The sequence below is a fragment of the Cedecea sp. P7760 genome, assembly GCF_013386425.1.
GTDB lineage: Bacteria > Pseudomonadota > Gammaproteobacteria > Enterobacterales > Enterobacteriaceae > Cedecea > Cedecea selenatireducens.
Genome location: NZ_JACARU010000023.1, coordinates 85,865 through 200,655, shown reverse-complemented (window position 1 = coordinate 200,655; position 114,791 = coordinate 85,865). Strand labels below are relative to the sequence as shown.

Genomic DNA, 114,791 nt, shown 5'->3' with positions numbered 1-114,791 from the left:
CGCGGAACGGTTTTATCAGCGGCATCAGTAGATGCAACATCACCGGCGTTGCGGCATCAATGCGCAGCAATCCCCTTGGCGTCTGCTTGCTTTCCATCACTTCATTTTCAGCCGCGGCCATCGCCTGCAAAATTTGCTGCACGTTCCTGAAATAGCGCTCACCTTCTTCCGTCAGGCTAAGCTGGCGCGTTGTTCGGTTAAGCAGGCTCACGCCCAGCTTCATCTCCAGCTTTTTTACCGTCCTGCTCACCGCTGAGTTAGCCAGCCCCAGCTGTTCTGCCGCGCGGCTGAAGCTCCCGCTCTCTACTACGGCAACAAAAATCGCAAGTTCTTCCGACGTAGCCTTCATTGTTGCTCCACAAGCAAAATTCTATTGAGATTTTACATATTTTTGTTATTTAAGCATCCCGCCATACTACGTGTCATCAAAAGACACCTGTTATGGAGTAAATTATGCCTCTGGCGCTTCTCGCACTGACGATCAGTGCTTTCGCAATCGGCACCACCGAGTTCGTTATTGTCGGGCTTGTACCGACGATCGCTGAACAGCTTGCAATCTCAGTTCCGTCTGCAGGATTGCTGGTATCTATCTATGCTCTTGGCGTGGCGATTGGCGCGCCTGTTTTGACCGCCTTAACAGGCAAACTGCCGCGCAAGCAATTGCTCATCGGCCTTATGGCGCTATTTACCGTAGGGAATGTGATAGCCTGGCTGTCGCCTAATTACGAGACTTTGGTCGTAGCTCGCCTGCTTACTGGTCTGGCGCACGGCGTATTTTTCTCCATTGGTTCGACGATTGCGACGAGCCTTGTACCCAAAGAGAAAGCGGCTTCAGCCATTGCCATTATGTTTGGTGGCCTGACGGTAGCGCTGGTGACCGGCGTGCCATTGGGGACGTTCATCGGGCAGCATTTCGGCTGGCGTGAAACTTTCCTGGCAGTATCGGCTATTGGCGTTATCGCATTGATCAGCAGCATGATCCTTATCCCGAAAGATATTCCTAATCGTGCGCTGGCTGGAATTAAGGAGCAGCTGCAGGTATTAACCCATCCGCGTCTGGTGCTGATCTATCTGGTTACCGCGCTGGGTTATGGTGGTGTGTTTACCGCCTTTACCTTCCTGGCGCCGATGATGCAGGATCTGGCTGGCTTTTCACCTTCCGCAGTGAGCTGGATCCTGTTGGGCTATGGCGTATCTGTGGCTATTGGCAATATCTGGGGCGGTAAGCTGGCGGATCGCCACGGTGCTGTGCCGGCCCTGAAATTTATCTTTGCCGCACTGGCCGTGCTGCTTCTGGTCTTCCAGTTCACCGTACACTCGCACGTTGCCGCGCTGCTTACCATTCTGGTGATGGGCGTCTTCGCCTTCGGTAATGTTCCGGGCCTGCAGGTCTATGTTGTACAGAAAGCCGAACAATACACGCCAAATGCGGTTGATGTTGCTTCCGGTCTTAACATTGCGGCGTTTAACGTGGGTATTGCTGTGGGCTCCATTATTGGTGGCCAGACGGTGCAACACTTCGGTCTGGCGCAGACGCCGTGGATTGGTGCAGTGATTGTTGTTCTGGCGCTGTTGCTGATTGGCTTTAGCGGCAGACTGGATAAGCAGTCAAAACTCGCCATAAGCTAAATTTTTTATACCAGGAGCGTAGCCGTTTTACGCCCCTGGTAGTCAATGGTTTGTAATGGTCGTTGAAAGTCTGCGCTAAAGTCCCTATAACTGAAAGATAGTCCGCAAACTGCGGGCATATTGATGAGTTACTGAGGTCGTTAGCTAAACGTGCACAAGAATACCTATGCCATGCGATACGTAGCCGGACAGCCAGCAGAGCGAATTCTGCCTCCCGGCTCGTTTGCGACTATAGGTCAGGCATTACCCCCCGGAGAACCTTTACCCGGCCACGGCACGATACGCGTTCTGGTATGGAACATCTTTAAGCAGCAGCGGGCCGACTGGCTTTCGGTGCTGCAAACCTTCGGCAAAGACGCGCACCTGATGCTGTTACAGGAAGCGCAAACGACACCTGAATTGGTTCGATTTGCGACCACTAACTATCTGGCCGCCGACCAGGTTCCCGCCTTTGTTTTACCCCAGCATCCTTCTGGCGTGATGACACTTTCTGCTGCCCATCCTGTCTATTGCTGCCCGCTACGTGAACGCGAGCCGATCCTGCGGTTATCCAAGTCTGCCCTGGTGACCGTTTATCCCTTGCCGGACGGGCGGATGCTGATGGTGATTAATATTCATGCCGTTAATTTTAGCCTTGGCGTAGACGTTTACAGCAAACAGCTTGGGCCAATTGGCGATCAGATAGGGCATCACAACGGGCCGGTTATCATGGCCGGTGATTTCAATGCCTGGAGCCGTCCACGCATGAATGCATTGTTCCGCTTTGCCCGCGAAATGACGCTGCGTGAAGTTCGTTTTACCGACGATCATCGCCGCCGGGCGTTTGGTCGCCCGCTTGATTTTGTCTTCTATCGTGGTCTGAACGTCACCGAAGCTTCGGTGCTGGTGACTCGTGCCTCAGACCATAACCCGCTACTAGTTGAATTCCGTCCCGGCAAGCCTGAGCTGAAATAAGGTTCGTCAGGTCTGCCGTTGGGCAGACCTGTGCGCTGCCCTTTTTTCTCACTTAACCGCAAGGACATAACGATGACAACGCAATCCCATCATGACAAAGTTAGCCAGCAGTTTGGATCCCAGGCCAGCGCCTATTTGACCAGCACGGTTCATGCTTCAGGGCGCGATCTGGAGCGGCTTAGCGCGCGGTTGAATGATTTTCCCAATGCCACTCTGCTGGACATGGGATGCGGGGCAGGGCACGCAAGCTTTATTGCTGCGGCGAAGGTGAAGTCAGTTGTCGCTTATGATTTGTCCGAGCAGATGCTGACGGTTGTCGCGGAGGCGGCGACCACGCGGGGAATCACTAATATTGCGACTCGCCAGGGATATGCAGAATCACTTCCATTCGATGACAGCACCTTTGATGTGGTCATCAGCCGCTACTCTGCGCATCACTGGCACGATGTCGGCCAGGCTCTGCGCGAGGTGAAGCGTGTGCTTAAGCCTGGTGGCATTGCTATTTTTATGGATGTCACTTCACCGGGTCACCCGGTGAAGGATATCTGGCTGCAAACGGTCGAGGCATTACGTGACACTTCGCACGTGCGTAATTATTCCAGCGGAGAGTGGCTGAGCCTGTTTAACGATGCGGGCCTGATGACGCACAGCGTTTTATGCGACAGGCTGAATCTGGAGTTCTCCAGCTGGATTGCCAGGATGAGAACGCCGATAGTGTTATCGGACGCGATCCGCGCTTACCAAAAAAGTGCGTCTGACGAGGTTAAGCAGTACTTTGAATTGCAGCGCGACGGGTCGTTCACCAGCGATATCATCCTGCTGGAAGCTCGAAAGGGATAAACTCAAAAAAGAAAAGGCACCATGCAGGTGCCTTTTTTATCTTTACTATCAGGTATCTGGAGAAGTATTCCCGCTGACAAACAGCGTCAGTTGGTCTCCAGGCCTCAGATCATCGGTACCGCTGTTCCAGCGCATCACATCTTTGATGTTCACGCCGTGACGTTTGGCGATACTCGACAGTGAGTCACCTTTGCGCACCTGATAAGTGATGCTGCTATTGTCAGCCAGCTGCGTTGCGCCACCTTTCACGCTGAGCGTTTGCCCAACTTTAAGGCGAGAACCGCTCAGGTTGTTCCAGTTTTGCAAATCTTTAGCGTTCACACCGAGGCGTGAAGCAACGCCGGACAGTGTATCCCCTGAGCGCACTTTATAAGATTTGTTGCCACCGGCACTGCTGCGGTTATCCGCAACCAGCGTAGGCTGTAAAGCATCGATTTCACCAGAAGCCAAAGAGGCTTTCAGCTGCTCGGCATGCTTTTTCGGCACCATCACGTAACGCTGATTTTTCCCAACGGTAGTGCTTTTCACGCCGGCGTTGAAGGTCTTCAGGTTGGTGAGCGACATGCCTGCCATTTCGGCGACCTGCGTTAACTCAACCGGATTGCTGACTTCAACACGCGCCAGCGCGCGGCTTTCATCCGTTGTCGGCAAACGTACGCCGTACTTCTGACTGTTTTTGAGTATGTCGCTCAACGCCAGCATTTTCGGTACGTAGATCTTTGTTTCACGCGGCAGAGCCAGCGACCAGAAATCGGTAGGTTTACCCCGCGATTTGTTCGCTTTTATGGCGTTCAGCACACGGCCTTCGCCGCTGTTGTACGCTGCCACGGTCAACAACCAGTCGCCGTCAAACATCTTGTTCAAACGCTGCATCATATCCAGTGCGGCAGTGGTGGAAGCCACTACATCACGGCGTGCATCGTACGCTTTGGTCTGCTTAAGACCGTAATTGCGCCCCGTACTTGGGATAATCTGCCAAATGCCTGCGGCATTTGCGCTAGACGTCGCGTGGGGGTCAAAAGCGCTCTCCACTATGGGTAGTAGTACTAGTTCCATTGGCATGTTGCGTTTCTTAACTTGCCCGGCAATCCAGTACATATACGGCTCTGCCCGTAATGTTACATCGTGGAGATAGCTCTTATTACTCAGGTACTTCTGTTTCTGTTCGCGGATCCGGACGTTTTCCGGTATCCCCATCTTTAGCTCGTTGCCGATGAAGTTCCACAGGTTTTGATCTTGCGCGAGGAAGGTTCCATCATCCATCCATCGCGCAGAGGTCGCTCGACCCGTGTACTTTCCTGCTTCACCTTGACCAGCCGCAGACAGACTCTGTGCATGCTGTTGAATGTTGGCGTCATGCTTTGACGCCTGGCACCCGACAAGCAAGACAGAGGCGAGTAGTATCGCTTTTGCCTTCATGTGTGTGTCAATGGTTGCTTAAAAGACGAGCGATGATACCGTCGCCTTTTCGACAACACAACCAGAATATTCAGAAGCTATCCTTCTTTGTCCTTAACCAGGCGAATATCTCATGGGGTTGTTGCAAGTTTGTTTCTTTTTTAATTTCTTCTTTTAAAACAGCATCTTCAGTGCGTAAAAAAATATTTATTTGGCGTTCTGTTTGCAGCGTTGACGGCAAGGTTGAGTGATTTTTTGCGCGTAACTCCTTAACTTTTCGATAGTATCCCTTTAATTGCTCATCATGGGGTAAAATACTTAAGGAAAACTTTATGTTTGATTCGGTGTACTCATGTGCGCAACAAATCTGGGTTTCAGCAGGTAGTGAATTAAGTTTTTGAAATGATGTAAACATCTGCTCTGCCGTACCTTCAAAAAGTCTTCCGCAGCCGCCAGAAAACATTGTGTCGCCGCAAAATAGATAAGGAAAACTATAAAACGAGATATGTCCTAAAGTGTGACCAGGTGTTGCTATCACGCTATATTCACGCCCAGACAGGCTAAACTTATCCCCTTCGCCCACGATCTGCGTAGCCCCTTTCTGCCGGGTTTCCTCCGGTCCGTATACCTCAATGTTCGGGTATTTGTCCTTCAGTTGCTGAACGCCACCAACGTGATCGGCATGATGATGGGTAAGCAGAATAGCTTCTGGCTGCCAGCCGTTTTCCTCTATAGCCTTCAAAACAGGAGCGGCCTCACCGGGGTCAACGATCACACATTTTCCCTGCTCATTATTAAGCACCCAGATGTAGTTATCCTGGAAAGCACGAATACTGTTAAGATTCATAGTTCAACCTCTCTATGGCAATTAAGAAGGTAGTGATGAAACCGGCAAGGATACCTGAGATTCTCACTTCCCCCCATCATTGGGCGCAGCTGCGATGGGGAGAATACTACCGGGACGCGCTCGAAGAGCAGCTTCGCCCCTGGCTGGGTAAAATGTTCGGCTTTCATTTACTGAAAATCGGCAACCTGAGCGCAGAAGTTAACACGGAAGCCTGCGCTATTTCTCATCAGGTTAATGTAGCCTTACAGGGTGAACATTTGCAGGTGAACGCCGATCCTTTGCACCTTCCGTTTGCGGCGAAGTCGGTTGATGCCTGTTTGTTGGCCCACACGCTGCCGTGGTGCCCGGATCCTCACGGCTTACTTCGGGAAGTCGATCGGGTACTGATCGATGATGGCTGGATTGTTCTCAGCAGTTTCAATCCTATTAGCCTGCTAGGCCTGGGTAAAACCGTGCCCTTCCTGCGCAAGCGTGCACCTTTCAATAGCCGCATGTTTACCCCAATGAGGCAATTTGACTGGCTGTCATTGCTGAATTTTGAGGTGATGTATCGGCGTAGTTTTCAGGTATTGCCGTGGCATAAGCAGGGCGGGCGTTTACTGAGTACCCACCTGCCTGCGCTGGGCTGTATGCACGTTATTGTCGCGCGTAAACGCACGCTGCCGCTGACGCTAAACCCAATGAAAAGCCGTAAAGCGAAAAATCAGATTCGCTCGGCGGTGGGGGCGACGCGGCAGTACCGTGACAGCGTTAAGGTGCCGCGCCGTCCGGCTGATAGCCCACATCCTCATGAGTAGGACGGGATGCGGCGTTGCGAGCCAGTTCGTCGCAGCGTTCGTTTTCCGGGTGGCCCGCGTGGCCTTTAACCCATTCCCACTTAATTTCGTGATGGCTCAGGGCGGCATCAAGACGCTTCCATAAATCTACGTTCTTCACCGGCTTTTTATCAGCCGTTTTCCAGCCGCGCTTCTTCCAGTTGTGGATCCACTGGGTAATGCCCTGGCGGACGTACTGGCTGTCGGTGCTGAGGACCACATCGCAGGGTTCAATCAGCGCCTCAAGCGCGACGATCGCGGCCATCATCTCCATGCGGTTGTTGGTCGTGAGGCGAAATCCTTCGCTGAAGATTTTTTCGTGCTGCTTGTACCGCAAAATCGCACCGAAGCCGCCCGGCCCAGGGTTACCCAGGCAGGAGCCATCGGTGAAAACTTCTACCTGTTTACGCATCTCTGGTAGACTTCCTGTGATGAAAAGGTCAAGTCTGACATAAACGAGCGCGATGAGCACAGCTATATGATTTCTACCACGACCAGACAGATAGTTCTCGATACCGAAACCACCGGTATGAACCAGATCGGTGCTCATTACGAAGGGCACCGCATTATCGAGATCGGTGCGGTTGAAGTGATCAACCGCCGCCTGACGGGCAATAACTTCCATGTCTACCTAAAACCCGACAGGCTGGTGGACCCGGAAGCCTTTGGCGTTCACGGTATTGCTGATGAATTCCTGGCGGATAAACCGACGTTTGACCAGGTCGCTGATGCGTTCATGGACTACATCCGCGGCGCTGAGCTTGTTATTCATAACGCATCGTTCGATATCGGCTTTATGGATTACGAGTTCAGCAAGCTGCGCCGTGACATCCCTAAAACAGAAACCTTCTGTAAGATTACCGACAGCCTGGCGATGGCCCGTAAGATGTTTCCGGGCAAGCGAAACAGCCTCGATGCACTCTGCTCGCGTTATGAAATAGACAACAGCAAACGTACGCTGCACGGCGCACTGCTCGATGCCCAAATTCTGTCCGACGTCTATTTGATGATGACCGGCGGGCAAACATCGCTGAAATTCTCTATGGAAGGTGACGTGCAGCAGCAGCAGGGCAGCGGGGGAATTCAGCGCGTCGTGCGTCGTGCGTCAGGCATGCGGGTCATCCACGCCAGTGATGAAGAGCTTCTGGCGCATGAATCTCGTCTTGATTTGGTGCAGAAGAAAGGCGGAAGCTGCCTCTGGCGCAGCTAAATAGCGCGGAAATGAGTTAAAAATCACCACTCAGGTGATTTTTGCGGCAAACGGTTAATTTTATGATAAAAAGCGTTGACGGCTATCGGGCCAAACCGTAATATTCGCCTCGTTCCCGACGGGGAACAAAACGCGGAGCGGTAGTTCAGTCGGTTAGAATACCTGCCTGTCACGCAGGGGGTCGCGGGTTCGAGTCCCGTCCGTTCCGCCACAATTCAGAAAGCCTGAGTCAGCAATGATTCAGGCTTTCGTCGTTTCTGCTTTCTGAAAAATGCCTTTTCACCCCCGCGCTGATATCGCGCGAGGGCTGGCTGAAGTAACCTCTAGTGCCTGCTGGCTAACGCCACGCCAATCAAAATGGTCGCAATCCCGATGATGTGGAAAAGATGCAGCGTTTCGCCCAGAAACACCAGCGACAACACCACGCCGAAGACAGGGATCAGGTGAATGCTCAGCCCGGCCCGTGCGGCACCCACGGCTTCCACGCAGCGTCCGTAAAGCAGGTATGAAACAAAAGAAGGGAATGCGCCGAGGAAGATAACCGCTGAAATCGTCATCGTATTCCAGTGAGGAACCGCGCCGGTGCTCATCTCATGCAGCCACAGCGGCAGCGTCACGATAAGCGCGATAGCCACCTGAACGCCCAGCAGCCCCATTCGGCTGATATCGGAAGGTATTTTACGGATCCACAGCGTATAAAGCGCAAAGCAGGCCATGGCCGCCAGCAGCATCAGGTCACCCGATGAAAACGCCATCTGCATCAGCCCGTGAATATCGCCCTTAAAGATAATAAACAGCACGCCGCAGCAGGAAATCGCCAGTCCCACAACCTGCTTCACGCTGAGCTTGTGGCCGAAGAACAGCGCGCCAAACAGCATAATCAGCACCGGAATACAGGAGTTGAGCAACAGCGCGTTGGTGCTGGACGTATGGTGCAGGCCGATATACACCAGCAGGCTAAAGCAGACGATGCCGGTCACCGACACCGCGATAATCCAGCCCAGGTATTCCCGGTAGCGACGAAAATCTCTTTTAATATAAGGCAAGGCAAACGGCAGGATCACTATCAGCGCAACCAGCCAGCGCATAAAGGTCAGCCCAACCGGCGGAATGTCGTTGCGAACGGCTTTGCCGACGATGTAATTACATGCCCAAAGCAGCGGCGGGATGGTGAACAGGAGCAATACATACCAGGCCGACGGCTTAGGGGGGGCAGCCTCAGTGGCCAACTTCTTACTGCTGAGCAAGGGAATCTCCTTTGACACGGGATTTTGCTGGAAAGGGCGAAGGGAGAATATATTACTCCCTGCGGAGCCAGCCGTCGTCGTGGAGAAGAAAAAGAGTATGTCGAGAATGTAAAAAGGCCTGAACCCCTGAGGATTCAGGCCGGTATTTTTACTCTTTTGAAGTGGCTACGCGGCCGGTAAAAGCGCTCGCACCGGCAACTTTTTCGCTGCGTGCCAGCCAGCGGTAGCAGCTCAGGCCGAGGAACACGCCGATAAACCAGCTGAAGTTGGCGACCTCATGCAGCGAAGGAATAAAGCTGATGGTCAGGCAAACCGCGACCGACGGCACCAGGGCGATAATCGCCTTCGGGTTAAAGCCATTGCTGTACCAGTAGCGGCCTTTTGGCGTGTCGTTGAACAGATCGTCGACGTGGATTTTTCCACCCTTAACGAGGTAGAAGTCCGCGATCAGGATGCCGAACAGCGGCCCAATGAATGAACCTAAAACATCCAGCGTGTAGTGAATCAGCTCCGGGGACTGGAACAGGTTCCACGGCGTCAGCAGCACGGAGCCCACGGCGGCGATCATCCCACCTGCGCGGAAGCTGATCTTCTGCGGCGAACAGTTAGAGAAGTCGAACGCCGGGGAGACAAAGTTCGCCACGATATTGATCCCGATAGTCGCGGTGATCATCGTCAGCAGACCAATGGCCATCGCCAGGCTGTTGCCGATATGGCTGACGGTTTCGATAGGATCGGTGATCATCTTGCCGAACAGAGACTGGGTGCCGGACACGATAACTACCGTCACAATAGAGAACAGCAGGAAGTTAAACGGCAGGCCCCAGCGGTTACCGCGGCGGATCTCTTTCATGCTTTTTCCGTAGCGAGAGAAATCGCCGAAGTTAAGCAGCGGGCCGGAGAAATAGGACACGACCAGCGCGGTGGCGGTGATCATCTGCCACACCTGCTCGCCGGAGCTGAGCTGCTTGCTCGCTAAAGTGAAGGAGATCCCACCGAACCCGGTCTGATAAAGGATCCAGCCGGCCAGCGCCATCATCACGATGTAAACCGCAGGGCCTGCGATATCAATAAAGCGCTTAATGGCGTTCATACCGTGCCAGAACACCATCGCCTGCAGCACCCACATAATACCGAAGCAAATCCAGCCGAGCTGAGACAGACCGAGGAAGCTCACGCCGGTCATTGGGGCAAGCGTCGGCCAGAACTTCAGCAGCACCAGCATTAATGCGTTAGCGGCCAGATAAGTTTGTATTCCGTACCAGGCGAAGGCGATAAGCCCGCGGATCACCGCTGGAATATTCGCGCCAAAGACGCCGAAGGCCTGACGGCAAATCACCGCATAAGGCACGCCCGCCATCTGGCTAGGTTTTGCCACCAGGTTGGCGCACAGCTGCACGATACAGATCCCCGCCAGAAGGCAAATCAGCACCTGCCAGCTGGCAAGCCCGAGGGTAAAAAAGCTGGCTGCGACCACATAGCCGCCCATGCTGTGTACATCAGACATCCAAAACGAAAAAATATTATACCAGGACCAAGTCTGGTGGCGGGTCGGGGCCAGGTCATCGTTGCACAGGCGCGGGCTGTAGCCGGCGTGGGCACTCTCTTTCATGGCTGTGGCGTTGTTCTCTATACCTGGCATGGGATCTGCTCCTATAAAACAGAAGGTGGATTATGTCTGCCATAGGTATTGCAGGAACCAGGCCAGGTTTGCATTTCTTGTATTCAATTATCAATGATATTGTATACAAAATGAGGGTGCCTGATGCTAACAGGAGTAGTGGATGAAACGTGATTTCGGGGTCACAGCCCCAGCAGAACTGCATGATAAAGAAGCCGTTATCTGGCAATCGCTGATGACGGCGATGGTTGAACACCAACTGCCGCCGGGCAGTAAACTGCCGGAAGAAGCGCTGGCAGACGTTTTTGGCATCAGCCGAACCGGGATCCGCAAAGTCTTAACGCGCCTCGCAACGGTGCAAATGATCACCATGCTGCCCGGACGTGGTGCATTTGTGGCCATGCCGGACGTAGAAGAATCGAAAGCGATCTTCCAGACCCGGGCGGTGCTTGAATGCGCCAACCTGCCGCACGTGCTTGAGCATCTCCAGGCCCCGCATCTTGTCGCGTTACGTAAAATTATCCAGCAGGAAGAAAAAGCCCATCGCGACGGCGACGGGCCTGCGGCAATTCGGTTCTCCGCGGCGTTCCATATCCAGCTGCAGGCTATTTCCGGCAACGCCGTGCTGACTGAAATGGTCACCAGCCTGACGCACCGTTCATCGCTGGTTATCGCCGCGTGGGGCGCGCCATGGCAGCGTGGCTGCCGCTGCGACGATCACGAAAATCTTATCGAACTGCTGCGTAACAAAGCGCTTGAGCCGCTCACCGTCGCCATGCAGCACCACTTCGAACATATTGTTTCCAGTCTGCATTTTGAGCGCAGCGGTGAAACCACCCCAGACTTCGCCCGCATCTTCGGCACCCGACAGGAATAACCATGCAGCAGCCTATTATTCAAGTGATCAACCCCAACACCAGCCAGGCGATGACGCACACTATTGCTGAAGCCGCCCGCAGCGTTGCCGCACCCGGCACGCAGATCCTCGCCAGCTGTCCGGAGCAGGGCTTGGAGTCAATTGAAGGGCATTTCGATGAAGCCATCGCGGCCATCGGCGTACTTGAACAAATTAAGCAGGGCAAAGCGCAGGGGGCGAACGGGCACGTGATCGCCTGCTTTGGCGATCCGGGTTTGCTGGCGGCACGTGAGATAGCCAGCGGGCCGGTAATTGGTATTGCCGAAGCTGCCATGCATATGGCGACGATGGTGGCGACTCGCTTCTCGATTGTTACCACGCTGCCGCGCACGGTGATCATTGCCCGTCACTTAGTGCATCAATACGGTTTTGAACATCATTGCGCCGCGCTGCACGCTATCGATCTCCCTGTTCTGGCGCTGGAAGACGGTACAGGCCTGGCTCAGCGCCTGGTGCGTGAACGCTGCATTCAGGCCAAAAAAGAAGATAACAGCGGGGCGATCGTGCTGGGTTGCGGCGGGATGGCGAATCTGGCAAAAGAGCTGACTGAGGAAATCGGTATCCCGGTTATCGACGGCGTGACCGCTGCGGTGAAGCTGGTGGAGTCCCTGGTGGCGCTGGGCATCGGCACCAGTAAATTTGGTGACCTCGCTTACCCGAACAAAAAGCCGCTTTCGGGCTCTTTTGCTCGTCTGAGTTAAGGTTGAAGGAGAGAATCATGCCATCAGAAGAAAAAGCTACGCGCTATCCTTTTACCGAAAACTACCCGCGTGACCTTGCCGGTTATGCCGGTAATCCTCCCCATGCGCAGTGGCCAGGCGGCGCGCGTATTGCGGTTCAGTTTGTGCTCAACTTTGAAGAAGGCGCTGAAAACCACGTCCTGCACGGCGACAGCGGCTCAGAACAGTTTCTCTCCGATATCATCGGCGCGGCCAGTTTTCCCGATCGCCATATGTCGATGGACTCTCTTTATGAATATGGTTCGCGGGCGGGCTTCTGGCGTATCCATAATGAATTCCAGAAGCGCGGCCTGCCTTTGACGGTGTTTGGCGTGGCGATGGCGCTGGCCCGCAACCCGGAAATTGTCTCCGCGATCAAAGCCGCAGATTACGACGTTGTCAGCCACGGCTGGCGCTGGATCCATTATCAGAATATGGACGCTGCCACCGAGCGACAGCACCTGCATCAGGCGATGGAAATTCTGGCAGATCTGTTTGGCTCCCGCCCGCTGGGCTGGTACACCGGGCGCGACAGCCCGAATACCCGCCGGCTGGTGGTAGAGCACGGCGGCATTCTGTACGACAGCGACTACTATGGCGACGATCTGCCTTTCTGGAGCAAAGTCACCTGCGAAGACGGCCGCGTCAAACCCCATCTTATTGTGCCGTACACGCTGGACACCAATGACATGCGCTTCGCCACCGCTCAAGGCTTTAACACCGCCGAGCAGTTCTATACCTATTTGAAGGACAGCTTCGACGTGCTGTATGAAGAAGGTGAAACGGCGCCGAAGATGATGTCCATCGGCATGCACTGTCGTCTGCTAGGCCGGCCGGGCCGTTTCCGGGCGTTGCAGCGTTTCCTGGACTATGTGCAGCAGCATGAAGGCGTGTGGATTTGCAGAAGGCAGGATATTGCCGAGCATTGGGTGAAGATGCATCCTTATGCCGAGTAAGACGCTTCTTGGTGTTGTTTCTTGTTTCTTTTGTTGGGCTGGTTAAAGTTCCGTTCACTTCCAGTTCTGTTTTACATGTCATCACCGATACCGTGAACGACTCGGGGAAGTCACCGTCACTTCCCCGAGACCCCGGACTCCCGGCAGCTCAACCCCGCCNNGAGGGTAAAAATAAGAAGCGGGGCTCGGTTCTGGCTTAAATCGCCTCAGTTTTCTCAGCCGAGCCAGAGCCGAAAGTGAACGGAACTTAGCTGTTTCGGCATAGGTCCGGGACTTTGTGACGAAGAAACAGCTGTCACCCCATTAAACTCACATGTGCCGCTACAATCTTCCAGCCCGACGAAAACTTTACCCAGGTCTGCATCTGGCGGCCGACTTTATCGCTGCCTTCACGCGTAAACTCGGTGCTTGCCACCGCCAGCTCGTCGCTGAATGTCGTAATAACGGTATTTCTCAGCTGGCGATCCAGCCCTTTTGGGGAGCGCCCGTTGCGGAAGGCGCGTATCTGATCGATACCGTAAAGGTTTTCCGTCACGCCGTAGCGCACGGTGCGGGCATCTTCCCAAAACAGCTCATCCAGCACGGCAACGTCGTTGGTGATGAGCGCCTGCTCATAGCGATAAAATGCCTCGGTGACTTCGTTCAGAATGGCCGGACGGTCAATATTATCTCGCATCATTTAGCTTACCTTCGTCTGTAAAATACCCTGAACTTCCAGGCGCCGTGCGGCCTGCAAACAAATGTCCTCCCGCCACGGGGCGGCAATCAGCTGCACGCCAATCGGTAATCCGCTCGCGGTGACCAGCGGGGCGCTCACCACCGGCAGCCCGAGGAACGAAATCGGCTGCGTCAGGATCCCCATACTGGCCTTAACCGGGATCTCCTGCCCGTTGATATTCATGGTTTGCTGCCCGATAAGCGTGGCGCTGCAGGGCGTGGCGGGCGCGATAAGCACATCAAAACGATCAAATAACGGCAGCGTACGCTCGAGGAACCAGGCGCGGAAGCGTTGAGCCTGGGTGTACCAGGCTGACGGTGTCATTGCCCCGGCCAGAAGGCGTTCGCGTGAATTGGGTTCGAAGCGCTCGGGGCTGGCACGTAACGCAGGCAGATACTGGTTTCCGGCTTCTGCCGCGGTCAGTAAAAAGGCCGCCGAGCGCGCGAGTTCGGCTTCCGGCATGGAGGCATGTTCCGTTGCCTGCAACGCTTTGGCTACCCGGCTAACCGCCTCTTTGGCGTCTTCGTCGCACCAGCGTTCAAAAAAGCCGTCCAGCACCGCGACGCGAAGAGGCATATCACGCTCAAGCGTCGCATAAACCGGCTCAATTGTACGGGAAGACTGGAAAGGATCGCTGCCGTCGTAGCCTTGCAGCGCATCGTAAACCGCCGCGACATCTTCCACGCTACGTGCCAGCGGGCCAATATGATCGAGGCTGGCAACAAAGGGATGGCTGCCGCCGCGCGACAGGCGGCCAAAGGTAGGTTTCAGGCCAACAAGTCCGCAAAGTGACGACGGGACACGGATCGAGCCGTTGGTGTCGGTGCCGAGGGTAAAATTGACCATCCCGGCAGCGACGGCGGCGGCCGAACCGCCGGAAGAGCCGCCCGCAATGCGTGCAAGATCGTGCGGGTTTTTGGTTGCGCCGTAATGGCTGTTTTCCGTAGTGAAGCCGTAGGCGTAGGCATCCATATTCACCGCGCCGCTCAGCATAGCGCCTGCTTTTTGTAGCTGAGTTATGGCGAAGGCATCGGCCGTGGCAGCGGGCTCTGCGGCAAACAGCTCGGCACCGGAAAGGGTAGTCAGCCCTTTAATGTCGAAGATATTTTTTACCGCGTAAGGCACGCCCGCCAAAGCGGGAAGCGCGCTGCCGCTGGCAATCAGCCTGTCGACCGACGCGGCTTCTTCCAGCAGGCGACACTGGGTCACCTCGGTAAAGGCGTTAATTTGCGGGTTCTGCTGCTCAATCCCGGCCAGCGTTTGTTGGGCAAGCTCGGTTGCCGAAAAGGTTTTGTCCCGCAATCCCTGATGAGTCTGGCGTATAGAAAGGGCGGTCATAGTGAATAGACTCCAGCGGTTTCCTGACGATCGGGCAGCGGAAATGCCATCAGCGGCTCCGCCATGGCCGCAATGCGCGTCAGCTGAAACTCCAGCTCTTTCCGGCGTTCGTCGGTCAGCGGCACGGCGAGCAGTTGCTCCATAAGCGCAATGTAGTTCTGCCAGTCAAAAGAAGGTTGATTCATCAGTATGTTCCTCAAAAACCTGCGGCGCTGCCGTTGCTGCGCGGATCCCACGCACCTTCAAGCATGCCATTAGTGTGCCTGACGATGGCGCCAGCGTGGCCGACGACTTCGCTGAATGCGGGCAGCGTTTCTACCTCGTGGCCCAGGGCCTGGAGTTCGGTAAAGGTGTCGGGGCTGAAGCGGCTTTCAAGCTTAAGGCTGTCGGAAGCCTGCCCCCAGGTGCGGCCCAGCAGCCAGCGCGGCGCGGAGATCGCCTCCTGCAGGTTGATGCCCTGCAGCACGTAGCGGGTAAATATCGTCGCCTGAGTCTGCGGCTGCCCGTCGCCGCCCATCGAGCCGTAAACCAGCGTTCTGCCGTCGGCGAGCCTTGCCGCCGCCGGGTTCAGGGTATGGAACGGTTTTTTGCCCGGAGCCAGCGCCAGCAAATGGTTTGGGTCCAGGCTGAAAGAAGCACCTCTGTTTTGCCAAAGCACGCCGCTTTTTGGCAGCACAACGCCGCTGCCAAACTCGTGATAGATACTTTGAATAAACGACACGGCCAGACCGTTACCGTCGATAACGCCCATCCAGACCGTGTCACCGGGGCCTTTGCCTTTGCCCCACGGCGCGGCGTTTTTGTCGTCTATTTGCCCGGCAAGCCGATCGAGTGAGTCGGCATCCAACAGGTTCTGTATTGAGGTAGTGATATGGCGCGGATCGGTGATATGTACGTCGCGCAGCGCAAAGGCCTTTTTGGTCGCTTCAACGATGCGATGCACGGTTTGCGCTTCGGTCGCATTCGCCATCGGCAGCCGGTCAGTGATACCCAGGATCGCCAGGGAAACCAGGCCTTGAGTGGGAGGCGCGAGATTGAAAACCTCACCTGCCTGATGCTCAAGCCGCAGCGGCTTCGTGCGCGTTGCCCGGTGCTCAGCGAGATCGGCTGCGGTAATCGGCAGCCCCAGCTCGGCCAGCTCTTCGGCAATAACCGAGGCCAGCGGGCCGCGATAAAAACTGTCCAGGCCTTCCTGCGTCATACGCGTTAGGGTTGCCGCTAGCCGGGGCTGCGTGAACCGGCTGCCGGTCGCCGGAACTTCGCCGTGCTGCAGGAAAGTGTCAGCAAAACCCGGCACATCGACCAGCTCGGCATATTTGCTTTGCGTCGCGTGTGACTGAGAAGCGGTGACCGGGATCCCGTCTGCCGCATAGCGAATGGCATCGGCCATCAGGCGCGAAAGAGGCAACTGCCCGCCGCCAATCTCCGATGAAACTTTCAGGGCTTCTGCCCAGCCGCTGACGGTGCCGGGCACGGTCAATGCTGCCCGGGTGCCGCGATGGGGAATCGCTTTTTCTCCCCGGTAGAAATCCAGTGACGCCAACGAACCGGCGGCGCCGCTGGCGTCGATGGCGACAGGTTCGCCCTCCGGGGGAACAATCAGCCAGAATCCGTCGCCACCGATGCCGTTCATATGCGGGTAAACGACCGCGATGGTGGCGGCCGCAGCGACCATTGCCTCAATGGCATCACCGCCGTGACGCAGCACGGACAGCGCGCTTTCAGAGGCCAGATGATGGGGCGCAACCGCCATGCCACCGGGGGCCATATTGCTTTGCATGTTTTTCTTCTCTTGCAGGAATTCCGCTCGGGTAGGGAAGTCAGAAGCAAGAGATGTTCCAGGTTGACGAAGATCGTTTCACTGTGTCAGGCTTTGATGAAACAAAAGTTACAGGAGTCAGCATGAAACAGTTAGACGAGCGGCTGCGGGCTTCATGGGCGCTCTTTTCCCCGCAGGAGCAGCGCGTGGCGTCGTTCATCGTTGACCATTTTGATGACCTGATCAGCTACAACAGCGCGGAGCTGGCGCGGCTTTCCGGCGTCTCCAAGGCCACCGTGAGCCGATTGTTTAAGCGGCTGGGCTACGAGCGCTACAAAGATATGCGTGAGGAGCTGCGTACCCTGCGCCAGAGCGGCATGCCGCTGACCGAAAACCGTGACGCGGTGCAGGGCAACACGCTGCTGGCACGCCATTACAAGCAGGAAATGGCCAACCTCACCCAGCTGGTGAATCAGCTGGAAGCCAGCCCGTTTGCCGAAGTGGTCAATGCGCTTGTTAACGGTAAACGCATATTTATCATCGGGATGCGAAACTCCTGGCCGGTCGCGATGCACCTGCGCCAGCAGCTTTTACAGGTGCGCAGCGGCGTGTCGTTGCTGCCGCAGCCGGGGCAGACGCTGGCGGAAGAGCTGGTTGATATTGGCCCGGAAGATTGCGTGGTCACCGTGGCGTTTCGCCGCAGGCCGCGCATTATCAAGCCGCTGCTCGCCGGCCTGCAGCAGCGCGGTATACCGCTGGTGGTGCTGAGTGAGTCAGCTTCGTCGGGGCTGGCGACTTATTCACGCTGGCATCTCAGCGCGCCGCTCGACAGCGTTTCGGCCTTTGACAGCTACAGCAGCGCCATGAGCCTGGTGAATTTACTGGCTAACGCGGTGCTGCATGAATCATTGACCAGCGGGCGTCAGCGTATCCATAATATCGCTGAATTGTATACAGAGCTGGACGAGCTCGAACAACGTTAACGCCCCTCGCTGGTGCAGATGCGCATTTCGGGTGAGCCAGAATAGTTCATCGTTTTATCCAACCCTGTTTTTCCGCGCTGGCCATGACGCCGCCAGCCGGAAAAAAATTTGCCTGCGGCTGGCACATTAGTTGCAAAAGAGGCTTATAAGAATCTTTTGTTTCAATCTCAGACTCAAGGAATCGCCATGTTTGATATTCAGCATTTCCCCCAGATCAATCCGCCGCACCGTTTGCTGATGGGGCCAGGCCCGATCAACGCCGATCCTCGAGTGCTTCGCGCCATGGCGAGCCAGCTTATCGGCCAGTATGACCCGGTGATGACGGGCTACATGAATGAGGTGATGGTGCTGTATCGCGAGCTTTTCCGCACGGAAAACAAATGGACGATGCTGGTGGACGGCACCTCCCGCGCCGGGATTGAAGCCATTTTGCTGTCGGCTATCCGTCCCGGGGACAAAGTCCTCGTGCCGGTCTTTGGCCGTTTTGGTCATCTGCTGTGTGAGATTGCCCGCCGCTGCCGCGCCGAAGTGCACACCATTGAAGTGCCGTGGGGCGAGGTCTTCAGCCCGCAGCAAATTGAAGACGCCATTAAAGCGGTAAAGCCCCGCCTGCTGCTGACCGTGCAGGGCGACACCTCCACCACGATGCTCCAACCGCTGGCCGAACTGGGCGAGATCTGCCGCCGCCACGGCGTGCTGTTTTACACCGACGCCACGGCGTCGTTTGGCGGGAACGAATTGCTTACCGACGCGTGGGGGCTTGATGCCGTTTCTGCCGGGCTGCAAAAGTGCCTCGGCGGTCCGTCAGGCAGCTCTCCCATCACGCTTAGCCCGCAGATGGAAGAAGCCATTCGTCGCCGCAAATGCGTAGAGGAAGGCATTCGCACCGCGGCCCATCAGGACGGTGACGAAGAGATGATCTACTCCAATTATTTCGATCTTGGCATGGTCATGGACTACTGGGGACCAGAACGTCTGAACCACCACACCGAAGCCACCAGTATGCTGTTTGCCGCCCGCGAGTGCGCCCGCGTCATTCTGGAAGAAGGCCTGGACGCCGGTATTGCCCGTCACGAACTGCACGGCAGGGCGATGGTGGCGGGGATCCAGGGCATGGGGCTGGAAACCTTCGGCAACCTTGAGCACAAGATGAACAACGTCCTCGGCGTAACAATCCCGAATCAGGTTCACGGCGAAGAGGTTCGCAAGCTCTTGCTGGAAGACTTCCACATCGAGATCGGCACTTCCTTCGGCCCGCTGCAGGGCAAAATCTGGCGCATTGGCACCATGGGCTATAACGCCCGTAAAGACTGCGTGCTGCAAACGCTTACCGCGCTGGAAGCGGTGCTTAACCACCTTGGATTTAAAACCGTGCAGGGTGAAGCCATGCAGGCGGCCTGGAACGTCTACGCGCAAGGTGCTCGCTAATGGCCGCGCCGCTTATGGACGGGAATTATGCGCAGGTTGCCGCCCAGCGCGTCATGGACAGGGCTGACCAGCTGGCGGCCATCAGCGAAAACGCAGGGCAACTGACCCGGGTTTACCTTTCCGTGCAGCATCTGCGGGCGAATCAGCTGGTGGCAGGCTGGATGGAACAACTCGGCATGACGACCTGGCAGGATGCGGTCGGCAATATTTGCGGGCGTTACGAGGGCAGACAAGACGGCGCGAAGGCCGTTTTGCTAGGTTCTCATCTTGATACGGTTCGCAACGCCGGGCGCTACGACGGCATGCTCGGCGTGTTGTGCGCGCTGGAAGTTGTCGCCTGGCTGCATCAGAACGATCTGCAGCTTGAACAAGCCATCGAAATCGTTGGTTTTGGTGATGAAGAGGGAACCCGCTTCGGCATCACGTTACTGGGCAGCCGGGGGCTAACCGGCAGCTGGCCGGAAGGCTGGCTGAGCCGTGAAGATGCCAGCGGCGTCAGCGTGGCACAGGCCATGATCCTTGCCGGGCTGGATCCCTCGCGAATTGCCAGCGCGGAGCGGCCGAAAAGCGATTTTACCGCTTACCTGGAGCTGCACATCGAGCAGGGCCCGGTGCTGGAAGAAGAAGGCCTGGCGCTGGGCGTAGTGACGGCGATTAACGGCGCGCGCCGCCTGAACTGTAGCTTTACCGGCCACGCGGGCCATGCGGGGACGGTCCCTATGGCGCTACGTAAAGATGCCCTGGCCGCCGCCGCCGAATGGATGACCTTTATTGAGTCGACAACGCGTCACCACGGCCCCGATGAGGTCGCCACCGTGGGGACGTTAAGCTGTGCGCCAGGCGCGGTGAACGTTATTCCCGGCGACGTTCAACTTACGCTGGATATTCGCAGCCCGCGTGATGAAAGCCTGGTGAGTTTATTGGGCCAGCTTCTCGCCGAAGGAGAGGCCATTGCGGCCCGGCGCGGCATGCGGTTTAGTGCGGAAGAATATTACGCTATTTCGGCTACGCCTTGTGATGAAACGCTGCGGGCGACGTTAATGCAGGCGGTGAGCGAAGTTCAGGGGCGCAGTCTTTCACTGCCTAGCGGCGCAGGGCACGACGCGATTGCCATTGCTGAACGCTGGCCGAGCGCGATGCTGTTCGTTCGCTGCGAGAAGGGGATCAGCCATCATCCGGCGGAATCCGTGGTTGAAGGCGATGTGGCGCTTGCCGTTCAGGCTTTTACTCGCGCCGTTACGCTGTTGGCTGACAAATAAAAAACCGGCCTGAATGGGCCGGTTTGTACCTCACTACAGGCTGAAGGGATCGGCGTCCTGCCACGCCGGGAATTTTTCCCGATATTCGCGCAGCGCAATCAGCGAAAGGTCGGCATCGAGCCTTGCCGCCTGGTGCGGCTCGGCGCTGGCAAGGATCTCGCCCTGTGGGCTGATAATCCGGCTGTCGCCCCGGTAATGGTGGCCGTTGCCGTCGGTGCCTACGCGGTTACAGCCCGCGACATAAGCCTGATTCTCAATAGCGCGCGCCTGCAGCAGGCTTTGCCAGTGCAGCGAGCGCGGCGCTGGCCAGTTGGCGACGTAAAGCGCCAGGTCATAATCGTTGCGGTTACGTGACCACACCGGGAAGCGCAGGTCGTAGCAAACCAGCGGTAAAATACGCCAGCCTCGCCACTCAATAATCACGCGTTCTTCGCCGGCCTGGTAATGGTGATGCTCATCCGCCATGCGGAACAGGTGGCGCTTATCGTAGAAATGCACTTTGCCGTCCGGCTGAACCAGCAGGAAACGGTTTACCGGCCCACGTTCGGTTTGTAACGCGGCGCTGCCGGCGATCATCGCCTGGGTTTGCTGAGCTTTGAACTGCATCCAGTCAATCACTTCCTGTTCCGGCATCGACTGCACGGCGGCTTCCATCGCAAAGCCGGTGGTGAACATTTCAGGCAGAATAATCAAGTTACGCCCGCGCACGTCCTCCAGCAGTACATCGAAGTGACGCAGGTTTGCGGCACCGTCCATCCAGACGAGCGGTTGTTGCAGAACGGAAACTTTCAGACCAGACACAATCGGCAGCCTCTTAGCGGAATATTTCTTTCACTGTAGCACGAGAAAACGCGTTTTTGTTGGCAATAAAAAACCCCGCTTTCGCGGGGTTAATGGTTAAGCGGCTTCAACCTTTCTGTGCTTTTCCGGCACTTTCACCGGCTGTGTTGCCAGCGCCTCGGGATCAAACTCATCCACGTTAATGCTGCGCAGGCGGCTTGCTTCGGCTTTGGTCAGAATCGCGGCCTCATCGGCGGTGATTTTGCCTTCAGCCAGCAGCTGTTTAGCCAGCTCATCCAGGCGAGTGAACGGCAGATTACGCTTCAGCTCTTTACAGACGCGCTGGTGAATCGGCTCGGCGGCCATAATATCCAGCAGCGCGGATTCCAGCAGGCCAGCAGGGTTATGCTCGCTCGGCGTCAGGTACTGACCACGGCCAATACGCGAACGGGTTGCGGACGGCACCTGCAGGATTTTCGCCAGCTTGTGGTCCAGCACGTCAGACGGGGCTTCGTAACGGCGGCCCAGCGGGAAGATAACCAGACGCAGCGTCCCGGCAACAAAGCGGTTCGGGAAGTTGCGCAGCAGGTCATCAATCGCCTGTTCAGCCTGATACAGCGCATCCTGCACGCCCCAGTGCACCAGCGGCAGATCGGCTTCGTTACGGCCTTCATCTTCGTAGCGCTTCAGCACCGCAGTAGCCAGATACAGCTGGCTCAGCACATCGCCCAGGCGAGCGGAGATACGCTCCCGACGCTTCAGGCTGCCGCCCAGCACGGCCATGGAGACGTCCGACAGCAGCGCCAGGTTTGCGCTCAGGCGGTTGATGTACTGGTAGTAGCGTTTGGTTGCGTCGCGGGTTGGCGTGCTGCTGCCGAGGCCGTTGGTCAGGCCCAGCCACAGGCTGCGCATTTTGTTGCTGCCCACGTGGCCGATGTGTTTAAACAGCAGCTTATCGAAGGCGTTTACGTCGTTATTCTGCGCGGCGGCCATCTCTTCCAGCACGTATGGATGGCAGCGAATTGCCCCCTGGCCGAAGATTATCATGCTGCGGGTCAGAATGTTGGCGCCTTCAACGGTGATGGCAATCGGCGCGCCCTGGTAAGCACGGGCCACGAAGTTACCGTCGCCGAGCATAATGCCTTTCCCGCCAACGATATCCATCGCATCAAGAATGGCGCGCTGGCCGCGATGGGTACAGTGGTACTTCACAATGGCTGACAGCACAGCAGGCTTCTCGCCGAGCACGATGCCGTAGGTAATCAAAGATGCGGCTGCATCCATCACGTAGGCGTTACCGGCGATGCGCGCCAGAGGCTCTTCAATCCCTTCCATTTTACCGATAGAGATTTTGAACTGGCGGCGGATGTGAGCGTAAGCGCCGGTCGCCATTGCTACGGATTTCAGGCCGCCGGTGGCGTTGGACGGCAGGGTAATACCGCGCCCCACGGACAGACATTCAACCAGCATGCGCCAGCCCTGGCCGGCCATTTTCGGGCCGCCGATAATAAAGTCGATCGGCACAAAGATGTCTTTCCCACGGGTTGGACCGTTCTGGAACGGCACGTTCAGCGGGAAGTGGCGTTTGCCGATCTCCACACCCGGGGTATGGGTTGGGATAAGCGCACAGGTAATACCTAGGTCTTCCTCGCCGCCGAGCAGGCGTTTCGGGTCAGACAGTTTAAACGCCAGGCCCAGCACGGTAGCAATAGGCGCCAGCGTGATATAGCGTTTGTTCCAGGTCAGGCGCATACCGAGCACCTGCTCGCCCTGCCATTCGCCCATGCAAACCACGCCGCTATCAGGGATAGCACCGGCGTCAGAACCGGCTTCCGGGCTGGTCAGCGCGAAGCAAGGGATCTCCTGGCCGCGCGCCAGGCGTGGCAGGTAGTGATCTTTTTGCTCTTCGGTACCGTAATGCTGCAGCAGTTCGCCCGGGCCTAAGGAGTTAGGCACGCCGACGGTAATCGCCAGGATCCCGGAAACGCCGGACAGTTTTTGCAGCACGCGAGCCTGAGCATAGGCGGAGAACTCGAGGCCGCCGTACTCTTTCTTGATGATCATCGCGAAGAAGCGATGTTCTTTCAGGTAGGCCCACAGTTCAGGAGGCAGATCGGCCAGCTCATGGGTTATCTGGAAGTCGTTCGCCATGCGGCACGCTTCTTCAACCGGGCCATCAATAAACGCCTGTTCCTCTTCGGTCAACTTTGGCTGCGGGTAGTTATGCAGTTTTTGCCAGTCAGGTTTGCCGCGGAACAGATCGCCTTCCCACCAGGTCGTCCCGGCGTCGATAGCTTCTTTTTCGGTGCGGGACATCGGCGGCATCACTTTACGGAAGCCACGGAAGACCGGCGCGGAGATCAGCGCTTTACGCAGCGGGGTCACCAGCAGCGGCACCAGAATCACCGCCAGCGGAACCAGCACCCAGAACGACCAGATGCCGGCGAAGCCCAGCGCGGCGGTCCAGGCCAGCAGGATCACGCTGCTAAGCAGTAGATTTGCCTGGTGATAGAACAGCACACCCAGCAGAACAACGGTAAGGACAATACTTAAAATCAACATAAAGAAAGCTCCCTTGCTTGTAGGAGGTCTGACCACTTGTGATGTATTGGTTGTAGTGGATGTTGCTTTCTTTAGCAATGTGTTTACAAAATAATTACAACCTCGCTCACATTGTTGCCGCCCATCAACGGAAAACCCCGGCTAAACACGCGGGGTTACGCTTCTCGCTTTCGGCGCTATCCGGTACACTGCCGGATGTGAAATTCATCCCAACCTCAAGGACCTCCTCATGTACCAGGATCTTATTCGTAGTGAGCTAAATGAAGCGGCGGAAACGCTGACTAACTTCCTTAAGGACGAAGCCAATATTCATGCCATTCAGCGCGCAGCGGTGCTGCTGGCAGACAGTTTCAAAGCGGGCGGCAAAGTACTGTCCTGCGGGAACGGTGGCTCACACTGCGATGCTATGCACTTTGCGGAAGAGTTAACCGGCCGCTATCGTGAAAACCGCCCGGGCTACCCGGCGATCGCGATTTCAGACGTGAGCCACATCTCCTGCGTCAGTAACGATTTCGGCTACGACCACGTGTTCTCTCGCTACGTTGAGGCCGTGGGCCGCGAAGGCGACGTGCTGCTGGGGATCTCCACTTCCGGTAACTCAGGCAACATCATCAAAGCTATCGAAGCTGCTCGTGCGAAAGGCATGAAAGTCATCACCCTGACCGGGAAAGACGGCGGCAAAATGGCAGGCACGGCGGACATCGAAATTCGCGTGCCGCACTTCGGCTATGCGGATCGTATTCAGGAAATTCACATCAAAGTGATCCACATCCTGATTCAGTTAATCGAAAAAGAAATGGTTAAAGCTTAGCCCGAAATGTCCTCTGCTCTTTCCGGGCAGAGGCATTCGTTGTGGGAGAGAAAAGATGTGCGAACTGCTCGGGATGAGTGCCAACGTACCGACGGATATCTGCTTTAGTTTTACCGGTCTGGTGCAGCGCGGGGGCGGAACTGGCCCCCATAAAGACGGCTGGGGTATTACCTTCTACGAAGGGAAAGGCTGTCGCACTTTTAAAGATCCGCAGCCGAGCTTCAACTCGCCCATCGCCCGTCTCGTCCAGGACTACCCGATTAAATCCTGCTCGGTTATCGCGCACATTCGCCAGGCTAATCGCGGCAAGGTCGCGCTGGAAAATACCCATCCGTTTACCCGCGAGCTTTGGGGCCGTAACTGGACCTATGCCCATAACGGGCAGCTGAAAGGCTACCGCTCGTTGGATACAGGGGCGTTTCGTCCGATTGGCGAAACTGACAGCGAGCAGGCGTTTTGCTGGCTGCTGCATAAGCTCACGCAGCGCTACCCGCGCACGCCGGGCAATATGGAAGCGGTATTCCGTTACATTACTGAACTGGGTGCGGAGCTGAGAGAGAAGGGCGTGTTTAACATGCTGCTGTCGGACGGGCGTTACGTGATGGCGTTCTGCTCGACAAACCTGTTCTGGATCACGCGCAGAGCGCCTTTCGGCGTGGCTAAACTGCTGGATCAGGATATGGAAATCGACTTTCAGGCAGAGACCACACCGAACGATGTGGTCACGGTCATTGCCACTCAGCCGCTCACCGCCAACGAAACCTGGCACAAAATTGAGCCAGGCAAGTCGGCGTTATTTTGCCTCGGTGAGCTTATAGTTTGAAGCCAGCTGCGGCTGAACCGGCGTCATCACGGCAGGTTTGCTGATGACGTAGTTCCCGCTGACCACGGCCACGCCCGGCGGCTGATGGTTGGCCGCGAAGTAGTCATAGCCTGGCTTCAGCTCTTTCCAGAAGTTGATGTAGGTGGAGTACTTGTGGCGTTCCATGTTGGCGTCGGTCATGCGGAACGGGAAAATACTCACCTGAACGCGCGGCTGGCCGAACACTAAAGCGCCGGTCACAAACTGGAAAATTTCGTCGATGCCGGAGTCGGTCATGGCGTAGCAGCCAATCGACACGCAGGCACCGTGAATCATCAGGTATTTCCCTTCATAGCCGTGAGCGCGGTCAAAATCGTTCGGGAAGCCAATATTAATGGCTTTATAGAAACGGCTGTCCGGTTTTAGCTGACTGCGATCAACGCTATAAAATCCTTCCGGGCTTTTAAAATCGCCCTGGCGCTGTTTTGGTCCCAGGCCGCCGGAATAGTTACAGATGCGATAGCTATTGAGCAACTGATACTGCTCGCCCATCTTCACCCACAGTTCCAGGGTGCGCTCTTCTTTAAAGATTTGAATATAAACCGGGGAGCCCATGAGCTGCTGTCTGCTATCTTTGCCGACAGGGGCGGCGACACCGCTGCTATTAAGCAGGCTGGCGAAAGAGAAAAACGGCATAGAGAGCATCGCAATAATCAGTGCGATCTTACGCATACTGCTTGATTCCTTGATAAACCTGCAACTAACAGCCAGGACGGCTAAAGGGACCCGAAATCAGAAAAATCTGTACAGGATTGCGCTCACATTAGCATTGTGGTTGATTTTCGCAAGTTCCAGACTGGGGCGTTTACACATTTTATTGGAATCAATTGGAGTTTTAGCGCCAGGTCACTTTTTGCCGATCGTCATGTCGCTTGCTTTTATGTTCTGGCCGCTCCACGGCGATTTCCCCATATCGAAAATAAGCTGTATACTTATCCAGTGTTATTTTTCTGGTTGAGTGAGCATGCGCAAAATCATTCATGTCGATATGGACTGCTTTTTTGCCGCCGTTGAGATGCGTGATAATCCGGCCCTGCGCGATATCCCGCTGGCGATTGGTGGCAGCGCCCAGCGGCGAGGCGTGATCAGCACGGCGAATTACCCTGCCAGAAAATACGGCGTGCGCAGCGCGATGTCGACCGCGATGGCGCTAAAACTCTGCCCGCACCTCACTCTGCTGCCGGGCCGGTTCGACGCGTATAAAGAAGCCTCCAACCATATTCGTGAAATTTTCTCCCGCTATACCCCGCTCATTGAGCCTCTGTCGCTGGATGAAGCTTATCTGGACGTCACCCACTGTGACCATTGCCAGGGCTCGGCCACGTTAATTGCCCGTGATATTCGCCAGGCTATTTCCGACGAGCTAAACCTGACCGCCTCGGCGGGCATTGCGCCGATCAAGTTTCTGGCGAAGATTGCCTCCGATCTCAATAAACCGAACGGCCAGTTCGTGATTACGCCCGAACAGGTGCCTGACTTTTTAGCGACGCTGCCGTTAGGGAAGATCCCCGGCGTTGGCAAAGTGACGGTAGCAAAGCTGGAAACGCTCGGCCTGCGAACCTGTGCCGACGTGCAAAATGCCGACCTGGCGATGCTGTTAAAGCGCTTCGGCAAATTTGGTCGGGTGCTTTGGGAGCGCAGCCAGGGGATTGATGAGCGGGAAATCAGTAACGATCGCCAGAGAAAGTCGGTTGGCGTGGAGCGCACGCTGGCGGAAGACATTCACCAGTGGCACGAATGCGAAGAGATTATCGAGCGCCTGTACCCGGAGCTTGAGCGGCGGCTGTCCAAAGAACGCGCCGACCTGCGCATCGCCCGCCAGGGCATCAAGCTCAAATTTAACGATTTCCAGCTGACGACCCAGGAGCACGTCTGGCCGAAGTTGAATAAAGAAGACTTGATCGCCACCGCCCGTAAAACGTGGGCAGAACGCAGGGGAGGGCGAGGTGTTCGGCTGGTGGGGCTGCACGTGACCCTGCTCGACCCGCAGCTGGAAAGGCAGCTGTTGCTGGGGCTGTAGGGCGAAGAAAATCCCCTCTCCCTTTTAGGGAGAGGGTTAGGGTGAGGGTAAAAATTACTTCGCCGGAATCGCCTTCAGCAGCTCGGTCAGCAGCGTCCAGTACTGGCCAACGCTCTCAATGTGAACCTGCTCGTCCGGGGAGTGTGGGCCGGTAATGGTTGGCCCGATGGAAACCATGTCCATCTCCGGGTAAGGTTTTTTGAACAGACCGCATTCCAGACCGGCGTGGATAACCATAATGTTCGGGGTTTTGTTGAACAGCTTCTGGTAAGTCTCACGCACCAGACCCATCACCGGAGAGTTCGCGTCCGGCTGCCAGCCAGGGTAGCTGCCTTTCGCCACGGTTTTCGCTCCGGCCAGCTCGCCCAGTGATTCCAGCACGCTAACCACGTAGTCTTTACCGGAGTCGATCAGGGAGCGAATCAGGCAGATGATTTCTGCACTGTCGTCGCTCATCGTCACGACGCCCGCGTTTAGGGACGTCTCAACCACGCCTTTCACCGCGTCGGAATTACGGATCACGCCGTTTGGCGTCGCGTTCAGCAGGTGCAGGAAGGTATCGCGAGTTTTAGCGGTCAGCGCCTGTTTGTCGGAGCTTGTGGCTTCAACCAGCACGGTGATGTTCTTCTCTACCGCAGACAGTTCGTTTTTCAGGACTGCGAGGTAGTCGTTAGCCGCAGACTTCAGCTCAGCGGCTTTCGCGGCTGGTACAGCCAGCGTGGCGAAGGCTTCACGCGGGATCGCGTTACGCAGGGTGCCGCCGTTCAGGTCAAGCAGGCGAGCGTCCAGTTCTGCGGCGTGAGCAAGCAGGAAGCGAGCCAGCAGCTTGTTGGCGTTACCCAGGCCCAGGTGGATATCTGCCCCGGAGTGGCCGCCTTTCAGCCCTTTGATGGTCAGCTTGACGGTTTCAAAACCCGCTGGAACCGCTTCACGCTGCAGCGGCAGCGTAGTGATGAAATCGATGCCGCCCGCGCAGCCCATGTAGATCTCACCTTCCGTTTCGGAGTCGGTGTTGATCAGGATATCTGCCTGCATCCAGCCAGCCTGCAGGCCAAACGCGCCGTCCATGCCGGCTTCTTCGGTCATGGTCAGCAGCACTTCCAGCGGGCCATGCTCTACAGAGTCGTCAGCCAGCACCGCCAGCGCGGACGCCATGCCAATGCCGTTGTCCGCACCCAGAGTGGTGCCACGCGCTTTGACCCACTCGCCGTCGATGTACGGCTGGATTGGATCTTTGGCGAAGTCGTGCACGGTGTCGTTATTCTTCTGCGGCACCATATCGAGGTGCGCCTGAAGCGCCACAGGTTTGCGGTTTTCCATGCCCGGAGTGGCAGGCTTGCGAAGCAGGATGTTACCCACCTGGTCGCGCTCTACGTGCAGGCCTTTTTCTTTTGCCCAGGACAGGATGTGTTCCGCCAGCGCTTCTTCGTGATAGGACGGGTGCGGAATAGAACAGATTTTGGCAAAAATATCCCACAGCGGCTGTGGAGATAATTGAGACAATTCAGACACGTTGAGTCTCCCTGGAGTCATTTTTTTGGCTTACCGGTCACGTTTTTGGCCGGGTTCATTTACACCACAAGCACGGCTTGCGCGATGTCCTGAGAATACCACTTTCTTTTGTTGCGTGAAGGTTGAATAAGAGCAAAATCGGCTGCCAATAGCCCGCAGCACTGGTTTTTAGTGCGCCAGATCTCTATAATCTCGCGCAACCAAAACCCCTTCGAATACTTTTTAAGCCGTTATTTACAGGCCGGGATACTTCACATGAGCGAAAAATACGTCGTCACCTGGGACATGTTGCAGATTCACGCCCGCAAACTGGCTCAGCGTCTGCTACCAGCCGAACAGTGGAAAGGCATTATTGCCGTTAGCCGTGGTGGCCTGGTGCCGGGCGCGCTGCTGGCTCGTGAACTGGGTATTCGCCATGTTGATACCGTTTGCATCTCCAGCTACGACCACGACAACCAGCGTGAGCTGACCGTGCTGAAGCGTGCGGAAGGCGACGGTGAAGGTTTCATCGTGATTGATGACCTGGTGGATACTGGCGGTACCGCAGTGGCGATTCGCGAAATGTATCCGAAAGCTCATTTCGTCACCATCTTCGCCAAACCAGCCGGTCAGCCGCTGGTGGACGATTACGTGATTGATATCCCGCAGGACACCTGGATTGAGCAGCCGTGGGATATGGGCGTGGTGTTCGTGCCGCCGTTGGCCGGCCGTTAATCCCCTTAAATTTGCATTGATTTACGCCCGGCACTGCCGGGCGTTTGTGTTATTTAGGCCGTATCAGGCTACAATAGCGACGTTTCTCGTATTCATGGAGGCAGTGAAACGATGTCGCAGGCCAACCTAAGCGAAACCCTCTTTAAGCCAAGATTCAAACACCCGGAAACGTCCACGCTGGTGCGTCGTGCGCGGCATACCGCAACGCCGGCGATTCAGTCCACGCTGGACGGCAAAAACGCGCCTCACTGGTATCGCATGATCAATCGCCTGATGTGGATCTGGCGCGGGGTCGATCCGCGTGAAATCCTTGAAGTTCAGGCCAGGATTGCCTGCACGGAGGCTGAGCGAACTAACGACGAGCTGTTTGATACCGTGATGGGCTACCGCGGCGGCAACTGGATCTACGAATGGTCGAAGCAGGCGATGCTCTGGCAGCAGCGTGCGGGCCAGGAAACCGACGAAGAGAAAATCGGCAAATGCTGGCTACAGGCTGCAAACCTTTACAGCATTGCGGCCTACCCGCACCTGAAAGGTGATGCGCTGGCCGAGCAGGCTCAGGTACTGGCTAACCGCGCTTATGAAGAAGCTGCTCCCCGGCTGTCAGGCGGGCTGCGCGAGCTGGAATTCCCGATGACCGGCGGCGGCACCATCAGCGGCTTCCTGCATATGCCTAAGGGGGCAGAAGGGCCATTCCCTACCGTGCTGATGTGCGGCGGCCTGGATGCCCTACAGAGCGATTATTACAGCCTGTTTGAGAAATACTTTGCGCCGCAGGGCATCGCGATGCTGACCATCGACATGCCGTCGGTCGGCTTCTCTTCCAAGTGGAAGCTGACGCAGGATTCGAGCGTGCTGCACCAGCACGTGCTAAAAGCACTGCCTAACATTCCGTGGGTGGACCATACACGCGTGGCGGCATTTGGCTTCCGCTTTGGCGCCAACGTTGCCGTGCGCCTGGCTTACCTGGAAGCATCGCGCCTGAAAGCCGTGGCCTGCCTTGGGCCGGTGGTTCACGCGCTGCTGAGCGACCCGCAGCGCCAGGCCAACGTGCCGGAAATGTACATTGACGTGCTGGCCAGCCGCCTTGGCATGACCTCCATCTCCGACAGCGCGCTGAGCGTGGAGCTGAACCGCTACTCGCTGAAAACCCAGGGCCTGCTGGGCCGCCGCTGCCCAACGCCAATGCTGTCTGGTTTTTGGGAAAACGATCCGTTCAGCCCGGAAGAAGAATCTCGTTTAATCACTTCGTCATCTGCCGACGGCAAATTACTCCAGATCCCGTTTAACCCGGTGTATCAAAACTTTGACAAAGCGCTTAAAGAAATTACCGGCTGGGTGAAACAAAGATTACGTTAAATATTTGCTAAATTTTGGCTGTTTGCTAAAACAGTTGCTTCACAACAGGAGATCGTAATGACGTTACCGAGTGGACACCCGAAAAGTAGACTGATCAGAAAGTTCGCCGCGCTTGGCCCGTACATCCGGGAAGAGCAGTGTGCAGATAACCGTTTCTTCTTCGATTGCCTGGCGGTGTGCGTTAACGTAAAGCCCGCGCCGGAGAAACGTGAATTTTGGGGATGGTGGATGGTGCTGGAAGCCCAGGAAAAGCAGTTTACCTACACCTGGCAGTTCGGCCTGTTCGATAAAGACGGTAAATGGACGGCAACCCCGGCAAAAAACAAAGAAGTGGACGAAAAACTGGAGCAGACGCTGCGCGGTTTCCACAAACGCCTGAAAGATTTACTCGCCAGCCTTGAGCTTGGGCTGGTACCCGCCGAGAACTTCGCTGAAAAAAAGCTAAAACTCTCCGCCTGAAAATAAAAAATCCCCGTCAACCTGACGGGGATTTTTTTGTCCGCAGTATCGCGAATTAGAACTGGTAAACCATACCAACCGCAACAACGTCGTCGTTGTTCAGCTTCAACTTATTGTTGTCGCTCAGCTGGTTGATTTTGTAATCAACAAACGCAGACATGTTTTTGTTGAAGTAGTAGGTAGCGGCCACGTCGATGTATTTCACCAGATCCGCATCACCAATCCCTTCGATGTCTTTCGCTTTGGACTGAACATAGCCCAGGGATGGACGCAGGCCGAAGTCGAATTGGTACTGGGCGATGGCTTCGAACGCCTGGTTTTTGTTAGCAAAACCAGACACGCTGCTGCTGGTGCCGGCCAGGGAACCCGGGACGCTGATTGGGTTCATGTTGCGGGTTTCAGCGTACATGGTTGCCAGGTAAACGTTGTTCTTGTCGTACTTGATGCCGGTGGTCCAGGCTTCAGCTTTGTCGCCTTTACCGTAAACAGACGCTTTCTGCGCGTTGGTACGGTTAGAGTTGGCGTAGGCTGCGCCCACGCTCAGGCCGGTGTCAGCGATGTCGTAAGACAGGCTGGTGCCGAAGCCGTCACCGTTCTGGCGAGAGGTGTCGCTGCGGGTGTTCGCGCTGTCAGCCCCGTTTTTGCCCTGGTATTGCAGAGCCATCTTCAGGCCATCAACCAGGCCGAAGAAGTTGTTGTTGCGGTAAGTCGCCACGCCGGTCGCACGGCCGGTCATGAAGGTGTCGGTTCTGACGAACGAGTCATCGCCGAACTCTGGCATCATATCGGTGTAAGAGGCGATGTTGTACAGCACGCCGTAGTTACGACCGTAGTCGAATGAGCCGTAGTCACCGGCTTTCAGGCCCGCGAACGCCAGGCGAGTTTTGGTGCCGGTAGAGTCGTTTTCTGCTTTGTTACCCGCAATCTGGTATTCCCACTGGCCGTAACCGGTCAGCTGGCTGTTAATCTGAGTTTCACCTTTAAAGCCCAGGCGAGCGTAGGTCTGGTCGCCGTCAGAGCCGGTGTTGTCGCTGAAGTAATGCTCAGCTTTTACGCGGCCGTACAGGTCAACCTTGTTGCCGTTTTTGTTATAAACTTCGGCTGCCTGAGAAGCAGAAGCAGCCACGATGCCCATTACCACTAATGCCAGTGTGCTCTTTTTCATTTGTTATCCCAAGAATGATGAAAGCTTGCAAAATTGTTCCAGGAGTCGGGCTCCCGCTAAAAACAGGAAGGGTTTTATCGTTCTCAGATTAAAGATTTATGACAATTTAGGAGAAAGATTAAATAAACGTAATAAAGTTTATATGTCATAAAAATGTAAAATATATCCGCTATTTTCAGCGATCGCTTTTCGCTTATTAGCCCTTTTCCCACGCGCCTGTTGGCAAGCCGCGCGAGTCCTGTTACAACGTCATCTGGCTTTTTAATTTCCCCTTTTTTGTAGAAACGGCAGAGAATCATGAGTGACAGCCAGACGCTGGTCGTAAAACTAGGCACCAGCGTATTAACCGGTGGCTCCCGCCGCCTGAACCGCGCCCATATTGTTGAACTGGTTCGCCAGTGTGCCCAGCTGCACGCGGCGGGGCATCGTATTGTGATTGTGACCTCCGGGGCGATTGCCGCCGGGCGTGAACACCTCGGTTACCCCGAACTCCCCGCCACCATCGCGTCCAAGCAGCTGCTGGCCGCGGTAGGGCAAAGTCGCCTGATTCAGCTTTGGGAACAGCTGTTCTCTATTTACGGCATTCACGTCGGGCAGATGCTGCTCACCCGCGCCGATATGGAAGACCGCGAGCGCTTCCTTAATGCCCGCGACACGCTCAGAGCTCTGTTAGATAACAACATTGTGCCGGTCATTAATGAAAACGACGCCGTGGCGACGGCGGAAATCAAAGTGGGCGATAACGACAACCTTTCTGCGCTGGCGGCGATTCTGGCCGGGGCCGACAAGCTGCTGCTGCTCACTGACCAGCAGGGCCTGTACACCGCTGACCCGCGTAACAACCCGGCAGCGGAACTGATCAAAGAAGTGCACGGCATCGACGACGCGCTGCGCGCCATTGCAGGCGACAGCGTTTCTGGCCTTGGCACAGGTGGCATGGGCACTAAACTGCAGGCGGCCGACGTAGCCTGCCGCGCTGGCATCGACGTGATCATCGCCGCAGGCAGCAAGCCTGGCGTTATTGGCGACGTGATGGCCGGGAACCCCGTCGGCACGCGCTTCCACGCGCAGCAGTCTCCGCTGGAGAACCGCAAACGCTGGATCTTCGGCGCCCCGCCAGCCGGTGAAATCACCGTGGATGACGGCGCATTGTCCGCTATTCTGGAACGCGGCAGCTCATTGTTGCCCAAAGGCATCAAAAGCGTGAGCGGCAACTTCTCCCGTGGCGAAGTGATCCGCATTCGCAGCCTGGAAGGGCGCGACATCGCCCACGGCGTTTGCCGCTACAACAGCGACGCCCTGCGCCGTATTGCCGGGCACCACTCCCAGCAAATCGACGACATCCTCGGCTATGAATATGGCCCGGTGGCCGTGCATCGCGACGACATGATTGTTAATTAAGGAGCAGATAAATGCTTGAACAAATGGGCAAAGCGGCAAAAGAGGCCTCTTACCAGCTGGCACTGCTCTCCGGGCGCGAGAAGAACCGCGTGCTGGAAAAAATTGCCGACTACCTTGAAGCGCGTGCGGAACAGATCCTGACCGCGAACCAGCAGGACGTGGACGAGGCGCGTAAAAACGGCCTCAGCGAAGCCATGCTTGACCGCCTGCAGCTCACCCCGGCCCGCCTGAAAGGCATCGCCGACGACGTGCGCCAGGTTTGCAATCTCGCCGATCCGGTAGGGCAGGTGATTGACGGCGGGCTGCTGGACAGCGGGCTGCGCATCGAACGTCGCCGCGTGCCGCTCGGCGTGGTGGGCGTGATTTATGAAGCCCGGCCGAACGTCACCGTAGACGTTGCCTCTCTGTGCCTGAAAACCGGCAACGCCGCCATTCTGCGCGGCGGGAAAGAAACCTGGCGCACCAACAACGCCACGGTGGCGGTGATCCAGCAGGCGCTGGAAGAGTGCGGCCTGCCAAAAGCGGCGGTACAGGCGATTGAAAACCCTGACCGTGCGCTGGTGACCGAAATGCTGCGCCTCGATCGCTACATCGACATGCTGATCCCTCGCGGTGGCGCGGGCCTGCATAAACTTTGCCGCGAACAGTCGACGATCCCGGTGATCACCGGCGGTATCGGCGTGTGCCACATCGTGGTGGACGACACCGCCGAGTTTGAACCGGCGCTGAAAATCATCGTCAACGCCAAAACCCAGCGCCCGAGCACCTGCAACACGGTGGAAACGCTGCTGGTGCACCAGGCGATTGCCGACAGCTTCCTGCCTGCGCTGAGCAAGCAAATGGCCGAGTCCGGCGTGACCCTGCATGCGGACGAGAAATCGCTGCATGTGCTGCAAAACGGCCCGGCGGCGGTGGAGGCGGTGAAAGAAGCTGACTACAACGACGAATGGCTTTCTTTGCATTTGAACGTGAAAGTGGTTGCCGACCTGGACGATGCCATCGCCCACATTCGCGAGCATGGCACCCAGCACTCGGACGCCATCCTGACCCGCACTCTGCGCAACGCGAACCGCTTTATTAACGAAGTGGATTCCTCTGCCGTATACGTCAACGCCTCAACCCGCTTTACCGACGGCGGCCAGTTTGGCCTTGGCGCGGAAGTAGCGGTCAGCACCCAGAAGCTGCATGCTCGCGGCCCGATGGGGCTTGAAGCCTTAACCACCTACAAGTGGATCGGCTTCGGCGACGACACGATTCGTGCGTAATTGAAGCCGGGTGATGCAAAAACCAGCAGTCAGTTTGATAAGTGGTTGACGCATCACCCAATCTTCCTTACCCTTTTACACCGCAGTCACGCTCGTGGCGCGGCCTGAAAGCCGATATAGCTCAGTTGGTAGAGCAGCGCATTCGTAATGCGAAGGTCGTAGGTTCGACTCCTATTATCGGCACCATTTCATATTTTTATTTTATATATCATATGATTAGATAGAATTATCTGTACTTCATTGCATCTATAAAGATCTTTAAATCCTTCCCAAAGCAGACTCACTAAGCATTTAGGTCCGATGTGCTGGTAAGAGTGATCCTTCTTAGCTGCTGGAGTAAAAATGTCTATGGTGATGTGTACCTGTAAACGATATGCAGGCTCTACCAGTGTTTCAGCCAGGGTGTCCTGATAAGTTAGCAGGTCTGTACATAAGTCGTTTGAGGCTGTTGCTTTGCTCTGCTGCTTGCTAGTACTACCAACGGGGTTTTATGGTTTCAATTGTTTGGGATATTAAGAAAAATGAAGATTTCATGCTTAAAGTTAATTTCTGCTACTTCAAATCTGTAATATCCTGACTTGCTCCCCGTTGTTTAATTCATCCCCCATTAGCAACGCCCGCTTTTACACTGGGTAGACAATCCCATTGCTATCAGATTTGCTAAGTAAGAGCATCTGAAGGTTAATAAAATATAATCCGATTGATTGGTTTTGAAACCAGATTATTGTCGCTGTCCAGCGAGTCGGTAAGCTCCTCTATGCAAGGATCTGCTCTGTATCTATGTGGTAGTTGCAAGCATGTTAATACAAAAGCAATATGATCTTATTTAGAGGTAATTGCCTGACAGAGATTCTTGCACCCTAGAAATCCACATCTGGTTAAGCATGCTTAACCAATAGTTATTGTCATTTAATTAATAAATTCATTTTGCGTGTATTTTGGTTTTAACCCTAGCAATTTAGAAGTACAATTTTAAGACTAATTCACTTCCCTGCTTCCACTCGCCATTACTGGTGTATGTGAAAAAATCTTTATTAAGGTTAATGCTCATGGAGTTATGGATATTCATAGCAGCGATTTATTTGATTTATTTATTGTTTTTCAAAAAGAAAAAACGTAAGGCTGCAGCCTCGTATACCTCCACTCCTGTCAAAGCACCACCAAAAGAATGGCTCGCTGACATCAAGAAAAAAGAGGCGGTTGTGCGAAACGATGATAGTGAAGACGATAACCTTGCAACTTTTACATTGAGCGGTGGCCGGGGTGTTGAGCTTCGGGTGACAACCAATCATTACCGGAACACCTCAAAGTCAGCAGGTGCACTAGCTCGATGGGTACTTCCGGGTGAGATGATAACTGTAGCTGGTGTAGCAATTAGCGGTGGCCACATTTACGTGGGGCAACGTGTGAAGCCCTCCGGTCAGGAATCCGGCGGCTATTATGATGATGGAAGTGAGGCATCATTAATTGATGACACATGTAAGATAAAACCCACTTCTTATCTTTACGAGGACGGTTCATTAGGATACTGGCCCAGTTTTTCCTCTCTTTCCCCAGAAGCACGCGGTGCGTATGTCAGTTGGCTCGCCAGCGATAGGTCTGATCCATCGTGTCCTATCGGCTATGTTTTTATCTACCTCTACGGCCTGGAAAGAAAAGCGCTCGTAGATTCCACTGACCCAAAATTCCCTGATGCTGAGTTCCGTAATCTGTTCAATGAAGTCGCTCGGTTAAGATCGGTATTCATTGAGAACCGCTCATTCCGTGGATATTCGGCCCAATTACTCGAAGCCATGTCTATTCTGCGCCCGAACATGGGCTTAGCCACTGAGCTCGATAGCGATTCAGGTTTCAGCAACAGCATGCAATTTAAGCTGGCTCTGGCAAAAACTGTACATGAAGGAGTTCCTGTATCAGCTGAACTGGCGTTGAACTGGGTAATAAACCATACCGAGTATTCGCTGCGTACCCCGGCTCGCCGCTGTGCTAAAGAGTTTGCTGCGCTTTTCAAACGGCGTTACACCCTCAAATATGGTGAAGGGATGGTCGTTAAGGCGAATAAAACGCGCTTACGTTTAGATTACACACCTGCAAGTCCTAGTTTACGAGGCGTCCGACTTCCAGTTCCCGACCTGCCTGATCCAATTGCATTGAAGGGACCTGTCCAGAAAATTATTACTCTTGCCGACATATGTACGGATGAACTTGATGCTTACAGTCGCTACCTTGGTAGGAATGGTACGTCAGTCAATGATACTGCAGCAATTATGTTGCTGCCTTCAGAGATCGTTAATGAAAGCGCAGAAAAAATATTAAGCTCATTCAAACATTGGGCTGATGAAGCGATCCTCAATAAGGGGGGCTTCGTCTCGGTTGCTGACTATTGGTCACATATGAATTCCAACTGTCCGGCGAAGATCAATAAAAAAGAGGCCGACTTGATGCAGGCCTTTGCACAGAAGATGGGCTACAGTCTGGCACCTGACCCGTATTATCACCATGTTAAGGCGGATGTTGATGGGACACTTGTTCTATTCCCTGCCGCCGAAGGTGGACGCTTCTCACCTTCTCCTGAATTTATCTCAGCTGTAATGACGCTTAGATTAGGGGCGATGGTCGCCTTGATTGACGATTCTCTTGATCAAGCTGAACAGAAAGTGCTTGAGGATGCTATCAACAGCAACACTGGTTTCACCGATGATGAAAAGCGTTCTCTACATGCGTATTTAACGTGGCAGCTTCATACCCCAGCCAATATGACTGGAATGAAAAGCAGGATTGAGTTGATGGGGGCTGCGGAAAAAGCTGCTGTGGGTAAAGTTATCGTTAGTGTTGCCTGCTCGGATGGCACAATAGCGCCTGCCGAAATCAAACAGCTTGAGAAGATTTATTCAAGTTTGGGTCTGGATCCCTCATCTGTCTCGAGCAATATCCATCAGCATTCCGCAGCTGAACATGATCTCGTCTCGTCTGTACCAACTGATCAGCCAACGGCAGGGTTCACGCTGGATGCTAATGTACTTGCCCGCCACGAATCAGCCACGGATGATGTCCGTAAATTACTGAACACAATTTTCACCGAAGAAGAACCGGAAGAATCAGAAAGCGCTCCAGCCTCATTAACGGAGGCGGGGGGCCTTGACTCCGCACATAGCCAGCTTTATCGCAGTTTGCTGGAGAAAGAACAGTGGTCCCGGAAAGAGGCGACAGAATTGTGCGGAAATTTGAATTTGATGCTCGGCGGTGCGCTTGAGGTGATCAATGACTGGTCCTATGCGGTGGTTGATGCTCCGGTGCTGGACGATGCCGATGATGATATCTGGGTTGACCTGGAAATTGCCAAAGAATTAGAGGGATAGTGAATGTCTGTAACACGTATAAGAGTGAAAGAACGCGACGCTATTATTCAGTCACTTAAGTCAGGTGTAACGCCAAGGATAGGCATTCAGCATATCCAGGTTGGCCGCGTGAATGAGATAACTGCTCTCCATCAGGATATTGAGAGGATTGCTGACGGCGGGGCAAGCTTCAGACTTATCATCGGTGAATATGGTTCTGGTAAAACGTTCTTTCTGAGTGTTGTGCGCTCTATTGCGCTAGAGAAGAAGCTGGTGTCAGTCAGTGCTGACCTTTCTCCTGACAGACGTATTCACTCATCGGGAGGTCAGGCTCGTAATCTCTATTCTGAGCTTATGAAAAACATGTCCACCAGAAACAAGCCGGATGGTAATGCGCTACTTAGCGTTGTTGAAAGGTTCGTTACGGAGGCAAGAAAGGAAGCTGACACGGACGGATCCGAGGTTTCATCAGTTATTCATAAACGACTGGCAGCACTGTCAGATATGGTCGGCGGATATGACTTTGCGAAGGTCATTGATGCATTCTGGCGGGGGCATGAGCAGGATAACGAAACGCTAAAATCCAATGCCATTCGCTGGTTACGGGGAGAGTACACCACTAAAACTGATGCCCGTAACGATCTCGACGTTCGGACTATTATCTCAGACGCTTCATTCTATGACTCTTTGAAGCTGATGAGCCTTTTTGTCCGCCAGGCAGGCTATGCCGGTCTTTTGGTCAGCCTCGACGAAATGGTGAACCTCTTTAAACTGAATAATACGCAAGCAAGAACAGCGAACTACGAACAGATTTTGCGAATCCTGAATGACTGCCTGCAAGGCTCAGCCGAGAACATTGGTTTTATCCTCGGGGGGACGCCAGAGTTTCTTTTCGATCCGCGTAAAGGTCTTTACAGCTATGAGGCGCTCCAATCACGTCTGGCGGAAAATCGATTCGCGCAAAAAGCAGGAGTGATTGACTACTCATCCCCCACTTTGCATCTTGCCAGCCTGACCCCTGAGGAACTGTATATTTTGCTGAGAAATCTTCGCCATGTTTATGCTGGCGGAGATCCAGAGAATTATCTGGTACCAGATGAGGCACTGACTGGATTTCTGCATCACTGTAGTAAAACCATTGGAGATGCTTACTTCCGTACCCCCCGTAATACCATAAAAGGTTTTCTGGATATGCTGGCCGTGCTGGAACAAAACACAACGATGAACTGGCAAACACTCATCGAGGGTGTGGCGATTGAAGAGGACAGGCCCAGCGATATGGATGACGCCATCGCGGAGGAAAGCGATGACGACGATGGTCTTGCGAACTTCAAACTATGAGCAGTGCCTACGATAGTCTCGATCCCCGCGTCCGTAAGTGGGTTTATAAGCAGGGGTGGTCTACATTAAGGCCTCTGCAGGAGAGTTCTATCCCGGTAATTTTAGCCCGTGATCGAGACGTGCTAATCAGTGCAGGTACCGCAGCGGGTAAAACAGAGGCTTTCTTTCTTCCTGCCTGTTCGGCAGTTGCAGATCTCACTAATGGATTTGGCATAATTTATATCAGCCCGTTGAAGGCATTGATTAACGATCAGCACCGTCGTCTTGAGAGCCTTGGAGATGCATTGGAAATGCCAGTGACTCCCTGGCACGGGGATGTATCACAAAGCAAAAAGAAGAAGGCTCGGACGAACCCTGCTGGCATTTTACTGATTACACCTGAGTCACTTGAGTCTTTGCTCATAAACTCAATGGGCTGGCTCAAACAGGCGTTTTCTTCAGTCGCATACATCGTTATTGATGAGTTTCATGCTTTTATAGGCTCAGAGCGTGGTGTACAGCTGCTTTCTCTGCTCAATAGAATTGACCATGTGCTAGGACGCCAGGTAAATCCAATTCCCCGTGTTGCGTTGAGTGCCACGCTGGGGGAACTGGAGAAAGTGCCTGAACTGTTGCGCCCGGACAAACTACTCCCCTGCGTAACTGTTACAGATAGTAATAGCACGGCCAATCTTCAGGTACAGGTCAAAGGGTACCTGGAGCGCGTGATCCAAAAAGAGGAAGAACTTCAGAGTTCAGCTGAGCATGACGTTTGCGCTGACATTTTTAGACTTTGCCGTGGCGATTCTCATTTGGTCTTTGCAAACAGCCGAAAGCGCACTGAAAGCATTGCGGCAACGTTGAGCGACATGTGTGAGGAACAAATTGTACCGAATGAATTCTTTCCCCACCATGGTTCCCTTGCCAAGGAATTACGTGAGGCGCTTGAATCTCGTCTTCAGAAAGGAAATTTGCCCACAACAGCTGTTTGTACAATGACGCTCGAGTTGGGCATCGATATCGGTAAGGTTAAGTCGGTTATACAAGTTACGCCTCCGCATTCTGTTTCCAGTCTGCGTCAGCGTATGGGACGTTCTGGGCGACGTGACTCCCCATCAGTTCTAAGAATGCTAATTACAGAAAATGAGCTTACTGTGACTAGCAGTATCGTTGACCACCTACGGCTGCAGTTGGTGCAGTCGATGGCAATGATCAGGTTGATGATCTCTAAACAATGGTTTGAGCCTGCCGATTCCCAGCAGATGCATTACTCCACGCTCCTACACCAGATTCTTGCTATTACGGCACAATGGGGCGGAGTTCGTGCCGAGCAGCTCTGGTCACAACTATGCCAGACAGGGCCGTTCAGAAATGTAGATTTAAACGATTTTAAAAGTCTGCTTAAACATATGGGAACATGTGGCCTGCTCACTCAACTGGCTAGCGGCGAAATAGTTGTTGGGGCAGAGGGGGAGAAACTGACTAACCATTACACTTTTTATGCAGTGTTCAATACACCAGAAGAATTCCGTATTGTCACCGGAAACAGAACCCTTGGAACAATACCTGTGGACTCCCCACTGCTACCTGACCAGCACATCATCTTCGGTGGGCGGCGCTGGAAAGTGACAGAGATCGAGACAGAGAAAAAAGTTATCTATGTAGAGGCGACCAAAGGCGGCCAGCCGCCACAATTTAGTGGGGGAGGAATGTCTGTTCATGATGCAGTTCGTCAGGAAATGCTCGCTATCTATAGGGAAGGTGATTACCGCATAGCAATAGGTAGTAAGAGAGTTGATTATGCCGATTCTGCCGCCAGAAACCTATTTGCTGAAGGCTGTAGTAACTTTCAGCGTTATGACCTGCAAAATAAGTATTTTATTACGAGTGGGCAACACTGTTATGTAATTCCCTGGATGGGGGATAAAGTTGTGAATACGATTACAGCCTTGCTCATACGTTGTGGTTTTAAAGCAAATTCAATTGCTGGTGTTATAGAAATCGATAACTCAAGTGTAGTTTCTGTTCAGCACGCGCTTAAAGAAATGCTGTTGTCAGACTTACCATCTGCATTTGAACTTGCCAAAGATGTTCCAGAAAAGTACCTTGATAAATATGATGAGTATTTACCTGAATCCCTGCTTGCGAAAGGATTTGGGGAAAAAGCGTATGACATTGAAGGCACTCGTATTTGGTTAAAGCAACACCTTCAGTAAACTGGCTACATAATAAGGGGGGAGATGCTCCCCTAAGATTTAGGCCGATTTATGATTTCAATGTTCGCTCTTAGCTCGGAACTGCCGGAAATCGAGGTCATAAAGTCTGCTTTGAGCGAGGAGCAGACAATTCATTTGCTAAATTGTATAAGGTCCCTTGAAAAACATTCGTCTCCAAATACATATCCTGGAATTTTCAGACCGCCAGACAAATCCCATAGAGTATTAATCCAATCAATGCCAACTTCAACAATCAAGTCATTGATCGAAAATGAAACTTCGTCAGGATCCAATATCGGGGTATTTGGTTGTAATTTGCCACCGATAAATTTTATATCAAATAGCAATCGATAATCCGCTATAGCTTTGTTGAGAGCATACAGGTCTGTGCCACATAGATGAACCATGACAGAAAACATTCTATCCTGATCCTGATTAGAATGGATACCGACGTCGACTGACTTAGCTTTTTCTGGAAAGTTAGTCTTGATCTTAAAGATCATATCGACTGCACTTTGTGTGTGGATTTTTAACGTGTCTTTCAATACTTCTCTGTATTCAGTCGCCGTCAAAGCTTATGTCTCCCTGTTTTTTCTCATCACGCTGATATATAAATGGCTAAGGTTGTTAAGTTTGCCTTAATTGTAATCAGCCCTACATAATTTATCATATTTCGTCGCTGCAACTTCCGTTCCTGGCACGCTACGGATGAGCTGATGGACCTAAAGATCCGCAGTGAGCGAGAAGCGGACTGAGTTACACCGAATGTCAGGGTCACTATGATGACATTGCTCGCAGAGATGTATGCTCATCTAATGGGTGCGGGTCAGGGGAAGCCGGTCATCGGCTTGAGGGCTTCAGATGGAAACCTCGAACAAACCTAAGACCCTACGACTAATAAGAGAATAAAATTCTGAAAATTTTGGTTTTGTTATGAAATATTTTCATGTAAAGGAAATCTAGTTTTAGATAGATTTTTTTAAAAAATTTTTTGACACACTTTGAAGTAATCTTGTAAATTTATTGTTCAATATTCAATAAGTACACGTTGCTTCTGCATCAAACCATCAAAAATGTGATCGGAGGAGCTGTATGAATGTTCTCAAGAAAGGAATTATGGAAGATCAACGTTTATTGGCATCTGCAGCTCTTTTTCGTCAATTACATGAAAATAAGAAAGATATCTACGATGTTTTAGCCCAGTTTCTATGTTCAACTATAGTCATACATCAGCTATGGGAGTTTGACGTAACTAAGTGCTCTCAGAAACTAAACTCTGATTATGGGTTTGATATACCTGAAGCTGTGGTGAAATCATGTCTAAAAAATAGACTCAAGAAAAAAGAGTTGTTGGAATTTAATAATAGCAAATATTATGTGACCGAAAAATTTGATAGAAATAACACTCTAAAAGCAAGTTACGAGCAAGTAAAGGAAGAACAAGACTATATAAAAAATTTGCTCATTCAATTCGTTAAGTCATTTAGTAAGGTAGAACTTAATTCAGAGCAGATTGAAGAGCTCTTATCAGATTTTTATTCATATTTTATTCATGACAGAAAGCAGAGTGAGAACTCTGTAGTTATCAGTCAGTTTATCATTCAGAATTCAGAAAACTCTCTGTTCACCGATAAGTTAAACAAGGTTGAAGAGGGGTTGATTCTTTACGGTGGTATTTGTTATAACTCAGATTTAGTTAATGCTGAACCATGGAGGAATGATTTTCAAATAGTTCTTGATACAGAGTTACTATTTGATGCTGTAGGGTTAAATGGCGAGATTCATTATCGTATGTTTGAGGAGTTTCTGTTATTGGTCAAAGGGTTGCGAGATCGCTCAGGCAATAAATCAAAAATAGAATTAAAGTACTTTGAAGAAACTAAAAACGAAGTTGAAAGTTACTTTTATGCAGCAGAAAAGATTTTCGAGCGTAATCAACATCCAGATCCATCTAAAACTGGAATGATCAACCTACTACAGACTTGCTCTACAAAATCAGAAGTTACAATAAGAAAAATAGAGTTTTTTGAAAAACTGGGAAAAATGAAAATTTCTCTTGATGCAGGCACTGATTATTACGATAAGCCAGAATATAATATTGAAAGCACCTCTATGCTTGATAAACTAAAAAGAGAGTTTCCAGATTATGAGTTGGATAAAATTGCTGATGCTTTAAAAGTTTTCACAAAAATAAATTACAAGAGAAAAGGAAGAAGTAATATAAAGTTAGAGCAAACTGGAGCACTGCTCGTCACGGGTAAAAATATAACCAAATCCCTATCGCATTACTTTTCTACCCAGGGAGAAAGAACGATACCATTCGCTGTCACTTTAGACTATATAACTGAGAGATTATGGTTTAAGTCTCATAAAGGGTTTGCTAATGGAGTGAAATTACCTACAACTTTTGATGTGGTAGCTAGAGCACAAGTTATTCTTTCTACACAGGTGGCAGCTAAAGTCGCTGATGTATACAAAGATATGAAAGATTCTGTAGCGAGTGGCGCCATGTCAAAAGAGACTGCTGCCAACTTGGTTATAGAGTTGAGAAGCAAAAATTTACAACCGGAGGGATTTGTACCTGACCTGGTTGAGGATATCATGAGTTTTATGGATGAAGATGTAATAGAAAATGCACTTAGGACAAACTCTTTACTCGAAATTCGGGCTGAGCAAGGTATCGAAAGTGAAAAACAAGTTGAGGCTCTTCAGAAGAAACTTGAAGAAGTAAGTGCAGACAAGAATGAACTTGTCATCAAATCGAATCTAGAAAAAGCTGCAACTAAAGCTGAAGCCCAGGCCTTAGTTAGGAATGTAATAATTCAGACGCGGATCCGTGAGGGTGTGAATTTAAAGAGAAACGCCAGGTTAAAATATAAATTAATTCGTTCTGTTTATTTTATATTGTTAGCGATCATACCTGTTTCATTTATTGCATATTATCATGTCCCGTCTGACACAGTGGTTAGCGTGGCTTCATTACTATCAGGTGTTATTCCTTTACTTTGCGTTGCCGCCGTGTTTAAACCGATAAAAAAACTCACTTCGCGGATAGTTATATCTGGGTTCAAAAGAAAGATTAAAAGGAGAAATGGAATTCATCCTGTTGATAATCTTCTTCTCACTATGCGTTAAATTATTGGGGTTATGATTTTATGCTAAGGGAAGGTAGGTCTTCCCTTTCAATAAACTAAACAATCGATTTGCACATTATGCATCGTCTTGTACCCTATTAATTCATGTCAAGTAGTCCAAGTAATTCGACATCGATGATAGCAATAACGAACTTCCGCTTCTGGCACTAAGCGGGCTAAATTCGACAGATTTGACGAGTTAAGGGTATAGATGAACTATCTATACCCTTGAACGATTACTTCCCAGTTGATTTGCTTGGTTTCAGTCCTGGGGTATTGCCGGGTGTATCCTTATTATCACGCCTGCGTTGATCGGGTTTTCCTGTTGATTTCGCAATTGGTTTTGGACCAGGTTTAAGCCCCATAATCGTGCTCCTTAGCGTTGTTAGAGGTTATTCCTCAGTGTGGATATAAGTGGAGCTATAAGAATCATCAAGCTCGGATGGGCGTTGGATAATGACTACATAGAATATTATGTGAGCAATGTCAGTGTTTGACATGTAGCGACCGGTCCGATACTGACGTAGGTTGCAGATTGTTCGCGATGAGCCCTCAACAATGAGGGCCACCGCGGAGATTGTCAGGCTGATTGCGCCAATTGCCGATGTAGGACCTGGAGACTAGTTCCCGCCCCTGCCCATGCAGCAGCCGAGCCGACCACATACAGGTTTTGCTTGGCACGTGAGACGGCTACATTGATTATGTTTGGCGGGCTTGCCGCCCACTGACGCGCCCTTTGTTGACTTGCTTTCGGAGCACCCAGTAACAGGATGACCGTATCCGCTTCTCGGCCCTGGAACGTGTGGATCGTGCCAACACGATCACGGCACCACTCATCCAACTTTACGCCGAACGCCCGCAGCAGATCTGTCTCACTGTCGAGACGCCGACGCATGTTCTGCTCTACGATCTTGAATGGTGTAATGATAAATACGTCCGGATTTGTAATGCCCGATGCTGCCAGCTCTTTGAGCATTCGTACAACCGCTTCGCCCTCGTCGGGGCACCACTTCGTCTCAGCATCGCCATTGATATCCACCCAGTGAGATCTCCCCAAAGCCGAGCCGATAGATCCAGGTTTTTTAGGCCCGACAGCATGGACCATCTGCCCGGCATAGGCGATGGAGTTAGAAACATCGAACATTGGGTTCTGGCAACGCCTGTGAACGAGCAGTGGCAGCCCGACTTCTCGATCGCCTACATCCATGACGAAGGTGGATTTGAAGCGCGATGCCTGATCAGCAAGGGTCTGCGTAGATGCGGCGGGGGCAGACCATTCGATCTGGTCAATGTTGAAGAACTTGCAGATTTCGGCGTTCAGCTTTTCGGGTAGCGATACCACAGGTGGGATTTGCAACGGGTCGCCTACCACGATGGAGCGTTTTGCCCGCATGATTGCTCCAACTGCCGCTTGAGGGACGGCCTGGCCCGCTTCATCAATCAGAAGCCAGCCAATACTTTCTGGTGGCAGATCTCCGAACATCGTCCGTACTGAGGCAAACGTTGTGGATACAGTCGGCACCACCATGAAAAGGCTCGACCAAAGATCAGGGAGAAGTTCACGGTGAGCGGAAGACTGGAAGGCACCAGCCACCATGCCCGACATCAATAGCCCAAGATTGTGTTGCAAGCGGCTGGCCGAAGCATCGATGAACGTTTTATGCACAGTCAGGGCAGCGGCGAAAAGATCCTCCCGCAGGCGATGAACCTCATCGGGAAGCCATGGCGCAGTCAGGTGGATAGCCTCGTGCTCGCGCTCGAAGAATCTCTCATCAACGACCCTGTCTCCCATGCAATTTCGTGCCTCTGCCTCGGTTGCCTTCAATTTCGAGACAGCCTGACATTTGCTGGAAATTTCCTGGTCGAGTTGCTGTAACTGGGACTCAGTATTGCTCCACTCAGTCGTTGCAAGCTCCAGGGCACCGTCTGTCTCCTGCGCCCGTAAGACTGATTGCTGCAAGGTCGCCGAGAGCTTCTGCAGTGTCGATCTCCACGACTTCCAGGCCACAGTAGCGAACAAACGGGAGAAGAAACCTGGACGGCCAGCAAGATGGCTGTCGAGCATGATCTTATCCTGCTCGATCTGAGATTTTGCCTTCTCATGCTCCCGTTTGCAGGATTCAGCAGTCTGGTATGCCTCTTCGACGGCTTCATTCAGACTCGGACGACGCTGTTCCACACTTTGAAGTTCGGTGGTCGCTCCCTTGAGCGCCTGGATATCCCGTCGCATTTCTTCGATGCTGGCGATTTCGGCGTCTACCGTCTCCTTGCGTTTCAGGAAAACGGTTCGCGCTTTCTGCCACGCCGCTAAAGCGTCCACTTCGTTGGTGCTGGGCCGCTCATTGACGACCACGCTGGGCATCACGCGATCGATGATTTCGCCAGTTTGTTCGTCCTTGATCTCACGCAAGACGTTTAAGCCGCGAGCTGCTTTCAGGTAGGTAAGGAAACCGCCGTCCTCATTCCACCAGAAGCCTTGCTGGAACGCGCCTCGGTTGCTGCTCTTGCCGAGTGCTGCGGCAATCAGTCCCCAAGTTTCGATAGGGTCGGAGGGTGTGTCGCCCTCGGCTTCGAAATAGCCAGCGCGTTTGGGATTCGCAATCAGGTCGCTGATGGACCGGAAGTAGGCGATCTGTTCATGGCGACCATTGGCTTCCTTGAGAGGAAGCTCTTTACTGACGTTTTCGACCGCTTTGTTATTGGAGGAGGCTACGACGATCTCATGGCCCCTCAAGGATGCATGTAACTTGTAGAAGTGCAGGAATGCATTGGAACCGAATGCCAGCTTCTCGCCTGTTGTGGAAAAGGCATCCTGCGGTTTATTGAAGCCGCACATCGCTGTGGCCCGATCAAGAATGCACCCAACGACAATATCTCGCAGAAGAGTGGTCTTTCCAGTACCCGGTGGCCCATTGACACCGATGATACCAGGAGCATCATTCAGCTCAGCACGCGCCGCATTCACGGCAGCCTGTTGAAGCAGTACCAATGGATGGCCGCCTTTCGAAGGCCAACGGGCCTGCGGCATGAGCGACGGTGCGACGAAAGGCTCAACTGCGGAAATGGGCGATAGCACGTCGATTTTTTGGTCAGGCCTGCCAATTCCCATATAGCGGAGCAAACCGGTTCCGGCTTTGCCCGTCTCGAGCAATTTGGTTGCTTCACCGAGATCTTCAAGATAGAAGGAATTCAGTAACGAAGGTTCAGGTGGCGCCTTGGCCTTGAAATGATGAAACACCTTAATCGAGAATGTGGGAGGCTCAACCAAATGCTCGGGTACACCGAACTGAGACACAAGCCATTTATAAGCGTTAAGAATGACATCCAAATCGATCGGTATGGGTTCTCCATCCTCGTTGTGGCGGCGAACCATTCGATCCAGATGCTCGATAATGCGCGGCTCAACATTCGGCCAATTCCCTAAACTCCCAAGCTTCAGGTCGAGAGCCGGCTTAAGTGCCCAGGCAAAACTGGAAACGGCAACGCCTTTGTCCTCAAGTACATAGCCTTCTTTGTCGATCAGGATCGAGCCGATGGCCGCTTTCTTACCGTCCGGGCGTGAACGCTCCTCATCCTCGCCAAAAACCTTGACCAGCTCGTCCGTCGCCTTGTCGAGAGCGATGGCGCCGAGGACGACCTCGAAATAAAGCTTATAACTGGGCTTGCTGCGGGCATTTGGTCCCCATGGAACACCTCGCTCCAATAGAGCAACCCTGGAGCGGTCGCCGGTTGCCATATCCTCTGGACGTTTATAACCTTGAGGCGACAGTGCTTCGAGGGCTGTCCATGCTGCCAGTATTGCTCGTGCATCATTCGCCTTATCTGACGGAGAGAAAGACGGGAGTGGACCTAGATCGATTTGGTTTTTGTCGAATTGCTGTCGCATGGCAGCGTCTGGGATAGTCTTCGGTTGCAGTTGTTCTACATCTGCAGGCGCATTGTGGAACACAGCTTGAGAAGATTGTATGGACGCCGAATCGGGATGACATGTTAATGGGCTGGAAGCCGACATGGCGACCACGCTGCGGTCGCTAAGTAGAGTTAGAGATTGCTCGATTTTAGCCGTCAGCGTCCGCGCCCTGGAAGTGTTGCGAAAGGTCAGCTCGCTCAATAGCTGTTCAAGTTCACTAGCATTGTTGCGGGACTGTTCGAAAATTGCTTCCAGATCGAAGATTGATTTTTGCGCATACTGCCGTGTCGTCATTTATTTCTGCAGCTCCATATCCCTTCAGTTAAGAGATATTATGATAATTAGCTTGATGTCTAAAACTATTAACTTTTGCTGTTGGCGCAGATCCAGCTCTCGGTGGAATGCTTAGCTGACTGCTTATGTGCGAAGACGCATGCTGTGTAACTCAATATAATGCAGATTCGTTGGTGTCACTCGATGGTTGAGGGTTAGCCAGAGGCGATTACCCGTGTGATCTGCCCCCCACTAATTAACACACCCCAACCTGACCAATGTCCTCATCAGCTACATAAGGACGCCCCATGAAAAAGCGTTTACTGCCAACCAGCACATAGCCATTCTGAAGCAAGCCTCGGCAGGAACGCCGGTGGCGTTGTAAATAGACTCGTTCTGGGGCTATGGGGCATCAGCCGCAGCGTCTATAATCCGGGCAGAGGTTTGTACTGCTAAAGCCGTGGCTAATCATCTGTTGAGATAGCATAAAACCTTGCGACATCCGGGGTCCTGGTTGCCGTGAGCGACCTACATTCACAAAGGTTAATATGAAACAAATTACGTTCAGCGATCTACAAAAACAAAGCGAGCAAGCCACAAACTCTCCTCGCTTACGTGCCCATCGTAATCTCCATCCTGAATTGAGCGACCCTGTTCAGCGCCTGGCTATTGCTATGGAGCCGGGGACCTATGTTCGCCCTCACCGTCACCCGCACACGTTTGAGCTGCTGACGTCCCTTAGCGGGCGCTTTTTGGTATTGAATTTTGATGACAATGGCAACGTGACCCACCGCGTTGTGTTAGGTGAAGACTGCAAGGTGCTGGAGACGGAGGCCGGGACCTGGCATGCGGTGTTGTCGCTGGATAAAGGTGGGGTTATTTTTGAGGTAAAACATGGGGCGTACCAGCCTGTAGCTGAGCAAGATATGGCCCCATGGGCACCCGCCGAAAACGAGCCGGGAGCGGCTGAGCTGATGAAATGGTATGCCCTGGCGCAAGTGGGAGATGGCGGTTTTTCCCTGTAATATTACCGCACTCACCCATACTTTTTCCTGGCCTGGCGAAATAAACGTAAAGCCGTATAAAACGGCTTTAGCCCGTTCTTATCTCGTGTTTATAACTGTAAGTAACCTAACTGGCCATCTCCGGGAATGTGGCAAGCACAAAGCGGAGTACCTGGTCGCCAGCCAGTGACGCATAGGGCAGGCTTTCTATCACGGCAATGGGGCGTTGTTCTCCGACGGTAGCCCTGATTTCATCGAGCTTGTATTGAATGTGCGGCGCAACCAGAAAACCATCAAATGCAGGCTGGACGCTGGCAAAGTTATCCAGCCCCACGGCGCTGACCAGCAGCTGATAACCTTCCTCGTCTGCTACTTTCTGCATTTTCTTCGCCAGAGAACCGGCCGTGTTCCCGAACAAGCAACATATGAGTAACTTTTTCATGAGTATGTCCTCTTGATAACTGAGGCATACACTATTCCTGGTGGTAACCATAAAGTGTGTGTGGGTTCATGTTTGCAGACAAAACTGCCAGAGAAACCATGCTCACAGCTTGCCGTTGTTATCTCGTTGCTTTTAGGCTTCTTAAAGAAGTTTTGTCTTTGGAATATCAAATCTGGTAGTTGTACGAAATATGGACTCTCAATAGTATTGAATGAATATTAATTTAAGATAAGGGAGCTTAAGTGGCTAATAAATCTGGTCGTAAATTTAAATACGGCGATCTTCCTATAAGATCAACCACCGTCAAGGTAGTGGAAATGATGGGGGGTGCTACCGTGTCTCAGGTTGATGAATATCTAAGAAATAAATTCCCGAATTATAAAGATAACACTAATGCAAACCTTATCGTTAACACCGTTAACTGCAACCGCAGCTATTGGAGTTTCAATAAAACGGCCCGGCGCACTGACGATGTAACACATCGCCATCACCAATACGATCGGCTTTTCAAAAGAGGTAATATTTTCGAAATTTATAACCCGACAATACATGGCGTGTGGGAGCTATACGAGGATCCTCAGGGAAAATGGTGCTTCCGGGAAGTAAAGTCTGAATTTGAAGAGGCCGTAGATCGGGCATCTAAGCTAACGCCGGTCCAGCGCAGGCAGATTTTAGCGGCAGAAAGTAAAAGTCCTGAAGTTATAGAAGTGACCAGCCGTGCATTCAAGCGTAATCCATACGTTGTGGCTGAAACATTGTTCAGAGCAAATGGGACATGCCAGTCCTGCAAACGCGAAGCACCGTTTAAGAAGGCCAATGGAACACCTTATCTGGAGGTACATCACATTGAATGGCTTTCCAGAGGAGGGGAGGACTCGGTAGAGAATGCGATTGCGCTATGCCCAAACTGCCACCGGCAAGCACACTTTGGCGAACTTGAGTTGGTTAAAGTCAATGGGGCTATTAAATAACAACCCGGGTGCTTTATAATCCTGGCACCAAAAATACCTCAGGGAATTTATAATGAAGTCAGTGATTGCTGGCAGCGCCATCGTGGGTGTTGCCCTTATTGTTTCATCCTTAATTAGTTCCGGCCCGGTTTTATTCAAGAATGAAAATATTATCTCCGTCACCGGCGGTTCCGTTAAGCTGGGTAACATCTACGATGAGCACAAAGTTGTCTCGGTAAAAATGATTTTTGATGACAACGTCTCGAATCAGGAGTTTTTGGAACAGGCTAATGCGGATGATTATAAAGTCGCTTTTAAAGACAAGCTCACGGAACTGGCGAATTTAATCAATAAAGGCCGCAAAGAAGACGAGAAAACAACGGCAGAAAGCCTGACGCTGACTAAAGCAGCAAAATTAGAAATCACCACCGCAGTAAGATACCGCAGCGAATATCAGCCGGTATTTACCCTGGTGCTGGGGACTAAAATGGTCGATTTACCGGTAGGCACCCATCTGTATGGAAAATCCACTGAATCTGTTGACGCCTTCCTGAAGGAACAGCAGCCACAGTTTAACGCCGCGTTGTATCTGAAAAAGTAATTTTTTAGGATGATAAAGCCCGTTTGAAATAAAAAGCCCCCGGAGGCAGTAACTCCCGGGGGCTTCCAATCTGCCGCAAGAAACGCTTAGCCGCGGTTTTCTTCAATATAGCCGGCAAGCGTCGCCGGGGTTTTCAGCACGTTCGCCACTTCAGTTGGTGGAATGGTGCAGCCGTACACGTCCTGCACTTCCAGTACCAGATCCACCGCCAGAATAGAGTCGAGAATATCGGACTCAATCAGCTCATCGTTAAAGCCCACTTTGCGGGACAACACTTTTTCAAACAGGGCGAGAATTTCTTGTTCCATCTTTGTTTCCTGAGTCATTAATTCGTGCGAGCCTGGGTGTCCAGCAGCTTGCGGTCGATTTTGCCGTTAGGGTTCAGCGGCAAAGCGTCTTTAATAATGATTTGTGAAGGCACCATATAAGGCGGGATCACCTTCGACAGCGACGTTTTGATGGCTTCCGGCGCCAGGCCGGTGACGCAAAACGCCGCAATGCGCAGCACGCCGCCGCCGGACTTCATCAGCGGCAGCACCACGGCCTCGCTAATGCCGGACATCGCCAGCAGGCGGTTTTCAATCTCGTTGATCTCAATGCGGTAGCCGTTCAGCTTGATCTGGTTGTCGTTGCGGCCCTGGCAGTAAAGCAGCCCGTCTTCGTAGCCGAGATCGCCGGTCCGGTAGCCCCGGTATTGCTCAGTTTCGCGGTGCAGCAATTTCGCCGCGTTTTCCTGCGGCAGCCCGAGGTAACCGCGCATGACGTTTTTCCCCCAGATGATCAGCTCACCTTCCGGGGTAATTTCCATCCTCGACTCCGGCATCATGGTGCCCACCGGCAGCACGTCGTTTTCGCTGTGCAGGATCTCGTCGGTAATTTCAATCACCGTGGTGGCGATGGTCGCCTCCGTCGGGCCATAGGAATTCAGGATTTTGGCCTGCGGGAAGCGGCGGCGCAGCTGTTTTACCAGCGCCTTATTTAATACTTCGCCGATGAATACAAACACGCTTAGCTCGGGCAAATAGTCGCCGTTAAACTGCGGGGAAAGCAGTTTCTGGTAGGCAAAAGAGGGCGTGGAAACCCAGGCCGATACGCCGTTGGTTTTCAGGCGTTCAAGCCAGTTCTCAGCGGCGATGTCTTCTTTTGCATTCAGTACGATGTGCCCGCCGGTGGCGAGGTTTGCCAGCAACGGGATAAGGGAAAGGTCGAAGCTGAATACCGCGTGGTTCATCAGCACCGGCACGTCCGGCAGCGCGAAGTCCTGGCGCACCCACTGCATAAAGTGCCACAGGCTCTCGCGGCCAATCTGCACGCCCTTCGGTTTCCCGGTGCTGCCTGAAGTAAACATGATGTAGGCCAAATCTGGTTCGGCCAGCACGCTGCCCGCTTCTCCGGTCGCTACAAACTGCTTCGTGACCACATCGTAATAGTAAGGAGCGCTGGCAAGCTGGCAGATCTCTTTCAGCCGCTCCTGCGGGTAGATGCAGTCCACCGGAATGTACGGGATGTTGTGCAGCAGGCAGCTATAGATAGCCACCGCAAACTCGGCCTGCTGATGCCCGTACAAAACTACCGGCGTGCCCGCCGGCTGCTGGTGCTGCGCGTAACGCTGTGCCCAGTCGGCTGCGGCGGTAGAAAGCTGCTGCCAGGTCAGGGCGCTATCGCTGCCGCTGATGGCTAACTGGTGTGGGCGAGCGGGATCGAGTAATGCCGCTCGCAGAAAATCCTGCAGTTCATGAAGCTCGGAGTGAAGGTTCATAGAGGTGACATTCCACTAAAGATGTAGAGGGAGGCCGCGGCGCTTGCCAGCGTCAGAATTCGTCCTGAAAACGCGATAACCGGATGGCGTAACCCGTTGCTCAAAGCAGGGCTGCGTTTGGCTGACCACAGCAGCATGTTATGCGCGACGGAAATGGCGCCGAACAGCGCGCCGCTGATGACATAGTGCCGTTCAAGCCCGTTCCATGCCCCCATGCAAAAGAGCGTGCAGAAAATGCCCACGTTCTGTGCCAGAGTTTTGTTTTGACGGAAGAAATCGAGCTTCATCAGATTCATGTAAATCGGCATAAAGACCACATCGCGCAGCCATTCAGACAGGCTGATGTGGAAGCGACGCCAGAAGTCCTGCGGGTTTTTGGCCAGAATCGGCATATTGAAGTTGGCCGGAATGTTCAGGCCAAACAGACGCCCGGCGCCGATAGCCATATTGCTGTAGCCCGCAAAATCAAAATAGAGGTAGGCGCTGTAGGCCAGCGACATCACCACGCCGACGGTGAAGGTAAACGGCCGGTGGCTCCAGGACTCAATCACCAGATTGTCGAGAAGCATCGCGAATAAGAACTTCTGCACAATGCCGGTGACGATTTGCTCCACGGCCAGCAGAAACTGAGCGCGCTCAAGCCTGAACACCGGCTGGTTGATATCGTTCACCCAGGTTCTCCAGCGGTACATCGGGCCCGCGAGGATCACAAACGGCATAAACAGATAGCAGAAGTAATGCAAAAAGTTGCGGCCATCCTTTTTGCTGCGGTAGAGCAGCACGTCAATGGCGCGGAAGGTCATAAACGACAGGCCAATCATGCCCCAGTGGTTATTCAGGTGGAGTTTTACCAAAAACAGCGGCAGCAGGGTCAGGCTGACCGCCTGCCATGTCTTTAGCCAGCCTTTCTCTTTGAAGGTGACGAGAAGATAAAACGCAAAGAATACCGCTCCCGGAACAAGATAGTCGCCCTGGAAAATATATCCCCAGGCCAGCGCGGCGATGACGGAAAAAGCCGCCAGGTAGGTTAGCCGGTAATGCAATATGCGGTTAACCAGCGCAAACAGCAGCGCCGATGAAAACAGAAAGAAAAAAAATGTCCCGGAGCTATACATCATTCATCCTTCAGAATTTTTGGTATTCAAAGTGCACTTTGATATTCATGCTGTCGTCCACGGACGACCACGCAATAATGGTCACCGCCAGCAGCAGGTAAAGTACAAACAGGCGAACGGCGGTTTTCATCGTGCGAAGCTCTCAGCAATAAAGCGGTCCATGGCGACCCACGCCAGCTCGGTCGGATGCAGGCGGTCCCAGTTCCAGCCGTTTTGGTAAGGCTGGGCGTACATATCGAAATAGCGCACCTGGTTTTGCTCGAGATATGCCCTGATCTGGCGGTCGACGGGCTGGAATTTTTGGGTGTTTTTCAGCGCCCAGGGGTTAAGCGGGTCAACAATCACCACAAACTGGGCATGGCGCGACTTCAGCAACTCGATGGTGGCCTTGAAGGCTTCCATCTGGCGGTTTACCACCGGCGTTTCATACCACTCTTCCGCCGCTTTCTCGTCGTCATAAACGCTTTTGTCCATCCACAACGTCGCGGCGCTTTCCTGGCGGACCTGGTTTAACTCACGGGCGTGAGCCAGCTGCTGGTTCCAATCGGGAGCCACGTAGCTTTTAGCCGATTGCGGCCAGGGGCGGTGCGTCTCAGGCACAATACGCAGCAGCGCCAGCCAGTGGTTTTTGACCATCGTGCAGAAGTTAGCAAACTCATAATTAACTTCCTGCCAAATAATTTGCGGATGCCAGCCATATATTTTCATTTCGCCAAAGGTTAAATGGCTAATGTCCTCTCTATCAATGTGATGTAAATAATTGACGAGGTAAGGACGGGCTTTTTCATCCTCCATCAGGGGATTAAAAATAGCGGCCGGGAAATGATCGGCAAAAATGGCTGGAGGAATTGTGTCAAAATAAAAACTGTCCGGGGCAAACAACAGAACCACTTTACTGTTTGCGTTAAGGTCATTTTTAAAACGCGAAAGCAGCAGGAACTGAGTGATGTTATCCACATAACTATCCCCGTAGGCCACCACCGGCTGATGTAATTGCTTATTAAAGTAATTATATACCGCGTAATGTTCATCTTCCGAGGTCGACACTTCGGAGGCCCCGAGGAAAAATAGCGCATTGCCTTGTAATGCATGGGAAATCGTCGCTATTTTCTCTTTTTGTTCTTTCGGCGTGCCCTCCATTGATTTAATCAACGGCTGGAATGTTAGCGGCGTGGAGAAGCTCGTCACCAGGGCGGGAACGCAAAGGAGCAAGACGGCAAGCAGCGCCATCAGGATATGCAGGCAGAGTGTATTTTTGATGTTCATTATTAATGTAAGGTTACATGACTACCGTTTGTTTAAAATTTGTTATTTTTTATCAACACAACAAACCATCCCTGTGTACCGCAGCACTATATACCAGGCATCCCCCCGATGATGAGCGTTGCTGTGTAACGGTATGTACAATGAACGTAGCGGGGTAATAATAATTAGCGGCGTTATGTCAACATAAATCTGGGCAGGCTGTGGGGATTTTTACCGTCGTTTATGTCAGGTTGTCGATCTCTCCTGTATCGATTAATGACAAAGACAATCGGCGCCCGGTGGATAAGCAAAGATGAGAAAAATAACTTTTTTCACCGGCAGAGGAACTTAATTGTTTATTTATGAGTGATGTTTTTGAGTAATATTTTAAATATTGGTAAATAAAATAAATTCTTAAGGTTAATTTAATATGTTGATGCTTTGGGTGTTATTAATGGCATTGATTTTACTGGCTTTTATTTTCATGGCGTACCTGGCTACCTGTCGTGGAAGGGATAAAGAAAATAAAGCTGCATTTTATCGGCGGCTGGAGCAATATGTTTGTCCGTTCCGTTATGAGTTGCCTGAAACCTTCACCGTGAGTTAATGCCATGAGTTTGAAAATACGCAGAGCAAAACCTGAAGATGCCCCGCTTTTGGCGGCGCTGGGTAGCACCAGCTATCGCTATCACTTTGAACAGTATTGGGTTTCCGATGAGGAACTTCAGGCCTTTATTGAGCAGGAATACGCCCAGGATACGCTGGCCGAAAGCCTGGCCGATCCTACGGTCAGCTGGTTTATTGCCGAGGCTGAAAAGCCGGTCGGGTTTACCAAAATCAGCTGGAACCGCCCGGTACCGGAGCATTCTTTTGCCGGCGCTTTGCTTAACAAGCTCTATCTGGCGCCCGGCGAGACGGGTAAAAACTACGGCAGGCTGCTGTTCGAAGAAGTGCTGCAGCTGGCGCAGAAACGAGAGCAGAGTTACCTCTGGCTGGAAGTGCTGGAGGGGAACCTCGGCGCAAGGCGGTTTTACCAGGCCCAGGGTATGCGCCACTTAACCAGCGAAACGTTTTCCAGCGCCACGCAAACCAGCACCATACATATTCTGGGCAGGAGTCTTTAAACGTGATCAAATCAGGTCTTCTGTCTGCTTTTTTGATTGCCGCACTGAGCCTGCCTGCGGCGGCCATTGCCACACCGAACGTTCAGGTTGGCTTTTCGCCGGAAGGCTCGGCGCGGGCGCTTGTGCTGCAGGTTATTGCCGGGGCGAAAAAGTCTATCCGCATGATAAGTTACTCCTTCCAGGCTCCCGATATTGCTCAGGCGCTGGTGGACGCGAAAAAGCGGGGCGTTGAGGTGCGCGTAGTGGTCGATAAAAAGCGCAATCAGAACAAAGCCAGCCTGAAAGCGATGAACTTTGCCGTCGCGAACGGCGTTCAGCTGCGCATCGACGGGCATTATCACATCCAGCACGACAAAACGATCATCGTGGATGATCAAACCATTGAAACCGGTTCGTTTAATTACGCGCCTTCAGCGGAAACAGAAAACAGCGAAAACGTGGTGGTGCTCCGCGATATGCCGGACATCGCCCGCCAGTACGTTTCCCACTGGGAAAGCCGCTGGGCGCTGGGCGTGCCTTTCAAATTAATTCAATAAACTTTTCCACCCCATACCTTCACTCGTCCTTGTGAGCCCTTTAGAAAACCTGATTGATGTTTCATTTGTTATGTTATAACGTTCTTTCTTTTCGTGTAAGGGATACACAAGGGGACATTATGATCATGAGAAAATCGGCGTTTATTCTGGGCATGGGCGTGTTGCTGGCTGGGCATCAGGCGCTGGCGCACGGTCATCATCACGGCAAGCCGTTGACTGAAGTGGAACAAAAGGCGAGTGAAGGGATCTTTGACGACGTGAACGTGAAAGATCGCGCCCTGTCCGACTGGGACGGCGTCTGGCAGTCGGTCAATCCGTATCTGTTGAGCGGGGATCTGGATCCGGTGCTGGAGAAAAAAGCCAAAAAGAGTGGCAAGAGCCTGGCGGAGTACCGGGCGTATTACCAAAAGGGCTATGCGACAAACGTGGAGACGATGGGTATTGAAAATAACGTCATCGAGTTTCACGTCGGCAAAGAGGTGCAAAGCTGCCGCTACGACTACGCCGGACACAAAATCCTGACCTACACCTCGGGAAAGAAGGGCGTTCGTTATCTGTTTGAGTGCAAAGATGCGCAGTCAAAAGCGCCGAAGTTCGTCCAGTTTAGCGACCACATCATTGCCCCGCGTCAGTCGCAGCATTTCCATATCTTTATGGGGAGTGAATCACAAGATGCCTTGCTGAAAGAGATGGATAACTGGCCGACGTTTTACCCGTACAATATGACCAAAGCCCAGGTTGTCGACGAGATGCTGCATCACTAACGAAGTTAAGCGGGCGCGTCTTCGCGGCCCGCTGCTTTGACGCTTAGAACAGGTAACGAGTCCCAATGGTGAACTCGCTGGAGGCCAGGCGAGCCTTCATCTGCTCGTCCTTCAGGCCGCGCACGTTGCCGAAAGTGTTGTAGCCACTTTCCACTTTTCCCATATCCACATAGCGGTAGCCAACGTCGATGCTCAGGCGATCGACTGGCGAGTAGCTGACGCCCGCGCCCAGCGAATAAGCTAGATTGTTTTGCGTGCTGTCGGCATATTCACGGGACGTGTTGCCCTGCCAGCCGCCGGCTTTCACTTTTGCAACGCCGACGCCAGCGGTACCAAATAGCGACACGCCATAGCCGAGATCGTAGTCGCGATAAACGTTAAGCATCAGCCGCTCGGTGTTCAGCTTCAGGTGGTTGAAGCTTGTCGGGAAAGCGGTGGAGCCGCTGGTAAACTCGGTTTTCTGGCGGAAGGTGTATTCCCCTTCGGTGCGCCAGCCGTTGCCGTACTGGTAGCCCGCCGCCAGCGAAGCGCCGCCGAGCCTGTCTTTTTCTTTGCCGTCAACAAACTGGCCAACGCCCGGGCGGCTGCTGGTGTCCTGGTCGCTGGCACGCTGTTCGCTGTGCACGTATTTCGCCGAGGCGTAGTAGCCTTCATCGCTGGTGGCCGCGACGGCATGTCCAGCGCTCAGCAAAAGCGCCAGCGCCAGTAAACTTTTCTTGTGATTCATATCCCGCACCTTGTCGTGTTAGCCCGCGTTCAGCTCTTTATCAATGCTTTTCAGCCCTTCCAGCGCACAGGCCTGATCCAGATGGCCGCCAGGCGCGCCGCCGACGCCGACCGCGCCAATCACCTGTTCACCGGCCTTCACCGGCACGCCGCCCGCCAGCAGCAGGAAGCCTGGGATATCACGCATATTGGCCGCACCCGCGTTGGACTGAGAGCCTTTCATCACGTTGTCGGTTGGGTTTTTAGTGGTCAGGGAAGTGAAGGCCTTCATGCGGCTGGCTTCCACCGTGTGCGGCCCGGCGTTGTCCATGCGCTTCATCACCAGCGGCGTGCCTGAGCGGTCAACCACGGTGACAGCCACGTTGTAGTTATCTTTGGCGCACACCTGAAGGACGCTTTGTGCCAGCTTGTCGGCCAGCTCAAGGGAGATGTTTTTCTGGCTCAGCACGCCGGTGGCGGCGCTGGCGGTTGAGACGATGCCGCCCAGCAGCAGGGCGCTTAACAGAAGACGTTTCATGATGTTGCTCCAGAGTTGTTGGTTATGGGGCAATATTATGAAACGAGGCGCAGGCGGGAAATTGACGCGAACACCTAACTTTCCAGGTAGTTTTACTTAGGCTCTTTGGCGATGTCGCCGTAGGTTTTTAGCAGCTTAGGCAGGGAATTCACTTCCAGCTTGGAGAAAATATTGGCGCGGTGCGCTTCCACGGTGCGAGGGGAAAGCGAGCACTGCTGGGCAATTTCCTTGCTGGAATAACCCTGAATGAGCTGCTCCAGCATCTCTTTTTCTCGCGCGGTAAGCGTCGCCAGTTTCTCCTGCAGCGGCCGCCATTTTTGCCGTGCCTCAAACCGGGCCTTTTGCTGTTCCATCGCCGCCCCGACGGCCTCGAACAGCAGATCGGCATCAACGGGCTTGGTCAGAAACTCAAAGGCACCGTTCTTAAAAGCCCGGCGGCACAGGTCGATGTTGCCGTGTCCGGTCATGATAATCACCGGCAGCGTCAGGCCTTGCTGCGTCCATTCCTCCAGCAGCGTCAGCCCGGTTTTTCCCGGCATCCGAATATCCAGCAGCATGCAGCCGTCGAGCTGGCTAAGGTCACCGGCGTGCTGCTGAAAAGCCAGGGCGCTGTCGAAAGCGTGAGTTTGCCAGCCGACGGTAGAAAGCAGGAGGCTCAGCGAGTCGCGAATGGCGGCGTCATCGTCAATCAGCCAGATGCGCGGTTCCATTATTTCTCCTCATCCCGTAGCGGGAACCAAAGGCGGAAGCAGGCTCCGCTTCCTGGCGTGTTGCCGGCTTCAATGGTGCCGTTCAGGCGCTGTATTAGCGTATCGGCGAGCGCCATTCCTAGCCCGATGCCTTGCGCGCGGGTGGTGAAGAACGGGATAAAGACCTGTTCCAGCGCTTCGGGGGAAAGCCCCGGCCCGCCGTCGGTCAGCGTCAGCGCGATACCCTGATTTTCAATCCTGGCGTCCAGATGTATCCAGCCTGTACCGCCGGTTTGTGCCTGAATCGCGTTACTGGCGATGTTATGCAGGATTTGCTCCACCCAAAGCGGCGGGGCAAACAGCGGCGGCAGGTCGTCAGCAAACTGGCTGGTGGCGCGGATTTTGCCGCCGCGAAGTTCGTTATCCAGAAGTTTACACACCCGCTGCCAAAGTCTTTGGAGATCGACCTGCTGGTACTCGGCACGTTCACTGGTGAGCTTCTGGCGGAACTGGCTGAGCAGCGCGTCGATGCGCTTGATTTGTAGCACGGCGGCATCCAGCAGGTCGGGAACCTGGGCCGGATTCTCTTGCTTGATCAGCCTCACCGCCGCCTGGTTGTAGCTCATAACGGCGGTTAGCGGCTGGTTTAGCTCATGCACCATGCCTGCCGCCAGCTCCCCCATGGTATTCAGCCGCGTCAGTTCGGCGTAGCGGGCGCGTAGATCGGCAATATCCCGGCGGCGCTTATTCGCCTGATACAGCGTCAGCAAATAAATCGCCAGCGCCCAGAAAAGTGCAGGAGAAAAGATAAGCCACCAGGGCAGCTTCGCCCATTCAGGGCTGTCGCTGACCGAAACTAAAAACGGCTGCGTAGGGCTGGCGACGGTTTTATCCCACCGCCAGTAATCTGCGGCGGCGTCGCCATGTTCGCAAAGTATTGTGTTATTCCAGCTGATGGCCAGATGCCTGAAGTTCTTTTTCTCGCCGAGCGTGTCGAGCAACGTCGGGAGATCAATCAGCAGCGAAAGGTTAGGGCGGTTCAGCCAGTAGCGGCCATGGGCTTCAGCAACGACGGGCAGGCGCGGTTCAAGGTTGTTATGCCGCCGCCACAGGACAAGCTGCGGCAGGATCTTTTGTACTTCACCGGCGTCCTGACTGGCCGGCAGCAGCGGGATGATGGCGTCGTGCTGCGACAGCTTGACCGTAATTTCACGATAAAGAATGCGGAAGTCGGCGGACTTCTCTTCGTACTGCTGCTGCAAGAACCAGGCACCAAGCCCCGCGCAGCTAAGCAGCGTGAGCAGCAGCCAGCTGATTATCCTTAACATGCGGAGTCCTTTTGTCGGCGACGGGTTAAAACGTGGGCTTCAGTATGGAGTAACTTTTAGGCAAAAAAAAGACGGGCGCTTGTGTGCCCGTCTTGTTCAGCTTTTAGAAAACTCAGTGTTTGTTACAGCCCGCGCACTGTTTGTTCTGGATCTGCTGGAAGAAGTCGTTGCCTTTGTCATCCACCAGGATAAACGCCGGGAAGTCTTCCACTTCGATTTTCCAGATGGCTTCCATACCCAGCTCAGGGTATTCCACCAGTTCAAGGCTCTTGATGCTGTTTTGCGCCAGTACGGCAGCCGGGCCGCCGATGCTGCCGAGGTAGAAGCCGCCGTGTTTGTGGCAGGCGTCCGTCACCTGCTGGCTGCGGTTACCTTTGGCCAGCATTACCATGCTGCCGCCGTTGGCCTGCAGCTGATCCACGTAGGAATCCATGCGGCCTGCGGTGGTTGGGCCCAGGGAACCAGAGGCATAACCTTCAGGCGTTTTAGCCGGGCCCGCGTAGTAAATCGGGTGATCTTTCACGTACTGCGGCAGCTCTTCCCCGTTGTCCAGGCGCTCTTTCAGCTTCGCGTGGGCGATGTCACGCGCCACGATGATGGTGCCGCTGAGCGACAGACGGGTGGAAACAGGGAACCCGGACAGCTGAGCGAGGATCTCGTTCATCGGGCGGTTCAGGTTCACTTTCACCGCTTCGCCTTCCCCGGCCTGACGCAATGCTTCCGGAATGTATTTGCCTGGGTTGCTTTCCAGTTTCTCAATCCAGATGCCGTCTTTGTTGATTTTCGCCTTGATGTTACGGTCGGCGGAGCAGGAGACGCCCATGCCGATCGGGCAGGATGCGCCGTGACGCGGCAGGCGAACCACGCGGATGTCGTGGGCGAAGTATTTGCCGCCGAACTGGGCGCCCAGGCCGAGCTTCTGCGCTTCTTCCAGCAGTTCTTGTTCAAGCTGCACGTCGCGGAACGCCTGGCCGTGCTCGTTGCCTTCGGTTGGCAGACCGTCGTAGTAATGGGTCGACGCCAGCTTCACGGTTTTCAGCGTAGATTCAGCGGAGGTGCCGCCGATAACAAACGCCACGTGGTACGGCGGGCAGGCTGCGGTGCCCAGGGTACGCATTTTCTCAACCAGGTAATTTTTCAGCTTCGCCGGGGTGATCAGCGCTTTGGTTTCCTGGTAGAGATAGGTTTTGTTGGCCGAACCGCCGCCTTTAGCCACACACAGGAATTTGTATTCGTCGCCGTCCACGCTGTAGAGGTCAATCTGCGCTGGCAGGTTGGTGCCGGTATTCACCTCTTTGTACATATCCAGCGCCGCGTTCTGAGAGTAGCGCAGGTTATCTTCAATATAGGTGTTGTACACGCCCTGAGACAGCGCCGCTTCATCGCCGCCGCCGGTCCAGACGCGCTGGCCTTTTTTACCCATGATGATGGCGGTGCCGGTGTCCTGGCAGGTTGGCAGAATGCCTTTGGCCGAGATTTCGGAGTTACGCAGGAACTGCAGCGCGACGTATTTGTCGTTTTCGCTGGCTTCCGGGTCGCTAAGAATAGCGGCCACCTGCTGCTGATGGGCCGGGCGCAGCATAAAAGCCGCATCGTGAAACGCCTGCTGTGCCAGCAGGGTCAGCGCCTGAGGTTCCACCTTAAGAATGGACTGGCCTTCAAATTCGCTGACGGAAACGTGGTCGCGGGTTAACAGGTAATATTCGGTGTCGTCATGCGCCAGCGGGAAGGGATTTTGGTAAACAAAAGGTTTGTTCGACATAGCTCATTACTCCATAAAAATAAACCGCCGGAGGTCACCCTCCAGCGGCTTTAAATCAGAACATCAGGGACATCCACGGATAACCAATCACCAGCAGCGCGACCAGGAACAGGCCGCCGAAGATGGTGCCCAGGCGCCAGTAATCTTTGGTTGGCAGGTAGCCGCTACCGTAGTAGATAGGGCTCGGGCCGGTGCCGTACGGGGTGATGATGCCCATGATACCCAGCGAGGTCACCATCAGCAGACAGAACACTTCCATATTCATGCCCGGAATGGTGGAGGCGATGGTCAGCATCGCCGGCAGCAGCGCGGTGGTATGCGCGGTGGTGCTCGCAAACAGGTAGTGCAGCAGGTAGAACGCCAGCAGCAGCACGATGGTCGCGGTGCCTGGGGCGATGCCGGTCATCAGCGCGCCGCCTTCTTTACCTAACCAGGAGATGAAGCCGGTAGAAGACAGGCCATCGGCCAGGGCAACCAGGGTGGCGAACCAGACGAAGGTGTTCCACGCCGCTTTGTTATTGGTGATGTCGTTCCAGTTCAGGACGCCGGTCCACAGCATCAGGACGATAACCAGCAGGGCAGCCAGCGCAGGCTCAATCCAGCTTGCCGCGAAGATCCACATCACCAGCGCGGAGCAGACGAACACCAGCAGCAGGATTTCGTTGCGGGACAGTTTGCCCAGTTTTTCCAGCTCACGGCTCGCCCATTTCGGCACTTCGTCGTTCACTTTCACTTCAGGCGGGTAGAGCCAGTAGGCCAGCAGCGGCATGGTCAGCAGTAACAGCAGGCCAAGCGGCAGGAAGGCGAGGAACCACATGCCCCAGGAGATGTTGATCCCGACGATGCTTTTCACCAGCGCCAGCGCCAGCAGGTTAGGGGCCAGGGCAGAGAGGAACATTGAGCTGGTGATACAGGCTGCGGTAATCGCCACCCACATCAGGTAAGAACCGATTTTACGTGCGCTCGGGTCGTTAGGTTTGGAGCCGTACAGCGGCGGCAGGTTGGCGATAATCGGGTAGATTGTCCCGCCGCTACGTGCGGTGTTGGACGGGGTAAACGGCGCCAGCAGCAGGTCGGCGAAGGCAATGGCGTAGCCCAGCGTCAGGCTGCGACGGCCCAGGTATTTCACCAGAATCAGCGCCAGGCGACGGCCAAACTGGGTTTTATCGTAGCCGGCGGCGAACATAAACGCGCCGAAGATAAGCCAGACGGTAGAGTTACCGAAGCCGCTGACCGCCCATTTAAAGGAGGCACCTGCCAGCTTGAATTTCGGGTCGGCCATTTGCTCCGGGCTGAACAGCAGCCACTGGCTGCCGAGCGAAATGACGACGATCCCGGTCAGGCCGATAACGGCGCCCGGCAGCGGCTCGAAGATAAGCCCGACGATGACGCCGACGAAGACAGCAAAGAAGTGCCAGGCGTACGGCGGCAGGCCGTCCGGAACCGGAACCAACAGCAGCAACAATGCCACAATGACGGGCAGCGCCATCATCAGCCAACGTTTGTTGCTGCCTGCTTTTTTAGTGCTCTCTTTGAGCGGCGGTAGATTGGTGGTTATTACACTCATAATGACACCGTTATAAGGAGTTAAGGATTCTGTTTTTATTTCCGCTTACTTTAGTTTTTAAACTTTCTTTATTAATTAAATGTTGGTTTCTGGTTGTAGCGGAAATAACCATTCATCGCTTTTTATCAGCGGTGAATTAAATTCTTTGGATAATTATATATTGCGCTTTCGGGGTATATGACAATTGATCGAGATCAAGAAACAGCATTCTGTTTATTCTTTTATAAAAAAATAATAGTTCGCCTGTTTGCAGGGTTATTTACGCAAAAAAGTTATCAATTTGATCATTAAAAATGCGCCTTTAAGTCCATTTTTAGTGGTTCAAGCTGACTCGATTCCGCTCCTTGTAAGGCCTGGCTTGTGTTTTTGTTGTTCGTGAGCAAGGTAACTGAAATGTTATATTAATTTAATAATCTGTTATCTTTTATATTTTAATTAATAACACGTTGTGGGTAATTGTGTTATCACCGTTCTTCAATAGTTTTTAAACTAACGTAAATAGTTTGGTAACTAAAAATAGTCTTATATTGTTGATATGCGAAATGGCCAATAACCAGAATGAAAATAGTGCCAGCAACCCAATTCTCAGTTTTAAAATTTAAAGTTTGGAGTCGACATTATGAGCACCGACAAACACATGTTAAGCCCATTTACTTTACCTAACGGTACGGCGTTAAAAAATCGTCTGTTAATGGCACCGATGACCACCTGTACCGGGTATTTTGATGGCACCGTGACCGAAGAGCTGGTGGAATACTACCGCGTACGCGCCGGCAGCATCGGCACCATCGTGGTGGAATGCTGTTTTATTGACGATCTGGGCCTCGCTTTCCCGGGCGCTATCGGGATTGATAACGACGAGAAAATTGCCGGACTGGCGAAAATCGCCTCCGCGATTAAGGGTGAAGGCTCCAGAGCACTGCTGCAGATTTACCACGGCGGCCGCATGGTCGACCCTAAGCTCATCGGTGGCCGTACGCCGGTTGCGCCAAGCGCGCTGGCTGCACCTCGTGACGGCGCAGCTACGCCGAACGCCCTGACCACTGAAGAAGTGGCAGGCATGGTGGGCAAATTCGGTGACGCCGTTCGCCGCGCAATTCAGGCCGGTTTTGACGGCGTGGAAATTCACGGCGCAAACACCTACCTGATCCAGCAGTTCTATTCCCCGAACTCAAACCAGCGCGACGACGAATGGGGCGGCAGCCGCGACAACCGCGCTAAGTTCCCGCTCGCTGTGCTGGATATCACCCATCAAATGGTGCGCCAGTACGCCGACGACGCGTTCATCATCGGCTATCGCTTCTCCCCGGAAGAGCTTGAAGTCCCTGGGATTCGCTTTGACGACACCATGTACCTGCTGGAAAAACTGGCCGCTCGCGGTCTGGACTACCTGCACTTCTCCCTGGGCTACTCGCTGCGTCCGTCGATCAACGACACCACTGACCCAACGCCGCTGATCAACAAATACTGCGAAATGCGTTCAGAGGCGCTGGCGCAGATCCCGGTGATGGGCGTGGGCGGCATCGTGAATGCTTCCGACGTGGAAACCGCGCTGGAGCACGGTTATGACCTCGTGGCCGTAGGCCGCGCCTGCATCGCCTACCCGGACTGGACTGCCCGCATCGCCAACGGCGAAGTGCTGGATCTGTTTATCGACAGCACCAAACGTGAAGAGCTGACCATCCCTGAGCCGCTGTGGCGCTTCTCGCTGGTCGAGGCGATGATCCGCGACATGAGCATGGGCGGCGCCTCTAAGTTCAAACCGGGGATTTTCGAAGAAACCGTTAGCGATGACGTCAACCAGCTGGTGATCAACGTCAGCTTAGACAGCGATCGTATCGCCGATATCGCGCTGGCCTCTGGCCCACAGGACGACGTTGAATTCACCACTAACTTCGAAGAAATTCGTACCCGCATTCTGACCGCTAACTCGCCGTTTGTGGACGCCATTTCTGGCGCAACGTCCCAGAGCGAAGCGGTGAAAAAAGCCGTTTCTAAAGCGATGGTGAAATCCAGCAAACAGCAGGCGTTTGAAGAAAGCGGCGGCGTTAGCGCCCCGCAGAGCTACGACGTTGTGGTCGTAGGCAGCGGCGGTGCCGGTCTGGCGGCGGCGATTCAGGCGCATGACGAAGGTGCCAGCGTTCTGATCGTTGAGAAAATGCCGTCCATCGGCGGGAACACCGTTAAGGCTTCAGCCGGGATGAACGCGGCGGAAACTCGCTTCCAGCGCGTAAAAGGCATTTTCGACAGCAAAGAGCTGTTCTACGCCGAAACCCTGAAGGGCGGCTACAACAAAAACAACCCTGAGCTGCTGCACCGCTTTGTGGAAAACGCCCCGCAGGCGATTGAGTGGCTGGCGGATCGCGGCATCATGCTGAACGACATCACCACCACCGGCGGGATGAGCATTGACCGTACCCACCGCCCTCGCGACGGATCGGCGGTTGGCGGCTATCTGATCAGCGGCCTGCTGCGTAACATCAACAAACGCAGCATCGACGTGCTGATGGAAACGGCGGTAACGGACATTCTGTTTGAGCAGGGCGCGGTGAGCGGCGTAGCGCTGCTGACGGACGAAAACGAAGCGCTCACGGTGCACGCGAAAAGCGTTATCGTGGCGACCGGCGGCTTCAGCGCCAACAGCCAGATGGTGGTGAAATACCGTCCTGACCTGGAAGGGTTTGTAACTACTAACCATAAAGGCGCGACCGGCGGCGGTATCGCCCTGCTGGAAAAACTGGGTGCCGGCACGGTGGATATGGGCGAAATTCAGATTCACCCAACCGTAGAGCAAACCACGTCGTACCTGATTTCTGAGTCCATTCGCGGCGGCGGGGCTATCCTCGTGAACCAGAAAGGCAGCCGTTTCTTTAACGAAATGGAAACCCGCGATAAAGTGTCGGCGCAGATTATCGCGCTGCCGGAGAAATTCGCTTATATCGTGTTCGACGAGAACGTGCGCACTAAAAACAAAGCGGCGGATGAGTACATCGCCAAAGGCTTTGTGGTTAGCGCTGAAGGTCCACGCGAGCTGGCGGAAAAACTCGGCATGGATTACCACACGTTCCTCGCCACGCTTGAGCGTTACAACGGCTTCGTGGAAAATCAGTACGACGAAGATTTTGGCCGTAAAACCGCGCTGCGTAACCCGATTAAAGATGGCCCGTTCCACGCCATCCGTATCGCCCCAGGGGTGCACCACACCATGGGCGGCGTGACCATCAACGCTGAAACCGAAGTGCTGGATAAACAGCATCAGGTTATCCCTGGCGTGTTCGCCGCGGGTGAAGTGGCCGGTGGGATTCACGGCGGGAACCGCATCGGCGGTAACGCGGTGGCTGATATTATTGTCTTTGGTACCCTGGCGGGCCATCAGGCGGCAAGCTGGGCAAAACGCTAAGCCCGAATGCGCTCCGGCCAGTGCCGGGGCGCAACCCTTTCAGCTAAAGGAGCCGCTATGTCACAAACCGAAGGTGTTTACGGGTACTCCGCGGTATTAATGGGTTCGCCCATCCTCCTCAAACTGTTCGAACATAACGAAACGCTCGCCTCTCAGGTGTTCCGCCTGATTAAACAATACGAAGACCTCCTGACCGTTAACCGGGCCGAATCCCAGGTGATGAGCATTAATCACGCCGCGGGCAGGCACCCGGTCACCGTCAGCCGCCCGGTGTTTGAGCTTATTAAGTGCGCGAAAGCCGCCAGCCTGTTTCCCGACAGTATCTTTAATCTGGCCATCGGCCCGCTGGTGAAACGCTGGAAGATTGGCTTCAAGGGCGACAGCGTCCCGCCGGAGCAGGATATTGCCGCGCTGCTGCCGCGCACGCAGCCGCATCAGGTGGTGCTGGACGAAGCCGAAGGCAGCGTTTATCTGGCGCATACCGGCATGGAAATCGATCTGGGCGCGATAGCCAAGGGCTATATTGCCGACCGCGTACGTGACTTCCTGAAGCGCCAGGGCGTGGAGCAGGGGCTGATTAATCTCGGGGGCAACGTGCAGACCCTGGGCTCGCCGGAAGGCGGCTGGTCCATTGGCCTGAAAAAGCCGTTTAGCGGCCCCGACGAGATGCTGGGCGTGATTGAGGTGGCAAACAAGTCGGTGGTGACGTCCGGCGTTTACGAGCGCTATTTCGAACTGGATGGCAAACGCTATCACCACATTCTCGATCCGCGTACCGGCTACCCGCTGGACAACGATCTTGATAGCGTGACGATCGTTTCCACCGACTCCATAGACGGGGATATCTGGACCACGTTGATTTATGGCATGGGCGTAGAAAAAGGCTGTGCGGTGTTGGCAAATCGCCCCGATATCGAGGCGATTTTTGTGACCAAAAGGCGAGAGATTATTCTCTCTTCCGCCAGCCAGTTCCGCTTTACGTTACTGGCTGACGGCTACCAACTGATTACTGGCAGTACTGCTTAAGCAGGCCAAGCTGCTCAACCTGCAGGCGGTAGCGGTAAACCGGGCGGCCGGTCATGCCGTAGTGAATGCTGGTGAACAGAATATTAATCTGTGCGAGCCAGATCAAATACTTACGGCATGACACGCGAGAGATATTCACCGCCGCCGCCAGCTCGTCGGTGGAGAACTCTTCCGTTGGGTGCGTGTCGATCCACTGGCAAATGGTGCGCAGCGTTTGCGGCGTCAGCCCCTTCGGCAGGCGCTTGGCGTCCGCCACCACCGGCGAGCCACCGTGCAGCAGACGGTCGACGTCAGCCTGCTCATAATACTTATGGGTGCCCATCAGGTTTTTCTTCTCGCGCCAGTTGGTTAGCGCCTCTTCAAAGCGCGGGAACTGGAACGGTTTAATCAGGTAATCGACCACGCCGTAGTGCATCGACTTCTGGATGGTGGCCGCGTCGGCCGCCGACGAGATAACGATCACGTCGATGGTTTGCCCCGCTTCACGCAGCGTAGGCAGCAGATCCAGGCCGTTATCCTGCTGCATATACACATCCAGCAGAATTAAATCTATTTTTAACTCCGGGTTGCTGACCATCTCCCGCGCCTGTTTCAGCGTGGAGGCGGAACCGCAGCAGCTAAAGCCCGGGATTTGGCTGACGTAGGCGCGGTTAAGCTCCGCGACCATCGCATCATCATCAACAATTAAGACATTAATCACGCATTGTTCCTTTCACTATCCCAGGGTAACTGCACAAAGAATTGGGTGAAGACGCCGGGTTCTGACTCCACCTGAATACTGCCGCCAAGCCGCTCAATCTGCTGCCGGGCGAGGAACAGGCCTACGCCACGCTGCTCGCCTTTGGTGGAGTAGCCTTTGTCAAAAATAGACTGAATATGGTCCGGCTCGATGCCCGGCCCGTCGTCGCTCACTTCGACGCTCAGCACGCCGTTCTGGTAATGCAGCAGGACGCCGACTTCGCCGTCAGGCTGGCCGCTCATCGCGTCCAGCGCGTTTTCTATCAGGTTGCCCAGCGCGGTAATCAGCGCCATCACCTGCAGCTCGTTCGGGTTGTCCGGCAACTGGCATTCCTCTGCAAGCGCCAGGTGATGGCCCGCTTCACGCGCGCGGTTAATCTTGCCAATCAGGAACCCGGCAATCACCGGCGACTTAATTTTGCTCTGCAGCGTGCCAATTTCCGTCTGGTAATTGCTCGCGGTTTGCAGAATGTACTCTTCAAGCTTGTCGTAATGCTTAAGCTGCAGCAGGCCGAGGATCACGTGCAGCTTGTTCATAAACTCGTGTGAGCGCTCGCGCAGCGCGTCGACATAATTCACCATGCCGTCTACACGCTGGGTCAACAAATTGATTTCCGTTTTATCGCGGAAGGTGCTGATGGCGCCGATCACCTGGTTATTTATACGAATTGGCACGGCATTACACAATACCAGCCGGCCGTAGCTGATGATTTGCCTGTCCTGAATTGACGTGCCGGTGTGGAGCACTTCGCACAGCGTCGCCACCAGCGGCCCCGGCGGCACGGTTTTGCCGAGGCGGAAATCGTCCGGGGAGAGCAGCAGCTTGCGCGCCGCGTGGTTGATGAGCGTTACCCGGCCCTCGCGGTCAACGGCGATAATGCCCTCTTTAACGGACTGAAGCATCGCCTGGCGCTGCTCGAACAGCGCGGAAATTTCATACGGTTCGAAGCCGAACAGAATGCGCTTCAGCACGCGCACCAGCACCCAGGTGCCGAGCGAGCCGAACAGGGCGCTGAACAACACCGTCCAGAGCACGCTCCAGCGGCTTTTGCTGATCTGCTCGTCCACTTTGCTGAGCGAAATACCGATGGCCACCACGCCAATCTGCTTATGCTGCTCGTCATAAACCGGGGTAAATACGCGTAAAGCCTCTGCCAGCACGCCGTGGTTGATCGAGACGTTCTCTTTGCCTTCCAGGGCCGGGAAAATGTCATCACCGATAAAATGGGAGCCAATATTGCCGGGCTGAGGGTGCGAAAAGCGGATGCCGTTCATGTCGGTCACCACCACGAACAGCAGATCGTTACGTTCCTGCACGCGGGTGGCGACCGGTGGAATAATGTCTTTGCCGTGCGGCTGCGTCAGGCCGTATTTGATGGTCGGGTCGTCGGCCAGGGTTCTCGCCACCGCCAGCGCGGTGTCTTTCAGGCCGCTGCGGGTGGCGTTGCTTATCTGAATAAAATACAGCGCATAGACCACAAGCAGCACCGAGCCGATGACGGCGCACAGCATCAGCGTCACCGAGGTGCTGAGTTTCATCGGGCGTTTGGCCGTTGTTTGCGGGGGCTTCGTGTCGCTCATGGTTGTTCCGGTCCGGGGCGCAAACGCTGATTATCGCCGAAGGAACAGGATTGTAAAAGCCGTGTCAGAGATAGCGGCCAATATACCTCTGCGGAGAAACGCCCAGCTTTTTCCGGAACATAGCGATAAACGCGCTGCTGCTGGCGTAGCCGAGCGTGCTGGAGAGCGTGCTGATGGTGGTGCCGCGTGCAAGATGGCAGACGGCTTCCACCAGGTGCATCTGCTGCCGCCATTCGGTAAAACTGAGCTGCGTCTCTTCCCGGAACAGCCGCGACAGGGTTCTTTCGCTCGCACCAACCCGCTTGCCCCACCAGGCGAGGGTTTCGCGCTGGGAAAGGTCGCTGCACAGCGCGTCGCAAAGCTGGCGAATGCGGCGGTCGTGGGGTAGGGTGATGTGGCACAGGGCGATGTCCTGCAGGCGCAGCAGTTCGTTGTGCAGCAGGTCATGCAGCAGCCAGAGGCGCTGAGGGTCAGCTGGCTTTTCCAGCCCCGCCACGGTGAGGGACTGAAACAGCGGCGTGACGGCCAGGCTGCGGCTGTGGCGGCTGAACGCGGCCGAGGCTGCAGGCGTCATGTACAGGTTGTGGGTCACCACTTTGCCGATGGCCTCTAAGCCGTGCGGCAGGCGCCCCGGCAGCCAGAGCGCGTGGCCGGGGGCGACGACCCAGACGTTTTGCTCGCTGCGGATCTTCGCCACGCCGCTGACCGGGTAAATCAGCTGGCCCTGTTCGTGGGCGTGAAACGGTTCCTGGCTTCCTGCGCTATAATGGAGTTCTCGTACTTCCAGCAACGCTTCCTGCGGACTCTGCTGTGTGCCTTGCTTTATCATCTGTTGCCTGCCGTTCGTCCGATTCTCGCCATTTCATGACGCAGTAGCGCGTTAAGACAATCTCTGTCCGCTTTGCGATATCCCTCCATCCGATCGCGCTATTCTGCCACGGGTGCTCTTCTCTTTTAAAGGTGAATAATTATCATTTCGATCCTCTTCTTATAACATGATACGGTCGATATGAAACAGGGCGGATGGGTAAACGGGAACATGCCTTTAAAGGCGTTAAGTTGTGCAGTCTTTGCGGCGTGCGCGGGCTTTGCCCAGGCAGCGGACAAGCCTGCTACGCAGGATGGCACGATGGTCGTTACGGCCACGGCACCTTCTTCTTCCGGCCAGGAAGATGAAACCAGCATTGTGGCGCATGAGGCGGTGGCGGGCACCAAATCCAGCTCGCTGATTAGCCGCACGCCGCAGAGTATTTCGGTGGTGACCCAGGCGCAAATCGCGGCCATGGCGGCAAAGAACATCCCGGAGACGCTGCGCTATGTGGCGGGCGTTTCTTCCGAAAGCGCAGGGCCGGATACCCGCTTTGATACCATCATGGTGCGCGGCTTTGAGGCCGACGAATATCTGGACGGCCTGCGCCTGCCGCGTGAAGCTTGGTGGAGCCGCCCGGCGTGGGACCCGTTCCTGCTCTCCCGCATTGAAGTGGTCAAAGGACCGGCTTCGGTGCTTTACGGCCAGGCGAACCCTGGCGGCGTGGTGAACCTCGTCAGCAAAACGCCTCAGGCCCAGCCGGGCGGCCAGGTTTACGTCAGCGCCGGGAATAACAGCCAGTTCGGTACCGGCTTTGACGTCACCGGCCCGCTGACCGACAGCAAAGAGTGGCTCGGCCGCGTAGCGGGCACCTTCTTCGATACCAAAACCCAGGTCGATCACACCCGCTACCAGCACTACGATATTGCGCCGTCCGTCACCTGGCAGCCGAACGACCGCACCAGCCTGACGCTGCTGGCGCAGCTGCGCCAGGACCCCGATACCGGCTTCTACAATATGTTGCCGATGCAGGGCACGCTGGTGAACAACCCGAACGGCCACATCGGCACGGATTTCTACGGCGGCCAGCCTGGATTTGACTCCTACACCCGCAGGCAGGGCAGCATCGGCTACCAGTTCCGCACCGAGCTGAACGACAGCGTCACCCTGCGCCAGAACGTCCGCTACAGCAGCAGCAGCGCGGATTACCGCATGGTGTACCCGTTCGGCACCTACGCGACCCAGCCGCTGGTGGACCGTTACTCCATGAACCTCACCGAGACGATGAGTAACTTTGCGGCGGATAACCAGGCTGAATTCCGTTTCGATACCGGCCCGGTGTCGCACACCGCGCTGCTTGGCGTGGACGTGATGCACTCTTCGGTGCGCAGCCGGGCGGGCTACGGCGACGCTTCGCCGCTGAATTACCTCCACCCGGACTACAGCACGCCGGTTGAAGTGCCTGAGTTCACCAGCAGCAGCCATTCGACGATGGATCAAACGGGGCTTTACCTGCAGGATCAGCTGGCGCTGGACAACTGGGTGATGAGCCTGGCGGGGCGCTACGACAGCGCGCAAACCAAAGCCACTAACCTGCTGAACGACACTCACCAGACTCGCAACGACTACGCGACAACCGGCCGCGCGGGGCTGCTGTACCACTTTGATAACGGCATTGCGCCATACATCAGCTACTCGACCTCGTTCGTACCAGGCGCCGGTACCGACTTTAACGGTAACGCGTTTAAGCCAACCAAAGGCAAGCAGACCGAAGTCGGGCTGAAATACGATCCGGTTGGGATGGACGCGCTGTTTACGCTTGCGCTGTTCGATCTGCGCCAGACTAACGTCGCCACGCCGGATCCCGATCACGTGAACTACAGCGTGCAGACCGGCGAGATCCGCTCCCGTGGGATCGAGCTGGAAGGCAAAATTAACGTTACGCCAGCCTGGCAGATCCTCGCTTCTTACTCGCTGACCGATCCGGAAGTGCTGCAAGCGAACGACGGCAGCGAAGGCAAACACCCCACGGGGATTTCACGCAACCTGGCTAAACTCTGGAGCCAGTACGCGTTCAGCGGCCCGCTGGACGGCTTCTCCCTCGGCGGTGGCGTGCGTTACGTCGGCCCAAGCTATGCCACGACCGACAACTCGCTGCAGGTGCCGGGCGCTACGGTGTATGACGCCCGCATTGGCTGGCAGTACCGCCAGTGGCAGGTCGCGCTTAACGCCGCCAACCTGACGAACAAAACTTACCTCGCCGCCTGCCAGAACAACGGCTGTGAGTACGCGGTTAAGCGTCAGTACGTGGCCACGTTAAGCTACCAGTGGTAAGCGAATGCTCTCCCGCAGACGTTTACTAACCTTTGCGCTGGCTGCCCCGTTTATCGGGGCGGCTGGTGCCGTTTCAGGTCCTCCGCAGCGCGTGGCCGTGCTCGACTGGGGGCTGACCGAGCTGATTCTGGCGTTCGGCGTCACGCCGCAGTCGGTTTCTGCTCCCGACTGGTACCGTAAGCTGATTGGCACCCCGGAACTGCCCGCCAGCGTGGTGGATATTGGCCTGCTGTTTCAGCCGAACCTCGAAACGCTGTACGCGCTGAAGCCCGATCTTATGGCGATCACCCCAGGCCATGCGCTGCTCAAGCCCCAGTTGGAGCGCATCGCGCCGACGCTTACCCTGCCAACCGGCAGCCTCGCCGAATGGCAAATCGCCCTCAATAAGCTGTCTACCGTGCTGCAGCGTGAACCTCAGGCTCGTGAGGTTACGGCTGCTTTTGAGCTGGCCGCGCTTCGTGCCCGAGCAGCGGCTGAAGCTTATCGACGTCCGCTACTGATCGCCACGCCGATAGACGCCCTGCATATGCGGCTATACGGCGCAGGCAGCCTTGTGGGAGATGTCTTAACCCGCTGCGGGTTCCGTAATGCCTGGCAAGGCGGTGTTAATTCCCAGGGAGAAGCGATGGTCGAGCTGGCGCGCATCGGTGCAGAAGATGCCGGGCTGATTCTGTTGCCGGAAGATGGCCAGCTGCCGCTGATTCAGCGCTGGCAAAGTTCATTGCTGTGGCAGCGCCTGCCGCTCACTTCTCAGCCTCAGCTGGCTTTCCCTGCGCAAAAATTCAATTCCGGCGGCGCGCTGGTGACGGCGACGCGCATCGCCGATGCGCTGGGGCAAATTGTGACGGGGTGGCAACGTGGCTGAGACGGGAAAAACGACGGCTTCCTGGCTGCTGATAGCCGCACTCTGGGCGACAAGCCTGATCGTGGCGCTGCAAAGCGTGGCGCAGCACGGCGGGCTTGTTCACGGCCTGAGCGTGCTGTTCAGCTCGCAGATGCCGGATGCGCAGGCGGTGATCCTGCATTCCATGTGGTTCCCGCAGCAGGTGATGGCGTGGCTCGGCGGCGCGGGGCTGGCGATTTGCGGCTGGCTGATGCAGCGGGCGCTGCGCAATCCGCTGGCGGAGCCGATTACCCTCGGCATGACCTCCGGTGCGACGCTGGCTTTAGGCGTGGCTTCGATGTGGTTCCCGGCCACGCTGCTAACGGCGCGCACCGGCGTGGTGATTACCGGGGAACTTGCCGCTTTGCTGCTGGTTCTGCTGCTTGCGTGGCGGCAGCGCCTGTCGCCGCTGGTGATGATTCAGGCGGGGATGCTGGTCAACCTGTGGTGTGGCTCGCTGACGATGATCATGGCGGTAATCAACGATCGTTTTCTGCTGTCGGTGCTGATGTGGGGCGGCGGCTCGCTGGCGCAGCAGGACTGGGACGGCGTGACGACGATCCTGCCCTGGCTGGGGCTTTGCTTGCTGGCATTGCTGCTGTTACTTCGCCCGCTGGCGCTGCTCAGGCTGCCGGAGGCGATGGTAAGCAGCTTAGGGGCTTCTCCGCTGCTGATCCGTTCGGCGGCGATGGCGCTGGCTTTAGTGATGAGCGCTTTCATCATTAATAGCGTCGGGGTGATTGGTTTTATCGGGCTCGCCGCACCGCACCTGGCCCGGTCAGGTGGGGCGCGAACCACGCGGCAAATGCTCTGCCATTCGCTGCTTATCGGCGCCGGTTTGCTGTGGTTCACCGACCTTTGCGTGAGTCGCATTACGCTGCTGGACGGGCAACTGCTGCCCGTCGGCATGCTAACCGCCTTAACCGGCGGGCCGCTGCTGATCCTGCTGGCCTCTAAAGCCCGGCATCAGGTGCTGGACACCACGCCTTCGGCCTGGGAAGGCGAGGCGGGTGGCGGGCGCTTCCCGGCGGGCATGGCCTTTGCGCTGCTGCTGGTGGCTATCGTGCTGTCGCTGTTTGTCGGGCAGGGGCTGCACGGCTGGCACTGGACGACGCTTGCGGAACAGCACGCTCTGCTGCCGATGCGGCTCCCGCGGCTGCTGGCGGCATTAAGCGCCGGAGCCTTGTTAGCCTCGGCGGGCGTGCTGATGCAGCGCATCAGCGGCAACCCGCTGGCAAGCCCGGAGATCCTCGGCATCGGCGGCGGGGCGGCCATGGGCGTGACGGCGTTTCTGCTGCTGTTTCCTGGCGGAGGCACGGGGCTGATGATCCTCAGCAGCGCTGCCGGGGCATTAATAAGCCTGCTGGTGACGCTGTGGAGCAGCCGCCAGAGCGCCTTTAACCCGCAGCGGGTGCTGCTGAACGGCCTGGCGCTGAACGCGCTGTTCCAGGCCATCGCCAGCATCGTGATGCTCAATAACCGCCAGGCCAGCTCAATGCTGCTGCAGCTGATGACCGGCAGCACTTACTACGTCAACAACGGCATCGCCATCGGCGTGTTCTTCGCCATGCTGGTGCTGCTTGCGCTTTCTCCACTCTGCAAACGCTGGCTGCTGCTGTTGCCCCTCGGGCAGGTGAGCGGCTCGCTAGGCGTGAACGTGGCGAAAGCGAGGATTAGCGTGCTGGCGCTGGCCGCCTTGATGACCGGGCTTGCCACGCTGATCGTCGGCCCTGTGTCGTTTGTCGGGCTGCTGGGGCCGCACCTGGCGCGCAAGATGGGGGCAAAACGCCCGATGGCGCAGCTGTTCACCGCCGCGCTGCTGTCCGCGCTGATTATGGTGCTGGCGGACTGGATGGGCCGCAATTTTCTTTATCCGCGTCAGCTGCCCGTGGGGCTGGTGGCGTCGCTGGTCGGCGTACCGCTGCTGGTATGGCCGCTGATCCGTAGCCGGGCGCATACACATCAACAATAGCGCCGGGAGAGTAATGTCGAAAAGGAAGCAACAATGTCTCTGTTAATGATGCTGTTCCGCCTGGTGGGCGGCTGGCTGGCACTGGCTGCCTTTGCCAGCGTGGTCAGCGGGCTCAGCAACGCCTCGCTGCTGGCGGTGATCAACCATAGCCTGACGCTGCCGCCCGATGGGCTGGCCGATGTGGCGCTGAAGTTTGTGCTTCTTGCCGCGCTGATGCTCACCACTCGCGTGCTGGCTGAAACGCTGTTTATGTGGCTCGGGCAAAAGGTGAAGGCGACCTTGCGTAAAGACGTAGTGAATCACGTCAGCCAAACCGCCTGGGCACAGCTGGAGAAAACCGGCATGGCAAAGGCGGTGTCTATTCTGACGCAGGATCTCGACACGCTGGTGGTCTTTTTCGTCAGCCTGCCGGGGCTGCTTATCTATGGGGCGGCGATTGTCGGCTGCCTGATCTACCTCGGCACGCTGTCGTGGCAGGTTTTGCTGCTGGCGCTGCTGGTGCTAGGCCTGGGGGCAATGGGCTATCGCGCCGCCCACGGCAAAGCGCTGGGGCTGCTGCGTAGCTCACGGCAGCGGGAAGATACGCTGATTGCCCAGTGCAAGAAACTGTTCGACGGCGGACGTGAGTTTCGCCTTAACCCACCGCGCAGGCGGCATTTCGTCGACGGGCCGCTGAGCGAAAATATCGAAGCGGTTCGCCTCGAACGCACGCGGGGCTACGTGTTTTACGGCCTGGCAAAAAGCTGGGGCAGCGTGCTGTTCTTCGCGTTTATCGGCGTGGTGCTTTATTGGCTGCGGGAGTCCCTGGCGCTTGGCCCGGCGGTGATGACCGGCTACACGATGATTTTTCTGTACATGATTGTGCCGGTAGAAGGCGTGCTCTCGGCCTTGCCAACGCTGACCAGCGCCCGCATCGCGCTCCAGCGAATCGCCCAGCTTAAAGCCGATCTGCCGCAGGAAAAGCTGCTGCCGCTGAAAAGGCCGCCCCATTTTGACAGCCTCGAGCTGACGGACATTCGCTACGAATATCAGGGCGAGGAGGGTGAACGTTTTACCCTCGGGCCGCTCAATCTTTGCTTCACCCGGGGCGAGCTGGTCTTTCTGGTGGGCGGCAACGGCAGCGGGAAAACCACGCTGGCGAATTTGCTGGTTGGCCTTTACCCGCCGGACGGCGGTGAAATCAGGCTTAACGGTATGCAGGTTACGGCGGAGCAGCGTGAAATCTACCGCCAGCACTTCGCCGTGGTGTTCAATGACTTCTTCCTGTTTGATGACGTGGACAACGTGCATGAGCGCACGGTGGACCAGGTGAATAAGCTGCTGCATCTGCTGAAGCTCGACCACAAAGTGGCCTTCCGCGACGGGCGTTTTTCGACAACCGCGCTTTCCCAGGGGCAGCGTAAACGCCTCGCGCTGCTGCAGGCCTGGCTGGAAAACCGGCCTTTCTATCTGTTTGACGAGTGGGCGGCGGACCAGGATCCCGGCTTTAAAGAGGTGTTCTACAAGGTGCTGCTGCCAATGTTAAAAGCGGAGGGCAAAACGGTGCTCGCCATTACCCACGACGACCACTATTTCCCGCTGGCGGACAGGCTAATTAAGCTGGAGTCCGGGAAAGTGGTGGCAGACAGCGTGGTCAGGCCGCTGTCTGCCTGAATCGTGGATCTAAACCAAATGGCACGCGACGCGGTGAGCGTGGCCCACTTCACGCAGCACGGGGACTTCCTGGCGGCAGCGGTCGGTAACCAGCGGGCAGCGTGAGGAGAAGCGGCAGCCGGAAGGCGGGCGAGAAGGATCGGGGATTTCGCCCTGAATAGCGGCCACCGGCTCGCTGTTTGGATCCAACGTCGGGACCGCGGCCAGCAGCGCCTGGGTATACGGATGCAGCGGCTGACTGAATAGCACGTCGCGGCTGGCGGTTTCCACCAGCTGGCCGAGGTACATGACCGCCACGTCGTCGCACAGGTGTTCCACCACGCCGAGATCGTGCGAGATAAACAGGAACGTCACGCCGCGTTCGTCGCGCAGATCGGAAAAAAGATTGATGATCTGCGCCTGAATGGAAACGTCGAGCGCCGAAATCGGTTCATCCGCGATAATAAAATCGGGGTTTAGGATCAGCGCGCGGGCGATGCCAATGCGCTGGCGCTGGCCGCCGGAGAACTCGTGCGGGAAGCGGTTGTAATGCTGAGGCGAAAGGCCGCAAATCTTCATTACTTCCAACACGTTATCCCGCAGCTCGGTGCGGGTGCAAAGCTTGTGCTCCAGCATCGCCTCGCCGATGGCGTCTCCTACGCGGATGCGCGGGTTTAGCGAGCTGTAGGGATCCTGAAAGACGAGCTGAATTTTAGGCCGCAGCGCCCGCGTCTCTTTGGCGCTCAGCTCGCTTAGCTCTTTGCCGCGATATTTCACGCTGCCGGCGGTTTTGTCATACAGACCGAGCAGGGTGCGCCCAACGGTGGTTTTCCCGCTGCCGGACTCGCCTACCAGGCCGAAAATCGTGCCCTGACGAATGTTAAAGCTGACGCCGTCGACCGCACGCAGCTCGCCGGTTTGCTGGCCGAACAGCCCGTCACGTAGCGGGAAGTGTTTTTTGAGTCCTTCGACTTCAATAACGTACTGATTGTTCACGATGCGGACTCCGCTAACTCGCTGTAGAAACAGGCGGCCTGACGCCGCTGGCCGAGCAGCGCCGGAATGCCCTGGCGGCAGCGATCGGTGGCGTGCTCGCAGCGGTCGGTAAAGGCGCAGTAAGGCGGCAGGGCAGCCAAATCGGGGACCTGACCGGGGATAGAATAGAGCCTGCGGCGGCGCTCGCCGGGCACCGGCCGGGAAGCGATCAGCCCTTTGGTATACGGGTGCAGCGGATGGCGGAGTACGTCAGCCGTTGGCCCTTGTTCGACGATGCGCCCGGCATACATCACCACGACGTGTTCCGCCATTTGGGCGATAACGCCGAGATCGTGGGTGATCAGCATCAGCGCCATGTGGTGCTGGCGCGCCTGATCCCGCAGCAGGCGGAGGATCTGAGCCTGAACGGTCACGTCCAGCGCCGTGGTGGGCTCATCGGCGATCAGCAGTTTTGGCCGGCAGCTCAGCGCCATGGCGATCATTACCCGTTGCAGCATGCCGCCGGAGAGCTGATGCGGATAGCTGGCCATCAGGCTCTCCGCTCGCGCCAGCCCGACGTCGGTCAGCATTTGTGTCGCCAGGTTCCAGGCGACTTTCGGCGTTTCTCCGCGATGACGGATCGGCGGCTCACAAAGCTGATCGCCGATGGTCAGCACCGGATTCAGGGCGGTCATCGGCTCCTGGAAAATCATCGCCAGCTCGTTGCCGCGTAAATCTGCCATTTGCGCAGGCTTAAGGCCGAGCAGGTTCTTGCCCTGAAAGAGGATCTCGCCGCCGTCAATCCGCGCGGCCTGTGGAGGGAGTAAACCCATCAGCGACATGGCGGTCACGCTTTTGCCGCAGCCGGACTCCCCGACGACGCCAACGGTTTGCCCGGCATGAACGGTAAACGACACGTCCTGCACGGCGCGCACGCGGCCCTGCTCTCCGGCGAAGGAGAGGGAGAGGTTGTTAAACTCAATCAGCGCTTCGCTCATTTCACGCCTCGCTTCATTTTCGGGTCCAGCGCGTCGCGCAGGCCGTCGCCCAGCACGTTAATCGCGATCACGGTGATAAAAATGGCTATTCCCGGCGGCATCCATAACCACGGGCGGCGCTGGAAGTCGATCAGGCTGTTGGCGCTGTCCATCATATTGCCCCAGGAAGGGGTGGGCGGCACGACGCCGAGGCCCAGGTAGCTCAGCGCCGACTCCATCAGAATGGCGTTTGCCACCGCCATGGTGGCCATGACCACCAGAATTGGAATGGTGTTCGGCAGCAGGTGGCCGAACAGGCGACGGCGGGCGGATAGGCCCAGCACGCGAGTTGCCAGCATAAAGTCGCGTTCGCGCAGAGAAAGGATTTGCCCGCGCACCAGGCGCGCCAGCTTCGGCCACTCCAGCAGGCTCAGCATGATGACCACCATGTAAATACGCGAGTCCGGCGAGAAGTCGAGCTCCGACAGCATCGCGCCCGCGACGATCAGCAGCGGCAGGCTGGGAATGGTCATCACCAGATCTGCCAGGCGCATAATCAGTTTGTCGGTCCAGCCGCCCAGGTAGCCGGAAACCGCGCCGAGCAGGTAGCCGAGGGTGACCGATAGCAGCATGGTCAACAGGCCGATGATTAACGAGATGCGCCCGGCAAGCAGCAGGCGGGTGTAGACGTCACGCCCGAGGAAGTCGGTGCCCAGCCAGTGCACTTCGCCCGGCGGTTTGTTGATCATCAGCGCGTCGGTGGCGTCGTCTTTCCACGGCGACCAGAGCGGCCCAAACGCGCACCATACCGCCATCACCATCAGCAAAATCAGGCACAACATCGCCAGATGGTTGCGCCTCAGCGCCTGCCAGGCCTGACGCCACGGCGAAGGCGTGACCTGCGCCAGCGCCGGGATTTCCGCCTTGCGCAGGCGGCGATTGGTAGAAAACAGAGAGCTTAACATCACGACCTCACACGAATGCGCGGGTCGGCCCACGCGTAAAGCACATCGGCAATCAGGTTGCCGAGGATCGTCAGCACCGCCAGAAACAGCGTGAAGCCCATCAGCACCGGGTAATCACGGGCGGCGAGTGAATCAATATGAATGTGGCCCGCGCCCGGCCAGTTAAAGACTTTTTCGGTAATGATCGCGCCTGAAAACAGCCCCGGCAGCTCAAAGCCCAGCAGGGTGATGATCGGCAGCAGCGCGTTGCGCAGGGCGTGTTTGAGGATAACGGTGCGCTCGCGCAGCCCTTTGGCGCGGGCGGTGCGGATAAAGTCCATCTTTACTACGTCCAGCATGCTGGCGCGGAAATAGCGCGTCAGGCTGCCTGCCTGCAGCATCACCAGGGCGAGGACGGGCAGCACAAGGTGGGCGGCAACCTGCACGACGTAGGCCGAGCCGGTTGCGTCGCTGCCGGTATTGGTCATGCCGCCGACCGGTAGCCAGTGCAGATCCACCGCGAACCATTTGATAAGCAACAGGCAGAGGAAAAAGGTCGGGAAAGACATGGCGGCGAACACCAGCACGCTCACCAGGTGGTCAAACAGCGAGTTGGGCTTCATGGCCGAGACAATGCCCACCGCCAGGCCAATGCCCCAGTAAAACACCAGCGCGATGGAGGCCAGCAGGAAAGAGTTCCAGATGTACTGGTTTAGCAGCTGGCTGACCGGAATCTGGTATTGCAAAGAGAAGCCTAAGTCGCCGGTCATGAGCTGACCAAGCCAGTGGATATAGCGGGTGAACAGCGGCTGGTCGAGGCCGTAAATAGCCTTTAGCTCGGCGACGCGGGCGGCGGTCAGCGTAATATTCCCGTCGATAAAGTCGCCGGGCGTTTTCGCGAACAGCATAAAGATAATAAACGAGGCGAGCAGCAGCATCGGCAGGGTTTGCAGCAGGCGGCGCAGAATAAAATTTTTCATTACGTTCTCACTGCCGCCGCCCCGGTAAAAGGGCGGCGGCGAGGTTTACTGCATTACTTAACGATTTTCACATCCGGCAGGCTGCCGGTCAGGCCGTTGTAGATGTCCGGCTTAAAGCCGGTGACGCGGGCGCTGCTGGCGGACAGTATTTTGCGGTTGCCGAGCAGAATCGCCGGTGGATCCGCAGCCAGCACCTTATACAGCTCGTGGTAGATAGCTTTACGCTTCTCTTCATCCAGCGTGGCGTTGCCGTCGTTTATCAGCTTATCGACCTGCGCATTGCTGTAGCCGGAGGCCTTCGCTTCATTGCTGTAGAAGTCCCAGACGCCGTCGTGCGGATCGTTCAGCGTGCTGGTGCTGAAGGAGGCCAGATCGTAGTTGCCCGCTTTACGCTGTGCCATCAGGGCGTTGAAGTCGACGACCTGCGGCTTCAGCAGCACGCCGATTTGCTGCCAGTTCTCTTTAGCGATCGGGATCAGCGCGTCGTTCAGCACTTTTTTGCTCGCCAGCAGCGTCAGTTCCAGACGTTTGCCGTCCTTCACGCGGATGCCGTCCGGGCCTGGTTTCCAGCCCGCTTCATCCAGCAGCTTTTTCGCTTGCGTAGGATCGAATTTATACGGATTTACGCCTTCCGGGTTATAGGCCCAGGAGATCGGCGAGATCGGTTCGTTGGCGACAGTGCCGTAGCCCTGGTAAACCACGTCGATCAGCTTCTGGCGATCCAGGCCGTAGATCAGTGCCTGGCGGACTTTTACGTCCTGCAGCGCCGGGCGACGAACGTTGAATTCAACCTTGCTGTAGTCGCTGGAGCCGTAAAGGTTGATATTGGCGAAGCCCAGCAGTTTCAGCTGTTCAATATCGTCCGGGCGTGAGGTAAAGGCGTCGTAATCCGTCTCGCCGGTCTGGAACAGCTGGAAGTTGGTGGACGGGTTAGTCACGCGGTAGATAAAGCGCGGCGTTGGCGGCGTGCCGCGGTAGAAATGGGTGTTGGCGTGGAAGCGAATTTCCTGCCCCGGAATGTACTTATCGTAAACATAAGGACCGTTGCCCAGCGGTTTACCGTGCAGGGTACGCAGGTAATCCAGGTTGCCGGGCTGGTAGCCTTTGCCGTAGTAAGCTTTCGACAGTACCGGGCCGCCAATCTTGCCCAGCGTGGTTGCGCCCGGTTGGGTGGTGGTGACCTGCAGCGTAAGCGGGTCAATAACCTTCAGGCCGCTGACGCGGTCGGCTTTCCCGGCTTTGTAATCTGCACCGCCGGCAATGTTGGCCAGCGTAATGTCGGTATCGCCGTCATATTTCGGGTCATACAGCACGGTGAGGGTGAACGCGACGTCTTCGGCGGTGAGCGGAGAGCCGTCGCTAAAGGTCAGGTCAGGGCGCAGCTTGATGGTGTAGACCTTGCCGTCCGGGCTGACTTTCCAACTTTCGGCGAGGCCTGGCACCAGGTTGCCGTGGCTGTCCCAGTCAATCAGGCGCGAGAAAATGACGTTGGTGACGTTTTCATCCCAGCCGTTAACGAAGAAGTAAGGGTTAAAGATGCCCTGTGGTTCAGAGATCCCGGCCACAACCGTGTCTTTGCGAAGCTTAGCGGTGGCAGGGATCTGGCTTGCGTCGGTGGCGGGCGTGATGCCTTCTTTTAAAATGTCATCGGCTGCTGCTGCGCCGGAGAAAACCACCACGCTGCTAATCAGGGCTGCCTGTAATGCCAGGCGAAAGCGCGTGGGTTTTGTTTGTAATGCGTCAAGTAACCTGGCCAATAGCATTCCCTCAAGATTTTTTGCTGTAAAATTTACAAATCATGACGAAAGATAAAAGCCGGAATTGTCACTGTCTAACAACGAAATGCTATGCCTTATAGCGATTTGTTCCTTTGCGCGGGGGAAGAGAATGATTTGTGCTGAAGCTGATTTTCGCCCAGGAGCCTGCATAACATTCCTGGAGGGGTATTTTCGAAGTGTAACCATTCCTTGCCACTCCCGACGCCAAATGTTAAAAGGTGCCCCTTTGACAAATCACAAAGGAGCAGGGCGTGAAAAACACGTCAGTCGCATCTGAGCCACAGGGCCAGAATGCGGGGCCGGAGGATGGCCATCAATTACAGCGCGGGTTGCAGAACCGCCATATTCAGCTGATTGCGCTGGGCGGCGCTATTGGCACAGGACTTTTTCTCGGCATTGGCCCGGCGATCCAAATGGCGGGGCCTGCCGTACTGCTGGGCTACGGCGTGGCGGGGATCATCGCGTTTCTGATCATGCGTCAGCTTGGTGAAATGGTGGTTGAAGAGCCGGTTTCTGGTTCGTTTTCCCATTTTGCCTATAAGTACTGGGGGCCTTTCGCCGGGTTCCTGTCCGGCTGGAACTACTGGGTGATGTTCGTGCTGGTCGGCATGGCGGAGCTGACCGCCGGCGGCATTTATATGCAGTACTGGTTCCCGGACGTGCCGACCTGGACGTGGGTGGCCCTGTTCTTCGTGGTGATTAACGCCGCGAACCTGGTGAACGTGCGCCTGTATGGCGAGATGGAGTTCTGGTTTGCGCTCATTAAGGTGCTGGCGATTGTCGGCATGATTGGCTTCGGTATCTGGCTGCTGGCCTCCGGGCACGGTGGCGAAAGGGCGAGCGTCAGCAACCTCTGGCAGCACGGCGGCTTCCTCGCCACGGGCTGGCACGGGCTGATTTTGTCGCTGGCGGTGATCATGTTCTCGTTCGGCGGCCTGGAGCTTATCGGCATTACGGCGGCGGAAGCGCGCTCGCCGCAGACCACCATCCCGAAGGCGGTTAACCAGGTGGTTTACCGTATTCTGCTGTTTTATATCGGCTCGCTGGTGGTGCTGCTTTCGCTCTATCCGTGGCTGGAAATTAAGTCCAGCAGCAGCCCGTTCGTGATGATTTTCCACGAGCTGAACAGTAATGTGGTTGCCTCGGCGCTCAACTTCGTGATTCTGGTGGCTTCGCTGTCCGTTTATAACAGCGGCGTGTATTCCAACAGCCGCATGCTGTTCGGGCTGTCCGTGCAGCGTAATGCGCCAAAATTCCTGGCGAAAGTCAGCCGTGGCGGCGTGCCGGTGAATTCGCTGCTGCTGTCTGGCGCAATCACTTCGCTGGTTGTCGTTTTAAACTACCTGCTGCCGCATGAGGCCTTTGGTCTGCTGATGGCGCTGGTGGTGGCGACCCTGCTGCTGAACTGGATCATGATCTCGCTGGCGCACATTAAGTTCCGTCGGGCAATGCGCAGCCAGGGGCATGAAACCAGCTTCAGGGCGCTGCTGTACCCGTTCGGTAACTATCTGTGTATTGCCTTTATGATGATGGTGCTGGGGCTGATGTGTACCATCGACGGTATGCGTCTGTCTGCGATGCTGCTGCCGGCCTGGATAGTGTTCCTGTTTGTCGCCTTTAAGCTGCTGCGCCGTAAAGCCAGCTAAAGTCCAACAATAACGCCAACGGTTTTTAATAGGGTTGGCGTTATTTATCTTAAATTTAAAAAGAGCGCTTAATTTACCTTTGGGAAATAGAATCTTTCTGCCATAACAAAATAAACTACAGCGCTTTTACAATTAACGCCTAAGTTAATGACAAATTAATTTTCATTTTCGCCGCTTATCAAATAGTCCTTTCTTATTTACCTCATTCGGCAGAATATATCGCCGCACACTGCAGCGCATCGCGCCAATAAATAACAACATCGCATACCTTTTGCCACGCTCGCTGGCACTCTTCTCTTTTACAGCTTGGGATTTATATGAGAGTTAACAACCCTGTTACGCAGCAGGAGCATCTTCTCAGGGACGGAGAGGCTTTGATGTCGACCACCGATATTCACAGCCATATTACTTATGCCAATTCTGCTTTTATTAAAGCCTGTGGTTTTGCCGAACAAGAGTTAATGGGCGAGGCGCATAATCTTATTCGCCATCCCGATATGCCACCCGAAGCGTTTGCCGATATGTGGGCCACTTTACAGCAGGGAGACAGCTGGACGGGGATGGTTAAAAATCGCCGGAAAAATGGTGATTTTTACTGGGTCCGTGCGAACGTGACCCCGGTTTACCATGACGGCGAACTGACCGGGTATATTTCGGTGCGAACGGTGCCGGAGCGAGAGGAAGTGGCGGCAAGCGAAGCGCTATATCAGGCCGTCAGAGAGAAACGTGCCGGGCACCTGCGCTTCTTTAAAGGGCTGGTTATCCGTCGCGGCTGGAAAAGCGTGCTGTCGCTCTTTCAGCGCCTTTCATTGTCTCAACGGCTCTTCGGGGCGCTGGTTACGTTAGCGCTGGCCGTTGGCGTGATGCCGCTGGTGCATTTGAACAGCGGCGGGCAGGCGGCGCTGACCGTTTTGCTGCTTGCCGCGCTGGGGAGCTTTCTCCAGCAGCAAATTATCAGGCCGGTAAAAACCATCGTCCGGCAAATGCAGAGAATTGTCTCCGGGCAAAAAACCGGGCTGATTCAGCTTAATCGCGTGGATGAGATAGGCCTGATGATGCGTCTGGTAAACCAGTCGGGGCTTAACCTGCGCTCGCTGGTGGATGATGTGGGCGGCCAGGTCAGCGGCATCGGCGGGATAAGCCATCAGCTGGCAGGTAGCAGCCGGGCGATGAGCGAACGTACCGATGAAACCTACGCCCAGCTGCAGCAGACGGCGGCGGCCATTGAGGAGATCTCCGGTGCGGTCGAGCAGACGGCGGATTCTGCCGCGCAAACGTCGCAAATGGCAGACAGGGCCAGCCAAAGTGCGCTGGAGGGCGAGCAGATGATGAAACGCACGCTGACGATGATGGAGTCGATGGCGGAGGCCAGCGAGCATATCGTCGAGATAATCAGCGTTATCGACAAAATTGCTTTCCAGACTAATATCCTCGCGCTGAATGCGGCGGTGGAGGCGGCCAGAGCAGGCGTTTCCGGGCGGGGCTTTGCGGTGGTGGCCGCTGAAGTCCGTAACCTGGCACAGCATTCCGCCTCGGCGGCGAAAGAAATTAAAACGCTGATCGATCGTAACGCAGCCAGCGTCAGCTCGGGCGTTGCCGAAGTGAAAAGTGCGGAAAAGCACATCAGCGAAATGGCAGAAGAGATAGTCAGGATGGCTGGGTTGATAAGAGAAATTGGCGATGCGACCCGCGAGCAGACCAGCGCGCTTGGGCTTATTAACCATTCGGTGGAGCAAATAAGTACCATGACGCAGAACAATGCCGACATGGTGGTGCAGGCAGGCGCGGTCGTTGAAAATCTTAATCAACGTGCGCGGCGCTTAACCAGCGCGATTAACGTCTACGGCAGTTAATTTTGCTGTGCCGGACGTGGGTGACAGTGATGTCCGGCACCTTATCCTCCTGGATTTACGCTATCATGCTGGCCTAAATTAAGCGGAAGTTTGAAAGGGCAGGGTGATGAGCGTTAGTCGGAAAGGGATGCTGTATGTGTTGTTTGCGGCGGTGCTGTGGGGAAGCTCCGGGGTGTGTGCGCAATACATTATGGAGCAGAGCCATATTTCCTCGGCGTCGCTGACCATGCTGCGGCTGCTGTTTTCCGGCCTGATCCTGCTGATGCTGTCGTTTATGCACGGGGACAAAATCTTCGCCGTGTTTAAGCTGCGTGAAGACCTGATTTCTCTGCTGATTTTTACCCTTTGCGGCGCGTTAACGGTGCAGTTGACCTTCCTGCTAACCATCGAGCAGTCCAACGCCGCAACCGCCACGGTCCTGCAGTTCCTCTCGCCAACCATTATCGTGGCCTGGTTTGCCTTCGTGCGTAAAAAGCGCTCCGGCAAGCTGGTTTATGCGGCGATCGGAACCTCGCTCATCGGGACCTTTGTGCTGGTGACTCACGGCAACCCGGCGTCGATTACCATCTCGGGCAGCGCGCTGTTTTGGGGGATTGCCTCCGCGTTTGCCGCAGCGTTTTACACGACGTACCCCTCGAAGCTTATCTCCCGCTACGGCACGTTACCGATAGTCGGCTGGAGCATGCTGCTGGGCGGCGCGGCACTGCTGCCGTTTTACGCCAGCCAGCCAGGCAGTTTTACCACGAGCGGCGGCACGCTGCTGGCCTTTTTCTACCTGGTCATCGTGGGCACGGCTATTACCTTCAGCCTCTATCTGACCGGCGCGCAAATGATTGGTGGGGCAAAGGCCAGTATTCTCAGCTGCGCGGAGCCGTTAAGCAGCGCGCTGCTGTCGGTATTGCTGCTGGGGATTAGCTTTACGCTGCCGGACTGGCTGGGATCGCTGCTGATTATCTCTTCCGTGGTGCTTATCTCTTTGGATTCCCGAGGTAAGCTGCATTCGCGCTAAAGCTCTACATTTTGCAAGGTTTAATTGTCGACAGAAATATCATATTTTGGTGGGTAGAAGTTACCGTTGTGATAGGGTAAAAAGTGCGCTTCCGGGCGTAAGTCTGCACCACCGATAAAGGTATTTCAGTGTGATGATTGATAATCTAATTGAGCGTATCTCCACCGCCTTAGACGCCGAATATACCCTGGAAGGTTTGGTCAGACAGCTGTTGGAGATGCTGGAGCTGGTGACCAATATGGAATCCACCTACCTGACCCGCATCGACGCGGAGGGCAGCCAGCAGCATATTGTTTTTTCCCGCAATACGAAGGCGATGAATATCCCCGAGGGGCTCTCCGTTCCCTGGGAAGACACGTTGTGCAAACGCGCGTTGGACGAAGGCCGTCGCTATACCTGCGATGTGGCGAGCGTTTGGGGTGATTCTGAAGCGGCAAAGGCGCTGGGGATTGTGACCTACGTCAGCACGCCCGTGACGCTTGCCGATGGCTCGCTCTACGGCACGCTGTGCGCCGCCAGTTCCGAACAGCGCATCCTCACCGATCATAGTGAACAAGTGTTGCAGCTGTTTTCTCAACTGATTGCCCAGCAGATCCAAAATGAGCAGCTGATGAAGAAGCTGCAGCAGGCCAACGTCGCACTGACCACCGCCAGCTACACCGACGATCTCACCGGGCTGCCTAACCGCCGTGCGGTCTTCGATCAACTTCCTCGCCTGTTCTCCCGAGCCAAAGACGACGCCCGCTACGTGCTGGTGGCGTTTGCCGATCTCGACGGATTTAAGCAGATAAACGATATGCACGGCCATGAAACCGGAGACGATTTCCTTTGCGCGATCGGCAAGCGGCTCAAAGAGGGCGTGAGGGGCGATGAGATTCTGGGCCGAATTGGCGGGGATGAGTTTATCGTCGCCGGGGCAGGGCCGACGGAATACAGCGAAGCCTTGCGCGCGGCGACCGCCTTTCGTAACAGATTGTCAGCGCTGCTGAGCGGAGAGTATCAGCTAAAATCCTGCGTGATTGACTATGCCGGGCCAAGCATCGGCGCTATCGCCATTAATCCCGCGATCACCACCCCGGACGATGCGCTACGCGAGGCGGATACGCTGATGTATGTCGATAAGAAACGCCGTAAGAATAGCGCGGCGGTAAACTAAACGCCGCGCTCAGGCTTCAGGATGCTGGCGTCACCGGGACTGCACTGCCGCTTAGCTCGGTGACCAAATCGTTCACGCCGTCGCTCATGTTGACGAAGCGGGTTAGCGGCGAGCGCGTAACCACCACGAAAACGCCCACGTTATTTTGCGGCACCATCGCCATGTAGGTGATGAAGCCACCGCCGCCGCCGGTTTTCTGAATAATGCCCGGGCGGCCCTCTTTCGGCGACATCCACACCCAGCCCATGCCCAGTGCATCGGCTTTGCCCGGCACGTCCATGCCAATAACCTTATGCAGCTGGCTGCGCTGATAAATCAGGGTTTGCATTCTGTCGGCCTGATTCCCGCGATGATGGAAGTCGGAGGAGAGGAATTGCTGCATCCAGCGCATCATATCTCCCGGGGTGGAATAGACGCCGCCGCTGCCGACGGCCGCCAGCGTGTTATCGCACGGGCTGGCCCCTTTCTCGGCGATCATCAGGCGTTTGCACTGGTCTGGCGAAGGGGTAAAGGTGGTGTCTTTCATGCCCAACGGGCGGGCAATCTGCTCATCGAACAGATCTGCGTAAGGCCTGCCGGTTGCGCGAGACAGGGCATCGGCCAGCAGATCAAACGCCAGGTTTGAATAGGCGGCGACGGTGCCCGGCGCGGCCTTCAGCGTAGCCTGTGAGAGCCAGTTCCAGCGCTGATCTCGCGTTGGCCAGGTAAACACCGTGCGGTGCGCTACGCCGCCGGGCTGTTCGCGCGGCAGAGAGCTGGTGTGGGTGGCAAGGTTAACCAGCGTGATCGGCTGGCCGTTAAAGGTCGGCACGCGCGCGCCGGGAGGTGCATACTTGCTGAGCGGATCGTTAAGCTGGACTTTTCCCTGATCGAGCATTTTAACCAGCATTTCGCTGGTCATTAGCTTTGTCAGGGAGGCGATGCGAATCACCGAATCCAGCTGTGGGCGAACGTTATTGCCCGGTCGGGTATCGCCGAAGCTGCGAAACACCCGCTGGTTGCCGTCAATGACTACGATGGCCATCCCGGTCGCACCGCTGCCGTAGTAGATGTGGTTTGCGTAGCGATCGACCACGTCGGCAGCGAATTCTGGCGCCGGTGATGGTTGCGCAAAACTAAGCGCTGGAAGCAGGGCTGCGGCCAGCATAAGAAGACGAGGGAGACGAGTTTTCAACGCAAAAATCCAGTTAGAAAAATAAAGCGGTATTGCAGGTATTTATACTACTCTGCGCCCTTATGCAAAGCGTCAATTCAGCGTTTGTGGCATGAAAAGCGTAACCGTGCGTTACATCACCAGATGGCGTACAAAACTTTGTCAGCCGGGGCTTCATGCAGCATTTTTTGTCTGTTTGTTCGTCGGTCCTGCTGACTGCGTGCTTTGACCGTAAAGAAAGATCTTAAATAAGAAGAAAAACTGACAATTTCACTACGCTGCTTTAGCAAAAAATGCGTATTATCCTGCCTGTTATTTATTGCGTCGCTGCAACTATTTTCCTTACGCAGCATCTTAGTTATAGCCCAAGGCGTACCGCTACTGATTGAGTTCTTTATGCGATACATAACCCTCTCGCATTAAGAAGTTAATATGTCAAATAAGCCGCTGTTTTATAAATGTCTTTTACACCCTCGCTACTGGTTGACCTGGTTTGGACTGGGTGTGCTTTGGCTGTGGGTGCAGCTTCCGTATCCGGTATTGATGAAGATGGGCGACCTCATTGGTCGTTTCTCCATGCGTTTCCTGAAGCGCAGGGTCACCATTGCCCGTCAAAACCTGCATCTTTGCTTCCCTCATTACACTGAGGCGCAGGTCGAGATGATCGTTCAGAAAAATTTCGGCTCGCTCGGTATGGGGCTGATTGAAACCGGCATGGCCTGGTTCTGGTCAGATGAACGCGTGCGCAAGTGGTTTGACGTCCGCGGCCTCGAGCACATCAACGCCGCCTGCGACAAAGGCAAGGGCGTGATGGTTATCGGCGTGCATTTTATGTCGCTGGAGCTCGGCGGGCGCGTCATGGGGCTGTGCCGCCCGATGATGGCAATGTACCGCCCGCACAATAACAAGGTGATGGAGTACGTGCAGACTCGCGGGCGTTCGCGTTCCAACAAAGCGATGCTCGACAGGCGCAATCTGAAAGGGATGGTGAAGGCGCTGAAATCTGGTGAAGCGGTGTGGTTTGCCCCTGACCAGGATTACGGCCCGAAAGGCAGTTCCTTTGCGCCATTCTTTGCCGTTCAGGAGGCCGCGACAACCAACGGCACCTTTACCATTGCTCGCCTGGCAAAACCCGCCATTCTGACCACGGTTTTGATTCGTAAGCCCGGAGGCTCTGGTTATCAACTGGTTATTGAGCCTGAATTTTGTGACTATCCGGCCGAAGATGAGCAGGCCGCCGCGGCCTACGTGAACCGCAAGATTGAGCACGAAATCATGCGCGCGCCGGAGCAGTATCTGTGGCTGCATCGCCGCTTTAAAACCCGGCCGTTCGGCCATGCCGGGCTCTACACGATTTAATCTTCCGGCAGGTATGCTACGCTTTTTCCTTCTTAAATCTAAGGAGAGTCAGCATGCCTGCACCCCGCGTTGTGATGGTTATCGATATGCAAAACGGCGTTCTGGAGTTCCCCCGCCGGGCTCGCGAACAAACCGCCGCCAGAATTAATCAGCTTATTGATGCGGCGGAAAAAGTGATTTTTATCCAGCATCACGAGGCGGAGCTTCAACCAGGCAGCCAGGCGTTCGACATTATTCCCGAACTGCATCGCCCGGCAGGGGCGCTGTATGTGACCAAAACGGCCTGCGATGCTTTCTACCGCACTACGCTGGATTCTTTGTTAAAACAAAATGAAATCAATGAGCTGGTGGTGTGCGGCTGCGCCACGGATTACTGCGTGGATACCACCGTCAAAAACGGCGTCAGCCGGGGCTATGCGATTACGGTTGCCAGCGATGCCCACACTACGGCTGACCGCGCGTCGGTGAGCGCCGAAGCGCTTATTCAGCACCACAACGAGGTTTGGGCTAATTTGTCGATTCCGGGCAAGACGCTGGCAGTGAAAACGACTGCCGCCATTCTCGACGGCTGGCGCTAAGTTATGTAAACCTTCTCACTCCTTGATACAACATTCAGCAAGCATTATCGTAGAACGTTCGCTATAACCAGCAGATATAACAACAAAAAGTCGTATCAGGAGTGCTGTAATGTTTAAATCTTTCTTCCCGTCGCCGAAGCTGTTTTTTCTTTCGGCGGCACTATGGGGACTACTCGCAATCATATTTTGGCAGGCCGGCGGCGGCCTGTGGTTAGAAAACCTTGCGGGCGCCAGCCAGCAAATCCCCATTAGCGCGGCACGCTTCTGGACGCTAAAAGCATTTGTTTTTTATGCTTTTTACGCTGTCTGTGTCGGGCTTTTTGCCGGTGTGTGGGCGTTGGTGAGCCCACATCCCTGGCAACGTTGGTCGATTCTCGGCTCGTCGCTGATCGTCTTTGTGACCTGGTTTATGGTTGAGCTGGGCGTGGCGATTAACGCCTGGTATGCCCCGTTCTTTGACCTTATCCAAACCGCGTTGGCTTCCCCAAATAAAGTCCCTTTGCAGCGGTTCTATAGCGAAACCGGCGTATTCCTCGGCATTGCTCTTATTTATGTCACCGTCGGCGTGCTGAATAGCTTCTTTATCAGCCACTACGTCTTCCGCTGGCGCACCGCGATGAACGACTACTATATGGAAAACTGGCAGAAGCTGCGCCATATCGAAGGGGCGGCCCAGCGTGTGCAGGAAGACACCATGCGCTTTGCCTCCACGCTTGAGGATATGGGCGTGAGCCTGCTGCAGTCGGTGATGACCCTGATTGCCTTCTTGCCTATTCTGGTGGCGCTGTCTCCACACGTTAAAGAATTGCCGATTGTTGGCGCGGTGCCTTATGGCCTGGTGATTGCGGCGATTATCTGGTCGCTGATGGGAACCGGCCTGCTGGCTGCGGTCGGGATAAAGCTGCCGGGGCTGCAGTTTAATAACCAGAAAGTGGAGGCCGCCTACCGTAAAGAGCTGGTTTACGGGGAAGACGACGCCAGTCGCGCGACTCCACCAACGGTAAAAGCGCTGTTTGGCGACGTTAGACATAACTACTTCCGCCTCTATTTCCACTACACCTATTTCAATATCGTGCGCATTCTTTACCTCCAGATAGACAATGTGTTTGGCCTGTTCCTGCTGTTCCCTTCGATCGCCGCAGGTGCAATTACCCTGGGCCTGATGCAGCAGATAACCAACGCTTTTGGCCAGGTACGCGGCTCGTTCCAGTATCTGATCAGTTCCTGGACCACGCTGGTTGAGCTGATGTCTATCTACAAACGTCTGCGCAGCTTCGAGCGAACGCTGCAGGATGTGCCGGTGCCGGGTACCGAAGAAGCCGTCTAAGGCAAAAAGAAAAGGGATGGCGTAATGCCATCCCTTTTGCTAAGCCCGTCTGATTAGTGCCCTGCGGAAGGGGCCCCCGGTGCGCCAGCCCGTATAAACGGCGGACGGGCAAACCAAATCACCACAATCAGCGCCATAAAGCCCCAGCCCAGCAGCCAGAAGTAGTCGATGGTCGACATCATATAGGCCTGCTGTTCGATGGTTTTATCCACCACGGCAAGGTGCTGCTGCGTTGCGCCACCCATCTTATGCAGATAATCCATCGCCGAAGGGTTATAGGCCGACACGCTCTCCGTCAGGTTGGCGTGGTGATAAACCTCGCGGCGGGACCAAATCCAGGTGGTCAGCGAAGAAGCAAACGACCCGCCGAGCACGCGGAAGAAGGTCGCCAGGCCAGAGCCTTCCGCGACTTCAACGCCGTGCAGGTTCGACAGCACAATGGTGGTTATCGGCATGAAGAAGAACGCCACGCCAATCCCCATGAACAGCTGCACTTCGGCAATAGTGCGGAAATCCACGCTGGTATTAAACTGCGCGCGCAGCAGGCACGAAGCGCCCATGGTCAGGAACGACAGCGTGGCCAGCAGGCGCATATCCACCTGGTTGGCGTAGCGCCCGACAATCGGCGTCAGCAGCAGCGGCAATACGCCCATCGGCGCGGCGGCAAGACCGGCCCAAATAGCGGTATAGCCCATCTGGGTCTGCAGCCACTGCGGCAGAATAATGTTGATGGCGAAGAACGCCGCGTAGCCCAGCGTCAGCGACAATGTGCCGATGGCAAAGTTACGGTCGGCGAACAGCCGCAGGTTAACGATTGGGTGGCGCTCACCCAGTTCCCAAATGACAAACGACACCAGCGAAACGGCCGAGATAACCGACATGGTGATGATTTCCGGCGAGGCAAACCAGTCGAGATCGTTCCCCTTGTCCAGCACCACCTGAAGCAGCCCGACGCCGAGCACCAGCAGCGCAATGCCGATGTAGTCGATTGGGGCGATGGTGGTGGTCTCTTCTCGTTCACGCAGCTGCGCCCACACCACGATGGCGGCAAAGATCCCGATCGGCACGTTGATGTAGAAGATCCACGGCCAGGAATAGTTATCGGTTATCCAGCCGCCGGTGATCGGTCCGACAATCGGCGCGACAACCGTTACCATCGACAGCAGCGCCAGCGCCATACTTCGCTTGCTGGACGGGAAGATTATCAGCAGCAGCGTCTGGCACATCGGGAACATCGGCCCGGCGAAAAAGCCCTGCAGCGCACGGAAGATAATCAGCTCGGTCATGCTGTGGGCAAAACCGCACAGGAACGAGGTGAGGGTAAACAGCGCCACCGACCCGACGAACAGCTTGAGCTGCCCAAACCGGCGGGTAAACCAGCCGGTCAGCGGCAGGGCAATGGCGTTACACACCGCGAACGAGGTGATAACCCAGGTGCCCTGATCGGCGCTGACGCCGAGGTTACCGGCGATCGTCGGCAGCGCCACGTTAGCGATGGTGGAGTCCAGCACCTGCATAAAGGTAGCCAGCGACAGCGCGATGGTCGCCAGCAGCAGGCTGGGGGGCGTAAACGCCGCCTTATCTTGCATAACGACTCTCTTAGCGGTTGCCTGACGCTACCGGCTGGCTGTTGTCATGAAGGATTTTGGTGACCAGCTTGTCGGCTTCGTCCAGCGCGTTCTGGTAAACGTCGGTGGTGAAGCGCGGTGCGGCGACGGTCTTTTGCGGCAGCAGGTGGCCGTCAGCATTGCGGATATCCACGCGAGCAAACATCGACAGCCCTACGCGAAGCGGGTGCTTCTGCATGTCATGCGGGTCAAGCGTGATGCGGACCGGCAGGCGCTGCACGATTTTGATCCAGTTGCCGCTGGCGTTCTGGGCCGGTAACAGCGAGAAGGCGCTGCCGGTGCCGATGCCGAGGCTTTCAATGGTGCCCTGGTATTCCACGTCGTCGCCGTAGAGATCGGCGGTCAGCGTTACTTTCTGCCCCAGGCGCATGGCCTGCATCTGGCTCTCTTTGAAGTTGGCGTCAACCCACACCTGGTCCAGCGGCACAATCGCCAGCAGGGTGGTGCCGGAATCGACGCGCATGCCTAGTTGAACGGCGCGCTTAGCGACAAAGCCGCTCACCGGTGCGACGATGGTGCTGCGTGCGTTGTCGAGGAAGCGCTGGCGTAGCGTGGCAACGGCGCTTTTAATTTCCGGATGGCTGTCGATGACCGTGTCATCCACCATCGCGAGGTTAGTGCGCAATGCCTGCTGGGCGGCGACCAGGTCGCTCTGCGCGCTGGTGACCGCATCGCGGTAGTGGGACAAGTCTTCAGCGGCAATCGCGCCGGTGGCAAAGATTTTCTGGCGGCGAGCGTAGTCGCTTTGCGCGGTTTGCAGCGCAACCTGCTTCGCGGCGACCTGGGCGCGGTAGTTATCCGCGGTGCTGTAAAGCCCGCGTACCTGGCGCACGGTGTTGGCAAGGTTGGCTTCCGCCTGCTGGAGCGCAATTTCGGTATCGCTTGGATCAAGCTGCACCAGCGGCTGGCCTTTTTCGACATAGTCGCCTTCATCGACGCTGACCTGAGTCACCGTCCCGCCGATTTGCGGCGTCAGCGTGACCTGGTTGCCGTTGACGTAAGCGTCGTCGGTTGTTTCGTAGTAGCGCGCGTAGAGCATGTACCACGCCACGCAGCCTGCGCCGATGAGCAACAGGATGATGAGAAAGATGGCGAAGTTACGCTTGCGTTTGCTCGGCGCGCGTTCAACCTGCTCGGTAGAGGTTTGCATTTTTTGTGGCCTTAATCAGAAAGCTCAGAGGTGGCGCTCGGTGATCTCATCCGGCAGCATTTTGATTAGCAGTTCATTGAGCTGCTTTGATTCTTCAGGCGTCAGGCGCTCGGTAAGGGTGCCGATGATCGACGCCAGCGCGTCGTTCTGGAAAGCTTCGCATAGCTCTTGCCCTTTCTCGGTCAGCGCCAGAATCACCTGACGTTTATCTTCGGGATTCACGTTTCGCACGATCAGATCTCGCTTCACCATTCGTTCAAGCATGCGGCTCATGGCGCCGGTATCCATCACCAGATTTTTGCTGACTTCAACCGGGCTGTTGAAGCCCTTAAAGATACTTATCAAGACTTTAAATTGCGCACCGGTAATGCCCATCGGCGAAAAATACTGGGTAATGAGCTGGTCTTTGAACTGGTTCGACAGGTGAATCAGCAGGCCAAGGTGCAGTTTAGAAGGAGGGATACCCGTAGAGTTACTCATGATATTTGCCTGGTCAGTAGTTGCAAATGAAATTACTGACCAGGCATCTAATTGTCAACGTTATGTCAGGATGAGAGCACGTTTTGTCAGCCCACCAGCCAGGATTGGGCCTCTTTTTTCATCGCAATTTCGAGGTCTGAGCCCTGCGTTGCAAACACGCGCTGTACAGGAAAACCTGATTTTTCCAGCAGATATGCGAGGGGGGCGTAGGCTGCCGGGTAGCGTTTTGCCGCCTCTTTATCAATGTCCACCGGGCCAAACGGGAAGTCGAATGAGCCAAAATCGTAAACCACCTGGCGGCGCAGAATTCGCCAGACGCCCTGGCGTTTTTCCAGCATGTCATAGAAACGGTTATGGCAGGTGGCGCCCATTTCTAACCTGTGGTTTTGGCCAATAATCATGGCGTTGGTTTCAGAGATCGCTTTGTCTTGCGTGCTATTGAAGCTGACGACCGGCGTACCAATCAGGTGTTTGGTACTGATGTCGGACTTGCCCATCCGCATCGAGCCCTGGATAAATTCACTGGCAAGACCCTCAAACCAGGTGACTTCGATAGTGCCTTCCGGGTGGAAGAGCGCAGATAGCTTGTCCCACTGGGCAAGATCCCGGTGCATCCAGCCGTTGATTAAGTCGTTAATGGCGAGGCGGTCCTGCAAATAGTCACTGTTCATATAAGGCTCCTGTCAAGGTAAGGAGCCCATTGTTGCTCCGCGTTATTGATAAATGAAATATATTGATATGATGATTCAATCATTAAAATTGATGGCTGATGAGCATGGAATTAAGACACCTTCGCTACTTCGTGACGCTGGCCGAAACCGGTCATTTTGGCCAGGCCGCCGCGCGGCTGCACATTGTCCAGCCCGCGCTAAGTATGCAGATTCGCACGCTGGAAGACGAAGTAGGCGGGCCGCTGTTTACGCGCACCAGCCGTAAGGTCGAGCTAACGGAAGCGGGAAGATTGCTGCTGCCGGAGGCGAGACGCACGCTTGAACAGGCCGAGCACGGTAAAAATATAGTTCAGAGAGCGCTGCGGGGCGAAACCGGCCTGGTGAGAATTGGCTTTGCCGGTAACGCCGTGGTTTCCGGGTGCTTGATGAACGACGTTCGCGCTTTTCGCCGGCTTCTGCCGGAGGTCGAGCTTCAGCTTCAGGAAATGTCACCCCTCGCGCTCGGTGAGGCGCTCAGGCAGCGGACTCTCGACGTGGCTTACACGCCGCTGATGGGCGAGCTTGCCGAAGATATTGAGGCGGTAAAAATTGCGGAATGGCCGATGATGGTCGCGGTGGCAGAAGGCAGCCCGCTGGCGGCCGAAAAGCGGATCACGCTTGAGATGCTGGCGCAGGTGCCTCATATTCAGTTTGCCGCCGGCGAGGGCGACGAAGCCCTGGAGCAGGTTCGGGAGCGGTGGGGCAGTGAAGTCCCCGAGCCGCTATACCGCGCATCCAGCACGCTCGGCGCACTGGCAATGGTGGCCTCCGGTTTTGGCATTGCGCTGCTGCCGCATTCTTTTACCCACATGGCTATCCCGCACCTGGTTTATCAGCCAATTTCCGATCGGCGACTGACGGCTGAATTGCTATTGTTAAGCCGTCGCGATGAAACTCAGGGGGCCGTGAAGGCCTGGGTTCGTCTGGCCCTGAAAAATAATCACAACGAAACGTTATGAGGATGACTTATTGAACAGGCAGCATGGATTGATGGCGCTCTCTCTGGGAGCCTTGTTGGTATTGACTGGGTGTACAACCAAAGGTAGCACGCCGGCCTCTACTACGACCGCGGCAGCTAAGCCAATAGATATCGAAACCGTTGCCCGGCGGAAAATCCCGGAAGGGGTGAAGGATAGAGCGGGCCTGGCAAAAGACCTGCTGACGACCTTAAAAAGCCAAAACCTTGAGCCGAACGAAGAGAACATCTGTTCCGTACTGGCCGTGGCGTTACAGGAGTCCAATCTGCAGGCTGACCCGGCGGTGCCGGGGTTGAATAAAATCGCCTGGAAAGAGATAGACCGCCGCGCCGAAAAAATGCACATTCCACCGCTGCTGGTGCATACCGCGCTGCGCATTAATTCCCCCAACGGCAAGAGCTACAGCGAAAGGCTGGATAACGTCAAAACCGAAGGGCAGCTTAGCGCCATTTTTGACGACTTCCTGACGATGGTGCCGATGGGGCAGAAGCTGTTCGGCAGCTTTAACCCGGTGCGAACCGGCGGCACGATGCAGGTCAGCGTGGCCTTTGCCGAGAAGCATACCGACGGCTATCCGTGGAAGATGGAAGGCTCCGTGCGCCAGGAGGTCTTCACCCGCCGCGGCGGGCTTTGGTTTGGCACCTACCATCTGCTGAATTATCCGGCTAACTACAGCCAACCTCTTTATCGCTTTGCCGACTACAATGCGGGCTGGTACGCCAGCCGAAACGCTGCCTTCCAGAGCGCGGTCAGCCGCGCGGCGGGCGTGAAGCTGGCATTGGACGGGGACCTGATCCTCTATACCAGCGACAAGCCGAGCAGTACCGAGATGGCGGTGCGCAAGCTGTCAAAACAGCTGGATATGAGCGACAGCGAAATTCGCCGGGCGCTGCAAAAGGGTGACAGTATTGGGTTTGAAAAAACCAGCCTCTACAAGCAGGTTTTTGCGATAGCGGAGAAAAAGGCGGGTCAGCCGTTGCCGAAAGAGGTGCTGCCCGGCATCACGCTTGAAAGCCCGAAAATTACCCGCAATCTGACCACGGCCTGGTTTGCAAAACGGGTGGACGATAGACGGGCGAGCTGTATGCAGCGCTAAGCCGCAGCGGGCGGAGTCTGAAGACTTCCGCCTGTTGGTTCAGTAAAACCAGGCTGAGTTGCGGCGGTGCCGCAGGCGTAGAGCCAGGGCGACGATGCCAATAGTCAGCGCGCCCAGCAGGAAAGGAATGAGTCCAAAAATGGTGCTGACTGCCAGGCCCATCTCAATGCGTGGGCGGCTGGCATCGTTGCTTTGGGCCAGGTATTCCAGCACGCCGGGAGCCTGAACGATAAGATTCAGCATTTGGGTGGCAACCCAGAAGCAAAACAGAACGAACAGCGCGTAGGCAACGTTGCCGGGCACCGACCCTTCCGTTTTTGTCGTCATTATTACCCGAGTTGCCGGAATAACGGCTTTCGAGAATGAAACATCAGCCATCATGACCTCCCGTAAAAGCGTAATGCGAATCAAATGTGTGACTCCCCATAGCGCGGATTTTGGCAGGTCATAAGCGTTGTCAATATCAGATTGCTGGTAATTTGTGGGGCAGAATCCTCCTGGTTTTGCGTTTTTTGCTTAACTTCACATTTTTGTAACTTAACGGAAATTTTATTAACATTATGCTAGCCGAGCCTGCGGCAACAGCGCGTTTCCCTGCCGCTGATGTGCGACAATGCCGGCAGGTTTATTTCTCAATGCGTGAGGCGGCTATGTTAACCCTGAAAATGCGTCGTGACTGGCACTACTATGCGGTGGCGATAGGGCTGATTTTTATTCTTAACGGCGTGATTGGCCTGATGGGGCTGGAAACGACGGGCTGGCAGAATTATGCGGTGGGGCTGGTGACTTGGGTGATTTGTTTCTGGCTGGCAGGCTTTATTATCCGCCGCCCCCGGGAAGAGTCGGAAACGGCGGAGCCTTAAGCGTTACGAAGTGATGGAGCTTTTCAGCGCACAATCCTGCTGGTGGCGCTCAAGGGCAAGCTCAATCAGGCGGGTGATCAGTTCCTGATAGCTGATGCCGCTGGCCTGCCACAGCTTGGGATACATGCTGATGTTGGTGAAGCCCGGCAGCGTATTGATCTCGTTGATGATAACGTCGTTGTTTTCGGTCAGGAAGACGTCAACGCGGGCCATGCCGCTGCACTCCAGCGCCTGATAAGCGCGAACCGCAATTTTACGAATCTTATCGTTAACGTCTGCGTCAAGCACCGCAGGGACGACCACCTTCGCGGCCTGCTCATCGATGTACTTGGTGTCGTAGGAGTAAAACTCGCTGTTGACCACGATCTCGCCGCAGGTGCTGGCCTGCGGGTAATCGTTCCCCAACACCGCACATTCGATTTCACGGCCTTTAATGCCGGTCTCGACCACCACTTTATGGTCAAACTCAAAGGCTAACGCCACCGCCGCGTGATACTGCTCTTCGCTATTGGCTTTGCTAACGCCGACGGAGGAGCCCTGGTTGGCTGGCTTAACAAACAGCGGCAGGCCGAGCTGTTTTTCTACCTCGGCGAAGCTGATTTTTGCACGGTTAGCGCGCGTCAGCGTAATGAATGGCGCCACGTTCAGACCCGCGTCACGCAGCAGGCGTTTGGCAACGTCCTTATCCATACTCACCGCTGAGCCCAGCACGCCCGAGCCAACAAACGGCAGATTAGCGACGCGCAGCATGCCCTGCAGGGAACCGTCTTCACCCAGCGTGCCGTGCACAATCGGGAAAATCACGTCGACCTGAGAAAGCTGTTCCGCGCCGTTAGCTTCAATAAGCTGATGCTCGGTCTGGCCTGGAACCAGCGCCACGTTCTTCTCTGACCGGTTCAGGGCGATAAGCGCCGGATTATTGGCGTTCAGCAGGTAGCTGGACGCATCGTTGATATGCCACTGGCCCTGTTTATCAATCCCCAGCAGCACCACATCAAATTTCGACTTATCAATGGCGTCGACGATATTTTTTGCCGACTGCAGCGACACCTCGTGTTCTGCCGATTTCCCACCAAACACGATACCAACCCGCAGTTTTGCCATGCCTTTAATCCACCCATCACTTTACGAAAGTGGACAACATAGCACGCTCATAACGGGGATTCATGTGGTTCCTGCATCAACAGGCCCGGTGGGGCAGGATATGTGCTTTAGTAAGCAATCATTTCCATATCGTAATGGTATGCCCGGCGTGCTGACGGCACTATTCATTAGTGTGATAAGCTTTCCAGAAATCGTTCTGTCTGGTTGCATCCCCTTTGAAAAAGCGCGCTATGGAGTCCTGGAAGGTTAACCTCATTTCAGTCTGGTTCGGCTGCTTCTTTACCGGCCTTGCGATCAGCCAGATTTTGCCTTTTCTTCCGCTCTACGTTGAGCAACTCGGCGTCACCTCCCACGAAGCACTCTCCCTTTGGTCCGGCCTCACCTTCAGCGTCACGTTTTTAGTCTCGGCAATTGTCTCTCCGATGTGGGGCAGCCTGGCCGACCGTAAAGGGCGCAAGCTGATGCTGCTCCGCGCCTCCTTCGGCATGGCAGTAGCTATTCTGCTGCAGGCTTTTGCCACCAACGTCTGGCAGCTGTTCCTGCTGCGGGCGGTGATGGGCTTGACCTCAGGCTATATCCCTAATGCCATGGCGCTGATTGCTTCGCAGGTTCCGCGTGAGCGCAGCGGCTGGGCCATCAGCACGCTGTCTACCGGGCAAATCAGCGGCGTGATCGTGGGCCCGCTGCTGGGCGGTTTTATGGCTGACCACTTGGGGCTCCGGCCGGTTTTCTTTGCCACCGCTGGGTTGCTGATGGTCAGTTTCCTGGTGACGCTGTTGCTGATTAAAGAGGGCGCACGGCCTAAAATCAGCAAGGATGAACGCCTGACCGGAAAGGAGGTGTTTGCCACGCTGCCTTATCCCTGGCTTATTTTCAGCCTGTTTATTACCACGCTGGTGATTCAGCTCTGCAACGGCTCGATTGGGCCTATCCTGGCGCTGTTTATTAAACAGCTTTCCCCGGACAGCCTTAACATCGCTTTTATGAGCGGGTTTATCGCCGCCTTGCCGGGGATTTCTGCGCTGTTTGCTGCGCCAAAACTTGGCAAACTGGGCGACCGAATTGGCACCGAACGTATTTTGATGGCGACGCTGTGCTGCGCGGTGGTGTTATTCCTGGCAATGTCCTTTGTGACCTCTCCGGTGCAGCTTGGAATATTGCGTTTTATGCTGGGCTTTGCCGACGGAGCCATGCTGCCAGCGGTGCAAACGCTGCTGCTGAAATACTGTAGCGACCAGGTGACCGGGCGCATCTTCGGGTATAACCAGTCGTTTATGTATTTAGGGAACGTCGCCGGGCCTTTAATGGGGGCAGGTGTGTCCGCAATGGCCGGTTTTCGTTACGTTTTTGCGGCAACCGCCGTGGTTGTGCTGCTCAATGTCTGGCAGCTTGCCGCTGCTCTTAAACGGAAAAATGCCCGGCAGCAGATACTCGACAGAAAAACCTGAGAGCTGTTTTTTTGCGGCGGCTGGCTATATTAATGCGTGAAATATGAAAATTGATGTCGACTTATTTTTCATTCGCTCAGCAGCCTGTGACTTAGTGAATAATATTCCATTATTCTTTTTTTGTAGTGCGAAAAATTCGCCTCCGGGATTATTATCAGACTGAATCGTTTTAAGCCTGCCGCTATTTGCTGTTCCGCACATATTTAACCCGGCATATTGCTCTCGGGTGGATCTGAGTGTTAACGTCATATCCTAACCCCGCAGGGACTGAGAAAATGAAAAATCTTATTGCAGAGTTATTGGTTAAACTCGCCGAAAAGGAAGAAGAGTCAAAAGAGCTGGTCGCTCAGGTGGAAGCCCTGGAAATAGTGGTGACGGCCTTATTGAGACGGCTTGAACAAGGCGAACGTTCGGCATTAGTTGCCAGTATTGAAGGGGCGTTAGATGATGTCTCCCCAAAGACCGCAGTGCCCGTCCAGGATACCGAATTACTCCGTCAATATTTAAAAAAGCTCCTTATCCATCCCCGTAGTTGAATCAAAATTTGCTGTCATATTAGTGTCATAAGTCATTTTTATACTCGCTCTGTTTTTATTTATATTCAGTAGTTACTACATGGAGAAAATAAAGTGAAACAGAGCGTAATTATCGCCAGCCTGCTGCCTTTGCTGCTTGCCAGTACCCCATCACAATCACAAGAAACATCATCATCCCCTCTGGAAAATCGCGCCGCTCAGGGAGATTTAACTCAGCCGGGTGGCGCCCGCCGTATTACCGGCGATCGGACAGAAGCTATTCGCGCCTCGTTAAACAATAAAACGGCAAAAAACATTATTCTGCTGATCGGTGACGGAATGGGCGATTCGGAAATAACCGCCGCCCGAAACTATGCCGAAGGGGCCGGTGGCTTCTTCCGCGGTATTGATGCATTACCGCTCACCGGGCAATACACCCATTATTCTTTAGACAAGAAAACGAAAAAGCCGGATTACGTGACCGATTCTGCGGCCTCCGCCACGGCGTGGAGTACCGGGGTAAAAACCTACAACGGCGCGCTGGGCGTGGACGTTGACGGAAAAGACCACGTGACCATTCTCGAGCTGGCGAAGGCCGCCGGGAAGGCCACGGGGAACGTTTCAACGGCTGAAATTCAGGATGCGACGCCTGCCGCACTGGTTTCCCACGTCACCGGGCGTAAATGCTATGGCCCGAGCGCGACCAGTGAAAAATGCTCGACCAACGCGCTGGAGAGCGGCGGCAAAGGCTCCATTACCGAGCAACTGCTGAATACCCGAGCCGACGTCACGCTTGGCGGCGGAGCAAAAACCTTCAGCGAAGTGGCGAAAGCCGGAGAGTGGAACGGTAAAACGCTGCGCGAGCAGGCGGATGCCCGCGGTTATCAGTGGGTAGACAACGCGGCAGGTCTTGCGGCGGTGACCGTCGCCAACCAGCAGAAACCGCTCATTGGCATGTTCGCGGACGGCAATATGCCGGTGCGCTGGGAAGGCCCGAAGGCAACCTACCATGGCAATATTGACCAGCCAGCGGTGACCTGTACGGAAAATCCAAAGCGCGACAGCAGCGTGCCGACCCTGGCGCAGATGACTGAAAAAGCTATCGATCTGCTTAAAGGCAACGAAAAAGGCTTCTTCCTGCAGGTTGAAGGCGCTTCTATCGATAAACAGGATCACGCCGCTAACCCTTGCGGGCAGATTGGCGAGACGGTCGATCTCGATGAAGCGGTGCAGAAAGCGCTCGAGTTTGCCCGTAAGGACGGCAATACCCTGGTCATCGTGACGGCGGATCATGCCCACTCCAGCCAGATTGTGGCTCCGGACACTAAAGCTCCAGGCCTGACTCAGGCGCTAAATACTAAAGATGGCGCAGTGATGGTCATTAGCTACGGTAACTCCGAGGGAGAATCTCAGGAGCACACCGGCACCCAGCTGCGCGTGGCGGCCTATGGCCCACATGCGGCAAACGTGGTGGGGCTGACTGACCAGACCGATCTGTTCTACACCATGAAATCGGCGATGGCGCTGGAATAAAGGTGTACAGACGTAACAGGTGAGAAAAAAATGCGGCGGAAACGTCGCATTTTTTTTGCCTTAGGCCAGGCTTTAATCGTCACTATAAAAAAGGAATAAGGTATGAAATTTTCATTATTAGCGGTGTTACTGGTAGGGCTGGTTGGGTCGGCAACGGCGGCGGATAAAACGATGACGCCGCAGCAGCAGCGCATGACGAGCTGTAATCAGCAGGCGGCATCGCAGTCCCTGAAAGGGGATCAGCGTAAGAGCTATATGAGCAGCTGTCTGAAAGGGGAAGCGCCTGCCGCGGCAGGGAAAACCCTGACGCCTCAGCAGCAAAAAATGAAGGATTGTAATGCGGATGCCGCGAAGCAATCGCTGAAGGGCGACGCCAGAAAAACCTTTATGAGCAACTGTCTGAAGAAAAAGTAAGTCGTTTTTAATGACCCTCACCCCGGCCCTCTCCCTGAAAGGGAGAGGGGGAAAATCGAAGATTGATGCTCGATCCAATTCCCTCTCCCCTGTGGGGAGAGGGGTAGGGTGAGGGGCTATTCCAGAATCAGGACTTCCCGAGCAGCTCCGACTTCGCCATACACTTCACCATCGCTTCCATCACGGCAGCGCGGAAGCCTTTCTCTTCCAGCACTTTGACGGCCTCAATGGTGGTGCCGCCAGGGGAGCAAACCATGTCTTTCAGCTCGCCCGGATGCTTCCCGGTTTCCAGCACCATTTTCGCCGAGCCCATCACCGCCTGAGCGGCAAACTGATAGGCCTGTTTACGCGGCATACCGCCCAGAACGGCGGCGTCGGCCATGGCTTCGATAAACATAAAGACGTAAGCCGGTGCTGAACCGCTGACGCCCACCACCGGGTGGATCATCGCTTCGCTTACCACTTCTGCCTGGCCAAAGCTGCGGAAAATGCTTACCGCATCGGCAATATCTTCAGGCGTGACCAGCGCGTTTGGCGTCACCGACGTCATGCCTGCATTAACCAGCGCCGGGGTATTCGGCATTGCACGGATAATCTTGCGGTCGTGGCCCAGCACTTTGGCGAGGGTTTCCAGGGTAATGCCTGCGGCAATGGAGATAACAACGCTGTCTTTATTCAGGTCGGAATTCACTTCGCTCAGCACTTTCAGCATGATGTTTGGCTTCACCGCGCCAAAAACGATGTCGGCTATCTGCGCGACTTCCTGCGCGCTCTGCGCCGGATTAATGCCGTATTCTTCGCATAATGCCTGCACCTTGTCCGGCGACGGGGTATAAACCCAGATATTGCCCGCCGGCACCAGGCCGCTGGAAATCAGGCCGCCAAGGATCGCTTTGCCCATGTTACCGCAGCCAATAAAGCCAATTTTCTTATCCATAGCATTACTCCATGGTGATGTGTTTTGTTATCTGATGGTGATAGCTTAACGCGCTTTTTACCGCTTAGGCTACGTTTGCACTCAACGAGGTACGGTCGGGGGGCTGAAACAGATAAATTTTGCCATTCGGCAAAAGCACGGCAAAATCGCCCCATTCCCACCGACAGTCAGGAGCCATAATGCAAATTTGGGTGGATGCCGATGCGTGTCCAAAAGTGATAAAAGAGGTCCTTTTTCGCGCGGCCGATCGCGCTCAGGTGATGGTCACGCTGGTCGCAAACCAGGGGATGAAAACGCCGCCATCGCGCTTTATTCGCAGCCTTCAGGTTGCCTCGGGGTTTGACGTGGCGGACAACGAAATTGTTCGTCGCTGCGAGAAAAACGATCTGGTGATCACCGCCGATATTCCGCTGGCGGCGGACGTGCTTGAGAAAGGGGCCATTGCGTTGAACCCCCGGGGCGAGCTTTACACGCCAGCAACCATTCGTGAACGCCTGACGATGCGTGACTTTATGGATACCCTGCGCGCCAGCGGCGTACAAACCGGCGGGCCGGATAGCCTGAACCAGCGCGACCGCCAGCTGTTTGCCAATGAACTCGAAAAGTGGCTGCTGATGGTCGCGCGGGCGCAGAAGTCTTAAATAAAGCTGTCGTCGTCGTCGCCGTAATCGTCACCACCGAAATCATCGTTCCCGAAGCCGGTGTTGTCGTTAGCGTTGTCCTGTGACGGCCAGCCGCCCTGGTTCTGGAACTGGCGGTCGTCGACCTGGCTGTAGTCGTTGACTGAATCAAACGAGCTATTGTCGAAGGTCGGAGCCGGCTCGTTGATGATATTCACGATCTCTTCCGGCTGGCTGCGGTGGAACATGCTGGTCAGCATTTCTGCCACCACAACGCCCCCGGCTACGCCCGCAGCGGTTTGCAGCGCACCAGAAAGGAAGCCGCCTCCCGCACGCGGAGCGCTCGCAGGTGCCGCCTGTGGTGCACCATAGCCGGCAGGAGCACCGTATCCGCTTTGAGGTGCGCCGTAGCCCGGTGCGGCTGATGTGCCATAGTTCTGGCTGCCCGGAATCGGGTCGGAACCGCGAGAGCTATTATTGCTGTTGTTGCTGCCGCCGAATAATCCGGCCAAAAAACCGCCGCTGCTCTGCTGCTGGCGAGACTTCTGTTCAAGTTCGGTGACTTTCGCTTCCAGCTCCTGGATTTTACCGTTCAGCTGTTTCATGGCCGCTTCCTGGATAAGGATCGTCTGCGCCATGTAGTAGGCGGCACCTGGCTGCTGGCTGAGGTGTTGCGCAATCCGCTGTTCTGCGGCCGCATCCCGGGTGGCACTTTGGCTCTCGGCCTGTTTCAGACGGTCAAAAAGCCCGTCGATAAGACGCTGCTCTTCAGATTGCATGGTTCATACCTCTGTCATGATGAAGTCTTAAAACGAGTCTGGATCAACTTGAGCGTAGGTGAAACGCCTTAATCGTAAAGCTAACCATAAATGTGTTACCGAATCTCAGATTAAGGGTTGTCATTGGCCTGGCGTTTAAAGTATTGTGACGCTGCTGGCGGGTGGTGGATTTAGTTTACACTTATTAACCTCCAGTTAAGGCCGTTATTACTGGCTTCTTTGTGGTAGAAATTGTGATTGTAACTATAAGTTTACGTTTTGTTGCGTACTAGTTTGATGGTATTATCGCGTTCTGTTTCCTGCTTTTATCCCTACTGGCCTGAGGCCTGCACTTCCGAGGATTATCCCTGATGACTCAACCCCTTTTCTTGGTCGGCGCGCGCGGCTGTGGCAAGACGACCGTCGGTCAGGCTCTGGCGAGAACGCTGGGTTATGCATTTGTCGATACCGATAGTTTTCTGCTGACCCACACCGGAAAGAGCGTGGCGGAGATTGTGGCCGAAGAGGGCTGGGAAGGGTTCCGTGCCCGTGAGTCTGATGCGCTTCAGCGGGTGACGGCGCCGGCGACCGTTGTGGCCACCGGCGGCGGCATGGTGCTGGCAGACAGCAATCGTCAGTTTATGCAGGAAAACGGCATTACCATTTGGCTGCACGCTCCGGCGCAGGTTCTGGCTTCACGCCTGAATGCTTCTCCGGAGGAAGATCAGCGCCCAACCCTGACTGGAAAAGGCGTCACCGATGAAATCGTGGACGTGCTGGCCGCTCGAGAAGGGCTGTACCGCCAGGTTGCCCGTCACATTGTGGACGCAACCTGTCCCCCGGATGCGGTGGTGGAAGCTATCCTCAGCGCATTACAAATGGCCCGCGCCAGTTAGCCTATACTTAACGCTCATCCATAAGAAATAAGGACGAGCGATGGCAACTCAACCTCCTTACCCCCGTGACGCCCGAATTGTCGAAGTGCAGAAAGGCGTGCCGGGTTCAACCGTCACCGGGTACCAGCTGCGGGCGGATCACCCTCATCAGGACACGCTGATAAGCGAACACGAAACGTATCAGGAAGCGCTGGACGCAAAACAGCGCTATGAAGATCCGCAGAAATCCTGATCGATGGCTGCAGACGTTGGTGTTTCATCTTTGATCAGAGAAACTTTTATCTCGTTAATTTACTTAAAATATATCTATTTAGAGATGTTGCACAGTAGTTGATGTTTCGTTAAGGATTTCGATATCACTCTGGTTGTATGCTGCGGATTACGGCGAGCAAAAAACGATCGACCCCGGCGGAGTTATTTCATAGCGGACGTGGAGCAGTGCAGCGAAAAGGGCGGTGACTGAGTAATAGCGGAGCGAAGCATGAAACCAACTGTAGCCATTCTCACCGTCGGCAAAGTGTCAGTGAGTGAGGTTTTGCCATTTTTAACCGAACATATCTCTGAGCAACAAATCTCGCAGGTAAGCCTGCTGGGCAACCTCTCTCCTGATGAGGTCCGGCGCCAGTTTTCCCCTTCGCCCGGAGAAGAGTCTTTGCTCACTTTGCTGGCGGACAACACCATTACTTCGGTCGGGCGCGACAAAATCTCCGTTGCGATGCAGGGCATCATCGAACAGCTGGATAATCAGGGCTACGAAGTCATTCTGCTGATGAGCACCATGCCGCTGACGGGACTTAGCGCCCGTAACGCGATTCTGCTGGAGCCTGAGCGTATTATTCCGCCGCTGGTGGCTTCGATTGTGGACGGTCATCAGGTGGGGATTATCCTGCCGGTCGCCGACATGATTAAGTTTCAGGAGCTGAAGTGGCGCAAGCTGACCCATCCCCCGCTTTATGCTCTCGCGAATCCGGTGCACGGCAGCGAAGCCGACTTGCTTGAGGCCGGAAGAAAGCTGATGGCGGACGGGGCGGATGTTCTGGTGCTGGACTGCCTTGGCTACCATCAAAAGCACCGGGATTTACTGCAAAAGCAGCTGGATGTGCCGGTACTTTTATCCAACGTGCTGGTCGCCAGATTAGCGGCAGAATTGCTTATCTGAACGGAATTAACAATTTGCGTGACAGGCCAGAGAGTTCGCCTCTATAGTGGATTTTTCACTAAAGTCGATTAAGGGCCTGTCCATGCTTCAGAGTAACGAGTACTTCTCCGGTAAAGTAAAATCCATCGGTTTTACCAGCAGCAGCACTGGCCGTGCCAGCGTTGGCGTGATGGCGGAGGGGGAATACACCTTCGGGACCGCCCAGCCGGAAGAGATGACCGTTGTGAGCGGCGCATTACACGTTCTGCTGCCGGGGGAAACCGAGTGGAAAACCTATGCTGCGGGCGAAGTGTTTAACGTGCCGGGCCACAGCGAGTTCCATCTGCAGGTTGCCGAGCCAACGTCCTATCTTTGCCGCTACCTGGCAGATAAATAACTGAATTTTTTAGCCCCTCGTTTACGGCGAGGGGCTATCTCTCACGACTCAGCCGCTTAATTAACGCTGCGCTTCGCCGCCCAGCGCTTCCACCAGGTTAGTCACCAGCGCCGACAGTTCACCGGTCATCAGGATGAAATCGGCATCGAAACGTCCGCCAAAATCTTCCCGGTCGATATCGTCGTTCTGTTCGCGCAGGATATCGGCAAACTTCAGGCGTTTGATCGAGCCGTCGTCGGCCAGTACGAACTGAATACGCTCCTGCCAGTCCAGCGCCAGCCTGGTGACCACTTTGCCGGTTTCAATGTGCGCCGCGATTTCGTCGCACACCAGTTCCTGCTGCTTGCAGCGGATCACGCCGCCGCCTTCAAGGATCGCCTTGAGTTCAGCTTCGTCCATCAGCGCAAAACCTGCCGGAACATCTCCTGAACGCACCCACTCGGTAAGGGTCAGCTCGATAGGGTTTTCCAGCGCCAGCGGTACCACCGGCAGCGAACCCAGACTTTTACGCAGCAGTGCCAGCGTGTCTTCCGCTTTTTTGGCGCTGGCGCAGTCGATCATGATCAGGCCGTTGACCGTATCTACCCACATCATCGTCTGGCTAAAACGGCTGAAAGCGCGCGGCAGCAGGGAGTGCAGGACTTCGTCTTTCAGGGCGTCTTTTTCGGTCTTTTTCAGCTTGCGGGCCTGCTCTGCTTCAAGCTTATTGATTTTGGCTTCCAGAGCCTGTTTGATGACCGGGGCCGGCAGAATTTTTTCTTCTTTACGGGCGCAAATCACAATTTGGCCGTTGGCAACATGGGTTAATGCATCGCTGTGCGAGCCCATCGGCGACACCCAGCCGGTTTTAGCCATGTCCTGGCTGCCGCAAGGGGTGAAGGTGAAGGCGGCTAACTGTTTTTCCATTGCATCCGCCGTCAGCGTGATGTCACGGCTTAAACGGTAAACCATTAAATTTTTAAACCACAGCATGATTCTGTCCCAGGTTGTCAGTTAAACGCAGCGGGCATGATAACGAATTGACGGCCTCGTTTCATTGCCTTTGCTTACGCTGCATTTTATGTTGTTGATAATTATCACCAAATGAGGAAGCTCTTGTGCGCATAGGTATCGATCTCGGTGGGACTAAAACAGAAGTGATTGCGCTGGCAGACGACGGGAAACAGCTCTACCGCCACCGCTTGCCAACGCCTAAAAACGACTACCAGGCCACCATCAAAAACATTGTTGAGCTGGTGCGGCTGGCGGAAGAAGCCACGGGCGAGACCGGTACGGTAGGGCTTGGGATCCCGGGGTCGATTTCCCCTTATACCCGGCTGGTGAAAAATGCGAACTCAACCTGGCTTAACGGACAGCCGTTTGATAAGGATCTCAGCCTGGCGCTGAAGCGAGAAGTCAGGCTGGCTAACGACGCCAACTGCCTGGCCGTTTCGGAAGCTATCGACGGTGCCGCTGCTGGCGCACAGATCGTCTTTGCGGTGATCGTCGGCACCGGCTGCGGGGCGGGCGTGGCGATTAATGGCCGCAGCCTGATTGGCGGCAACGGCACGGCGGGCGAGTGGGGGCATAACCCGCTGCCGTGGATGGACGAAGACGAACTGCGTTTCCGGGAAGAAGTGCCGTGCTATTGCGGCAAGCAGGGATGTATTGAGACCTTTATTTCCGGCACCGGCTTCGGCACCGACTACCAGCGCCTGAGCGGAAAAACGCTGAAAGGGCATGAGATCATTAGCCTGGCCGAGCAGCAGGATCCGCTGGCCGAGCTGGCCATCAGCCGCTACGAGACTCGTCTGGCGAAGTCGCTGGCGCATATCGTGAATATTCTGGATCCGGATGCGATCGTGCTGGGTGGTGGAATGAGTAACGTGGAGCGTTTATACCGGACGGTGCCCCAGCTGATTAAGCCGTGGGTGTTTGGCGGCGAGTGCGAAACGCCGATTCGCAAGGCGGTACACGGCGATTCCAGCGGCGTTCGCGGTGCGGCGTGGTTGTGGCCTCTGGAGAAGTAAATCGCCCCTCACCCCGGCCCTCTCCCAGAGGGAGAGGGGGGAAACAGCCGATAGAGAACATTCTTTTTTCCCTCTCCCTTTCAGGGAGAGGGTTAGGGTGAGGGTAAAAATATGAAGCGAGGCACGGTTCCGGCTTAAATCG

The 114,791-nt window shown here is 55.1% G+C and carries 102 protein-coding genes and 2 tRNA genes (1 of these 104 cut by a window edge); 58 read left to right on the top strand and 46 right to left on the bottom strand.

Annotation, left to right across the window (positions count from 1 at the left end; translation table 11 throughout):
- Nucleotides 1-349, bottom strand: the start of a protein-coding gene (gene yafC / locus HX778_RS10115) for a DNA-binding transcriptional regulator YafC (protein WP_176981903.1). The gene continues 554 nt to the left of window position 1, outside the view; 349 of the gene's 903 nt are visible here — the first part of the coding sequence; the start codon lies at nt 347-349; the stop codon falls past the left edge of the window.
- 104 nt (nt 350-453) lie between these two features.
- On the opposite strand from yafC, the gene HX778_RS10110 reads away from it, so the two are divergent.
- The 3 genes from HX778_RS10110 (at nt 454) to HX778_RS10100 (ending at nt 3,423) form a co-directional block, all read left to right on the top strand.
- A complete protein-coding gene (locus HX778_RS10110; protein ID WP_176981902.1) occupies nt 454-1,629 on the top strand; it encodes an MFS transporter in 1,176 nt (391 codons plus the stop codon).
- A 150-nt stretch (nt 1,630-1,779) separates the two neighbouring features.
- A complete protein-coding gene (locus HX778_RS10105) occupies nt 1,780-2,583 on the top strand; it encodes an endonuclease/exonuclease/phosphatase family protein (RefSeq protein ID WP_071842943.1) in 804 nt (267 codons plus the stop codon).
- Between the two features lie 72 nt (nt 2,584-2,655).
- Nucleotides 2,656-3,423, top strand: coding sequence for a class I SAM-dependent methyltransferase (locus HX778_RS10100; protein WP_038475378.1), 768 nt, complete (start codon nt 2,656-2,658; stop codon nt 3,421-3,423).
- Nucleotides 3,424-3,471: 48 nt separating this feature from the next.
- Here HX778_RS10100 and mltD read toward each other — a convergent pair whose 3' ends face one another.
- Both mltD and gloB read right to left on the bottom strand, forming a co-directional pair.
- Nucleotides 3,472-4,842, bottom strand: coding sequence for a murein transglycosylase D (gene mltD, locus HX778_RS10095; protein ID WP_038475376.1), 1,371 nt, complete (start codon nt 4,840-4,842; stop codon nt 3,472-3,474).
- 70 nt (nt 4,843-4,912) lie between these two features.
- Nucleotides 4,913-5,668: a hydroxyacylglutathione hydrolase gene (gene gloB, locus HX778_RS10090; RefSeq protein WP_176981901.1), complete on the bottom strand. Its 756-nt coding sequence runs from the start codon at nt 5,666-5,668 to the stop codon at nt 4,913-4,915.
- Between the two features lie 35 nt (nt 5,669-5,703).
- Here gloB and HX778_RS10085 point away from each other — a divergent pair, with 35 nt between their 5' ends.
- Nucleotides 5,704-6,465, top strand: a complete 762-nt coding sequence (locus tag HX778_RS10085) for a class I SAM-dependent methyltransferase (RefSeq protein ID WP_038475370.1) — start codon at nt 5,704-5,706, stop codon at nt 6,463-6,465.
- Here the strand turns inward: HX778_RS10085 and rnhA are convergent.
- Nucleotides 6,419-6,895, bottom strand: a complete 477-nt coding sequence (rnhA, locus tag HX778_RS10080; protein WP_038475368.1) for a ribonuclease HI — start codon at nt 6,893-6,895, stop codon at nt 6,419-6,421. The two genes, HX778_RS10085 and rnhA, sit on opposite strands and share 47 nt — an antisense overlap.
- A gap of 66 nt (nt 6,896-6,961) precedes the next feature.
- Here rnhA and dnaQ point away from each other — a divergent pair, with 66 nt between their 5' ends.
- Nucleotides 6,962-7,693: a DNA polymerase III subunit epsilon gene (gene dnaQ / locus HX778_RS10075; protein ID WP_038475366.1), complete on the top strand. Its 732-nt coding sequence runs from the start codon at nt 6,962-6,964 to the stop codon at nt 7,691-7,693.
- Nucleotides 7,694-7,827: 134 nt separating this feature from the next.
- A tRNA-Asp gene (locus tag HX778_RS10070) sits at nt 7,828-7,904 on the top strand.
- A 112-nt stretch (nt 7,905-8,016) separates the two neighbouring features.
- Here HX778_RS10070 and HX778_RS10065 read toward each other — a convergent pair.
- Together HX778_RS10065 and HX778_RS10060 are read right to left on the bottom strand one after the other, a co-directional pair.
- Nucleotides 8,017-8,940 carry a DMT family transporter gene (locus HX778_RS10065; RefSeq protein ID WP_052048987.1) on the bottom strand — a complete coding sequence of 308 codons (924 nt, stop codon included), beginning with the start codon at nt 8,938-8,940 and terminating at the stop codon, nt 8,017-8,019.
- 148 nt (nt 8,941-9,088) lie between these two features.
- A complete protein-coding gene (locus HX778_RS10060) occupies nt 9,089-10,582 on the bottom strand; it encodes an NCS1 family nucleobase:cation symporter-1 (protein WP_176981900.1) in 1,494 nt (497 codons plus the stop codon).
- Between the two features lie 142 nt (nt 10,583-10,724).
- Between HX778_RS10060 and HX778_RS10055 the strand changes: the two genes are divergently transcribed.
- From HX778_RS10055 to puuE, 3 genes are read left to right on the top strand one after another with little or no spacing between them, the layout of a single operon-like run.
- On the top strand, nt 10,725-11,438 hold the full coding sequence (locus HX778_RS10055; RefSeq protein WP_038475361.1) for a GntR family transcriptional regulator: 714 nt from the start codon (nt 10,725-10,727) through the stop codon (nt 11,436-11,438).
- Nucleotides 11,439-11,440: 2 nt separating this feature from the next.
- Complete coding sequence (gene hpxA, locus HX778_RS10050) at nt 11,441-12,178, top strand: allantoin racemase (RefSeq protein ID WP_038475359.1); 738 nt, start codon at nt 11,441-11,443, stop codon at nt 12,176-12,178.
- 17 nt (nt 12,179-12,195) lie between these two features.
- Entirely contained in the window at nt 12,196-13,152 is a 957-nt protein-coding gene (gene puuE, locus HX778_RS10045; RefSeq protein WP_038475357.1) for an allantoinase PuuE, read from the top strand.
- 295 nt (nt 13,153-13,447) lie between these two features.
- On the opposite strand, the gene hpxZ is transcribed toward puuE, so the two are convergent.
- Genes hpxZ through HX778_RS10025 form a run of 4 tightly spaced genes read right to left on the bottom strand, consistent with a single transcriptional unit; the run spans nt 13,448 to nt 16,988 of the window.
- Nucleotides 13,448-13,831 (bottom strand): oxalurate catabolism protein HpxZ, encoded by a 384-nt coding sequence (gene hpxZ, locus HX778_RS10040; RefSeq protein WP_176981899.1) that lies wholly within the window; start codon nt 13,829-13,831, stop codon nt 13,448-13,450.
- Nucleotides 13,832-15,208, bottom strand: a complete 1,377-nt coding sequence (locus HX778_RS10035) for an AtzE family amidohydrolase (RefSeq protein WP_038475353.1) — start codon at nt 15,206-15,208, stop codon at nt 13,832-13,834.
- Nucleotides 15,205-15,393: an oxalurate catabolism protein HpxX gene (hpxX, locus tag HX778_RS10030; RefSeq protein WP_176981898.1), complete on the bottom strand. Its 189-nt coding sequence runs from the start codon at nt 15,391-15,393 to the stop codon at nt 15,205-15,207. Before hpxX ends, HX778_RS10035 begins: the two co-directional genes overlap by 4 nt.
- Nucleotides 15,394-15,404: 11 nt before the next feature.
- Nucleotides 15,405-16,988 carry a gamma-glutamyltransferase family protein gene (locus tag HX778_RS10025; RefSeq protein WP_176981897.1) on the bottom strand — a complete coding sequence of 528 codons (1,584 nt, stop codon included), beginning with the start codon at nt 16,986-16,988 and terminating at the stop codon, nt 15,405-15,407.
- Between the two features lie 122 nt (nt 16,989-17,110).
- Between HX778_RS10025 and HX778_RS10020 the strand changes: the two genes are divergently transcribed.
- The 3 genes from HX778_RS10020 to hpxK all read left to right on the top strand — a co-directional run bounded on the left by HX778_RS10020 (nt 17,111) and on the right by hpxK (nt 20,637).
- Nucleotides 17,111-17,950 carry a MurR/RpiR family transcriptional regulator gene (locus HX778_RS10020; RefSeq protein WP_038475346.1) on the top strand — a complete coding sequence of 280 codons (840 nt, stop codon included), beginning with the start codon at nt 17,111-17,113 and terminating at the stop codon, nt 17,948-17,950.
- A 186-nt stretch (nt 17,951-18,136) separates the two neighbouring features.
- Entirely contained in the window at nt 18,137-19,378 is a 1,242-nt protein-coding gene (locus tag HX778_RS10015; protein ID WP_176981896.1) for an alanine--glyoxylate aminotransferase family protein, read from the top strand.
- Nucleotides 19,378-20,637 (top strand): allantoate amidohydrolase, encoded by a 1,260-nt coding sequence (gene hpxK / locus HX778_RS10010; protein ID WP_176981895.1) that lies wholly within the window; start codon nt 19,378-19,380, stop codon nt 20,635-20,637. Before HX778_RS10015 ends, hpxK begins: the two co-directional genes overlap by 1 nt.
- Before the next feature lie 33 nt (nt 20,638-20,670).
- On the opposite strand, the gene HX778_RS10005 is transcribed toward hpxK, so the two are convergent.
- Both HX778_RS10005 and fadE read right to left on the bottom strand, forming a co-directional pair.
- Entirely contained in the window at nt 20,671-21,438 is a 768-nt protein-coding gene (locus HX778_RS10005) for an amidohydrolase (protein WP_038475342.1), read from the bottom strand.
- 96 nt (nt 21,439-21,534) lie between these two features.
- The gene (fadE, locus tag HX778_RS10000; RefSeq protein WP_176981894.1) at nt 21,535-23,979 is read right to left on the bottom strand and encodes an acyl-CoA dehydrogenase FadE; all 2,445 of its coding nucleotides are present in this window, start codon (nt 23,977-23,979) and stop codon (nt 21,535-21,537) included.
- Between the two features lie 229 nt (nt 23,980-24,208).
- On the opposite strand from fadE, the gene lpcA reads away from it, so the two are divergent.
- Together lpcA and HX778_RS09990 are read left to right on the top strand one after the other, a co-directional pair.
- On the top strand, nt 24,209-24,790 hold the full coding sequence (gene lpcA, locus HX778_RS09995) for a D-sedoheptulose 7-phosphate isomerase (RefSeq protein ID WP_038475337.1): 582 nt from the start codon (nt 24,209-24,211) through the stop codon (nt 24,788-24,790).
- A gap of 55 nt (nt 24,791-24,845) precedes the next feature.
- A complete protein-coding gene (locus HX778_RS09990) occupies nt 24,846-25,613 on the top strand; it encodes a class II glutamine amidotransferase (protein ID WP_038475335.1) in 768 nt (255 codons plus the stop codon).
- Here the strand turns inward: HX778_RS09990 and dpaA are convergent.
- Nucleotides 25,584-26,324 (bottom strand): peptidoglycan meso-diaminopimelic acid protein amidase, encoded by a 741-nt coding sequence (dpaA, locus tag HX778_RS09985; protein ID WP_038475333.1) that lies wholly within the window; start codon nt 26,322-26,324, stop codon nt 25,584-25,586. The genes HX778_RS09990 and dpaA overlap by 30 nt on opposite strands.
- Nucleotides 26,325-26,616: 292 nt before the next feature.
- Here dpaA and dinB point away from each other — a divergent pair, with 292 nt between their 5' ends.
- The gene (gene dinB / locus HX778_RS09980; RefSeq protein WP_176981893.1) at nt 26,617-27,672 is read left to right on the top strand and encodes a DNA polymerase IV; all 1,056 of its coding nucleotides are present in this window, start codon (nt 26,617-26,619) and stop codon (nt 27,670-27,672) included.
- A gap of 54 nt (nt 27,673-27,726) precedes the next feature.
- On the opposite strand, the gene pepD is transcribed toward dinB, so the two are convergent.
- Nucleotides 27,727-29,184 (bottom strand): beta-Ala-His dipeptidase, encoded by a 1,458-nt coding sequence (gene pepD / locus HX778_RS09975; protein ID WP_176981892.1) that lies wholly within the window; start codon nt 29,182-29,184, stop codon nt 27,727-27,729.
- Nucleotides 29,185-29,439: 255 nt separating this feature from the next.
- Between pepD and gpt the strand changes: the two genes are divergently transcribed.
- From gpt to crl, 3 genes are all read left to right on the top strand, one after another.
- A complete protein-coding gene (gene gpt / locus HX778_RS09970; RefSeq protein ID WP_008457349.1) occupies nt 29,440-29,898 on the top strand; it encodes a xanthine phosphoribosyltransferase in 459 nt (152 codons plus the stop codon).
- Nucleotides 29,899-30,009: 111 nt separating this feature from the next.
- Entirely contained in the window at nt 30,010-31,257 is a 1,248-nt protein-coding gene (gene frsA, locus HX778_RS09965; protein WP_038475325.1) for an esterase FrsA, read from the top strand.
- Between the two features lie 57 nt (nt 31,258-31,314).
- Nucleotides 31,315-31,716, top strand: coding sequence for a sigma factor-binding protein Crl (crl, locus tag HX778_RS09960; protein ID WP_176981891.1), 402 nt, complete (start codon nt 31,315-31,317; stop codon nt 31,714-31,716).
- Nucleotides 31,717-31,771: 55 nt separating this feature from the next.
- On the opposite strand, the gene ompC is transcribed toward crl, so the two are convergent.
- The gene (ompC, locus tag HX778_RS09955; protein WP_038475320.1) at nt 31,772-32,881 is read right to left on the bottom strand and encodes a porin OmpC; all 1,110 of its coding nucleotides are present in this window, start codon (nt 32,879-32,881) and stop codon (nt 31,772-31,774) included.
- 297 nt (nt 32,882-33,178) lie between these two features.
- Here ompC and proB point away from each other — a divergent pair, with 297 nt between their 5' ends.
- The 6 genes from proB to HX778_RS09925 all read left to right on the top strand — a co-directional run bounded on the left by proB (nt 33,179) and on the right by HX778_RS09925 (nt 42,421).
- Nucleotides 33,179-34,282 (top strand): glutamate 5-kinase, encoded by a 1,104-nt coding sequence (gene proB / locus HX778_RS09950; protein WP_008457354.1) that lies wholly within the window; start codon nt 33,179-33,181, stop codon nt 34,280-34,282.
- Between the two features lie 11 nt (nt 34,283-34,293).
- The gene (gene proA / locus HX778_RS09945) at nt 34,294-35,547 is read left to right on the top strand and encodes a glutamate-5-semialdehyde dehydrogenase (protein WP_176981890.1); all 1,254 of its coding nucleotides are present in this window, start codon (nt 34,294-34,296) and stop codon (nt 35,545-35,547) included.
- A 110-nt stretch (nt 35,548-35,657) separates the two neighbouring features.
- Nucleotides 35,658-35,733, top strand: a tRNA-Thr gene (locus tag HX778_RS09940).
- A gap of 863 nt (nt 35,734-36,596) precedes the next feature.
- The gene (locus tag HX778_RS09935; RefSeq protein WP_176981889.1) at nt 36,597-38,906 is read left to right on the top strand and encodes a TerB N-terminal domain-containing protein; all 2,310 of its coding nucleotides are present in this window, start codon (nt 36,597-36,599) and stop codon (nt 38,904-38,906) included.
- 3 nt (nt 38,907-38,909) lie between these two features.
- Nucleotides 38,910-40,226 carry an ATP-binding protein gene (locus tag HX778_RS09930; RefSeq protein ID WP_176981888.1) on the top strand — a complete coding sequence of 439 codons (1,317 nt, stop codon included), beginning with the start codon at nt 38,910-38,912 and terminating at the stop codon, nt 40,224-40,226.
- Nucleotides 40,223-42,421, top strand: coding sequence for a DEAD/DEAH box helicase (locus tag HX778_RS09925; RefSeq protein WP_176981887.1), 2,199 nt, complete (start codon nt 40,223-40,225; stop codon nt 42,419-42,421). Before HX778_RS09930 ends, HX778_RS09925 begins: the two co-directional genes overlap by 4 nt.
- A 131-nt stretch (nt 42,422-42,552) precedes the next feature.
- Here HX778_RS09925 and HX778_RS09920 read toward each other — a convergent pair whose 3' ends face one another.
- Nucleotides 42,553-42,993: a DUF6389 family protein gene (locus HX778_RS09920; RefSeq protein ID WP_176981886.1), complete on the bottom strand. Its 441-nt coding sequence runs from the start codon at nt 42,991-42,993 to the stop codon at nt 42,553-42,555.
- A 520-nt stretch (nt 42,994-43,513) separates the two neighbouring features.
- Here HX778_RS09920 and HX778_RS09915 point away from each other — a divergent pair.
- Complete coding sequence (locus tag HX778_RS09915; protein WP_176981885.1) at nt 43,514-45,556, top strand: hypothetical protein; 2,043 nt, start codon at nt 43,514-43,516, stop codon at nt 45,554-45,556.
- A 579-nt stretch (nt 45,557-46,135) separates the two neighbouring features.
- On the opposite strand, the gene HX778_RS09910 is transcribed toward HX778_RS09915, so the two are convergent.
- Nucleotides 46,136-49,759: an ATP-binding protein gene (locus HX778_RS09910; protein WP_176981884.1), complete on the bottom strand. Its 3,624-nt coding sequence runs from the start codon at nt 49,757-49,759 to the stop codon at nt 46,136-46,138.
- 527 nt (nt 49,760-50,286) lie between these two features.
- Here HX778_RS09910 and HX778_RS09905 point away from each other — a divergent pair.
- A complete protein-coding gene (locus tag HX778_RS09905) occupies nt 50,287-50,763 on the top strand; it encodes a WbuC family cupin fold metalloprotein (protein WP_176981883.1) in 477 nt (158 codons plus the stop codon).
- A 106-nt stretch (nt 50,764-50,869) separates the two neighbouring features.
- Here HX778_RS09905 and HX778_RS09900 read toward each other — a convergent pair whose 3' ends face one another.
- A complete protein-coding gene (locus HX778_RS09900; RefSeq protein ID WP_176981882.1) occupies nt 50,870-51,184 on the bottom strand; it encodes a PTS sugar transporter subunit IIB in 315 nt (104 codons plus the stop codon).
- A 242-nt stretch (nt 51,185-51,426) separates the two neighbouring features.
- Between HX778_RS09900 and HX778_RS09895 the strand changes: the two genes are divergently transcribed.
- Together HX778_RS09895 and HX778_RS09890 are read left to right on the top strand one after the other, a co-directional pair.
- A complete protein-coding gene (locus HX778_RS09895; RefSeq protein WP_370527380.1) occupies nt 51,427-52,155 on the top strand; it encodes an HNH endonuclease in 729 nt (242 codons plus the stop codon).
- A gap of 52 nt (nt 52,156-52,207) precedes the next feature.
- Nucleotides 52,208-52,735 (top strand): hypothetical protein, encoded by a 528-nt coding sequence (locus tag HX778_RS09890; RefSeq protein WP_176981881.1) that lies wholly within the window; start codon nt 52,208-52,210, stop codon nt 52,733-52,735.
- A gap of 86 nt (nt 52,736-52,821) precedes the next feature.
- Here the strand turns inward: HX778_RS09890 and HX778_RS09885 are convergent, their stop codons facing one another.
- The 4 genes from HX778_RS09885 to HX778_RS09870 form a co-directional block, all read right to left on the bottom strand.
- Nucleotides 52,822-53,043, bottom strand: a complete 222-nt coding sequence (locus HX778_RS09885) for an acyl carrier protein (protein WP_038475264.1) — start codon at nt 53,041-53,043, stop codon at nt 52,822-52,824.
- 17 nt (nt 53,044-53,060) lie between these two features.
- On the bottom strand, nt 53,061-54,494 hold the full coding sequence (locus HX778_RS09880) for an AMP-binding protein (protein ID WP_176981880.1): 1,434 nt from the start codon (nt 54,492-54,494) through the stop codon (nt 53,061-53,063).
- Entirely contained in the window at nt 54,491-55,609 is a 1,119-nt protein-coding gene (locus HX778_RS09875) for an MBOAT family O-acyltransferase (protein ID WP_176981908.1), read from the bottom strand. The genes HX778_RS09880 and HX778_RS09875 overlap by 4 nt, the downstream gene beginning before the upstream one ends.
- A gap of 126 nt (nt 55,610-55,735) precedes the next feature.
- Nucleotides 55,736-56,875 carry a D-alanyl-lipoteichoic acid biosynthesis protein DltD gene (locus tag HX778_RS09870; protein WP_176981879.1) on the bottom strand — a complete coding sequence of 380 codons (1,140 nt, stop codon included), beginning with the start codon at nt 56,873-56,875 and terminating at the stop codon, nt 55,736-55,738.
- Between the two features lie 409 nt (nt 56,876-57,284).
- Between HX778_RS09870 and HX778_RS09865 the strand changes: the two genes are divergently transcribed.
- From HX778_RS09865 to zinT, 4 genes are all read left to right on the top strand, one after another.
- The gene (locus HX778_RS09865) at nt 57,285-57,461 is read left to right on the top strand and encodes a hypothetical protein (RefSeq protein WP_176981878.1); all 177 of its coding nucleotides are present in this window, start codon (nt 57,285-57,287) and stop codon (nt 57,459-57,461) included.
- Between the two features lie 4 nt (nt 57,462-57,465).
- Nucleotides 57,466-57,978 carry a GNAT family N-acetyltransferase gene (locus HX778_RS09860; RefSeq protein WP_038475255.1) on the top strand — a complete coding sequence of 171 codons (513 nt, stop codon included), beginning with the start codon at nt 57,466-57,468 and terminating at the stop codon, nt 57,976-57,978.
- Nucleotides 57,979-57,983: 5 nt separating this feature from the next.
- Nucleotides 57,984-58,514, top strand: a complete 531-nt coding sequence (locus HX778_RS09855; RefSeq protein ID WP_370527382.1) for a phospholipase D family protein — start codon at nt 57,984-57,986, stop codon at nt 58,512-58,514.
- Between the two features lie 125 nt (nt 58,515-58,639).
- On the top strand, nt 58,640-59,278 hold the full coding sequence (zinT, locus tag HX778_RS09850; protein WP_370527381.1) for a metal-binding protein ZinT: 639 nt from the start codon (nt 58,640-58,642) through the stop codon (nt 59,276-59,278).
- Between the two features lie 43 nt (nt 59,279-59,321).
- On the opposite strand, the gene HX778_RS09845 is transcribed toward zinT, so the two are convergent.
- From HX778_RS09845 to HX778_RS09820, 6 genes are all read right to left on the bottom strand, one after another.
- The gene (locus HX778_RS09845; RefSeq protein WP_081948172.1) at nt 59,322-60,005 is read right to left on the bottom strand and encodes an outer membrane protein; all 684 of its coding nucleotides are present in this window, start codon (nt 60,003-60,005) and stop codon (nt 59,322-59,324) included.
- A gap of 18 nt (nt 60,006-60,023) precedes the next feature.
- Nucleotides 60,024-60,521 (bottom strand): heme-binding protein, encoded by a 498-nt coding sequence (locus HX778_RS09840; protein ID WP_038475248.1) that lies wholly within the window; start codon nt 60,519-60,521, stop codon nt 60,024-60,026.
- 92 nt (nt 60,522-60,613) lie between these two features.
- Nucleotides 60,614-61,231, bottom strand: coding sequence for a response regulator transcription factor (locus HX778_RS09835; RefSeq protein ID WP_176981877.1), 618 nt, complete (start codon nt 61,229-61,231; stop codon nt 60,614-60,616).
- Nucleotides 61,231-62,538 carry a sensor histidine kinase gene (locus HX778_RS09830; protein WP_038475244.1) on the bottom strand — a complete coding sequence of 436 codons (1,308 nt, stop codon included), beginning with the start codon at nt 62,536-62,538 and terminating at the stop codon, nt 61,231-61,233. Before HX778_RS09830 ends, HX778_RS09835 begins: the two co-directional genes overlap by 1 nt.
- Before the next feature lie 112 nt (nt 62,539-62,650).
- Nucleotides 62,651-64,300: a class I fumarate hydratase FumA gene (fumA, locus tag HX778_RS09825; RefSeq protein WP_176981876.1), complete on the bottom strand. Its 1,650-nt coding sequence runs from the start codon at nt 64,298-64,300 to the stop codon at nt 62,651-62,653.
- 55 nt (nt 64,301-64,355) lie between these two features.
- The gene (locus HX778_RS09820) at nt 64,356-65,867 is read right to left on the bottom strand and encodes a DASS family sodium-coupled anion symporter (protein ID WP_304515773.1); all 1,512 of its coding nucleotides are present in this window, start codon (nt 65,865-65,867) and stop codon (nt 64,356-64,358) included.
- A gap of 619 nt (nt 65,868-66,486) precedes the next feature.
- Here HX778_RS09820 and HX778_RS09815 point away from each other — a divergent pair.
- Both HX778_RS09815 and HX778_RS09810 read left to right on the top strand, forming a co-directional pair.
- On the top strand, nt 66,487-69,267 hold the full coding sequence (locus HX778_RS09815; protein ID WP_038475238.1) for a flavocytochrome c: 2,781 nt from the start codon (nt 66,487-66,489) through the stop codon (nt 69,265-69,267).
- A gap of 57 nt (nt 69,268-69,324) precedes the next feature.
- The gene (locus HX778_RS09810) at nt 69,325-70,293 is read left to right on the top strand and encodes an FAD:protein FMN transferase (protein WP_038475236.1); all 969 of its coding nucleotides are present in this window, start codon (nt 69,325-69,327) and stop codon (nt 70,291-70,293) included.
- Here the strand turns inward: HX778_RS09810 and dcuR are convergent.
- From dcuR to HX778_RS09795, 3 genes are all read right to left on the bottom strand, one after another.
- Nucleotides 70,274-70,993: a two-component system response regulator DcuR gene (dcuR, locus tag HX778_RS09805; RefSeq protein ID WP_038475234.1), complete on the bottom strand. Its 720-nt coding sequence runs from the start codon at nt 70,991-70,993 to the stop codon at nt 70,274-70,276. The two genes, HX778_RS09810 and dcuR, sit on opposite strands and share 20 nt — an antisense overlap.
- The gene (locus tag HX778_RS09800) at nt 70,990-72,612 is read right to left on the bottom strand and encodes a sensor histidine kinase (RefSeq protein ID WP_038475231.1); all 1,623 of its coding nucleotides are present in this window, start codon (nt 72,610-72,612) and stop codon (nt 70,990-70,992) included. The genes dcuR and HX778_RS09800 overlap by 4 nt, the downstream gene beginning before the upstream one ends.
- A gap of 64 nt (nt 72,613-72,676) precedes the next feature.
- Entirely contained in the window at nt 72,677-73,441 is a 765-nt protein-coding gene (locus tag HX778_RS09795) for a helix-turn-helix domain-containing protein (RefSeq protein ID WP_038475229.1), read from the bottom strand.
- A gap of 180 nt (nt 73,442-73,621) precedes the next feature.
- Here HX778_RS09795 and HX778_RS09790 point away from each other — a divergent pair, with 180 nt between their 5' ends.
- Genes HX778_RS09790 through HX778_RS09775 form a run of 4 tightly spaced genes read left to right on the top strand, consistent with a single transcriptional unit; the run spans nt 73,622 to nt 80,262 of the window.
- Nucleotides 73,622-75,754, top strand: coding sequence for a TonB-dependent siderophore receptor (locus HX778_RS09790; protein WP_176981875.1), 2,133 nt, complete (start codon nt 73,622-73,624; stop codon nt 75,752-75,754).
- Between the two features lie 4 nt (nt 75,755-75,758).
- Entirely contained in the window at nt 75,759-76,619 is an 861-nt protein-coding gene (locus HX778_RS09785; RefSeq protein WP_176981874.1) for an ABC transporter substrate-binding protein, read from the top strand.
- Nucleotides 76,612-78,609, top strand: a complete 1,998-nt coding sequence (fhuB, locus tag HX778_RS09780) for a Fe(3+)-hydroxamate ABC transporter permease FhuB (RefSeq protein WP_176981873.1) — start codon at nt 76,612-76,614, stop codon at nt 78,607-78,609. The genes HX778_RS09785 and fhuB overlap by 8 nt, the downstream gene beginning before the upstream one ends.
- 33 nt (nt 78,610-78,642) lie before the next feature.
- On the top strand, nt 78,643-80,262 hold the full coding sequence (locus HX778_RS09775; protein ID WP_176981872.1) for a cyclic peptide export ABC transporter: 1,620 nt from the start codon (nt 78,643-78,645) through the stop codon (nt 80,260-80,262).
- Nucleotides 80,263-80,271: 9 nt separating this feature from the next.
- Here HX778_RS09775 and HX778_RS09770 read toward each other — a convergent pair whose 3' ends face one another.
- From HX778_RS09770 to HX778_RS09750, 5 genes are read right to left on the bottom strand one after another with little or no spacing between them, the layout of a single operon-like run.
- Nucleotides 80,272-81,237: an oligopeptide/dipeptide ABC transporter ATP-binding protein gene (locus HX778_RS09770; protein WP_176981871.1), complete on the bottom strand. Its 966-nt coding sequence runs from the start codon at nt 81,235-81,237 to the stop codon at nt 80,272-80,274.
- A complete protein-coding gene (locus HX778_RS09765; protein WP_176981870.1) occupies nt 81,234-82,214 on the bottom strand; it encodes an ABC transporter ATP-binding protein in 981 nt (326 codons plus the stop codon). The genes HX778_RS09770 and HX778_RS09765 overlap by 4 nt, the downstream gene beginning before the upstream one ends.
- Entirely contained in the window at nt 82,211-83,158 is a 948-nt protein-coding gene (gene opp4C, locus HX778_RS09760; protein ID WP_038475212.1) for an oligopeptide ABC transporter permease, read from the bottom strand. Before opp4C ends, HX778_RS09765 begins: the two co-directional genes overlap by 4 nt.
- Nucleotides 83,158-84,117, bottom strand: coding sequence for an ABC transporter permease (locus tag HX778_RS09755; RefSeq protein ID WP_176981869.1), 960 nt, complete (start codon nt 84,115-84,117; stop codon nt 83,158-83,160). Before HX778_RS09755 ends, opp4C begins: the two co-directional genes overlap by 1 nt.
- 53 nt (nt 84,118-84,170) lie before the next feature.
- A complete protein-coding gene (locus HX778_RS09750; RefSeq protein ID WP_370527377.1) occupies nt 84,171-85,880 on the bottom strand; it encodes an ABC transporter substrate-binding protein in 1,710 nt (569 codons plus the stop codon).
- 266 nt (nt 85,881-86,146) lie between these two features.
- Between HX778_RS09750 and pheP the strand changes: the two genes are divergently transcribed.
- The 4 genes from pheP (at nt 86,147) to HX778_RS09730 (ending at nt 91,559) form a co-directional block, all read left to right on the top strand.
- Nucleotides 86,147-87,541: a phenylalanine transporter gene (pheP, locus tag HX778_RS09745; protein WP_176981867.1), complete on the top strand. Its 1,395-nt coding sequence runs from the start codon at nt 86,147-86,149 to the stop codon at nt 87,539-87,541.
- A gap of 317 nt (nt 87,542-87,858) precedes the next feature.
- On the top strand, nt 87,859-89,394 hold the full coding sequence (locus tag HX778_RS09740) for a PAS domain-containing methyl-accepting chemotaxis protein (RefSeq protein WP_176981866.1): 1,536 nt from the start codon (nt 87,859-87,861) through the stop codon (nt 89,392-89,394).
- Nucleotides 89,395-89,500: 106 nt separating this feature from the next.
- Nucleotides 89,501-90,403: an EamA family transporter gene (locus HX778_RS09735; RefSeq protein WP_038475199.1), complete on the top strand. Its 903-nt coding sequence runs from the start codon at nt 89,501-89,503 to the stop codon at nt 90,401-90,403.
- 133 nt (nt 90,404-90,536) lie between these two features.
- Nucleotides 90,537-91,559 carry a sensor domain-containing diguanylate cyclase gene (locus HX778_RS09730; RefSeq protein WP_038475197.1) on the top strand — a complete coding sequence of 341 codons (1,023 nt, stop codon included), beginning with the start codon at nt 90,537-90,539 and terminating at the stop codon, nt 91,557-91,559.
- A 16-nt stretch (nt 91,560-91,575) separates the two neighbouring features.
- Here the strand turns inward: HX778_RS09730 and ampH are convergent, their stop codons facing one another.
- Nucleotides 91,576-92,733, bottom strand: a complete 1,158-nt coding sequence (ampH, locus tag HX778_RS09725; RefSeq protein WP_370527376.1) for a D-alanyl-D-alanine-carboxypeptidase/endopeptidase AmpH — start codon at nt 92,731-92,733, stop codon at nt 91,576-91,578.
- A gap of 411 nt (nt 92,734-93,144) precedes the next feature.
- On the opposite strand from ampH, the gene lpxP reads away from it, so the two are divergent.
- The 3 genes from lpxP to sbmA all read left to right on the top strand — a co-directional run bounded on the left by lpxP (nt 93,145) and on the right by sbmA (nt 95,976).
- A complete protein-coding gene (gene lpxP / locus HX778_RS09720) occupies nt 93,145-94,071 on the top strand; it encodes a kdo(2)-lipid IV(A) palmitoleoyltransferase (protein ID WP_038475192.1) in 927 nt (308 codons plus the stop codon).
- Nucleotides 94,072-94,124: 53 nt separating this feature from the next.
- Complete coding sequence (locus HX778_RS09715) at nt 94,125-94,649, top strand: isochorismatase family protein (RefSeq protein WP_176981865.1); 525 nt, start codon at nt 94,125-94,127, stop codon at nt 94,647-94,649.
- A 109-nt stretch (nt 94,650-94,758) separates the two neighbouring features.
- The gene (gene sbmA / locus HX778_RS09710) at nt 94,759-95,976 is read left to right on the top strand and encodes a peptide antibiotic transporter SbmA (protein ID WP_176981864.1); all 1,218 of its coding nucleotides are present in this window, start codon (nt 94,759-94,761) and stop codon (nt 95,974-95,976) included.
- A gap of 53 nt (nt 95,977-96,029) precedes the next feature.
- Here sbmA and HX778_RS09705 read toward each other — a convergent pair whose 3' ends face one another.
- The 4 genes from HX778_RS09705 to HX778_RS09690 all read right to left on the bottom strand — a co-directional run bounded on the left by HX778_RS09705 (nt 96,030) and on the right by HX778_RS09690 (nt 99,905).
- On the bottom strand, nt 96,030-97,565 hold the full coding sequence (locus HX778_RS09705) for a DHA2 family efflux MFS transporter permease subunit (protein WP_038475186.1): 1,536 nt from the start codon (nt 97,563-97,565) through the stop codon (nt 96,030-96,032).
- Nucleotides 97,566-97,575: 10 nt separating this feature from the next.
- Nucleotides 97,576-98,754 carry an HlyD family efflux transporter periplasmic adaptor subunit gene (locus tag HX778_RS09700; RefSeq protein WP_176981863.1) on the bottom strand — a complete coding sequence of 393 codons (1,179 nt, stop codon included), beginning with the start codon at nt 98,752-98,754 and terminating at the stop codon, nt 97,576-97,578.
- Nucleotides 98,755-98,778: 24 nt separating this feature from the next.
- Nucleotides 98,779-99,234, bottom strand: a complete 456-nt coding sequence (locus HX778_RS09695) for a MarR family transcriptional regulator (RefSeq protein ID WP_038475182.1) — start codon at nt 99,232-99,234, stop codon at nt 98,779-98,781.
- A gap of 86 nt (nt 99,235-99,320) precedes the next feature.
- Nucleotides 99,321-99,905, bottom strand: coding sequence for a nuclear transport factor 2 family protein (locus HX778_RS09690; protein WP_045781510.1), 585 nt, complete (start codon nt 99,903-99,905; stop codon nt 99,321-99,323).
- A gap of 104 nt (nt 99,906-100,009) precedes the next feature.
- Here HX778_RS09690 and HX778_RS09685 point away from each other — a divergent pair, with 104 nt between their 5' ends.
- Together HX778_RS09685 and HX778_RS09680 are read left to right on the top strand one after the other, a co-directional pair.
- Nucleotides 100,010-100,903, top strand: coding sequence for a LysR substrate-binding domain-containing protein (locus HX778_RS09685; protein WP_176981862.1), 894 nt, complete (start codon nt 100,010-100,012; stop codon nt 100,901-100,903).
- Nucleotides 100,904-100,934: 31 nt separating this feature from the next.
- On the top strand, nt 100,935-102,017 hold the full coding sequence (locus HX778_RS09680; RefSeq protein WP_038475176.1) for a DUF1615 domain-containing protein: 1,083 nt from the start codon (nt 100,935-100,937) through the stop codon (nt 102,015-102,017).
- A 39-nt stretch (nt 102,018-102,056) separates the two neighbouring features.
- Here HX778_RS09680 and HX778_RS09675 read toward each other — a convergent pair whose 3' ends face one another.
- Complete coding sequence (locus tag HX778_RS09675) at nt 102,057-102,395, bottom strand: DUF2755 family protein (RefSeq protein ID WP_038475174.1); 339 nt, start codon at nt 102,393-102,395, stop codon at nt 102,057-102,059.
- A gap of 272 nt (nt 102,396-102,667) precedes the next feature.
- Between HX778_RS09675 and HX778_RS09670 the strand changes: the two genes are divergently transcribed.
- Nucleotides 102,668-102,880 carry a DUF2754 family protein gene (locus HX778_RS09670; RefSeq protein ID WP_052049067.1) on the top strand — a complete coding sequence of 71 codons (213 nt, stop codon included), beginning with the start codon at nt 102,668-102,670 and terminating at the stop codon, nt 102,878-102,880.
- 3 nt (nt 102,881-102,883) lie between these two features.
- Here the strand turns inward: HX778_RS09670 and ddlA are convergent, their stop codons facing one another.
- Nucleotides 102,884-103,984 carry a D-alanine--D-alanine ligase gene (gene ddlA / locus HX778_RS09665; RefSeq protein WP_176981861.1) on the bottom strand — a complete coding sequence of 367 codons (1,101 nt, stop codon included), beginning with the start codon at nt 103,982-103,984 and terminating at the stop codon, nt 102,884-102,886.
- A gap of 230 nt (nt 103,985-104,214) precedes the next feature.
- On the opposite strand from ddlA, the gene HX778_RS09660 reads away from it, so the two are divergent.
- The 4 genes from HX778_RS09660 (at nt 104,215) to HX778_RS09645 (ending at nt 107,894) form a co-directional block, all read left to right on the top strand.
- Nucleotides 104,215-105,432, top strand: coding sequence for a multidrug efflux MFS transporter (locus tag HX778_RS09660; protein ID WP_038482915.1), 1,218 nt, complete (start codon nt 104,215-104,217; stop codon nt 105,430-105,432).
- 275 nt (nt 105,433-105,707) lie between these two features.
- A complete protein-coding gene (gene iraP, locus HX778_RS09655; RefSeq protein WP_176981860.1) occupies nt 105,708-105,968 on the top strand; it encodes an anti-adapter protein IraP in 261 nt (86 codons plus the stop codon).
- A gap of 93 nt (nt 105,969-106,061) precedes the next feature.
- Nucleotides 106,062-107,480: an alkaline phosphatase gene (gene phoA, locus HX778_RS09650; RefSeq protein ID WP_176981859.1), complete on the top strand. Its 1,419-nt coding sequence runs from the start codon at nt 106,062-106,064 to the stop codon at nt 107,478-107,480.
- A gap of 102 nt (nt 107,481-107,582) precedes the next feature.
- Nucleotides 107,583-107,894 carry a PsiF family protein gene (locus tag HX778_RS09645; protein ID WP_038475163.1) on the top strand — a complete coding sequence of 104 codons (312 nt, stop codon included), beginning with the start codon at nt 107,583-107,585 and terminating at the stop codon, nt 107,892-107,894.
- Nucleotides 107,895-108,021: 127 nt separating this feature from the next.
- Here HX778_RS09645 and proC read toward each other — a convergent pair whose 3' ends face one another.
- Nucleotides 108,022-108,831, bottom strand: coding sequence for a pyrroline-5-carboxylate reductase (proC, locus tag HX778_RS09640; RefSeq protein WP_176981858.1), 810 nt, complete (start codon nt 108,829-108,831; stop codon nt 108,022-108,024).
- 179 nt (nt 108,832-109,010) lie between these two features.
- Between proC and HX778_RS09635 the strand changes: the two genes are divergently transcribed.
- Nucleotides 109,011-109,472: a YaiI/YqxD family protein gene (locus tag HX778_RS09635; RefSeq protein ID WP_038475159.1), complete on the top strand. Its 462-nt coding sequence runs from the start codon at nt 109,011-109,013 to the stop codon at nt 109,470-109,472.
- Here the strand turns inward: HX778_RS09635 and HX778_RS09630 are convergent.
- Entirely contained in the window at nt 109,469-110,230 is a 762-nt protein-coding gene (locus HX778_RS09630; RefSeq protein WP_176981857.1) for a DUF2076 domain-containing protein, read from the bottom strand. The two genes, HX778_RS09635 and HX778_RS09630, sit on opposite strands and share 4 nt — an antisense overlap.
- Nucleotides 110,231-110,580: 350 nt before the next feature.
- Between HX778_RS09630 and aroL the strand changes: the two genes are divergently transcribed.
- The 4 genes from aroL to ppnP all read left to right on the top strand — a co-directional run bounded on the left by aroL (nt 110,581) and on the right by ppnP (nt 112,640).
- Nucleotides 110,581-111,105 (top strand): shikimate kinase AroL, encoded by a 525-nt coding sequence (aroL, locus tag HX778_RS09625; protein ID WP_038475155.1) that lies wholly within the window; start codon nt 110,581-110,583, stop codon nt 111,103-111,105.
- A 40-nt stretch (nt 111,106-111,145) separates the two neighbouring features.
- Nucleotides 111,146-111,337: a YaiA family protein gene (locus HX778_RS09620; protein WP_176981856.1), complete on the top strand. Its 192-nt coding sequence runs from the start codon at nt 111,146-111,148 to the stop codon at nt 111,335-111,337.
- 249 nt (nt 111,338-111,586) lie between these two features.
- Nucleotides 111,587-112,264, top strand: a complete 678-nt coding sequence (locus tag HX778_RS09615) for an AroM family protein (protein WP_038475150.1) — start codon at nt 111,587-111,589, stop codon at nt 112,262-112,264.
- Nucleotides 112,265-112,346: 82 nt separating this feature from the next.
- Nucleotides 112,347-112,640 (top strand): pyrimidine/purine nucleoside phosphorylase, encoded by a 294-nt coding sequence (gene ppnP, locus HX778_RS09610; protein WP_008454495.1) that lies wholly within the window; start codon nt 112,347-112,349, stop codon nt 112,638-112,640.
- Between the two features lie 60 nt (nt 112,641-112,700).
- On the opposite strand, the gene rdgC is transcribed toward ppnP, so the two are convergent.
- Entirely contained in the window at nt 112,701-113,612 is a 912-nt protein-coding gene (gene rdgC / locus HX778_RS09605) for a recombination-associated protein RdgC (RefSeq protein ID WP_038475148.1), read from the bottom strand.
- A 125-nt stretch (nt 113,613-113,737) separates the two neighbouring features.
- Here rdgC and mak point away from each other — a divergent pair, with 125 nt between their 5' ends.
- Nucleotides 113,738-114,649 (top strand): fructokinase, encoded by a 912-nt coding sequence (gene mak / locus HX778_RS09600; RefSeq protein WP_176981855.1) that lies wholly within the window; start codon nt 113,738-113,740, stop codon nt 114,647-114,649.
- The last annotated feature ends 142 nt before the right edge of the window (nt 114,650-114,791 follow it).

Bases quoted from the DNA above. Each gene is read 5' to 3' on its own strand.
- HX778_RS10110 (WP_176981902.1), top strand. From the start codon at position 454: ATGCCTCTGGCGCTTCTCGCACTGACGATCAGTGCTTTCGCAATCGGC.
- HX778_RS10100 (WP_038475378.1), top strand. From the start codon at position 2,656: ATGACAACGCAATCCCATCATGACAAAGTTAGCCAGCAGTTTGGATCC.
- mltD (WP_038475376.1), bottom strand. From the start codon at position 4,842: ATGAAGGCAAAAGCGATACTACTCGCCTCTGTCTTGCTTGTCGGGTGC.
- gloB (WP_176981901.1), bottom strand. From the start codon at position 5,668: ATGAATCTTAACAGTATTCGTGCTTTCCAGGATAACTACATCTGGGTG.
- HX778_RS10085 (WP_038475370.1), top strand. From the start codon at position 5,704: ATGAAACCGGCAAGGATACCTGAGATTCTCACTTCCCCCCATCATTGG.
- rnhA (WP_038475368.1), bottom strand. From the start codon at position 6,895: ATGCGTAAACAGGTAGAAGTTTTCACCGATGGCTCCTGCCTGGGTAAC.
- dnaQ (WP_038475366.1), top strand. From the start codon at position 6,962: ATGATTTCTACCACGACCAGACAGATAGTTCTCGATACCGAAACCACC.
- HX778_RS10060 (WP_176981900.1), bottom strand. From the start codon at position 10,582: ATGCCAGGTATAGAGAACAACGCCACAGCCATGAAAGAGAGTGCCCAC.
- HX778_RS10055 (WP_038475361.1), top strand. From the start codon at position 10,725: ATGAAACGTGATTTCGGGGTCACAGCCCCAGCAGAACTGCATGATAAA.
- hpxA (WP_038475359.1), top strand. From the start codon at position 11,441: ATGCAGCAGCCTATTATTCAAGTGATCAACCCCAACACCAGCCAGGCG.
- puuE (WP_038475357.1), top strand. From the start codon at position 12,196: ATGCCATCAGAAGAAAAAGCTACGCGCTATCCTTTTACCGAAAACTAC.
- hpxZ (WP_176981899.1), bottom strand. From the start codon at position 13,831: ATGATGCGAGATAATATTGACCGTCCGGCCATTCTGAACGAAGTCACC.
- HX778_RS10035 (WP_038475353.1), bottom strand. From the start codon at position 15,208: ATGACCGCCCTTTCTATACGCCAGACTCATCAGGGATTGCGGGACAAA.
- hpxX (WP_176981898.1), bottom strand. From the start codon at position 15,393: ATGAATCAACCTTCTTTTGACTGGCAGAACTACATTGCGCTTATGGAG.
- HX778_RS10025 (WP_176981897.1), bottom strand. From the start codon at position 16,988: ATGCAAAGCAATATGGCCCCCGGTGGCATGGCGGTTGCGCCCCATCAT.
- HX778_RS10020 (WP_038475346.1), top strand. From the start codon at position 17,111: ATGAAACAGTTAGACGAGCGGCTGCGGGCTTCATGGGCGCTCTTTTCC.
- HX778_RS10015 (WP_176981896.1), top strand. From the start codon at position 18,137: ATGTTTGATATTCAGCATTTCCCCCAGATCAATCCGCCGCACCGTTTG.
- hpxK (WP_176981895.1), top strand. From the start codon at position 19,378: ATGGCCGCGCCGCTTATGGACGGGAATTATGCGCAGGTTGCCGCCCAG.
- fadE (WP_176981894.1), bottom strand. From the start codon at position 23,979: ATGTTGATTTTAAGTATTGTCCTTACCGTTGTTCTGCTGGGTGTGCTG.
- lpcA (WP_038475337.1), top strand. From the start codon at position 24,209: ATGTACCAGGATCTTATTCGTAGTGAGCTAAATGAAGCGGCGGAAACG.
- HX778_RS09990 (WP_038475335.1), top strand. From the start codon at position 24,846: ATGTGCGAACTGCTCGGGATGAGTGCCAACGTACCGACGGATATCTGC.
- dpaA (WP_038475333.1), bottom strand. From the start codon at position 26,324: ATGCGTAAGATCGCACTGATTATTGCGATGCTCTCTATGCCGTTTTTC.
- dinB (WP_176981893.1), top strand. From the start codon at position 26,617: ATGCGCAAAATCATTCATGTCGATATGGACTGCTTTTTTGCCGCCGTT.
- gpt (WP_008457349.1), top strand. From the start codon at position 29,440: ATGAGCGAAAAATACGTCGTCACCTGGGACATGTTGCAGATTCACGCC.
- frsA (WP_038475325.1), top strand. From the start codon at position 30,010: ATGTCGCAGGCCAACCTAAGCGAAACCCTCTTTAAGCCAAGATTCAAA.
- crl (WP_176981891.1), top strand. From the start codon at position 31,315: ATGACGTTACCGAGTGGACACCCGAAAAGTAGACTGATCAGAAAGTTC.
- ompC (WP_038475320.1), bottom strand. From the start codon at position 32,881: ATGAAAAAGAGCACACTGGCATTAGTGGTAATGGGCATCGTGGCTGCT.
- proB (WP_008457354.1), top strand. From the start codon at position 33,179: ATGAGTGACAGCCAGACGCTGGTCGTAAAACTAGGCACCAGCGTATTA.
- proA (WP_176981890.1), top strand. From the start codon at position 34,294: ATGCTTGAACAAATGGGCAAAGCGGCAAAAGAGGCCTCTTACCAGCTG.
- HX778_RS09935 (WP_176981889.1), top strand. From the start codon at position 36,597: ATGGAGTTATGGATATTCATAGCAGCGATTTATTTGATTTATTTATTG.
- HX778_RS09930 (WP_176981888.1), top strand. From the start codon at position 38,910: ATGTCTGTAACACGTATAAGAGTGAAAGAACGCGACGCTATTATTCAG.
- HX778_RS09925 (WP_176981887.1), top strand. From the start codon at position 40,223: ATGAGCAGTGCCTACGATAGTCTCGATCCCCGCGTCCGTAAGTGGGTT.
- HX778_RS09915 (WP_176981885.1), top strand. From the start codon at position 43,514: ATGAATGTTCTCAAGAAAGGAATTATGGAAGATCAACGTTTATTGGCA.
- HX778_RS09910 (WP_176981884.1), bottom strand. From the start codon at position 49,759: ATGACGACACGGCAGTATGCGCAAAAATCAATCTTCGATCTGGAAGCA.
- HX778_RS09905 (WP_176981883.1), top strand. From the start codon at position 50,287: ATGAAACAAATTACGTTCAGCGATCTACAAAAACAAAGCGAGCAAGCC.
- HX778_RS09900 (WP_176981882.1), bottom strand. From the start codon at position 51,184: ATGAAAAAGTTACTCATATGTTGCTTGTTCGGGAACACGGCCGGTTCT.
- HX778_RS09890 (WP_176981881.1), top strand. From the start codon at position 52,208: ATGAAGTCAGTGATTGCTGGCAGCGCCATCGTGGGTGTTGCCCTTATT.
- HX778_RS09885 (WP_038475264.1), bottom strand. From the start codon at position 53,043: ATGGAACAAGAAATTCTCGCCCTGTTTGAAAAAGTGTTGTCCCGCAAA.
- HX778_RS09880 (WP_176981880.1), bottom strand. From the start codon at position 54,494: ATGAACCTTCACTCCGAGCTTCATGAACTGCAGGATTTTCTGCGAGCG.
- HX778_RS09875 (WP_176981908.1), bottom strand. From the start codon at position 55,609: ATGTATAGCTCCGGGACATTTTTTTTCTTTCTGTTTTCATCGGCGCTG.
- HX778_RS09870 (WP_176981879.1), bottom strand. From the start codon at position 56,875: ATGAACATCAAAAATACACTCTGCCTGCATATCCTGATGGCGCTGCTT.
- HX778_RS09865 (WP_176981878.1), top strand. From the start codon at position 57,285: ATGTTGATGCTTTGGGTGTTATTAATGGCATTGATTTTACTGGCTTTT.
- HX778_RS09860 (WP_038475255.1), top strand. From the start codon at position 57,466: ATGAGTTTGAAAATACGCAGAGCAAAACCTGAAGATGCCCCGCTTTTG.
- zinT (WP_370527381.1), top strand. From the start codon at position 58,640: ATGAGAAAATCGGCGTTTATTCTGGGCATGGGCGTGTTGCTGGCTGGG.
- HX778_RS09845 (WP_081948172.1), bottom strand. From the start codon at position 60,005: ATGAATCACAAGAAAAGTTTACTGGCGCTGGCGCTTTTGCTGAGCGCT.
- HX778_RS09840 (WP_038475248.1), bottom strand. From the start codon at position 60,521: ATGAAACGTCTTCTGTTAAGCGCCCTGCTGCTGGGCGGCATCGTCTCA.
- HX778_RS09835 (WP_176981877.1), bottom strand. From the start codon at position 61,231: ATGGAACCGCGCATCTGGCTGATTGACGATGACGCCGCCATTCGCGAC.
- HX778_RS09830 (WP_038475244.1), bottom strand. From the start codon at position 62,538: ATGTTAAGGATAATCAGCTGGCTGCTGCTCACGCTGCTTAGCTGCGCG.
- fumA (WP_176981876.1), bottom strand. From the start codon at position 64,300: ATGTCGAACAAACCTTTTGTTTACCAAAATCCCTTCCCGCTGGCGCAT.
- HX778_RS09820 (WP_304515773.1), bottom strand. From the start codon at position 65,867: ATGAGTGTAATAACCACCAATCTACCGCCGCTCAAAGAGAGCACTAAA.
- HX778_RS09815 (WP_038475238.1), top strand. From the start codon at position 66,487: ATGAGCACCGACAAACACATGTTAAGCCCATTTACTTTACCTAACGGT.
- HX778_RS09810 (WP_038475236.1), top strand. From the start codon at position 69,325: ATGTCACAAACCGAAGGTGTTTACGGGTACTCCGCGGTATTAATGGGT.
- HX778_RS09800 (WP_038475231.1), bottom strand. From the start codon at position 72,612: ATGAGCGACACGAAGCCCCCGCAAACAACGGCCAAACGCCCGATGAAA.
- HX778_RS09795 (WP_038475229.1), bottom strand. From the start codon at position 73,441: ATGATAAAGCAAGGCACACAGCAGAGTCCGCAGGAAGCGTTGCTGGAA.
- HX778_RS09790 (WP_176981875.1), top strand. From the start codon at position 73,622: ATGAAACAGGGCGGATGGGTAAACGGGAACATGCCTTTAAAGGCGTTA.
- HX778_RS09785 (WP_176981874.1), top strand. From the start codon at position 75,759: ATGCTCTCCCGCAGACGTTTACTAACCTTTGCGCTGGCTGCCCCGTTT.
- HX778_RS09775 (WP_176981872.1), top strand. From the start codon at position 78,643: ATGTCTCTGTTAATGATGCTGTTCCGCCTGGTGGGCGGCTGGCTGGCA.
- HX778_RS09765 (WP_176981870.1), bottom strand. From the start codon at position 82,214: ATGAGCGAAGCGCTGATTGAGTTTAACAACCTCTCCCTCTCCTTCGCC.
- opp4C (WP_038475212.1), bottom strand. From the start codon at position 83,158: ATGTTAAGCTCTCTGTTTTCTACCAATCGCCGCCTGCGCAAGGCGGAA.
- HX778_RS09755 (WP_176981869.1), bottom strand. From the start codon at position 84,117: ATGAAAAATTTTATTCTGCGCCGCCTGCTGCAAACCCTGCCGATGCTG.
- HX778_RS09750 (WP_370527377.1), bottom strand. From the start codon at position 85,880: ATGCTATTGGCCAGGTTACTTGACGCATTACAAACAAAACCCACGCGC.
- HX778_RS09740 (WP_176981866.1), top strand. From the start codon at position 87,859: ATGAGAGTTAACAACCCTGTTACGCAGCAGGAGCATCTTCTCAGGGAC.
- HX778_RS09735 (WP_038475199.1), top strand. From the start codon at position 89,501: ATGAGCGTTAGTCGGAAAGGGATGCTGTATGTGTTGTTTGCGGCGGTG.
- HX778_RS09730 (WP_038475197.1), top strand. From the start codon at position 90,537: ATGATTGATAATCTAATTGAGCGTATCTCCACCGCCTTAGACGCCGAA.
- lpxP (WP_038475192.1), top strand. From the start codon at position 93,145: ATGTCAAATAAGCCGCTGTTTTATAAATGTCTTTTACACCCTCGCTAC.
- HX778_RS09715 (WP_176981865.1), top strand. From the start codon at position 94,125: ATGCCTGCACCCCGCGTTGTGATGGTTATCGATATGCAAAACGGCGTT.
- sbmA (WP_176981864.1), top strand. From the start codon at position 94,759: ATGTTTAAATCTTTCTTCCCGTCGCCGAAGCTGTTTTTTCTTTCGGCG.
- HX778_RS09705 (WP_038475186.1), bottom strand. From the start codon at position 97,565: ATGCAAGATAAGGCGGCGTTTACGCCCCCCAGCCTGCTGCTGGCGACC.
- HX778_RS09700 (WP_176981863.1), bottom strand. From the start codon at position 98,754: ATGCAAACCTCTACCGAGCAGGTTGAACGCGCGCCGAGCAAACGCAAG.
- HX778_RS09695 (WP_038475182.1), bottom strand. From the start codon at position 99,234: ATGAGTAACTCTACGGGTATCCCTCCTTCTAAACTGCACCTTGGCCTG.
- HX778_RS09690 (WP_045781510.1), bottom strand. From the start codon at position 99,905: ATGAACAGTGACTATTTGCAGGACCGCCTCGCCATTAACGACTTAATC.
- HX778_RS09685 (WP_176981862.1), top strand. From the start codon at position 100,010: ATGGAATTAAGACACCTTCGCTACTTCGTGACGCTGGCCGAAACCGGT.
- HX778_RS09680 (WP_038475176.1), top strand. From the start codon at position 100,935: ATGGCGCTCTCTCTGGGAGCCTTGTTGGTATTGACTGGGTGTACAACC.
- HX778_RS09675 (WP_038475174.1), bottom strand. From the start codon at position 102,395: ATGGCTGATGTTTCATTCTCGAAAGCCGTTATTCCGGCAACTCGGGTA.
- HX778_RS09670 (WP_052049067.1), top strand. From the start codon at position 102,668: ATGTTAACCCTGAAAATGCGTCGTGACTGGCACTACTATGCGGTGGCG.
- ddlA (WP_176981861.1), bottom strand. From the start codon at position 103,984: ATGGCAAAACTGCGGGTTGGTATCGTGTTTGGTGGGAAATCGGCAGAA.
- HX778_RS09660 (WP_038482915.1), top strand. From the start codon at position 104,215: ATGGAGTCCTGGAAGGTTAACCTCATTTCAGTCTGGTTCGGCTGCTTC.
- iraP (WP_176981860.1), top strand. From the start codon at position 105,708: ATGAAAAATCTTATTGCAGAGTTATTGGTTAAACTCGCCGAAAAGGAA.
- HX778_RS09645 (WP_038475163.1), top strand. From the start codon at position 107,583: ATGAAATTTTCATTATTAGCGGTGTTACTGGTAGGGCTGGTTGGGTCG.
- proC (WP_176981858.1), bottom strand. From the start codon at position 108,831: ATGGATAAGAAAATTGGCTTTATTGGCTGCGGTAACATGGGCAAAGCG.
- HX778_RS09635 (WP_038475159.1), top strand. From the start codon at position 109,011: ATGCAAATTTGGGTGGATGCCGATGCGTGTCCAAAAGTGATAAAAGAG.
- HX778_RS09630 (WP_176981857.1), bottom strand. From the start codon at position 110,230: ATGCAATCTGAAGAGCAGCGTCTTATCGACGGGCTTTTTGACCGTCTG.
- aroL (WP_038475155.1), top strand. From the start codon at position 110,581: ATGACTCAACCCCTTTTCTTGGTCGGCGCGCGCGGCTGTGGCAAGACG.
- HX778_RS09620 (WP_176981856.1), top strand. From the start codon at position 111,146: ATGGCAACTCAACCTCCTTACCCCCGTGACGCCCGAATTGTCGAAGTG.
- HX778_RS09615 (WP_038475150.1), top strand. From the start codon at position 111,587: ATGAAACCAACTGTAGCCATTCTCACCGTCGGCAAAGTGTCAGTGAGT.
- ppnP (WP_008454495.1), top strand. From the start codon at position 112,347: ATGCTTCAGAGTAACGAGTACTTCTCCGGTAAAGTAAAATCCATCGGT.
- rdgC (WP_038475148.1), bottom strand. From the start codon at position 113,612: ATGCTGTGGTTTAAAAATTTAATGGTTTACCGTTTAAGCCGTGACATC.